The sequence below is a fragment of the Psychrobacter sp. Pi2-52 genome, assembly GCF_904846705.1.
GTDB lineage: Bacteria > Pseudomonadota > Gammaproteobacteria > Pseudomonadales > Moraxellaceae > Psychrobacter.
The window spans coordinates 115,343-230,685 of sequence record NZ_CAJHBS010000002.1 but is presented as its reverse complement, the minus strand read 5'-3'; the positions used below and the strand labels follow the sequence as shown (position 1 = coordinate 230,685).

Genomic DNA, 115,343 nt, shown 5'->3' with positions numbered 1-115,343 from the left:
GCATCGCCTAAAACTAAGAACATGTTTTCAAAATTAATCTCGCCGCCAAAAATAAAAGCGACAATCGGCATAATAATATCATCTACCAAAGATTTTGTGATGGTAGCAAAAGCCCCGCCGATGATGACACCGACTGCCAAATCCATCACATTACCTTTGACAGCGAACTCTTTAAACTCTGAAACCATACTCATTGTTTTTTCCTCAAAATTTATCTATACACAAATAGATATTTATATAGTTAGTATCACATCTAGCTTTCATGTTAATAATTGAATACATTAACGTCACTATTCATTCTGTCTGTATTTTTCCAAGATTACAACACAAAAAAAAGCAGTATAAAGTGAACCACTAATAGCTCACCTTATACTGCTCATTTTTGAATCACTCACTGCCCGTAGAAACTACTGACACTAAGTGGTTGCGTCAAACATCAATACTATGAATTACTAAGTAACTCACTTATTGATATTAAGCACCTTTTTTACCACGGCCGTGACGTTTACGCTCACTTTCAGTCAAGTAGCGCTTACGAATACGTACCGCTTTTGGCGTTACTTCGACTAGCTCATCGTCTTGAATAAATTCAAGCGCTTGCTCAAGAGTGAATTTCACTGCTGGCGTCAACGTCAATGCTTCGTCAGTACCACTAGCACGTACGTTGGTTAACTGTTTAGCAGTCGTTGGGTTAACAGTCATATCATCGTTACGAGAGTTAAGACCAACAATCATACCTTCATAAACTTCAAGCTGTGGCTCAGCAAACAACTTACCGCGTTTCTGTAGGTTAAATAGAGCAAAACCTAGGCAAGTACCATTTGCCATAGAAACCAATACACCGTTAGAACGACCACCAACATCACCGATCTTCTGTGGACCGTAATGTGAGAAGCTCGAGGTCATGATACCACTACCTGAAGTCAGGGTTAGGAACTCAGAACGGAAACCGATCAAGCCACGCGCTGGTATGGTTGCCTCGATACGCATACGGCCTTTACCGTCCAGCTCCATGTTAGTCATCTCGCCTTTGCGTAGACCAACTTGCTCCATGATAGAACCTTGATGCTCTTCTTCGATATCGAAGACAACGTTTTCATACGGCTCTTGTAGCTTACCATCAACTTCTTTGACGATAACTTCTGGACCAGAAACACCTAGCTCAAAACCTTCACGGCGCATGTTTTCGATAAGTACTGATAAATGAAGCTCACCACGACCTGATACTTTAAATTTGTCAGGAGACTCAGTGTCTTCTACACGCAATGCTACGTTATGAATCAACTCACGCTCAAGACGCTCACGAATATTACGTGAAGTCACGAACTTACCTTCACGACCAGCAAATGGTGAATTATTTACTTGGAAGTTCATAGATACTGTAGGTTGATCTACCGTTAGTGCTGGTAATGCTTCAACGTTGTTAGGATCACAAATAGTATCAGAGATATTTAGCGCATCGATACCTGTGATACAAACGATATCACCGGCTTGTGCATCTTCAACATCAATACGATCAAGACCATGGTAACCCATAATTTTTAAGATACGACCGTTACGCGTTTTGCCATGCTTATCAATGACAGTCACTGGCGTGTTAAGTTTAACTTTACCACGTTGAATACGGCCAATACCGATTACACCAACGAAGCTGTTGTAGTCAAGGCTTGAAATTTGCATACGGAACGGAGCGTCAGCATCAACCTGTGGAGGCTGAACAACGTCAACGATAGTTTTGAACAATGGCGTCATGTCATCAGCTAAATCATCTGCCTCTAGACCTGCGATACCGTTCAATGCTGAAGCATAAACAACTGGGAAATCAAGCTGCTCATCGTTTGCACCTAGGTTGTCAAACAAATCAAAGATTTGATCCATTACCCAATCAGGACGTGAGCCAGGACGATCGATTTTGTTGATAACAACGATCGGCTTTAGACCTTGTTCGAATGCTTTTTGCGTCACAAAACGAGTCTGAGGCATTGGGCCATCAACAGCGTCAACAACTAAAAGTACGCAGTCAACCATAGACATTACACGCTCAACTTCACCACCGAAATCGGCGTGACCTGGGGTGTCAACAATGTTGATACGGTATTCAGTTTCTGAAGTTTTATCTGTCCAGCGGATAGCTGTGTTTTTAGCCAAAATGGTAATACCACGTTCTTGCTCAATATCACCTGAGTCCATTGCACGCTCAGCAATGTTTGCACGGTCGCCAAAAGTACCAGACTGATGTAATAACTTATCAACCAAAGTTGTCTTACCGTGGTCAACGTGGGCAATAATTGCAATGTTACGCAGGTGTTTGATATCGTTCGCCATATAAAATGCTCGTTTCGTCTTAAAAAAATGCAGTAGCAGTAAGCGCTGCTGAATAAACTTTCATCATCAATCAGATAGATATTGAATCTAAGATGATGCAAAAAAGAATGCTATCAAATAAAAAAGTTCAATACAATCAAATATCTATACTGACGAATTCATCATACAGATTGCTATGCTAATGTACATACTGTTAATTTACAGAATGTTTGGGTGGCTAGTATAACATTATTGATTCATAAATTTATGTAATAACTCACTTTTATCAATACATAAATAAAAAAAAGCCACCCATTGGGTGGCTTTTTTTGTAACTATATATTTTACTATACGGTTATTTTGCTAATACTTATTGAACAACCATATCTTTAGTTTGTTCAACAGTCATTGTTTTGTCACCAGTGATGATGGCATAAACACGACGGTTCATAGCACGACCTTCTTCAGTGTCGTTTGAAGCGATTGGATTGTCATAACCATAGCCTACAGTTGATAAACGGTTTGGAGCAATACCGAATTCGTTAGTTAGCATAGATTTAACAGCAACGGCACGAGCTTCAGATAGACGTTGGTTATAACGTGCTGAAGGACCAGTCTTAGAAGCATGACCTTCTACACGAGCTGTAGAGTTAGGATACTCACGCATCTTCTCTGCTACTTTAGCGATTTCTGGCTTGTACTGGTTTTTGATAGCTGACTTGTCGTTATCAAAGAATACACGTAGTTCCATTTTCAGTTCGTCAGTAATGTCTACTGGTACTGGGCAACCGCGCTCATCAACTACTACGTTCATTGGAGTGCCTGGGCATGCATCAATGCTATCAGGTACACCATCACCGTCAGAATCAAGATCAGCTTCAACAACAACTACTGGAGTGTTGTCAACTACTGGCTCTTGCATAGGCGGTACTGCTACTGTAGGTGCTAGATGGCCACCTAGTACTACTTCTAGACCGGCCAAAGCCATGCCTTCCCACCAGTTGTTATCAAAGTTATGAACCGCACGAGCTTCACCACGTAGACTTAACGCATCGTTGATACGATACATAGCACCTAAACCTAGGTTACCAATAGTGTCTTTTGATTCTGCAATTTCGTTACCAGCTGCATTTTCGATTTTAATTTTAGACTGACCAGCACCAACTAATACATATGGTTTGAATGCGCTGTCAGTGTAACCAGTAAATTCTTCAGTACCAATTAAGAAGTTACCAGAAATAGTTTCCTGTTCAGCATCATAAGATCCTGTGTCAGCATCATTATTGCTAATGCCATCAGTATTAGAAACGCCGTATTCTACTTGAAATTGTGTAGAAGGTGTTAGTTCGATACCAAGTGCTGCACCAGTATAAAGACCATCTTCTTGATAGTAACCATCTCCAGTAGCATCATCAACTAACACTTCCGCTTGCTCATCATCAGCACCTTCGCTGTAATGATAGCCTAATAGTAGTGGGCTAATAGTAACGCCAGCATTAGCTGCTAATGGAGCAGCTGTTACGGCAAATAGAGCTAGAGCTATTTTGTTCAATTTCATGGACTTCCTCCAAAGGATAATTTTAGTGATGCATTAAGCAAAACCGATTCTCAAGACGTACTAAGATAGACATCTCTTACGCATTTTAAGTTACAAAGCAAAACCAATTAAGGAGTAGCTTAGCGATTATTAATTCAGTTTACAACTTTTTTCGTTAACGAGCTACACATTATTACACGATAATGTTGTAACTAAAACACAATAAACAGTCTAAGTTACCCAGAACTAACACACCTTACGCTTCTTATCTTTTACACATCAGTTTGCGATAGATGAATAGTCTATTGATAGCTATTTTCTTGAAGCATTTTATTACAATTAGAATTTTTTCTCTATTGCTAATATCGTTCTTTCACTAATTGAAACATTTTTTGACAGTCGCTATATATTACATATATATTGTAAAAAACCAATATTCTTCTGAAAATCAAGCAATTAGGTGTTGTATGTGTTTTATATACAGTGAAATAAGAGAAAGTTTAAAGAATTTGGACAATTGGTTTGCTTAAAAGATAGTCAACACAAGGATGTGTGAGACGTTGTTTTTTACTTGAATGACAAATAGCTATAGGATGTAGCGCATTATGAACTTACTTAGTAAGGTACTGGCCCATTATAAGAGAATAGTCATTTTTACCTTTTGTTTACCTATTTGCAGAATAGGCGGGTATGGAATTGATAATTTCTTAGCTATTGCATCTAGGTTATTCAATGAACTATTAAAGTTAGCCTATTATAGGAAACCATCCCTTCAAAATAATATTTTAAACGCCAAACAATCAGACGGCTTTACTCTCGTTGAGCTAACTGTGACGACAATGGTATTAGGAATTATTGCAGCTATTGCGGCGCCAAGCATCTTAACGCACTTAGCACGGATGGAAGCGCAACGTGTTAAGCATCAACTAGAGAGTACCTTATCATTAGCAAAGGCTGAAAGTTACATAAGTCGGCAGGATGTCTTGGTTTGTTTATCGAATGATGCACAGCAGTGCCATAGGAACAGTGATAAGACACTTCTGCTATTCGTAGATAAAAACAACAATAAGCACTTTGATTCTCAAGTAGATACCTTATTAACTCAGCAATCCTTAAACCTAAGATATAGTACAGTGAAGTTAAGAGTTGGCGGTAGGCGCCACTATACTAAATTTTGGGGTGATAGTGGCAGACCACGAGGACACTTCGGTCATATAAAATATTGCCCTACCTCTTCTTATAACAAATCAATGTACCAAATCTCTTTTAACCAATCCGGTATCGTCAAACATAAACTTAACGTAGACCACCCTACAAAATGTAGCGGTTAATAAAGGCCATATATGTAAACCTATTTATACATGGCCTCTTTCATCATTGTCACAGCGCTCTCTAGTCCTATAAACACCGCATCTGCAATAAGTGCATGACCGATATTTAATTCATATATACCATCAATCTTTGCAATGGCATTAACATTGTCACACGTTAAGCCATGACCTGCGTTAATAAGCAATTTATCATCTAGGCTCTGTGCTGTAGCTACTGCTTGTTCAATTCTTTGAAGCTCAGCCAACTGTGCGGCAGTATCATTTGCTAATCCTGCTTCGGCATAAGCACCAGTATGCAATTCTATTGCGTCTGCACCACATTCTATTGCGGCTGCAATCTGCTTGTCATCAGGATCAATAAACAAAGAAACCTTAATATTATAATCTTGCAGTTTATAAACATACTCTTTTAGAGACGTGACTTGCCCTGCAACATCAAGACCACCTTCTGTCGTTAACTCTGCACGCTTTTCAGGTACTAGACATACCCAAAAAGGTTTAACTTCGCAGGCAATTGCAAGCATCTCATCTGTCGCTGCCATCTCTAGATTCATTCTCGTCGACAACTGACCTGCCATTTCATAAACATCAGCATCTTGTATATGACGGCGATCTTCACGTAAATGTATAGTGATACCATCTGCTCCTGCCTTTTCGCACAGTAATGCAGCAGCTAGAGGACTCGGATAATTCACACCGCGCGCTTGACGCAATGTTGCCACGTGATCAATATTCACGCCTAACAAAGGTTTTTTTGAATTGTTTTCAGATGAGGTAGATACAGAGATACTCATAAAAATCCTTTGGACAATTAAGCCTAACTTATATAGTTGATACTACGATGATATTTGAGAATGCAGTTATTGATAACGCTGCTGCTGCTGCCATAACAGACGGCTTTGTAGCGGCTGATAATCAAGCAAATGATCAATAAGATGTCGATGTAGTTTGGACCAATGGCTCAGCGTTTGCTCAGTAATACCTAAGCGTGCCATTTCTATGATATCTGCACCCTTAAAGACGGTCTGTCCAGACTCACTGGCTAAATGCTCAGATTCTTCATTATGTACCAATACAGGGAGCAAACCCACATCCGGTAAAAAGCGGTAAGTACAATCAGACTCGATGGGGTTTTCAACATTGTCATGCGTTAACGTTAAAGTGAATCCTAATTCGGTAAATAGATACTGCTCAAACTGACGTAGACAGAAACGAAGCTCGTTATTACTTAGAGGTTGTTTGAGTTGTTGTAGACTGATTTGATAATGCTGCCATAATACAGGCATTGGGTCTTCAGTAGGTAACAACCGCCACAGAATCTCGTTTATATATAGTGCGGCATACTGATGTTGACCGCTGATATTGGCGTAAGGTACGGCTTCTAAGACAGCAGGTTTACTATCTTTTTTAACACCGTCTTTTTGAACACTGTCAGCTTGAGTCGTATCTTGCGAGGCAATATTAATTTGACTGAAAGTTTTTAGGTCGCGTTTGCCAGTAGCAAAAAGCTGTAACGGCATAAATAGTGGCGCGCCTTTTTTCCCAACACCATGTATCACACCGTGTTGTTGAGAAAAAAGATAATACAAAGCGCGCTTTTCTTGATAAGGGCGCTGATGCAATAAATACCCGACGAGCGCTTCATTACGCATTTTTTATTACCTAAATAGCTAAAAGGCAGACAGTGCTTTTGAAGCGTTCGTTTTTAACCGCTATCAATAGCCCAAACTGGTCAACGCACGCTCGTCATCAGACCAACCACGTTTCACTTTGACCCACAAAGTTAACATAATTTTTTTACCGAATAACTGCTCCATATCTTTACGAGCATCCATACCAACTTGTTTGATACGCTGACCTTTGTCACCGATAACGATGGCTTTTTGACCACCACGTTCAACATAGATAGTCGCATCGATGAAAGTACAAGCTTTGCGTGGACGCCCTGTTTTTGGATCAGTATGTGCAGGTTCGTCTTTAAACTCATCAATCTGTACCGTTAAATCATAGGGTACTTCATCGCCTGCACTACGCATGATTTTTTCGCGAATAATTTCACTGGCCAAAAATCGCTCAGAGCGATCTGTGATTTGTTCTGTATCGTAAATAGGCGCAGCGACTGGTAAATGTGAGGCAATCACTTCTTGCAAACGATCTAAGTTTTGATTTTTTAGTGCAGATACAGGAACGATATCAGCAAAATCGAAACTATCGTTGAAAGTTTCGATAAGTGGTAGCACGCTGCCTTTATCTTTTAGAGTATCTGACTTATTAATAACCAATACGACTGTTAGATTGGTCTCACCGAGCTTTTGCAAGGTCAATAAATCATCGTCACGCCATTGATCTGAATCGACAACAAACAGTACTAAATCTACATCTACTAAAGCCGATACCGCCGCTTTATTCATACGTTCGTTAATAGCACGTACTTCGTTACGGTGAATACCTGGTGTATCAACAAACACCGCTTGCATTTCATGGTTTGACAAAATGCCATGAATACGATGACGGGTGGTTTGTGGTTTGCGTGAAGTGATAGACAACTTTTGACCTAATAAGTGGTTCATCAAAGTTGATTTACCCACATTTGGACGTCCAACAATAGCGACATAACCTGCTCTAAAATCATCAGCCATACGAGCATTGCCACTTGGTGCAAAAAACTCTTCAATGGCCATATCATTGTCTAATGCAATATCTTCTGCATCAATAGCATGAATCTCTTCGGTAACTTCGATATTATTTTGGCTTAAATCAATATCTGTATTCTCACCCAAACTTTGGGTGCTGTCTTCATTGTTTGATGGCAAATCAGTATGATTGCTCATAAGTTAATCCTATAGGGTTTGTGACTAGCCGAACTGTCTTTGATGGTAAATTTATTTAGTCACCATTAAAAACGGGCTAGAAACATTTAAAGTTTTAAAATAAATAATATGTGAGGTAGTTTTAATGTGTGTTTTGCAAGCTATAAACCAATCTAAGCTAATATTCTGCATCTAAAAATGCATTAATAGACATCGGCTATACACGTTTTTTGGCAGATCCTGGCAATTTATGTAATTGATTAATCATAAGCTCAGCTGCTTTTTGTTCAGCGATACGGCGGCTCTCACCAGATTCAGTAATATCAGGGCAATTATTGATATTGACATGGCAACGTACAACGAAAATTTGATGCGGTGCATTACCACGCGTTTCCATGAGCTCGTAATTAGGCAGGTCAAACTGTTTAGATTGTAGCCACTCTTGTAACCGACTCTTGGCGTCCTTTAGCGCTTTTTGGTCATTGACATTATCAATCAGATCACCATACCAAGAGAGAACACATTTACGAGTAATATCCATATCTTGACTGTCTAAATAGATAGCACCAATCAGAGACTCTACGGCATCGGCCAGTATAGAAGCACGATTGCGACCGCCACCTTTGCGCTCACCTACCCCTAATATAAGATGGTTAGACAGCTCCAAGTTTTGAGCGATAATTACCAACGACTCTTGGCGCACCAGTGTTGCACGCATACGCGTTAAGCGCCCTTCATTTTGACTAGGATAACGATGATATAAAGCTTCACCCACAATCATCCCTAAAAGTGCATCACCTAAAAACTCTAAGCGCTCATAGTTCTTTTTGCTATCAAATGAGCGATGCGTTAGCGCAAGTTTAGGTAGGCTCAAGTCATTAAACTCATAGCCTAACTTACGCGTTAATACTGCTAACCGCTGAATAAATTCTGAGCTAACAACAAGCGTGTCAACAGACGTACTATTTTTTTGGGAAGTAGGAACCGCTTGGGAATGGTGCGAAGTTGGTTTCATGCGTGGTTTGTGGTTATCCCTTCTGCTTGACAGATTTAGTTTAATAATATTATTTGATATATTTTATGAAATAATGAGAGCGCTATGTCGTATTATGATGGCTTACTCTGCTGTTGCCACTTCGATGTCACCCTCGAAACGGTTTACGATGTCAACATTGCTAAAAAAATTATTAGTTACTGCATATTCTTTATAGATAGCCAATTGACCTGTTTTTTTATCAGTAAAAGTAAATACCTCTTCTGCCTTGGTATCATAGTCAGCATTGATAGATAACTGTTTGTTGACACGTTCAACAAATTGCTTGGCTGTTTCGTTATTATTATTAGCTTCTTTTAGCTGTGCACTTAATACCTTGGTCAATTGGTAATCACCAATCTGAGCTGGTACGATAGCTACTGTCAATTTAGTCGCAATACCCAAAAGCATAATAATGAGAACAATGTTTGTCACACTGGCGCCGCGCTGCATAGCCAAACCAGATAATTGCTGCATTATGATATCCTTCTAAAGATAAACGACTATTTTGAACAAGTGTATAAATAATAAATAGCTATTGATTATTTAGCAACGATATTAGCATAAAACCATTATCAACCAATCAATCTCTAGACAATCTCATAATCTTAATTGATAGTACCATTACGCTCAAAGGTCGGTAGGTTAAGACCAGGTGGTTTATGCATCCAAATATAAACAGCCTTACCTGCTAGGTTTTCATCAGGAACGAATCCCCAAAATCTACCATCTGCACTGCGATCTCGGTTATCACCCATCACAAAATACTGATCTTCTGGCACATCAATACGCCACTCAGTACCTTCTGATTCAACCACCTCTGGTGATTGTTGCTGCAAAAATGGCGCGTATTGTGAACTATTCATACCGTCTAAATAGCGCACGAGGTGCTTGTTGTCACCTTGTACTTCTTCAAAATATTTTGCCGCATCTTCTTCTTGCTGGCCCATTGCAGAAGCACTCTCTTCGGTCAGCACTTGACCTGGACCAATTTGCCCTGGTAAGTATAGCTGTGAAGTCAATTCAGCATTTGCCGCAAAATCTACAGACTTAGTCTCAATAGGTACGTCATTGATAGACAACGTGCCTTGACTATAACTCACGCTATCCCCAGGCAAACCGATAACGCGTTTAATATAATAAATGCTCGGGTTCTCAGGATAGCGAAACACTGCCACATCACCATGTTCAGGTTCACCAGTATCTAGCACCTTATTATAGGTTAACGGCAGGCGCACGCCATATGCATACTTATTAACAGCAATAAAGTCACCCGTATATAGCGTCGGCACCATAGACGATGATGGGATATTAAATGGCTCAATTAAAAATGAGCGTACTATCAATACCACTGCTAACACAGGAAAAAAGTCATAAGCCCAGCGAACCAGTAAGCCTTCTTGACCTCGACCACGATTTTTGCGCTGTTTGAGCGCTAGCTTGTCTAACAGCCAAACAATTCCTAGTACTATAGTTAACGGCACTAAAATTAAATTAAAATCAAAATCCATACCAAATTGCCTATTAACGAGCGGCTTATCTAACACCTTTACGATAAGACTCTCTACATTTGACTGTTATCTACAATGACTATCTTAAATTAAGCTCAATGATTAGCTATCAACTTGCAACACAGCTAAGAAGGCTTCTTGCGGGATTTCCACATTACCTACTTGCTTCATACGTTTTTTACCAGCTTTCTGCTTAGACAATAGCTTTTTCTTACGTGACACATCGCCACCATAGCATTTTGCTAATACGTCTTTACGCATGGCTTTTACCGTACTACGACCAATGATTTGGCTACCGATAGCCGCTTGAATGGCAACATCAAACATTTGACGTGGAATCAACTCTTTCATCTTAGTAACTAGGGCATTACCACGATAACGTGATTGGGTTTCGTGCACAATCATCGCTAAGGCATCGACTTTATCGCCATTGATTAGTACATCAACTCTCACCAATTTATCGGCTTGATAACGTTCAAAGTTATAGTCTAACGATGCAAAACCACGTGAGACTGACTTTAGGCGATCAAAGAAATCCATGACCACTTCGCCCATTGGGATATCGAATATCAGCTGTACTTGTCGACCCATAAAACGCATATCAACCTGAACGCCGCGACGCTCAATACATAGCGTCATCACATTGCCTAAGAACTCTTGCGGTACCAAAATTTGACAGCGGGCAATTGGCTCACGGAACTCTTCAATGTTGTTTGGCTCAGGTAGATGTGAGGGGTTATCTACATAGATTACATCACCGTTCTTTTTCTCAATTTCGTAAATAACTGAGGGTGCCGTCGTGATCAAATCTAGATCATATTCACGCTCTAGACGCTCTTGGATAATCTCCATGTGCAGCATACCCAAGAAGCCACAGCGGAAACCAAAGCCAAGCGCATCCGACGTATCTGGCTCAAAAAACAGCGAAGCATCGTTGATTTGCAGTTTTTGCAAAGCTTCACGGAATTTTTCGAAATCACTCGAATCTACTGGGAACATACCAGAATAGACTTGTGGCGTGACTTGTTTAAAGCCTGGGATACGATCCACATCAGGGGTCTTAGCATGAGTGATAGTATCGCCTACTGGTGCTCCGGCAATATCCTTAATACCCGCAATAACAAAGCCGACTTCCCCTGCTTCTAAAACACCCGTATCTACAGGCTTAGGCGTAAAGACACCAATCGAGCCAACCAGATGTGCCTCTTGAGTCGACTTGATATATAATTTGTCACCTTTACGTATAGTACCTTCACGCACCCGTACCAATGAGACCACACCCAAATAATTATCGAACCAAGAGTCAATAATTAGTGCTTGGAGTGGCGCTTCACGATCACCAGTTGGTGCCGGAATAAACTCTACTAGCGCTTCTAGCAGCTTATCAACACCAAGACCAGATTTGGCTGATACTCGCGGTGCATCAACGGCATCGATACCGATAATATCTTCAATTTCTTGAATGACGCGCTCAGGCTCAACTTGCGGCAAATCAATCTTATTTAACACCGCCATGACCTCTAAGCCTTGATCAACGGCTGTATAGCAATTGGCTACTGACTGCGCTTCTACGCCTTGAGCGGCATCAACCACCAATAGCGCACCTTCACAAGCTGCTAATGAACGCGAAACTTCATATGAAAAATCGACGTGACCAGGGGTATCAATAAAGTTAAGCTGATAGCGCTCACCATTTGGATGATCATAAAACAGTGTTACTGACTGTGCTTTGATAGTGATACCGCGCTCACGCTCGATATCCATTGAGTCGAGTACCTGCGCCTGCATCTCGCGATCTTGCAAGGCACCGCACATTTGAATAAAACGATCGGCAAGGGTCGACTTACCATGATCAATGTGGGCAATGATTGAAAAGTTACGAATATTGGCTAATGCAGTCACAAAGCGCCTACTAAATTAAGGGTGATAGAATAATAAAACTAAAAAATAAATATTGTCAGATGCAATTGATAAGTTGCTTGTACTTCTTTGAAGGTCAACCGTTATAACAAGCCGATTCGGCTAATACTACCGTCTAAAACCTATAGCCAAGCACATTAACTTTTATGCGCAGACATAAAAGAGTATTCTAGCAGTTTTCCACTGCAAAGTAAGGCGATTTTGTTAGAAGAGATGTGACTTGCAGATGAAATGAAAAAAACTTAATACTTGTAGAGAATGTCTAGTATATCAAGAACTGATGGAAAACCTTGAGAAGATTATTTATTTTGGGCAAAAAAAAACCAATCTTAATAGATTGGTTTTTTCGTACTGCTATATATGGTGGCGATGAAGAGACTTGAACTCTTGACCTCACGATTATGAGTCATGCGCTCTAACCAGCTGAGCTACATCGCCGTTTTAGGCTGCACATTATGCCCAAGCTGCTGACTGCCGTCAACCCCTAATAAGCATTTTTTGCAAAAAAACGAATTTAATTCAGATTAATTACAACTATTACTACAACAAACAATAAAAAAGGTTTGGTAAACCGATAAGCCGGGTTCTGTCGTGGACGATCATTCCTCTAGGCGTATCATCGCTAATACGCTCAAGCAACCTACCCGCATCGAACGCGGGCCGCGCCATGCCGATGCCTATTTGGTCTTGCTACGCGTGGAGTTTACCATGCCGTGAACTGTTGCCAGCCACGCGGTGCGCTCTTACCGCACCCTTTCACCCTTACCGATAATATCCTAAGATACTAAAGGCGGTCTACTCTCTGCTGCACTGGTCGTCAAGTTACCCTGCCCAGCCGTTAGCTGGCACGCTGCCCTATGTAGCCCGGACTTTCCTCCCCTGCTCATCTGTTGCCAGTGTGCAGCGGCGATCGCCTAGTCTACCAAGCGCGCTAGTATAGCAAACTTATGACTGCCTGCGAATGTCTTTTGGATTTATTTTTAAAGACAACATAAATAGGCTAAAAAAAATTTTCTGGCAGTGCTTCAATATTACCGACCAGATTATCTTTTAGATACGGTATCTGTAGCCAATGCGCTTTGGGATAATTATGAGCCAAATACGTTTGCAAAAAATCAATGGTACTGTTTGCGATCTCAGCGTCTGTTTGCTCAGCATCGTCATGGATATGATTATAAATCACACTGTGTACCGTTAAGCCGCGCGATTTTATGGCTTCTAAACTCAGCAACGTATGATTGATGCTGCCCAATCGACCAGAGGTGACCAAAATAACTGGATAGCCTTGCTCGGCAATATAATCTAATATCAGTAGATTCTCTGTGATCGGTACAAGTAAGCCACCTGCACCTTCTAGTAGTACCAGCTCATACTCAGATTGCAGTCGCTTGGTGGCTTTAGTAATCATATCAGGATCAAGTGTCTCTCCTGATAACTTAGTAGCCAGATGAGGAGACGCAGGCTTCTTATAACGATGAGCACAAGTCGTAAAATCAAGGTCACACGGCTGTAAAGGAATGTCCATAAGTTGACGATGAGTAATAATATCGTCAGCGATATTCATCTCGCCAGTATTTGGATTAATCGATACACCCGTCTGTACTAGCTTTTGAGTGATGACATTTAAACCTTGTTGTGTAAGTGCTTTGGCAAGTAGTCCAGTAGCATAGGTTTTACCAATATCGGTATCGATACCAGAAACAAATAAAACACTCATGGTTGACCTCGGTTTTCTAAATACGTACGCACTACTTTTATCAGCGCTTGGCATAAGGTAGCCAGTTCATCATCAGTAATCACGTAGGGTGGCATAATATACACCAGCTTACCAAATGGTCTGACCCAGATACCATTATCAATCAATAAAGACTGAAAAATGGGCATATCAACTGCTTCATACAACTCAATGACGGCGACTGCACCCAAACAACGTACCTCGGCAACACCTTCTAATAACGCGGTTGGTGCTAGCTGCTGCTCCATAATGCGTTGCATATTTGCGGTACGCGCTTCGATATCATAAGACATAATCAAATCAATCGATGCACACGCAACTGCACAGGCCAGTGGGTTGCCCATAAAGGTTGGACCATGCATCAGCGCTGGATAGTCACTATTATGAATGGTATCGGCAATTTTGCGGGTACATAACGTTGCGGCAAAAGTCATATAGCCACCTGTCAGCGCCTTGCCAATGGTCATGATATCAGGACTAATAGCTGCATGTTCACACGCAAATAATTTACCACTACGCCCAAACCCAGTGGCGATTTCATCCGCAATCAATAGTACGTCATACTTGTCGCACAGTTGACGCAGCAATTGCAGATATTCAGGACTATAAAAACGCATCCCGCCTGCGCCCTGAATAATCGGCTCAAGGATAAAACCCGCCAGCTGCTCGCCATGCTCTACAAAAAACTGAGCTAATGATTCACGCTCATCTACTGTCAATGCGCGATCAAAGCCTAGTGGCGGCGCAGAGACGAAATACTGCATCGGTAATTGCTTGCCATACAGGCTGTGCATACCATTAACAGGATCACAGACACTCATCGCATGCCATGTATCTCCGTAATACCCTGAATGAGTTGAGGCAAACTGTTGCTTATTTGGGCGCTTGGCAGCCACTTGATATTGCAACGCCATTTTTAGTGCCACTTCTACCGCAATACTGCCACTGTCCGCATAAAAAATCGCATCAAGTCCAGCAGGTACAATGTCGAGCAGTTTTTTGCCCAAATCTATCGCTGGCTGATGGGTCAATCCACCAAACATGACATGCGCCATTTTACCCAACTGCTTAGTCAATGCTTCATTCAGTTTTGGATGGTTATAACCATGAACGCTCGCCCACCATGACGACATACCATCGATCAGGCGCGTGCCATCTTCAGTAATGATGTAGATACCTTCAGCGTGATCGATAACGATATTGGAATAGGTTGGTGGCAGGCTGGCATATGGATGCCAAAGATGTTGCTGATCAAAGTCGTTTGTGACTTGGATAGATTGCGTGGTTGTTGTTTGCGTGGTCATCGTGTTGTCCCTAAAACGTTGTAAATTCAAACGTCATCAATCACTTATAAATACTTTATTGACCCGTAATACGTTTGTATTTAGATAGCAGGTCGCTTTCTGTCTCGACATGATTGGGATCATGAGGGATACAGTCGACGGGACAAATCACCACGCATTGCGGCTCGTCAAAATGTCCGACACATTCTGTACATAGATTAGGGTCGATGACATAGATATCATCCCCTTCTGAGATGGCTTCATTGGGGCAAGCAGGCTCGCACACATCACAGTTGATGCACTCATCAGTGATTAATAGTGCCATGAACTGTTCCTTATATTTTTGCTTATATCAGTCATATATGGCTGCTCCTTACTGTTTTAGCAAGTGCTAGCAGCATATCTTTGATGCAACATCTTTTATTTAATATTTAATTTTTTATCAAATGCTTGCAAAACACAGGGTGGAACGAATTTATTGACGTCACCGCCAAGCTTGGCAATTTCGCGAATCATGGTAGATGAGATAAATGAGTAATTTTGAGATGGGGTCAAAAATACCGCCTCAAAGTTTTCATCAAGCTCACGATTCATATTGGCTAGCTGAAACTCGTACTCAAAATCTGACATCGCTCGCAAGCCACGCAAAACTGCCGTGGCGTTTTTTTCACGCATAAAATCAACAAGCAGCCCTTCAAAACCAATGACAGATACTTGCGGTAAATCAGCAAATACGGTTTCGACCAAAGCAACGCGCTCCTCAAAATTAAACAAGGGTTTTTTATGATGGCCTGAGGCAACCGCGATAACGACCTCATCAAATAGCTTGACGGCGCGTGTGACCAAATCTACATGACCGTTGGTAATAGGATCAAAGGTACCAGGGTATAGAATTTTGGTATGTAGCTTTGAGGAATTGGGAGAAATAGAGTGGCTCATAGCATGACTGATATAATCGGTGATATTAGGCCATATGCTAGCAAATTTTGCTCAAACTTAATACTTATCTGCTACATTTGTCCTAACAGCTGATTTACCTTTTCATCAGAGGCTTTGATACAATAGGCAGTTCGACTCATCCATCTCATAATCGAAATAAAAAACAAGACTAGTTATTGGATTAGGATGAGGAATTAGTGGGACTGATTAAATAAGGAGCCTGTGTCTTAGGTCATCCTTATGGAGAAATTATGTCAAAAAAATCAAAAAAGCCAGATAATCAGATTTGCGCCAATAAAAAGGCGCGTCATGAGTATTTTATCGAAGAAACCTTTGAGGCAGGACTGGCATTACAAGGTTGGGAAGTCAAAGCCATTCGTGCAGGAAAAATGACTATTACCGAAGCGTATGTCATATTCCGCAATAACGAAGCTTTCTTATTTGGTGCGCACATTCAGCCATTACTATCGAGCTCAACGCACGTTAGTCCAGACAGTATTCGTACCCGTAAACTGCTGCTGAACCGTCGTGAAATCGAGAAACTATCTGGGGCAATCAACCAGAAAGGCTACGCTTGTGTACCGCTGTCTTGCTACTGGAAAAACTCATTGGTGAAATGCCAAATTGGCCTAGCATTGGGTAAAAAGCAGCATGACAAACGTAAAACGCTAAAAGATCGTGACTGGGAACGTGATAAGCAACGCGGTTTCAAACAGCATTTAGATTAAGCGTTATTTAATCTATATAAAAAGGACGACTCAATATTTACTGAGCCGTCCTTTTTTGCTGTTTATAATATTTTATCAAAAACCATTTTAAACGCTAGTTGGTAAAAATAGACTTGTAAAGTAGTAGTTTTATAAAATAGAAACCTTTATAACATCTAGCCAGCGACCTTTTATGCCATTTTCTCTTCTAGAGACAATGCTGTCTTTCTACTAGCCTGACGCAATTGCCTAACACCATGAGCAATCAAACACCCAATACCTAACCAAATCAGACCGTAGCTATAAATCATCGCTGACTCAAATGGGTTGCCTAGTACGGTCACTGCCAAAATAAATAGCAATGCAGGTTCCAAATAGCTCATCATGCCATAGACATTGACTGGTAGCATTTGACTGGCATCAATATTGGTCTTCATCGCCAAGACACTGAGCACACCTAAACCTACTAGCATCATGATAAAGAACCCAGAGCCGCTAACCAATACTAAACTGCTTGGGGCAAAGAAGAACAAGTAAGCCAGCGCAAAGGGCGCAAATATCGTTAAATCAACCAATAAACCAGTTACTGCGCCAATTCCCTGCAGTCGGCGTAAAATGTAGTAAATAGGATACGTACCGCATACCCATAGCGTCGCCCAAGAGACACTTTGGGTACGGATAACTTCGCTACCCACGCCTAATGCGGCAAAGGCCACTGCCAACCATTGCAGGCGGCTTAGTTTTTCGCCAAAGAGGACACAACCAAACACCACCATCATTAACGGGAATAAGAAATACCCCATCGCGGTTTGCACACCTTGCCCATTAACTGGCGCCCACATAAATAACCAAAATTGGCTAAGGAATATCGGTGTAGGTAATAGCAACCAAGCCCACTGCTTAGCGCCTTTGAGCACTTTCAATTTATCGATGTGCAATCCCAGACGCCCACTTACCATTAGGTATCCGACCAACGCTGCCCACATTGCGAGCATGCGCCAGATAAAAACCTGTGTCCCTGATAATGGCGATAAAAAGCTGCTATACGCATAGAGGACGCCAAATAGCACGTTGGACAATATGGCAAAAGACACCCCTAATATCAGAGTGCGTTGTTGTACGCTACCTGTCGTCCAAATCGCAGGTAGTGGCAAACGTGCAGCAGTCGTTGCTAGCGTATTAGCGAATACATTGGAGAGCATTGAGATAGACATGATAAGCACCGTAGCTATTAATAGATGATAAAAAACCAATTGCTAGCTCTTTTTTTAAAGCAGTTCTGATTGGTATGGTCTATTTTACTAGGGTGCTTTGATATATTATCTCTATATAAGTTCATTGATGAATAAAAATATCAAATAGGTGTCGTATAAATCATTATTTTCTTATATTAGGATTTTTAGTGATAATATTTATAAAAATTGATAAAAAACTCTGCTGTTAAGGATGACCTGATATGAGCCATACTTTAGATAATATTGATAAAGCTATTTTGAACTTGCTGCAAGATGATGCGACATTACCGCTTAAAACTATCGCAGAGCGAGTGCATGTATCCATTGCGACGGCGCAGCGGCGCATACAAGCGCTAATAGATAGTGACGTGATTACCAAACAAGTAGCCATCGTCAATCCTGATAAAGTGGGCTATGGCCTGACAGCAGTGGTAATGATAGAAATGGAGCGCTCTAACACTTCAATGCAACATCGGTTTGAACGCCTGATGGATGCACAATCACGAATCATGAGCTGTTATGAAGTATCGGGTGATTTTGACTTTATGCTCATGGTCAATGCAAAAAACATGAGCGACTATCATCAGTTCACGCGCAGCTTACTGACTTACGAAAATAACGTGCGCAATTTCAAAAGCCAGTTTGTGATGAACTTTACTAAGAGTGGAACTAAAATTACCCTAGATTAATTATAATTAATCCGTCTCAGCTGAAGTTGCCTATCATATGACAATGGATGATAAGTAGCTAAGTTACCTCTAAACCCTGTACGATATCGTTAAACGTTCGATGGAAATTAAATTCCAATAGCTAATTTCGTAAGCCTATTTATTAGACAAGGAAGCCTAATCATGACTGACCATACAAACGCTGCTAGTAAGAATATGAAAGCGTCACTAAAACCATTAAATTCAAAAAAGGTGATAGCAGGTGCTTTGTTTGCCGCGGTACTAGCCAGCTCGGGCTGTGCGACCAGCTCATTGTTAGACAATAGCGGGCATGTCACTATGAACACAATGAAGCAAATACTGTCTGAAGATCAAATTGTTGCTTTTGGTCATCCTGCGCAGGCGTTACCAAAAATGCCAAACGCGTCAATGGTTATCGTAGGAGAAAAAAACAGCTACGTCCTCACCCAAGGTGGGACAGAAATGGTGAACTTACTGAGTAATCTCACGCAAAAAAATATTCAAGTGGATAACGACATGAGCTTTCATGTACCCAATAATGATGGGTACTTCCAAGGTGAAATGAAACTGTCTTATGCCAAATTAAAAGATGAATTTGGGCGCTCAGACTATCAGTTCTTTTTGCAAAATAACGGTAAAGAGTGCACCTCAGCGAGTGATCAACGTATCAACGCTCAGCGTTTTTGTTTTAGCGTTCCTGTCAAAGGCGCTATCTATCCGCAAGTTAGTAACTTAGGTTTGATTCAGTCAAACTATCGCGCACTGACCAAACCATATACGGTGAGCTTCTATACACAGACTGAGCAAGATGTCGTCACTCGTAGCGGTCCAAATGGCGCACAAAAGCTAGTGCTGCTACCCTTTGCCCTCGCCTTTGACGTGGTTACTTTCCCGCTTCAGTTATTAGATTAGATCGTTAAACTACTAGACCGCTCATCGTCTAGTATCAAGGTACACCATGAAAGCTACGTTATAAAAGCCCCTTTATATAAGGCACGGTATCGAAAGGTATTCCGTACCCACCCGTAACGTGCCTGCTTAATATTTTAGAATAACTTTTCGACCAATGTTTTCGGGTAGTTTTGTTTCGCCTTCTCTGCCGCTCGAAACATCATCTCATCTGCTTCGACAGGGCCTGCAACATCGCATAAGCATACATAAGCCAGCTGCATCAAATTATTCAACAGGTGCTCATTATCAGGTACGGACGGGCGATTGCCTTCCAAAAACTGACTGATGTTAAGACTATGCCCTTTGAAGGTGCGCTCTTGCGAAACAGTTTGGTGCATGGTCAGAAATAGGTTGCGACTTTCTGTTTCTGATAGCTGACTGCGCAGCGCTTCTATGACGGTATAAAATGCGAGAACTAGCTCAGAGACAGGAACTGGCACTTTGATTGCTTTATTATGATCATTATGGCTATTGTGACTATCAGACTCGACTGTTTGCTGACTGTCCGCTTGCAACGTAGCCCAAAAGCCTTTCCTAATATCAGACTTATAAGCTTGCAGCTCAGGATAGCGCCTTGTCGCATCCAAGACGCACTGTTGCATCATTTTCACAGAGACCGTTGAGTATCGCTGCCACTGTGATTTAAGTAGTCGCACCTCCTCAGGATGTAGATAATCGGCAAGTACTTCTGCCATCGCAGTCACAGCTTGGTCTACGGATTGAGTATCAATATTCATCAGCTCTCTCCTATAAATGCCGCTCAGTTAAACTCTTAGAATCAAACATTTGCTTCTGGAACTCAGGATAACCAAGCTCTGCATGCTCAGTATAATCAAGGCCTCGCTGCTCATGTAAGCGGCTTGCTTTTAACCCAAAGCTTAGATCGATAAGCTTATACATCACCAGACCCAATCCCAGTCCCCAGCCTAACGCCACGCCGACGCCTAGCGCTTGTACGCCAAGCCGTGATAAGTTGAACAAATCTCCTGTATAGAATAATCCTGCTGCGAGCGTACCCCACGCCCCGCCAAAGCCATGTACTGCCACTGCCGAGACCACATCGTCTACTTTGAATTTTAATAACGCTTGCGACGATAAGATATATACCACGGAAGCAACCGCACCGATGATAATGGCAAATACAGGCGTTGTGGTCGCACAACCTGCAGTAATCGATACGAGACCAATCAAACTGGCATTGACACTATCGCTCAGCAAAATGGCCTTGTTAAGCGATCGGGAGATCAGCATGTAGCTCACCACCGCACTCACTGCAGCGACAAAAGTATTGACTGCGATTAGACCAATATTGCCGGTGATAGATAACGTCGATCCAGCATTGAACCCGAACCAACCAAACCATAAGATAAATCCACCAAGCGCCAGTAACGTCATGTTATGCCCTGCGATGAGTCTTGGCGTGCCATCAGGTGCAAAGCGGCCTAGCCTTGGACCAATGACCAAGATGCCTGCCAATGCCAACCAACCACCGATAGAATGCACAACAGTAGACCCAGCAAAATCAATAAAACCAAGCTCAGCTAGCCAACCTGTACCGCCGAAGTAACCACCCCACACCCAACTGGCAAACACAGGATAAATGAACAAACAAATCAAACATGCCGCCACCGCATAACCGATAAAGGAAACGCGCTCTGCCATTGCACCACTCGCAATGGTCACTGCTGTCGCTGCAAACATCATCTGAAAGAACATCAATGCCCAGTCCATATTGGACAACGCGACTGGCATAAATTGATCCGTACCGACGAAGCCTGAATTATTATTACCCATCATCAGCCCAAAACCAACTAAGTAGAACGCCAGACCACCGATACACATATCGGTATAGTTTTTCATCATCACGTTTACCGCATTTTTCGCACGTACCGATCCGCTCTCAAGTAGCGCAAAACCTGCCTGCATAAAGAACACCAATACCCCGCCCCAGATAATCCAAGCGATATTTTGATATTCGAGTAACTGTGCCACGGTCAATGTGTCAGTCTCAGCAGCTTGGGCGCTACCCATTGCTGCAAACAATACTGTACTTAGCATCAGCCTATTACTTAGCGATAGTTTTGATGGTTGTAATAGTTTTAATAATGTCTTTACCGTGTCCAGCCCAACAGATGATGTTCTCATTTTATCTCCAAACACTTATCTATCCGTTCAAATTTTATCGGTGCACTATTTTTACTCATTGATGCACACAAATAATCCCTAATAAGGGTGGAGCAAAACCTGTGCCAAAACCTATTATTAGAAATTAAAGAAACTTATAAATATAAGAAAACAAATGACCAGTATCAGCTAAGTTGGTATTTTGATAATTATGCTTGCGTGGACGTGGCTATAAATTTAAATAGGATAGAGATTAAGTCTTAGAAGGAAGTTCTATAGAGTTGATAATAACCTTTATAAAATTAATGATGAAACTAATATCGTGACAGTGATAGCTAAGCTATTTTTACTATTATCTTGCTATGGTAGCAGCTTACTTTGCATGAGCAGTTTATCTCACGCTATCAATAACTTATCGGCAATCGCCCCTCATAGAATAGGTCGCATAGTGAAGGCGATTCATGTTAAAATGAGCGCTTTTAAATTCGCCTTTATTATCATTGGGTAATAAGGGCTGTATTTTTAGTGCCATTTTTCTAATTAACAGGTCCGCCCATGTCTGCCGATACCATCGCCCGCACTGCCTTTAAACAAGGCACCAAGCCACTTTATGATTATGACAAACACTGGGCGAGCTGCTACGAGCCGGCGCCTTATCTGCCGATGAGCCGCAAAGAGATGGACGATCTAGGCTGGGATGCTTGTGATGTTATCATCATCTCAGGTGATGCCTATGTCGATCATCCAAGCTTTGGTATGGCCATCATCGGTCGCTTGCTTGAGTCGCAAGGTTTCCGTGTTGGCATCATTGCTCAGCCAGATTGGAAGAGCAAAGACGCCTTTATGGAATTGGGCAAACCTGTCTATGCTTATGGCGTGACCGCGGGCAACATGGACAGCATGATCAACCGCTATACCGCTGATCGTAAAATCCGTAGCGATGATGCTTACTCTCCGGGCAACGTGGCAAACAAACGCCCTGACCGCGCGGCTATCGTCTATAGCCAGCGGTGCCGTGAAGCCTATCCTGATGTGCCTATTATCTTAGGCGGTATTGAGGGCAGTCTACGCCGTATCGCTCATTATGATTATTGGTCAGACAAAGTGCGCCGTAGTATCTTGCTAGATGCGCGTGCTGATGTCTTACTATATGGTAATGCTGAACGTGCGATCGTCGACGTAGTACATGGTCTGTCTAAAGGCTATAGCTTTGAACAGATGAGCAAATTGCGTGGTACGGCTTACTTATTGACCCCGACTCGTCGTCATTGGCAAGAAGACATGACTGAGGTCGCGAGTAACGATGTCGATACCGTCGGCCGTGTCGATCCAATCATCAACCCTTATGTGATGACCGAAGACGTTGATAGCTGTTCAATTGAGCAGAACAAACCATCGGACTCGCCTGTTGGCCAAGCTATGCCTTCATCTATGTCATCACAATATCAGGGCTTTGTCGCTGAGCCAGTTGCTAATAAAGTTATCAACGCTGAACAAGTCGATGAAGAGACGCAAGTGGTGCAAATGCGCGGCTTTGATAAGCCAATGACCGCACGTAAGCATAAGCTAAAAATGCCACCACGTGAAAAGACAGTGATTCGTCTGCCTGACTACGAGCATGTCAAATCTGACCCTGTGCTTTATGCTCATGCAAGTCGTATCCTGCATCTAGAAACCAATCCAGGTAACGCCCGTGCGCTTGTGCAGCGTCATAGTAGCGGTGCTGGTAACTCGCATACCTCTATCGACGTTTGGCTCAATCCGCCACCAGTGCCACTCTCAACTGAAGAGATGGATTATGTGTTTGATTTGCCGTATGCACGCCTGCCGCATCCAAGCTATGGCGATGCGCGCATCCCTGCTTATGACATGATCAAATTTTCGGTCAATATCATGCGCGGCTGTTTTGGTGGTTGTACCTTCTGCTCGATCACTGAGCACGAAGGCCGTATTATCCAGAGCCGTTCAGAAGATTCGATCTTGCGCGAAGTAGAAGCGATTCGAGATACCGCACCGAACTTTACTGGTGTGATATCTGACCTTGGTGGCCCTACTGCCAACATGTATCGCCTCAGCTGCAAAGATGAAACGATTGAAAAGAACTGCCGTAAGCCGTCTTGTGTCTATCCGGACGTCTGCGAAAACCTGATTACCGATCACAGTAATTTGACCAAGCTATATCGTAAAGCCCGTGATATCAAAGGCGTGAAAAAGATCCTGATTGCTTCAGGCTTACGTTATGACTTGGCAGTAAAAGATCCTGAATACGTTAAAGAATTGGTCAGTCATCACGTCGGTGGTTACCTCAAGATTGCGCCTGAGCACTCTGAAGAAGGCGTGCTATCGAAGATGATGAAACCTGGCATGGGCAGCTATGATCAGTTCAAAGCCATGTTTGAGCAATTCAGCCAAGAAGCAGGCAAAGAGCAATATCTGATTCCTTACTTCATCGCCGCCCATCCGGGTACTAAAGATGAAGATATGATGAACCTTGCCCTTTGGCTCAAAAATAATGGCTATCGTGCTGACCAAGTACAGGCGTTTTATCCAAGCCCAATGGCGACCGCGACTACCATGTACCACACGCACAAAGACCCACTACATAAGGTCAGTCGTGATGAAGGTGACATGGATATCGTCAAGTCTGGTAAACAGCGCAAATTACATAAAGCCTTTTTACGCTTTCATGATCCAAAAAACTGGGTACTACTACGTAAAGCGCTACAAGACATGGGTCGTAGTGACTTGATTGGTAAAAACCGTGGTTGCTTGATTCCACCATTTAACGCCAGTTTAGAAGGGCGTGATGCTGCGCAAGATACTTATCAGTCAGCGCGCAAAAAGAACAGCCGCATAGGCAATGACTCAGTGAAGCGCAGTAATGGCTCGTCAAATAGCAATGCGTCAGCTAAAGGTGCAGCGGGTAAAAATGCTGTCGGTAAAAACAGTAATAAGAAAGTCAGCAAAGGCAATTTCCAGACTCAGCATACTGGTCTGCCACCGCGTAAAACCAAGTAGTGTTCATAGCAAGTAGTATTCATAGCAAGTAGTGTTATAGTATAAAAATACATGCTCAATCTAGCGCGTGTTAAGTAAAACAAAAAAAACGCCTATCAGCCACTCGTTGATAGGCGCTTTTTTATGCGCTAATTTTATAGTTGCAGATTTCATAATCAACACAGCTTACTTTTCACCCTGTCTCAGATTACAAGTTACATTAGACAGCGGTTGGGTAACGAAGCTAACAGGTAACGAACAATTTCTAACATTGAAATAGTTCGTTTTCGCTACTATGACCCTCATATGCTAAACGCATCATTAAGAACAAGTAAATGACATCAGCGAAAAGCTTTGGAGAGCACTATGAAAATGATAACTAAAATTGCGACTACCCTACCAGTCCTTGTCCTACTGAGCGCTTGTGCGACTACCGCACCCACTACCCCAGATGCAACTGATACGCCAGTTCCAGAAAAAGTAACCGCTGCCTATGATCGTATGGCACCAGCACCATACACCTGTACCGATGACAGCAAAATCATGGCAAAGCAGTCTATCAATAAAGAACAAGTGATGCTCAACGCTACCTTGCCAAAAGTAAAATGGGCAGAGCAGCCAATCATCCTAAACGGTAAAGTGAAAGGCGAAGTCGCAAGCTATGTAAACGACTCAAACCCAGAAGTCGTCTATGCATGGCACATGAAAGGTGACAAAGGTATCTTTGCGATGAAATGGGCTGATGGTAAAGAATACCAAGTAAATTGCCAAATCTAATCAGCTAAAGATACGCTCATATCGTAATAAACAAATAGTCATAATAGACAAAAAGCAGTCATTAAATAGTGGCTGCTTTTTTATGCGTGTTTGTTTGATACGTGTATAAAGACAGCTATAAGAACCAGTCTCAAATAGACGGTTTTATAGTCAGTTCAATATAATTTCGATACAAGGAAACCGAGTGCAAGTTATACATCAGTATGCTTAGCGAGGATGACGATGTAGCGGATTGATATAGACTTGACTATATAGTTGATTCAATTTAAAAGTAGTATAAGGCAGCCGAGTGCAGTTGTAACTGTGATACTTCAAGCGAGGTTAACGCTGTCATTCTTTTATAGAGCATTGGACTATATCAAAACTTACCATCTAATGTATTTCGCTAGAGAAGCACAAAGAAAGCTGTCAAAATAGCAGGTAGAGCAAATCAATCATGACCAACAATCAAAAGGGTAACTCGATGGCAAAGCGTCTGATAAGTATGATGATAATTGCAACGGCAAGCATGTGGGCGCTGACAGGCTGCGATAACGCTACCGATTCTGTCGATGCCACTGAGCAAACTGCGGAGACAGCATCAGATCCATCCACACCAGCAGCCGACACCATCGACTGGTCACTGGTAGATAGTGGTGAAAAGCCTGCTGACCCTACCAATTATAAGTATCCGTTTGCCATCGATAGTCAAAACGTCCGAGACTATGCAGATTACTTCAAAGTGGACGCTGCTACCGCTCAGCATAATTTGACGGTCAGCATGGCAAGTAACGAAGCGCTATCGAAAGCATTAGATCAACTCAGCGAAACCTATGTCTCACACGAGCTAACCGATGGCAATGAGATGACGCTTATCATTCATACCACGCCTGATGTCGCTGCCAGTCGCTATGATTATGTGCTGTCTGATGACTTTGCTAAAGGATTGGTACTACCTATCGTGATTCAGCCAGATGGTAAAAAAGGTGAAGTGAAGGCGCATGGTGAGATGGTGGAGTAGCTGGTATTAAAGTAGATATCTGTGTTGTCGTGTAAGACTTCAAACAACAATATATAATTATCAAAATAAAATATGATCATAAAGAACTAAAAGCTAACCTCAGCATCGCTTGCTTTAATGATGAGCAAATATGCTTATCGTAGCTCAATTTTCCTCAATAATTTGACCGTTTATTGCACCACCTTTCAATTCTACATGAATAACAAATACATAGTAGGTTACCATCCTTAATATGGTTAAAGAAGGACTTGTCAGGATAACAGCACTTGAATAAAAGGAGTTTAATGTGCAACTATCTTTAGAAAAATTGCCAGTTTCAGAGCGTATAGAACTAATTCAGCAACTTTGGGACAGCATCATAAGTGATAGTAAGTCATTAAAAGATATTAAAAATATACCACTGACCTCATCACAAGAAAAGCTTGTTGAACTGCTTGATAAACGTCTTTCAGTATATGCAGAAAATAAGTTTTATCACAGATTTAATATTGAAAATATAATAGGATCTCGGGGCATTAGTATTCTTTGCCACTTTACGCCTATTAATAATCTTGAAAGTATTTTAAATAATGGATTATATCCTAGAGATTACATAGATGAGAACATGCCTGATGCCATATGGACAGATGATGGAAGATTTGACGGTATGAAGAATGGCATTTGTTTATCGTTATCTTTTCCTAACCATCAAATGTTTTATAGTAAAAGAATCCAGCGTAAAGATATTGAGTCCTGGGCCATTATTGTTTTGGATGCTAGAAAAGTTATATTAAATTATGACTGTGCTTTTTTTCAAACCAATTCTGCTTTTGGAGACTATAGGAATAAATCATTAAGCGAATTTATGACTTCTAACGCATTTCTTTCGCTATTTCAGGAAGAAGTTGAAACTCGTAATGGGGTCGTGACTAGACAAAACTACTTAACAGATGAATTCCCTACTGATGTTCAAGCAGAGATCGTTGTTTTTGATCACATTCCCCCTGATTCGATAGAGGTTTGTTACTTACAGAGTGGAAAGGATCTAAAATATTTTAGAGAAAACTTTTCTAAATTCACTTTCATTGAAGATTCTAACGATAATTCGGCTTTTGGAAAAAGAGATTGATTTTGAATTTATTAATAAGCTTCGGAAAGGACTAAGGTATGGCTCAAAGACCAACATACATTCCCCAGTTTAAAAATGATTTTCTTGTCAAAACTGAAATGGTTGAGTTTAAATATCATTCAGGATTTTCAGTAGTGCAAAAACAGAAGTCAATTGATGAACTTCATAATTCAATTCAAGAGAAGTATGGCTTTGATCATATTTTAGAAATTTCCAGTAAATCTAAAAAAGATTTAGGTGTAGCTCTAAGTGCTTTTAATTTGTTGATAGCTGATAAATCTACAAAAGAGACTTACAGTGTAGAGTGTGCCTTTCAAAGCAGCAAGGTTTTTGAAAATGGCGGTGCTTACACTGACTTATTAAAAGCAACCTCAAAGCAAGCTAAAAAAGATGAAAGATTAAGAAACTCAGGAAGGTTAATTGGGTTTGAGTTTCATAATACTAAATGGCAATTAAATCCTTTAACAGCATTTTATGACTGGCTATATGTTAATGCCTTAAATCAAAACGTTCAGCTACATGATGAGTTAATGAAATATCAAACCTTTACCGATATTGAGTTTAACCCTAAAAAATCAATCAACTGTCAAGCTTATTCAATCGCTATGTTTGTAGCTCTTGCAAAAAAAAACTTGCTAGGGAATATAAGAAATCCTAATGATTTTTTAGAACTCTATAAAAAATTTCCAGTAAGTAACGCCTATCAGTTCAATGAAAACCTCACTCTATTTTAGTAGATACAGGTTAGCTAAGCTCAATATGTTCGTCACTTATCTTGGAGTCATAGAGTGTACTCTACACTTATTTTGAAAAAATTTTAGAAGTAGCGCGAGGGACGAGCGCCGAGTAAACCATTAAAGAAAAACGGCTTATGGCCTGCATATTTGCCCATTTTGAAAGCACTCAATGCTAAGGCCATGCTTTTAAGTCTTTATCTTTTGTTCTTGCGCTAGGGACGAGCATGTTATTAAGGTATAACCTACCCGGCAAATCCCCTCTAAGGAATTTTCACTTGCAAACCTGAGGAGGCATAAGCAAAACACTGTTTTGCCCGACGCAAGACAAGAGCTATGCTCGCAGTTAGCAGTGCAATTTTTTAACGGTTCTCATCCCCAACCATCGCCAAAAACTCATCTTCGCCCACCACTTTGACGCCCAGTTTTTCTGCTTTGGTCAGTTTAGAGCCAGCCTTATCTCCTGCTAGTAGCGCAGTCGTTTTTGCCGAGATGCTACCTGAGACTTTTGCGCCCAGCGCTTGTAGTTTGGCTTTGGCTTCATCACGTGCCATGCTATCGAGCGCACCTGTAATGACCCATGTTTGCCCATCGAGTGGTAGTCCTTCAGATGCGACCTGCTCGACCTTATCCCAGTGCACGCCAGCTTCAAGCAACGAATTAATCACTTCGATATTGTGCGGTGCACGGAAAAATTTATAGGTCAGCTCGGCGGTGATTTCTCCAACATCTGGCGTTTTTATCAAAGTCTCAATACTCGCCACCATCAGACTATCTAAGTCACCAAACTGCTGAGCAAAATTTTGCGCTGTCCCTTCACCAACACCGCGAATACCGAGTGCATAGATAAAGCGAGCCAATGTCGTATGCTTGCTGGCTTCGATAGCGTTAATGATATTCTGAACTGATTTTTCACCCAGTTTCTCAAAGGTGACCATCTCATCCGCATGATTGTGCAACTGATAGATATCAGCGACCGTCTTGACCAGACCATGCTCAAAGAAGCTAATGAGCCAACTTGCGCCAAGTCCATCGATATCCATGGCACGACGTGAGACAAAATGAATAAGTGCTTCTTGCTGCTGCGCTGGGCAAAACAGTCCACCCGTACAGCGTGCCAATGCTTCATCTTCTGGCAAGACGACAGGAGAGTCGCAGACAGGGCAAGTCGAAGGTAGCGTGACTGGCTCGCTATCGGCTGGGCGCTGATCGTGCCAGACACGAGTGACTTTTGGGATGACATCGCCCGCCCGATGGACGCTGACCGTGTCGCCTGCACGCACATCTAAACGCTGAATCTCACCGAAGTTATGCAGGGTGACATTGCTGACGGTAACGCCGCCGACTTTGACAGGCTCAAGCTTACCGACTGGTGTGATTTGACCCGTACGGCCGACTTGCCACTCGATATCATTTAGACGTGTCATCACCGTTTCGGCAGGAAATTTATAAGCAGTCGCCCAGCGTGGCTCGCGAGATAGGTAGCCAAGCTGCTGCTGTAACGCCAGGCTGTTTACCTTAATCACCATGCCATCGATTTCAAATGGCAGATCGCTACGCCCTTCTATTACTGACTCATAATAGGTCTGCGCGGCGCGTGGATTTGCCACCACTTCTACGGCGCTGACCGTAAATCCAAGCTCGGTAAGCCATGCCAACGCCCCTGACTGAGTGTCGATGGTATCTGGCAAACCCTGATTGACCGAATAGCCATAGAAAGCCAATGGACGACTAGCAGCAATGGCTGGATCTAACTGACGTAAGCTACCAGCGGCGGCATTGCGCGGATTGGCAAAGGTTTTGCCTTCGTTCTCTTCTGCCAATCGATTAAGACGCTCAAAGCCTGCCTTTGGCATTAATACTTCACCGCGTACTTCTAACAACTCGATATCAGCAGCATCGGCTATCCATAGTGGCAGGTTACGGATGGTTTTAGCATTCTGGGTAATATCTTCACCCGTCTGCCCATCACCTCGCGTAACCGCTTGGACAAATTTTCCGTGCTCATATTTCAGTGAGACAGCCAGTCCGTCGAGCTTTAGTTCCATCTCATATTCAGGGTTTTGCTGTGAGTCACTTAGGCGATCATTGACACGGCGCATAAAATCGCGCAAATCATCATATTCAAAGACATTGCCTAGCGACAGCATCGGAATGTCATGCGTGACTTGGGTAAAGGCCGATAGCGGCATATCGCCGACTTGATTGATTGGGCTATCTGGCTGCACCAAATCTGGATATTCTTCTTCAACCTCAAGCAACGAGCGACGCAATTGGTCGTATTCGCTGTCTTCTAAAATTGGATTGTCGAGCACATAATAGGCATAGTTATGCGTCTTAATCGCTTCAATAAGCGCACGCATTTTTGAGACAATCTCTGCACTATTATTGGTACTACTGTCAGTCGAACTAGGTACATTAGATTTGGCAGGTGCTTGGTTTTCTACTTGAGCAGGTAGGTTTTTAGAATTATTTGATGAGATAGAGTCAGTCATAGTCGGCGTCTTTTTTGCAATTCAAGATGTCGATATGATAACAAGTTTGTAGGAAGCTCGGTATAGTCAATCCTATATAAATCAAATACTGTGTCAGGCTCGCTCAGTCTACGATTAGCATTTTGCAGAAACTATAGCCCATTAAAAAAGGCAAATAACGTTAATCGCTATTTGCCCTTTTTATAATTTCTACTATTAATCAGCTTTTAACTTTTGTAGCTTCTAGCCTTTAAACTGCTAACCCTCATAATCACGAACTTGGTTACGTAGCTGCTGCTTGTATTCAGGCGTGATTGGTTCGTTCTCTTCATCAAGCATAATCGCGTCAAGGTCGCTTGCCATCATGTAAGCAATGCTCATCATACTATCAAAGCTACGCACGGCCTGTGGATGTGGCAACGACAAGAATACGACGACACCGTTATAAGTGTTGGTCGCGACACTATGCGGATCAAACGGTGCGATACCACTATCGGTAATACCCATCATGCTAAACCACAACATACCCGTGCCGTCTTTTTGCTCATAGCGATGGAACATATTCATCGCGCCATAGCGTAAGCCGTATTTATCAATCAACGCTAGCAGGTCACGACCACGGATAATCGCCGCTGGACGATCGCGATATTGGTGCGGCAAGATGGTGATATTAATATTGTCTTTAGCATTAATCAAGGGACCGTTTTGCGCATCATCGCCAGATTCTGATAGATGCTGATCCAGTATCGGGCTATTGTCATCGAAGCTTGGCTCTTCTGCCGTATCGATAGTTGGCATCAGGCTATCAGTCGCTGACATTAGGCTAGAGAACGCATCAGGCTCTTGCTCGATATGCATCTGATCGGCGACTTCTACAAACTCAGCACTATCGGCACGGCGCTGTTCTTCTTGCCAGCGCGCGTAGTCGGCTTCATCGATGACGTCATGATCGTCAGCTGCTACATGGTCACGCTCAGCCGTTAGTTGCGCATCAACGTTGGTATGCGCTTGCGTCAATGGCTCTTCTTCAACGACGGCATCCAAGTAGCTACGATCTGGACCGATGCTCGTCTCGCCTGCGACTGTGTCATCGAGATCAGGCTGATCGACGATGTTGCGCTCGTGACGCGGTATGATGGGAATACCATTTTTATCATAATTGACCGCAGCAGCTTCGGTAGCACCGCGGCGCTTAAAGCTACGAATGACCATAAACAGCCCTGCGAGCACGATAAACGCGGCAATGGCAATCAATATAAACTGAATAACGGTCATGATAAATACATCCTAGTATATATAACAAAAGGGAATACACAAACGAGCATAAATGGCAATATTCTAGCATGGCTGACCTATATCGTCACCACATTGTGTACTTTATAACCAGTATGCTGGACTGAGGTCAGTCTTATTTGCATTTATGCCAATTGATTGATTATATTTGCATCGCGCTGATTCTCATAGCACTTTTAGTGTCGGCTGTTTCACGCTTAGCTCTCTACGTAACGCGCGGCTTCGTCGAGCGACACACTGACTAGTGTAGAAATGCCTGCACTTGGCATGGTAATACCCTTTAGCTCATCAGCAATTTGCATCGTCAGTTTATTATGACTGATAAAAATAAACTGTAAATCATCTGCTAGCTCATGAATGAGACTGGTAAAGCGCGCGACGTTGGCATCATCAAGCGGTGCATCGACCTCATCAAGGACACAGAACGGTGCAGGATGCTGCTTAAATATCGCAAAAATCAAACTCAGCGCGGTAAGGGTTTTTTCACCGCCCGATAGTACCGCCAAGCGACTGTTGCGTTTGCCCTTTGGCTGCGCCATTAAGGTAAGCCCTGCCCGCCATTGTTCCGACTTTGGCGTATTGGCTGGCATCTCGTCAGTGTTCAACGTCAGGCTAGCTTGTCCACCGCCAAAGACTTTGGCAAATAAATTGGCCAGCTCATTATTGACCGCATCAAGCGTCTGCATAAACAGCGTCTTGGTCGTCTCATCAATAGAGGCAATCGCTTCAGTCAATGTCTGCATACTGGCCGCGATATCTGCCGTCTGCTGTGCGAGTGGTTCTAGGCGCTCGTTTACCTCGGCCAACTCTGCGACCGCTGCTAGATTCACTGGCCCAATCTTACTTAATTGTTGGGTTAACTTAGCTCGCTCAGATTCTAATTCTGCGATTTTGTCTGGACGGACGCGGCGATCATGAGCGATGAAATCTGCTAGCAAGTTTGAGACACTCATGCTTTGTTGAGGTTGCTCTGCTTGCGCTTTATATTTATGACTTACACGATAATAAGCATCTAAAGCGTTCTGTGTGTGTGCGCTAGCATCCTCTAACCGTGCCGCACTCAGTGCCAATTCAGTAGCATGACGGGCAAGCTCGCTTTGCTGCGTTTGCAATGTGTTTTGCAATGTATCAAATGCCGTCTGCTGCTCAGCGTACGTTTGTTTTAATGCCATTAGCGCAGTATCGCGCTCGTTCAATAGCACTTGCTGCTCATCGCGTGTTATTTGGGCAGACTGTAGCGCTGCTTTTAGCTCTGGCAATTTAGCCTGCTGCTGCTCGTGACGCGTCTGTAGACTTTGCTCATTCTCTAAGGATTTATCATGTTGCTCAGTCGCACGAGCCAGACTACTAACACTATGCTCCAAGCGCATCTCGTATTGCTGAATACGCAGCTGCAATGCTTGCCAAGCATCATCATCAGCTTGACGCGCGCGGTTTAGCTCGCTGCGCTCAGCTTGCAGTTGCTGAGTTGTCGCTCGTGCTTCTACTATTTGCGGCGTTAGCGTAGCAATCTCGCTTTCAATGTGCTGTTGTTCTTGCTCAAGGGTTTGTTGCTCTTGCGCCAGTTCTTGCTTTTCCTGCTCAAGCGTTGCTTTATCAGCGTTCAGACGCTGGCTATCCGCTTGCAAGCGCTCAGCGTTGGCTCGCTCGGTCGTCAGTTGCTGCTGGTATTTGTGCTTATCACGGGTTAACTGCTCGGCTTGCGCACGCATTTCTTCCAAACTGACCATCAACGCATCATAATCGCGCTGGTCTTTTGCAATAGATTTTTGCTGCTCTTGTATTTTAGTTTCAAACTCATCAAGCAAGTCTTCTAATGCTTGCAAACGCGTACGCTGTTGCAGGCGCTGCGTGAGGAATTGGCTATTGCTATCGTTTTGCTCATCCTGTGCACCAGCGAATTTGCTTAAATTAATCGTCCCATGACGACTGATCAGCCAACCATCTGCGGTGAGCAATATCGCTGATGGTGGTAATGACTTTAGAACATCAGTAAGTGTGTCAATCTCATGCTGCTGACTGGTCTCAAACTGCGCTGTATATATATAGCACTGCTGCCAAAGCGCTAATGTAGGCTGTTTAATCAACTGCGATAATGGCAACACTTTATCAATCAAACTATCTGGCAATTCGCTGACAAACGCATTTTCACTAATAGCACTTTGCGCAGTAGGCAACCATAGACTATGACCCGTCTCTACTAGAGTTTTATCTTTTGCACTGGCAGGCGTATTTTGTGCCGTTTGATAAGTCAGTAAATCTGCAACGTCATGCTCAAGCGCTTGCCATAGGTTATTAGCTCGTTGAGAAATGCCAGTAGCATTATTAACGCTTGATTGCTTGATTTGATTAGCTTGTTGGTTAGCAGCCAGCACATTGCTGTCTAGCCACAACGCCAAGATATTATCGAGTAGCGGCGCATGCTCCTGCCCTTTCGCACTTAGCTCAATCTGCTCACGTAGCGTTGCAATAGCTAACGGCTGATGATGTATGCCATCGCTATCTGCATTATCTGTCGCGGTAACTTTCGTATCTGCTGATTGCTGTTGTGTAGGTTTCGGATGCAATATCTGATGCAGGGTATCGTATTCGCCTGCCAACAGCGCATGACGCTTTTCATAATCGCTCAACTCACTTTGTTGTGCGTTTAGTCTCTGCTGCAAACTATGCGCTTGCGGTTGTATCTCGGACAAGCGTTCATCGACGGCTTCGCGTTGACGCTCAACTTGCTGCAACTGCGTGCTTAGCTCAGTAACGTGCTGTTCTAGCACTTGACTGAGATCTTGCGCATTATTCGTCTTACTCACATCAGTACTGTCAGATGCAGATGGCGCTATAGACTGCTGTAATTGCTGCCACAGGTTTTGCCAGTTTTGCTCGCGGCGTTGCCATTTATCATGACTTTGCTGATGACGCTTTTGTGCTTGAGCGTTAATAGCTTGCTGCTGCTCAAGCGAACGGGCTTTATCTTGTAAGCGTAACAGATTGTTTTGCGCTTCATGCCACGCGCGCTGTAGTGGCTGCTCATTGCGCTTATAGTTATTGCGTTTATCTGTTAGCTCAGTCAGCTGCGGACGCAACGTTTCTAGCGCTTGATTCTGCTCAGCTTGTTCAGCTTTTAGGCGCTCGATATCAGCGAGTGATTGCTCACGCTGCCGAGCCAAGCCAGACAGTTGCTGCTCAATGGCATTCAGCTGTGACTTAGCATCACTTAGCTTATGTTCCGCTTGTTGATAGCCGAGCTGCTGCTGATAGTGAGCGCTTTGGGCATCGTCTTTGAGCCATTGCTCTTGATTGATACGAGCAGTGAGCTTGTCTTGCTGAGCTTTGAGCGTGTCGTAGTCAGCCTGTAGTGACGACACCTCAGTAGCACTGCGTTCATGCGCTACTTTCTGCTGTTGATACGTTTGCTTGGCTTGATAGAGTTGCTGAATAGCAAGCTGCTGCTCGATATCAGCTAGTGTTAATGCCAACTCTTCATAACGCTGCGCACTAGCCGCCTGTTTAGACAGGGTCTTTTGTTGGCGTAATAATTCGCTTTGCATATCGTGTAGACGCGCTAAATTGTCTTTTGTTTTCTCTAACTTCTTTTGTGTTTCTTCACGGCGCGCCTGATAGCGCGAGACACCTGCCGCCTCTTCGATAAACTCACGCAGCTGCACGGGACTAGACTCAACAATGCGCCCAATCATGCCTTGCTCAATCACCGCATAGCTACGTGCACCCAGCCCTGTACCTAAAAACACATCGACCACATCACGGCGACGACAACGCGTACCATTGATAAAATAATCTGAGCGGCCATCTTTATTTACCTGACGGCGAACCGATAGCTCTTGGTACAAGTTAAACTCGTGGCGAATGCCAGTCTGCTCATCTTGGGTATGCTCAAAAGTCAGCTCAACACTGGCGACACTTTTTGCTGTCTTATCCTGCGTACCAGCAAAGATAACATCACTCATCGCCCCGCCGCGTAACTGCTTGGCTGAGGTTTCGCCCAGCACCCAGCGGATAGCATCAATCACATTGGATTTGCCACAGCCGTTCGGCCCGACGATGGCGGTGATACCATGACGAAAAGTAAAAGTGGTTGGATTGGCAAAGGATTTGAAGCCTGCCAGCTTTAGAGATTTTAAACGCATGAAGAGTCAATAAACTTAGCAAAAACAGGCGGCTATTCTACCTGAAATTGTAGTGGGTTTTTAGGGTTAAACTGCTAAGTGCATAAACGATTTTGATTCTAGGCTTTGATGGAACCCTCGTAATAGTTTTTGCTCCACTTGGCAGACGCTATTTTCTGCTAAGTAGCGATTATTAAACTCGATGAAGGCTGACCAAGAGATACTTGCTACTTCTAAGTGATCGACTATTTCTAACAGCTCTGGTCTTAGCAAATGCTGATACTTTCTTGGCCGTTTATGACATAGAGCCAGCTCCCGATCTACGAGCGTTTGCTTGTTTTGCTTTAGCGCGTCACCACCGATAAATAACAACAAAAACTTTGCCCCTTTATCGATAAAGCCTTTTTCTAATAAATGCTCGTACATCAAACAATACTTTAGGATTGGGTCTGGGTTTTTCCGACCAGCGAGCTTTAACTCATTCGCTATCAGCACATTCGCCTGATGGTTGTAGGCTAGGTTGTCCATATACATTGCTTTTAGCTCTGTACTGTTTTCAAACATGTCGCTATTACCATGTGTCGACCATGATTCACTCGGCTCAAAGCTAATAAATTGCTGATAAAATAAGTTCAGATAAACATCACTGCACAAACTCAAAAAGATATCGAACTCTTTATTTAGGTAATCCTCAGAAAAGAACGTTACGCGGCGCACGGCTTCTCTCGCATTACAGATACCCATCGTTTGCGTTGAATACGTCTCTAGCTGCTCAGTTTCATTCATTTTTGTATTGAGCTTTTTGATGACTGATTGCTCAATCTCCTCTATGTTTTTATCTTTCAAATCTGGGTGAGATGCCCACTCAATGATTTGGCGTACGTATTGCTTTTTAGTGATGCCTAAAATACGCTGCGGCTCCCATGCCAAAAACTCTACCATATTAGAGAGACCAGTCGTCCATGATAGCTGGTCTTTTAGATGATTCATTGAGCCGAAAACACGGCGGTATTTTTCTGCAGCTTTCATACTAATAATGTCTCACGGTTTGCTTACTAATTTTATAAAAACTCATTATTGCTATAGAACACCCAATCCACTCAATAACAACTGTCCTCCAGCAAATATCAATAATACGCCAAATGCGCGCTTAAGCATCAGCGCAGGTAAGATATGGGCAAGCTTGGCACCGACTTTTGCCATAGCAAAGCTAGCGACTGAAATAAACAAGAACCCTGTGGCATGGACAAATCCTATCGTGCCCTCGGGCAGATTGACCACGTCTTGACCGAACCAAGCAAAGCCTGCTGCTCCAGCCAATGCAATCGGTAGACCGCATGCTGCTGACGTGCCGACCGATTGTTTCATCGGCAGCCCTGCCCAGTTCAAAAACGGTACGGTCAAGCTGCCGCCGCCAATGCCAAAAATAGAGGACGCCATACCAATGCCAGTACCTGCACCAAACTGGACACCGGCCGATGGTAACGGTTTACCCACTTGTTCTTTATTCGAAAAGAACAGCATTTTTAGAGCAACCAATAGCGCACCGAAACCAATGATAGCCTGTAGTGCTTGTCCATCAATCATATCCGCGATACCCGCACCGACCAAACTACCGATGACCAATCCAAGCGCCATCTTGCGCCATACTTCCCAGCGCACGCCGCCGCGCTTGTTATGTGCCGTCAGTGAGCTGATTGAAGTTACAACGATGGTCGCCAACGACGTACCAATGGCCAAATGGGTGATTACTTCTGGCGAAAAGTCATAAGCGGTAAAAATCCAGACCAATGCAGGCACGATAATCATGCCACCGCCGACGCCAAACAAGCCCGCGCTGACACCCGCAAACGCGCCTGCAATCACAAACCACACATATAACATCATAGAACGAACCTTTTATAATACTAACTGGCGCTATAGTACTCATTGGCGCTTAGGCGTGCTTAATTGTATTTGCCAAATCTCAGCGCGACCTTTATGCTGTTTACTCGGTACTGTCTGACCGCAACAATCGCTCAGTATATCAAAGTTTCCTTTAACCACATCGACTAAACTTATGCCGCCACTCACTAGTTTTTCTACCTATTTATCCGAGCTCAATCATCGTCATGTGGCTAGTAGCGCCTCGACCAATAGTGAGCTGATAGAAGCCTTGCAAAACGGGGCGTTAGATGTCGCCACCGTACACGTTTTGACCGCGGAAACCCAAAGCGCAGGTCGTGGTCAGCACGGACGCTCGTGGCAATCACCGCGCGGCAATGTCTATCTGTCGCTATACCATCCCGTGCATATGCCAATCAGTGGCTTGCTATCGCTAATCATTGGTCTTGAGCTGGCGAAGATGCCTGTCATTCAAATGTTGAACGAGCAACTGCAAGCACAAGGACTGACGCCAATTGGGGTGAAATGGGCAAATGACTTGGGTTTTTATCAGCAAGCTCAGAGCCAATCTGAAGAGCAATCTAAAGAACAATCCATAACGGACAGCTCGGTATTGGATTCCGTATTGGATAGTGATGTAGCAAATCAGCGTACGCTACCCTTTAATAAACTGGCTGGGATTTTGATAGAGCCAGTGACTAAAGCTGGCAGGTTAGTCGGTGTGGTGCTAGGTATTGGCCTAAACGTACAGGCAGCACCAAAGCTCACCACACAAACGTCTGAGGGCATGAGTTACCAAGCGATTAGCTTACAAGACATTAATGAGAGGCTACCTTTAGAGTCACGATCTGCGAGCCTACCAGACCTACCAATGCTCTATCAGCAGATGTGCAAAGCATTGATAGCGGCGATGACACGCTTTGAGCATTTGGGCATAGAACAGCCAACGGGTCATACTTATTATTTGGATAGTTTTTTGGAGCAGTTTGCGACGATGGATGCGCTATCAGGTCTACATTTGCGCGTCACCCAAGACTATAATAACGAAGAAAAAGTCGTGACAGGAGTCGCTTGCGGTGTCGACACACATGGCTGTTTGCAATTGCGCCAAGATAACGGTAAGATTTCTACGCTTTTTACTGGACGCATCGACGTTATTTATTAGGCTTAGACAACTATATTGATGAACACCATCATTAACGAGCACTATATAAAGGGACTTTTATGCTCTGGCTTGATCTTGGAAATACCCGCCTAAAATACTGGCTAACCGATGATATCGGACAAATAGTCGCGCATGATGCTAAGCAGCACCTGCAAGCACCTGCCGAACTACTTATGGGTCTGACCGATCGCTTTGAACGTTATGCGCCTGACTTTATTGGTATCTCATCAGTATTGGGCGACAATCTTAATGCCAAAGTATCAGAGACGCTCAGTCGTTTGAATATTCCGTTTGAGTTTGTCCATGTCGATGCCGCGCATGCGCTGATGAAAAGTGCTTACAATGATCAGCAGCTCGGCTGTGATCGCTGGCTACAGATGCTGGGCGCGGTCGATAAGAAAAAACGCCAGTGTGTGATTGGTTGTGGCACAGCGGTGACCATTGATTTGATTGATCATGCTGAGCATTTGGGCGGTTATATTTTCCCCAGCATCTATCTACAGCGTGAGTCATTGTTCTCTGGTACTAAGCAAATCACTATCTCGAACGGTACTTTTGATAGCGTCAGCCAAGGCTTAACCACTCAAGACGCAGTACATCGCGGTATTTTGCTCTCTATCGTCGGCGCAATCAATGAGATTAGCCATCGTCACCCTAATTTTGAATTGATTATGACAGGTGGTGATGCAGCCATTATCTCGCAGCACGTCAACCGTCCGGTACGTCTGCGTGATGATCTATTATTAAATGGTCTGGCTAGATACTTTGATTATCGGAATAAGTTTTAGTAGATCACTTAATAGCACACTGGCACATTATTATATTGACACAAAAAAAGCAGCACGTTTTAAGCGTGCTGCTTTTTTATTTTATTATCAAAAAATAGCTAACGTATTGCTAGCTATTACCCCCATACCTTATTATTTGGTCTCGTTAAATAGCTCACGACCGACTAGCATACGGCGGATTTCACTGGTACCTGCGCCAATCTCGTACAGCTTGGCATCGCGCCAGTAGCGACCGAGTGGATACTCATTGGTATAGCCGTTGCCGCCAAATATTTGAATACCTTCACCTGCCATCCATGTGGCTTTTTCGGCACACCATAGAATCACACTGGCGCAATCTTTACGCACTTCTCGACTATGACCCGCACCGCGCGCGTCCAACATGTCCAAATTCTTGCCAACGGTATATAAGAAACTACGACCGGCTTGTAGTATGGTATACATGTCCGCAACTTTACCTTGGATAAGCTGAAACTCACCGATCGCTTGACCAAACTGTTTACGGTCATGGATATAAGGCACGACATTGTCCATCACCGCTTGCATGATACCGATAGGACCTGCGGCCAATACGGCACGCTCGTAATCTAGGCCACTCATCAATACCTTAACGCCTTCATTAAGACCACCCAAGATATTTTCGCTTGGTACTTTTACATTATTAAAAGTCATCTCACCAGTATGGCTACCACGCATGCCGAGCTTGTCTAGCTTTTGCGCGGTACCAAAACCTTCCATACCTTTTTCAACGATAAAGGCCGTCATGCCTTTTGCACCCAATTCAGGATTGGTCTTGGCATAGACCACCATCACGTCAGCATCAGGACCATTGGTAATCCACATTTTGCTACCGTTCAACACATAGCTGCCGTCTTTTTCTTCAGCTTTTAGCTTCATACTAACGACGTCTGAGCCAGCGCCTGTCTCACTCATTGCCAATGCACCGATGAACTCGCCACTGATTAGTTTTGACAGATATTTCTGCTTTTGTTCTTCAGAACCATTACGTTTGATTTGGTTAATACATAGGTTAGAGTGCGCCCCATAGCTAAGCGCTACCGATGCCGAAGCTCGGCTAATCTCTTCCATCGCGACCATATGTGCGACGTAGCCCATATTAGAGCCGCCGTACTCTTCTGGAACGGTAATACCATGTAGACCGAGGTCACCCATCTTTTGCCACAGATCCATTGGAAACTCATCACTGCTATCAATCTCGGCAGCACGTGGAGCGATCTCGTTTGCTGCAAACTGCTGCACGACATCACGTAGGGCGTCAATATCTTCGCCAAGTTGAAAATTCAATCCAGGTAAACTCATAACCATTCCTTGTATATAAATATTTTTAAATCTTGAATTTTAATCTGTTTTTTAAAGCCAATGTAACTGCATTTTTGGTACCGTTTTTAATGTCATAGTCAACTTAATGTGAAAGTATGGCAAGGCAACCGAGTGTAGATGTATATCGAATACTTCAAACAAGGTTAACGCTGTCGTACCTTCACAGTGGATTGACTATACTAATTAAGACTGGCGTTTATTAATGATGGCACGTGCTACATTTGATCCATTTGGACGCTTTAAGAACTCGCTGATACGTTCACCTGCCACGACCAATTTATCCAAATCGATACCCGTGCTGATACCCATACCATGCATCATATACACCACATCTTCAGTCGCGACATTACCTGTTGCACCTTTGGCATACGGACAACCACCGAGGCCAGCAACAGAGGTATCAAATTCGCTGACACCCATTTGTAAGGCAGCCAAAGTATTGCTTAGTGCCTGGCCATAAGTATCATGAAAATGACCCGACAACATAGAAATATCAGCATACTCAAGTGCAGCTTGCAACGCTCGTTGTACTTTGAGCGGTGTACCCACACCGATCGTATCTGCAATGCCAATCTGCTCTGAACCGATCTCAATCAACCGCTTGGTCACATACGCTACTTGGCTTGGGTCAATGTCACCTTCATAAGGACAACCGACCGTACAAGAGATAACGCCACGTACTTTGATGCCTTGCGCTTTTGCCGCAGCAGCTACTGGCGCAAAACGCTCAATACTCTCATCGACACTACAGTTGATGTTTTTTTGACTAAAGGTTTCGCTAGCTGAGCCAAAGATGACGATTTCGTCAGGACGGTGCAAAATGGCGTTTTCAAAACCGCGCATATTGGGTACCAGTACCGAGTAGCAAACGTCCGTCTGCCGTGTCGGCGCTAGCGCGTCAAGTAGCGCGCTATTATCGCCCATTTGTGGCACCCACTTTGGCGAGACAAAACTGGTCGCTTCCAGCTTTTTGACACCCGCCGCAATCAAGTCATTGATAAGCGCTTGCTTAACCTCAGTCGGTACCGTCATGGATTCGTTTTGTAGTCCATCACGTGGACTGACATCAACAATGCTGACATGGCTTGGATACGAATGGCTCATACTTGTCGTCCTTTTTGTTATTTGCGCTTTGATGAGGCTTTTTTATTAAGCTACGTCAGCTATGCTTTTTCACTATCGATTCGCAATAGCTCATCACCATCAGCGACCAAATCACCTGCTGCAAATAATAGCTCTGCTACCACACCATCTGTCGGTGCGGTAATCGTGTGTTCAATTTTCATGGCTTCGATGACGGCAAGTGGTTCGCCTTTTTTCACAGTATCGCCAACAGCTACTTTGAATGCAACCACTTGTCCTGGCATTGGCGACTTCAAACTGCCGACCGCTGCTGTGTCTTCGCCCACATGTGCCATTACGTCGACAAGCGTAATTTCATCACGTCCGCTATCTGTGAATACGTAGACCGTCTCGTTATTCACCCAGCTTTGGGCACTGATACGTGCACCCTCTAACCATAAAGTATGATTGTGCGCGTCACTGCTATCATAATTGACCTCACCTTCGTAAACCGTTTCGGTCTGAGCAGCTACATTGATATTGCTATCATCCTGCGTATTCGCGATTTCTTTACCAATGATGAGCGTAAAACTACTGAGATTATCGCCGCCTTTTTTGCTATCAACACCACTCACATTATGCCAATTACTGATGCGAGCATTGTAGGCCTGCTCATCATAAACCAAGCTAAATGAACGAGTATAATCGCTATAAGCACGGAAACCCGTTGGCTTGCTAAACGGATCTGAGCTTTGCATGTTTGCTTCACTCGCAAGCTGCTGGGCAATAGCAGTCACCACAAGCGTCGATAATCCAAGCGGATGTTGGTCAAAAAGCTTATCCTGCTCACGCTCTATCAATGCCGTATCGAGATTGGCTTTGCTAAATGAATCGGTATTTAAAATATAACGCAAAAATGCCACGTTGTTTGGCAGACCAACGATACGCGTCTGTGCCAATGCACGATCAAGTCTCGCCAACGCTTGCTCGCGCGTAGGAGCATGGACGATAAGCTTGGCAATCATAGAGTCGTAAAAAGGACTGATCACATCACCCTCACGTACGCCATCATCGATACGCACATCAGTGCCGTTTTTATCAATGACAAAGGTACTGTGCTCAGGCTTTTGATAAGTGAATAACGTCCCTGTCGCTGGTAAGAAATTATTGTCAGGGTTTTCGGCACAGATACGCGCCTCAATTGCATGACCGTTGATAGCCAGATCATTTTGCGTTTTTGGCAATGGCTGACCCGCAGCAACCAACAGCTGCCACTCGACCAAATCGACACCAGTAATCGCTTCACTAACTGGATGCTCAACTTGCAAGCGCGTGTTCATTTCCATGAAATAAAAATTCATAGAGTCTTCACGCTGCTCAACGATGAATTCAACCGTACCTGCACCAACGTAATCGACCGCACGTGCTGCTTCGATTGCCGCTGTACCCATCGCTTCACGCATGGCAGTATCAATACCTGGTGCAGGCGCTTCTTCTAGTACTTTTTGATGGCGACGCTGTACTGAGCAATCACGCTCAAACAGATGCACATAATTACCGTGCGTATCGCCAAATACTTGGATTTCGATATGACGTGGTTTTAGCGCATACTTTTCGACCAATACTTGATCATTGCCAAAACTGGTAATCGCTTCACGGCGACATGAGTCTAACAGGTCAATAAAATCGCTGCTTTTTTCAACGATACGCATGCCTTTACCGCCGCCACCTGCACTGGCTTTAATCAAGACAGGATAGCCAATACTATCTGCCTGCTGCTGCAAAAACTGTGCATCTTGGTTATCACCATGATAGCCTGGTATCAGCGGCACACCAGCCGATTCCATTAAGCGCTTAGACTCAGACTTGCCGCCCATGGCACGGATAGCTTCCGCCGATGGACCGATAAATACTAGACCAGCATCTTGGCAAGCCTGTGCAAAGTCTGCGTTCTCACTTAAAAACCCATACCCTGGATGGATTGCTTGGACGCCCGTCTGCTTAGCGATAGCAATAATGGCATCGCCCTTTAGATAACTGTCTTTCGGTGCCGAACCGCCTAAATAGATGGCCTCATCACAGACAGCCACATGCTTGGCCTCACGATCCGCATCAGAATAAACAGCAACGGTACTGACGCCAAGACGCTTAGCAGTCGCAGCCACTCGGCAAGCAATTTCACCACGGTTGGCGATTAGAATTTTAGAAAACATAACTATCCCTGTGTCTTGTCGTTATTATTTGACGTCTTGTCTATTTACCCATTTGCCTATCATTGTTCTACTACTAGTTAGTCTGCCATTAGCCAATCAGGTTTACGCTTTTGCAAAAATGCTTGTACCCCCTCACGGCCTTGCTTTGATGAGCGGATATCAGCGATACCTTTGACCGTGTCAGCAATCAGCTCATCTGTAATAGGTGCACCAGCGACATCGTGTAATAGCTGCTTGCAGGTCTTAACTGCATCAGGGCTGTTTCTGACGACCTTGTTACAGAACGCAGCCACTTCATCGCCTAGCCACTCTTCGCTAACACGCTCATGGATAAAGCCAAGCTGACGCGCCTTTTTAGCATCAAATACTTCAGCACTTAAAAAATAACGCTGCGACGCTCTAGCACCTAGCGCTCGGATAACATAAGGACTGATAGTGGCAGGGGCCAACCCTAACCGCACTTCACTCAGGCAAAAATTAGCAATTTTGACCGCAATGGCTACGTCGCAAGCAGCGACCAGGCCCATGCCGCCTGCATAAACATCGCCTTGAATAGCCGCAACTGTTGGCTTGGGACATTCATAAATAGTCTTAAGCATTTGCGCCAACTTATCAGCATCCGCTAGATTCTCTTCATAGCTATAATCCGCCATGGCACGCATCCAATTAAGGTCAGCACCTGCGCAAAATGCCTTGCCAGCTGCTGCTAGTACAATGACACGTACATTATCATTAGCACCAAGCGTACTGAATGCATCGGTTAGCTCAGCAATCATTTCATCGTTAAAGGCATTACGTATCTCAGGACGACTTAACGTCACTGTCGCCACGTGCTGCTCGACGTTAACCAGTAGGCTTTTATAATTTTTATTACTGTCTTTTTGCATAACTTTCTCTATATTTTTTATGTAAATACTCAAACAAACTCTTGGTCAATCCATAATAATGTTAATACAAGGAAACCAAGTGCAGAGACTAAGCGTAGATGTACAAATCATCCTTCAAATGAGGTTAACACAGTAGTCGTTTATTATGAGGGGACCTTAGAACGCTTACATTCTAAAGACACCAAATTTTGTCTCTTCAATCGGCGCGTTATATGCAGCGCTCAGCCCTAACGCCAATACATTACGGGTATCAGCAGGATCAATTACGCCGTCATCCCACATACGTGCGGTAGCATAATACGGATGACCTTGCTCTTCATACATTTCACGAATCGGCGCTTTAAATGCTGCTTCGTCTTCATCACTCCACGTCTCGCCCTTGCGATCAAAGTTATCACGTTTGACCGTTGCCAGTACTGATGCTGCTTGCTCGCCGCCCATGACAGAGATACGCGCATTTGGCCACATCCATAAGAAACGCGGGCTGTAAGCGCGACCACACATACCGTAGTTACCAGCGCCGAACGAACCACCGACGATAACGGTAAATTTTGGCACTTTTGCATTGGCCACAGCCATTACCATTTTGGCGCCATGACGAGCGATCCCTTCGTTCTCGTATTTACGACCCACCATAAAGCCAGTAATGTTCTGCAGGAACACTAATGGAATTTTGCGCTTACAGCACAGCTCGATGAAGTGCGTACCTTTTTGCGCTGACTCACTGAACAAGATACCGTTATTGGCAATAATACCAACAGGCATCCCTTCGATATGAGCAAATCCACAAACCAACGTCGTACCAAAGCGTGATTTGAATTCATCAAAAGCACTGTCATCGACGATACGCGCGATGATTTCTCTGATATCAAATGGCTTGCGCTTGTCCGTTGGAATCACACCATAGAGTTCTTTGGCATCGTAACGTGGCGGACGCGGTGTGATTTGATTAGGAATATTTTTTGCAGGGCGATTTAGGTGACTGACGATATTACGGGCAATCGATAACGCGTGGGTATCATTCTGCGCTAGATGATCGACTACACCTGACAGTCGGGTATGTACATCGCCACCACCCAAGTCTTCTGCCGTGACCTCTTCACCAGTTGCTGCTTTGACTAGTGGCGGACCACCCAAAAAGATAGTGCCTTGTTCTTTGACGATAATAGATTCATCGCTCATGGCAGGCACATAAGCACCGCCAGCCGTACAGCTGCCCATAACCACAGCAATCTGTGGAATACCTGCCGCACTCAGATTGGCTTGGTTAAAGAAGATACGGCCGAAATGCTCTTTATCAGGGAATACATCATCTTGGTTCGGTAAATTAGCCCCACCTGAATCAACCAGATAAACGCATGGTAGATGGTTTTCTTGCGCAATCTCTTGAGCTCGTAGGTGTTTTTTGACCGTCATTGGGTAGTACGTGCCGCCTTTTACCGTGGCATCGTTACAGACAATCATGCACTCAACGCCATTGATACGACCGATACCGGCAATCACCCCAGCCGCTGGAATCTCTTCGCCATACATATCATGTGCGGCCATCGGCGCCACTTCTAGGAACGGCGTACCCACATCCAATAAACGCTCGACACGCTCACGAGGCAAGAGTTTGCCACGCGCTAGATGCTTGGCTCGTGCGCGCTCTGAGCCACCTTGGGCAACTTTACGCAAGTGTACATACAGGTCATCGACTATCTCTTGCATCGCGGCACTGTTTTTCTGAAAATCGCTTGAGTTTGGACTCAGTTTACTGGTTATGATAGCGCTCATGATATCCCTTTTTTTCTTATACATAGATAGATACGTAGATGTGAGTAGCTTTTTATATAAATCATACTAAGTACTATTTTTAAGCGTTGCTCACATATAGTCGATTCAATTTAAAAGTAGTACAAGGCAACCGAGTGCAGATGTATGTGTGATACTTCAAGCGAGGTTAACGCTGTAATACTTTTATAGTGAAATGAATATAGTTAGTCTTTTGTTTTTTAGAGCAGATAAGTAAGCTTACTACAAACCCAGCTCTTCTTTCATTTGCTCAATGATTTTATATTTTTGAATTTTACCAGTGATGGTCATTGGATATTCAGTCACAAAGCGATAGTAAGTCGGCACTTTATAATGAGCGATATGCTCGCTACAGAACTCGCGTACTTCCTGTTCAGTCAAGCAGCCAGGTTCTTTTGGAATAATCCACGCCGCAAGTACTTCACCATAACGCTCATCTGGTATACCCACAATTTGCACATCACGAATCTTTGGATGACGATAGAGGTAATTTTCAATTTCTACCGGATAGATATTTTCGCCGCCGCGAATCACCATATCTTTACTACGGCCGACAATTTTGACATAGCCGTCTTCATCCATTGTGGCCAAGTCACCCGTATGCATCCAACCATCTTGGATGGCTTCACGCGTTTTAAAGCGGCTGCCCCAATAGCCTTTCATCACTGAATAGCCTCGTGTAAGCAACTCACCTGTCTCACCCAGCGGGACAATTTCACCTGTTTCTGTATCGACGACTTTGACCTCAAGCGCAGGCTGTACCAGTCCCACGGTTGATACTTGTTTATCAAGTGGCGTGTGCTCATTGGTCTGGCAAGATACGGGACTGGTCTCTGTCATACCATAGGCAATAGTGACTTCGCTCATATGCATCTTATCGATGACACGGCGCATGACTTCAATCGGACAGCTAGAGCCAGCCATGATGCCAGTACGTAAGGTAGATAAATCAAAGTCTTTAAATTCAGGATGGTCAAGCTCTGCGATAAACATCGTTGGCACGCCGTGCAGACCTGTACACTTTTCTTCTTCGACTGCTTGTAATACGGTCAATGGCTCGAAGCCATCGTTTGGATATACGATACAACCGCCATGTGTGAGAATCGCTAGATTGCCGAGTACCATACCAAAACAATGATACAAGGGTACTGGAATACACAGCCTATCCTCTTCAGTAAGGTTCATGGCCTCACCGATGAAGTAGCCATTGTTAAGGATGTTACGATGGCTTAGGGTGGCACCTTTTGGTGTACCAGTTGTACCACTAGTAAACTGTACATTGATCGCATCAGTGTTTTTAAGCTGAGCTTGGCGCTCGGCAACACGTGGATCGTTAGCATCGCCCTCGCTCATCCACGCAGAGAATTTTTGCATAAAGCCGAATGTCTCGTCCGACTCTGGCTCATCAATCCAAATGATACGTTCAATCGTTGGAATCTCGACCAAATCAAGCTGAGTGTAGTCTTTATGGTAAATCTCAGGACATAGCTCACGGATTAAACTGGCGTAGTCACTGGTTTTGAAATGACGCATCAGTACGAGCGCTGAACAGCCCAGTTTATTTAAGGCATATTGCAACTCAAAGGTGCGGTAGGCAGGATTGATATTAACGAGGATAACGCCGACTTTTGCTGTAGCCAATTGCATGAGCAACCATTCAGCATTGTTGTGTGACCAAATACCGATACGATCGCCAATTTCTAGTCCCATCTCAATCATACTACTGGCTAGCTGATTCACTTGCTGCTGTAGCTCACGATATGTCCAGCGGATATTTTGATGACGGACGACCAGTGCTTCGCGCTCAGGATATTTGGAGACAATAGCATCAAAAAAGTCACCAATTGTCGCTTCAATCAGCGGTACATCAGGACCTTTATCATAGCTTTGAGTAAGTGGTGCATTGGCTGAGCGTGCGCCCATATTGATACTAGGAATGTTGTTTAAAATAGTATCGAAGTCAACGCGAGTCGAATCGAAATCAGGAGTTTGAGTCATAACGAGTCCTTTCGTTTTACTTTTTATATTATTTATAAATAGCACTTATTAATAGCCTGCGTGCAAACCTTCTTCCTTGGGCAGGTCTTATATAGCATTCAGCTACTATAACGCCATCAATGAAAGCCTGTCAACAATATCAATACAGTATGTATCATTTAATTAGATAGTCTGCCTTTCTACTTAGTAAAAGGTAGCATAGAATCATGGCAAATATTTGACACAAAAAAGCCAGCCACATCATAAAGAATGGGCTGGCTCGATCATCAATATTGTCTTTTAACTGAATCTTATTGAAAGGAATCTAATAAAGGACATTACTTATAAATACTGTGCTTTTATTAGTTTTTCAAAAGACGGTATTGCAACCATTATGCTTTAGGAACTACAGGCGCTTTAATCGTTACTGTTGCGCTAACGGCTTCATTATCATCGAGCAAATCCATGATTAGCTCATCATCGCTTTCAGTCTTTACTTGCCAATTACCCGCTGCTTGCGGTACACCCGTCACCATCACAGAGATGGCTTTATTTTTTAGGCGAATCATTGGTGGTTTATGATCATAGCCACTATGCTCATGACCTAAGATATCATCAGCGATAGTCGTAGCCTGCGCGCGTAATGGCGCAACATAACGACAAGCAACCCCGTTGATAGACATACAGTCACCGATGGCATAGATATTCGCTGCATTGGTACGCAACGTTGCTGCATCCACCACGATACCCGTACGACGATCGAATTCTACACCAGCCGCAGCAGGTAATTGCTCATCGACTGTCAGACCTGTACTGGCAATCACATGATCTACAATCAGTGGTTCGAGCGGCTGAGTATCAGTACTATCTGCATCCGATGATAATGGAGCATAGTCTACTCGTAGTTTCTCGGTATCTTCGCTGTCATTGTTATTGTCGTCGTCATTAGCATGAGCGACAGCTGATACTTGATAACCACCTAAGAATTGAATGCCCTGCGACTCGATTGCTTTGGCAATACGTGCGGTTGCTTTGGCTGGTAGCATCTGTGAAAGCGGTGCATCATTTAAATCAATGAGCGTTACTTTATGACCAGCTTTAAGTAGGTCTTCTGCGATTTCTGTACCCACCATACCAGCACCAACGATCGCAACATGCTGACTACCTGCTGCTAGCTTTTCTTGTAGCTGACTAAAACGCTCGATATGATTGACATGCCAGACCAAATCTTGCGGCAGACTTTTAGGGAATATAGGATGCGCGCCCATCGCTAGTACCATTTTCTCATAGCCGATAGTCGTCAGTGCGTCATCTGACTGCGCATTAGAGCGCACCTGTACAGTTTGACTCACTGGATCAATATCTGTCACTTGTGTATTAGCTAGCAATGTCACTTCTGCTGTGTTCGCCGCTTCGCTACCCGATGCCCGTACCAAATCTGATGCTCGTTTGTTTTGGCTGATTGCCATTGTCAACATCGGCTTGTGATAACGGTCGCCACTATCAGCCGTGATTAATGTGATTGGAATCTCTGTGTCTTTGGCACGAATGGCATCAATGACATGCCAGCCTGCCAGTCCTGCACCAATAATAACCACACCTTTTTTTGCTGCTGTGCTCGTTGCTACAGATGGATTTTCTACGCTCATATAAACTCCAAGATAGTTTATGAATTATTTTAATTATCAAAAATATTGACCGCTATTGTATCAGTAAACAGCCATTCACTCACCTATCTAACAATTCACTTAGTCAATATCGAACTCCATGCGATGTGCTGTTGCACGCATGGTTTCACTATCTATTAATTTTTCTATACAGTATAGACTTGCATGGATGCCTGCGCTTATCCCCGCTGATGTGATTATATTACCAGTATCATCACTAGCATCTACAAAACGAGTATGCGAGATCACATCGATATCAGGATAGGATGCTAAATTATCCAAATCCATCCAGTGCGTGGTTGCTGACTTACCAGCTAGCAAACCTGCCTTAGCCAACAGCAACGCTCCTGTACACACTGAAAGCGTCAGCTCTGCCAAACTTGCTTGAGTGATAATCCAATCAATTACCACCTTATTATATATTTCTGTTTTTTCGGCACCGTATCCACCGGGGACGATTAATACATCAATGTCTGAATGATTGGCAAAACTATAGTCAGGAATGACTTGTAGACCGTTTCTAGCGAATATTGGAGCTTGATGCTCAGCAATAGTGATAACCTCAAAGTACTTATCATCACTAGCAGGGGTAGCATTTTCAGCCAGTGAAAACACCTCAAAAGGTCCTGCAAAATCCAATACTTCTACTTCATTGAACAGTAGTATGCCGACGGTTCGTTTTAGCGTCATATTCAATCCTAATTCAGTTGATAGCGTTAAATTAAATTAAGTTTATCTATATTACGATTATTACCTTTTTAAATTTATTTGATTAATCAGATGAGCCATTTCATCTGCCTTTACCGTTTGCGATTTCTCTAATCCTGCGACTATTCCCGCTCTATTTTCAACAGCTTTATAGTCTTAAAGATCTCTTCTTTAAATACCTTGAGAGTAAATATCATAGGCTCTAAATCGTTTTTCAAATAGATATACAAAAAAAGCTCAATACAAAGCGCCCTATTAAAGATAGCGTTTAACTGTCTTTAATAGGGCGCTTTATATAATTATTAGTAGTGGAAAGAAAAGTAAGCTTTAGAACATGTCTTTATCTTAGAAATACTGCTATAAACAATCGTAAATCAAAGTGTATTTAATGATTTAAAATCTTCGATAAGAACATCTGCGCACGGTCACTTTTTGCCCCTTCAAAAAACTCATCCTTACTACAGTTTTCTACGATATGCCCTTCATCCATGAAGATAATACGATTGGCTACCTGACTGGCAAAGCCCATCTCATGCGTCACGCACATCATGGTCATACCGTCACGAGTCAGCTCGACCATTACATCTAGCACCTCTTGAATCATCTCAGGATCAAGCGCGGAGGTTGGCTCATCAAAGAGCATCGCCACAGGATCCATAGCCAGTGCGCGTGCAATCGCCACCCGCTGCTGCTGACCGCCAGAGAGCTCGGCTGGGTATTTCGCCGCTTGTACCGTCAGACCAACACGGTCGAGATACGCCATAGCCTTTTGCTTCGCCTCACTTTCTTTACGGCCCAAGACCTTAATCTGAGCCACTGTCAAATTGTCAATAATGGTCAAATGCGGAAACAATTCAAAATGCTGAAACACCATACCGACACGGCTACGTAGTTTAGGCAGATTTGTTTTTGAATCACCGACAGAGATGCCGTTGACCATGATGTTACCTTTTTGAAAAGGCTCAAGTCCATTGACTGTCTTAATCAGCGTCGATTTACCACTACCTGAAGGGCCACAAACGACGACCACGTCCCCTTTATGCACGTGGGCAGTACAGTCAGTTAGTACTTGAAAGTCGCCGTACCATTTGCTGACATTAGATATCTCGATGACCATCTCATCACTAGCATGACCACTATTGGTAACCAGCCCGCCAAAGGCATTTAAGTACGTATCAGCATTGCTCATCACTGGCTCCTAACCACATTATTTTCGATAATCATTATTTAAAAAAGGTAAATCAAACATTCAAATCAAGCTCTCAACACTCAAAAGCGCAAGCCGTATAAAAATAACTATTTTAAAACCGCAAACGCTTTTGTAATTGTTGTACGCCGATAGAAGCACTTAAGCTAATCACAAAATAGACAGCACCAGCACCTAGGATATACGGCGTGAGTAAACCCATTAGCTCACCTCGAACGTAGGCTGCGCGGAAAAAGTCTGTCAAACCAATCGCAAATACCAATGTCGTATCTTGGAATAAGATAATACATTGCTGCAAAATCAATGGCAGCATCTTACGAAAGGCTTGTGGCAAAATAACCAGACGCATGGTCTGCCCATAAGTCATACCGAGCGCTTTGGCTGCGTTGACCTGCCCGCTACCAATCGACTGAATACCAGCACGCACTACTTCTGAGAAATAAGCGGCCTCAAACATCATAAATGCGACCACACAAGAGGCAAATGCAGCATCGAGTTGCAGGTACTTACCCGCTACCCAAAGATAAATCATCGGTACAGCAAAGTAGAACCATAGCAGTACCAGTAGCAGTGGCACAGAGCGGAAGTAATTGACGTATAGCTTGGCTGGAATCTCAAGCGCTTTGATACCTGACAAGCGCATCAACGCTAGTATCGTACCCAAACTGATACCGCCCAAAATAGCCAAAAACAGCACTTTTAAGGTGGTAATCATGCCGCCCATCAAACCAGGATAGGCTGTTGCCAATTCGGTCATATTCATTTCTGACCTCCCGCAATAAGCCCAGGCACACGCAATTTACGTTCAATCAATCCCATAATAGCGATCAAGGATAAATTGAAAACCAAATAAATAATCATCGCATAAGTATATATCTCGATACTATTTTGAGTGTATTCGCTGATGGTTTTGGTTTGGCTAATCAGCTCCATTACCCCCACAAGCGAGGCCACAGAAGCGTTTTTGAAACAGTTCGTTAGCTCAGAGCTGAGCGGTGGCAAGATAATACGAAATGCCTGCGGTAGCAGTACTTCTTTATAGACTTGTGGAATGCTAAACCCTAACGCATAGGCCGCGTTAATCTGTCCATCTGGTAATGACTCAATACCCGTCCGTACCTGTTCAACGATACGAGCAGCGGTAAATAAGCCCAAACCAATACTGGCTGATAACATGGCTGAGGTATTCGGAGACAAATCCTTATACCACCATTCTTGTATCGTCGGCGTGAGCCAGCCAGGCGCGATATAAAACCAAAAGAACAGTTGAACAAGCAGTGGAATATTACGAAAAAATGTCACATAAGCCGTACCGATTGCACGAGCAGTCTTGTTGGGCAAAGTACGCATGATACCGAAGATAGTACCGACGACCATCGCAATGGCCCATGCGATACTGCCAATCAATAGCAGCCAGCCAAGACCAGTGATCATCCAATGGATGTAGAGCTCGTTGCCAATACCAGTCTGCTCAAAGAGCACACCCCAGTTCCAGCTATAATTCATGGTTGTCTCTCCGAGCAACGATTGATAAGCCTATACGTCAAATAAAATTACTGGTTATCTGAACGTATAGGCAAGCTATGTTGAGGGACAATGAGCGTTACTGCGCTGCTGCTTCTTTAGGCTGAGCGCTGTCATGCGGATTGGCAATCAAGGCCTTTAAGTTGTCTGACATCTCAAAGTTTAGATTGACGTTCTTTGGCGGGATTGGGTTCAAGAACCACTTGTCATAAATGCTATTGATTTCGCCTGAACTAAAGACATTAGCAAGTGCTTCATCGACCACAGCTTTGAATTCAGGATCATCTTTACGCATCATACAACCATAGATTTCAAACGATTGCGGCGTACCGACGATGACCCACTCATCAGGATTTTTTGCTTTGGCTTTTTCGCCTGCAAGCAATACATCATCCATCATAAAGGCATCAGCGCGGCCATTCTCTAGCATTAGGAAGCCTTCGCCATGATCTTTTGCTGAGATGATATTGGTATCCATTTTATTATCATCATTGTACTGACGGATATAACGCTCCGAAGTCGTGCCTGCTGTCGTTACCAGAGTTTTGCCTTTTAGGTCTTCAAAATCTTGAATACCAGAGTCTTTTTTGGTCAATAGACGCGTGCCAATTTCAAAGAAGCCATTAGAGAATGCGACTTGCTTTTGACGTTCTTCGTTATTGGTGGTTGAGCCACACTCAAAATCTACCGTGCCGTTTTGTACCAATGGGATACGAGTCTGCGAAGTGATTAGGTTATAGCGAACGTTGAGGTCTGGCATATTTAGCTTTTGCTTAACGGCTTCAACCACTTTCATTTCCAAGTCGTGAGCATAGCCAATCGGTTGGTTAGGATCATCAGCGATATAAGAGAAAGGAATAGAGGAATCACGGTGACCGACAACGATAGTGCCAGAGTCTTTGATTTTCTGTAGCGTACCGTTGGTCGTGGCTTCGGTCGTCGTTGCATCATCTGCTGGCGCATCAGTGCTGGTTTGGCTACTGTTGTTACATCCCGCTAAGCCTAATGCCATAACAGCAGCTAAAGTCAACGGTTTGGAAAATGAGTATGTCATGAAATACATCCTTTTATCGCAAGATTGAGTGAGTGCTTGGACGACATAGGTCTGATTGACCCGACTGCCCCGCATCCGTACGGTTGTTGCTGTTGTTTATCACAATGCAACTTAATGTTACTGTACAACAAATTTGCAGTAGAGGGTGATTTTTTTTGAGAGAATACATATTTATGAATATATTTATATTCTAACTATAAATTGATGGCTCATAGCGGCTATCTACTCAGAGCTTTGTACAAACAGCTGCTTGGTTTTTTAAGCTCGTTATTAACCTTTGCTGCTTATAATCGTCAAAACAGTCTACTAAGTGAGATTGATAAATTGGCAGTAATCCCCATAAAGCAAACAACTTCTCTATACTACAAATGACTTATGACTCAAGATATCCAAGTCCCACATACGGACAGCCAAACTACTGGCAACCATGGCAGCAACGACATTCGCCAACGTTTCTTTGTTGAAGACTCTCCTGTGCGCGGTGATGTAGTACGCCTATCACGCAGCTACGCGAGCACGATTGCGCAAAAGCCGTACCCCGAAGCCATTAAACGTTTATTGGGTGAGATGCTGACCGCAGCGAGTTTGCTAATCAGTACGGTCAAAATTAACGGTCGCCTATCTATTCAGTTGCAGTCATCAGACAGTGACAGCTTACTAAACTGGGCGATGGCAGAATGCGATCAAGACGGTATCATTCGTGCGCTTGCTAGCTGGAAAGGCGAGACGGATGAGCAAGTACAAGCGTGGGACAATATGATCCATGCCAAAGAAGCGTTTGCTGAACTTGGTGCGATGGGACAAGGCGTATTGTTTATCAATATTCAGCCTGATGGCGGTGAACCATACCAAGGTATCGTTGAGCGTAGCCATGACAATCTAGCGGACTGCTTAGCGCATTATCAAAAGCAATCAGCCCAGATTCCAACGTTGATTAACTTAGCATCTGATGGCCTGCAAGCTGGTGGTATCTTGGTACAAATGCTACCGCGTACTGCTGAAGAAACGTCTGAAGTTGAGCAAAACCAAGATGCGGGTATCGATGATGATTTATGGACGCGCTTGTCTGTATTGACGCGCACGGTAAAAGCAGAAGAGCTAACAACGCTGGATGCTAACGAAATACTCTATCGCTTGTATCACGAAGAAAACATCGTGGCACCTGAGCCTGCGCCTCTATCATTTGGTTGCACTTGCTCACGCGAGAAGTGTGAAATGGCAATCGAGCAAATCGGCGAAGCAGAAGCGTTAGATATCGTCGAAGAGCAAGGCGGGACGTTTGAGATGGATTGCGGATTCTGCGGTGAAGTCTATAAGTTTAATAAAGATGATGTAGCAGCGATATTTGCTGAGTAAGTTTCTTACTTACTATAAATCAGTGTTTATAAAAAACCCCTCAAGTGTGATGCTTGAGGGGTTTTGTTTTTATCATTAAATCACTACACCGCTACATCTAAACTTCTAGGATAAGAGTGTATGCGCGGACGTCCGGCGTAGTCACTTCGACCATTATCAAGTAGCCATTCAACAACCTGCTCACGCACTCGTCTACTATGAATCAAGTTCATATGATTAACACCATAAAACACGGCTTTATGACCATCTGGCACAAACAAAGCATGCTCAGCGTCATCTTCACCTAACGCTGAAGCCACCGATACCAAGCTATCCCCTAGCAGATCCGTCACCTTAGAATCATAATGCGTTTCAAGCAAAGCGCTGGCAATAAAATAGGTTTTGATACCACTTGGCAGCCGTGCAGGATGACGGAAATCTTGTGGTAGTACGCTACGTCCTTCTAATGCTTTCCAGTCTGCATCACGAATACTGCCATGACGCAGATCGATAATACCGGCACTGCGCATATCACCGAGCTTAGCCAGTGAGCCTGCAAACGGCAGCTTGGCGATGATGTCTTGCACATAATTACCGATACGCTCAAGCACTGCCCCATGATGCGGCGAACCTAGCGTGATGAGATTGCCAACGCGCTTGATCCAGTCTAGACGATCTTGCTCACCATAAAACAGTGCACTGCGAGAGACCAAACCGCCCATACTATGTCCGACCAGGTCTATCTGACTGATATTCGGGTTGTCATTGACCAGCGCTTGTAGCAATTGAGAGAATTTACGGCCGCTACGAGAGATACGGCGACCTGTGTTGTAATCCAAATACAGCACCGTGGTATCAGGCTGGCTGATATGAATGGCCTCGCCTAAGTCATTATCTGTTTGGGCTTGCCAGCTCAAATGACTCATACATAGACCATGGCACAAAATAACGATGCGGCCTGATAGCACTTCACTTTGTGGCTTGCCGTCTTGAGTGTATAGCATCATCGGAATGGCGAGCGCATTTTGATTATTGACAAGATGGTCACCCATGACACCATTAAGTACATTCACCAGTTTTTTTAGTGAGTCTGGTAGTGGCTGCACTGACTTTTGGAGAATCAGGTTTTTGTATATGCGTAGTACAGACGCCAGATTATTACCGACCATCTGCATGACATGACGTATCGTGCCATAGATACGTCCAGTAAATCCGCGCGACCATTTGTTTAAATGTTTGTCATTGAAGCGGCCTAGCGGACGCAGAATAACTTCACGGTGGATAGCTTCTACGATTTCTGTAATCTCAACCACACCCATGGTGGCAAGCTGCGCCAATCCTTCAAAAAAATCAGCCAAAGATACAGGTGTTTTGTTGATTTCATCACTGTCATCCGAATCTGCCAGTAGCTTAACCAGTTCATCCATATCGATGGCTTCGAGTTGGTCGATTTGCTCATATAGATGACTGTGTAGCGGTACACTCGCATCTGGGACAAAATGCGCATCGAGCTCATGGTGAGTACGAGTATAGCTGCTATCGTTTTGAGCGTCGCTGTCACTAACACTGTCGTTATAAAACACATTTGGACTGCTCATAATATTTGCACATTCAGCGAAAAAAGTAATGGTCTATATTATCCTGTAACTGCAGCAAATAGAAGTAAATGGTTTGACTTTAGAGCGGGATGACGACTAGCAGAGCCAAATGAGTGATAGACGGTCTCTTTAACCATCAAATCATTATTAAAATAAAAAATCCCAAGCCTTAACTTGGGATTTTTATGGTTGTGAGCATTTTGGTTGTGCCTAATATACGCCACAGCTTATCTATCTATGTCGTGCTATCAGCTGTATCAAATGATTCTGCCAGTATGACATCACCATCCTCGCGAGTAATCATCACAGTCGCTGAGCGAGGAATACTACCACCAGCGACAGCGCCCCATGTATTGCCGGGATGCTGAATGTTGATAAACAGTGTCTTAAAATCTGGTGCCATGGTGATACCTGTTACTTCGCATCCTTCAGGACCAACAAAGAATCGTTTGATATTATCATTGCTAGCAGATGTGCCGACTCGGGTTGACTGCCCTGCCGATGTGGTCGTCATCGACCCATCACTGACTTTGCCTGGTAGAGCCGCGAGCAACATGCAGCTACTGGTATCGGTGTAAGCGCCGTCATCTGTCTGAATCCATAAGACACCGCGCGGGTCAAAATATAGCCCATCAGGTGAAGAGAAGTCATTATTGTCATTTAGCTGAGATAAGTTTTCTGCCGATAAATCACTTGGCGCACCAAACAGATAAATGTCCCACTCAAAGCTCGTTGCAGCATGGTCACCGCCCATTTCTGCCCAGCGAATGATATGGCCATTATCATTACCAAGCGCTTTTCCGCTTGACTGATAGCTACGCGGATTGGAAGCTGAGACAGGCTGGTCGTCACGTACGCCGCGATATTTATTATTGGTCAATGTCACGTAGACATCACCTGTCATAGGGCTGACCGATACCCATTCAGGTCGATCCATCTTGGTAGCACCAGCAGCATCGGCAGCTGCACGAGCAAAGACCAATACTTCATCTTGTCCATTGAATGGCAATACACTATTGAAAGCATCCAGTCCATTTTGACCATGGACGAGTGCTTTCCACTCACCGCTACCATCTTCGTTAAATATAGCGACGTATAGCGTGCCATCATTCAGATATTTGTCACCTGCTTTTAGTCCGCCGCCAATATCCGAGTTTGACCACATCGCTTTGGAGACAAACTTATAAATGTACTCACCTCGGGCGTCATCACCCATATAGAATACCACTGGCTTACCTTGCTCAACAGGAGCATACGCACAGTTTTCATGAGCGAATCGGCCCAGTGCGGTACGTTTTTGCGGTATAGAGTTTTGGTCAAATGGGTCAATCTCAGTAATATAACCGAAGGTGTTAAAGCCGTAGCGATAATCTTCCGCAGCACTGGCACCGACAGCTGTCATATCCCAGCGTGAGAACTCGTCTGCTATTTTGGCATCCTTTGCCTCTGGGGTATGCCAGAGATACTCCCAACCTGGGAAGTCCTCCACAGCACCGTAGCGCTCGCGTGCATAGTTATCACCAGCGCTCAATTGGCTGGCATCTTGTCCACGGGCAAACACACCCAAGAAGTTCTCTTCGGTCGTCAAATAAGTACCCCACGGTGACAGACCTGCGCCGCAATTGTTATTGATACCGCGAGTCTGATAGCCTGTCGGATCAAACTTGGTCTTGACCAGAGCAGAGCCTGCCACAGGGCCAGCCAATTGTGCTGTTGTACTACTGGTAATACGGCGATTGTATTTAGAGTCAGGTACCATCTCATAGCCCATGCCATTTGCGCGGCGCTTCATCTCAACCACTGCCACACCATGGCAGTTGACTTCACGGCGCACATCGCTGGCCCGACGGCTGCGTTGAAATAAAGGCGCAGCATCTTTATCTTCGATGACATCATACCCAAACGGGCTTAACTCCTCACTATTTACGTATTCATGATTCATAACCAGTAGGCCATTCTCTGGGGCTTTGGCATCGTACGCATTGCCTTTTTTGCCAAAGAACCACATGCCATCATGGTTGTCGCCCATGCGCCATTCAAACGACTCGGCTGAATTTTCACGGTTATCGCGCCAGTCGTCTAGACCAGGCATCAGCGGTGTACCAAGCGGCAAGATTATTTCTGCTTTATAGCCGTCTGCGACCGTCATCGTCTCAGCAGTTGAATGCGCGACTGCCTCAAACTTTAAGGTATCAGGACGCTTCAAATCACCTTGTGCAGGGATAGCGGCATTATCGTCATTACCAGCAATACTGTTATCGTCTTCACTACAACCGACCAAAGGTAATGCGCCAAAAAACGCAGCAGCAGTCAACCCTGTGCCACCTTTTAGGATACTACGGCGGTTCAATCGACGATTGATAATCGTCTGAAAGTCAGTATTATTAGTAGGATTTGAGTCTTCAACCACTTCGTGGGCAAGCGTTCGCTCATTGTTCAATAATGTCATTATCAGTCACCTTGCTATTAGGCTAGATTGGCAGAGAGTTGATCGCGGCTTTATCATTACGACCACAAAAATACGAATTCCGCTTAAGTCTACTCAACCTTTATGACAGCACGCTGAACAATAGGTGACAAACTGATGACAATCGACTGTACTGATGGTTATTGAAAAATAGAATGATTAGATAGTTAGAATTGTTTTGCAGTTAGCAAGTTTAAAAAATAAATATAAAGGCTTAAAAGCAAAAAACCCCAAGCAATTGCTCGGGGCTTTTAATATGTATCTGTTATCGCAATCAGGCTTACTGTACTTGTGATACCCACTCATGAGCACCCAGTTTTAGTTTAAGCTGATCGCCTGCTTGCAACACACCAACGCCGCTTGGCGTACCAGTCATAATCACATCACCTGCTTGCAAGCTAAAGGCGTGGCTAATATTGACCAGCAATTCATAGACAGGAAATAGCATTAAGGCACTATCGCCATCTTGCGTTAATTTATCATTGATAGATAGCTGATACTGTACATTCTGCAGATTGCCAAAGGCTTGTGGGTCGAGCCAATCAGCAAGGACGCAAGCTCCGTCAAAACACTTAGCACGCTCCCACGGATGACCTTTTTCTTTTAGCTTGCTTTGCAAGTCACGTAAGGTTAAATCCAGTCCCAATGTCACACCACCAATGGCTTGCTGAGCTTGCTCAATCGTCGCCATAGATAAGTCATCTGATAGCTGAATACATAGTTCGGCCTCGTAGTGAGTCTCGCCAAACAGCTCTGGACTTGGGCGAACCACATCACTACGGATAGAAACCACTGAAGACGCAGGCTTCATAAACAGTATCGGCGTGGTTGGCACTTCATTGCCCAACTCTGCAGCATGTGCCGCATAGTTGCGACCAACACAGACAACTTTACCAATAGAAGTACGCAATCTTTCATTATGATCGATAGCGCCCTGCTCGGCATTTACACCAGCTGCAATGGCGTTCGCTAATGACTCGTGTGGCGATTGGCTCATACTAAACTCTCCCTGTAAATGATGGCTATTTTATCAGCAGTCCATACTATGTTGTCTACAGTGACTTTGACGATTTTTAGTTGCTAACTGCTAACTATGGAATCGTATTGGTCACCACATCTGGCGGTACATAACTGGCATGACGGTTCATACGCTTTTCAAACATTCTAAAGCTAAATAAGATAACCCATGACAGCAGTAGATAGACGATACCAGCGGCAAAGAATAACTCCATCAAGGTATAGGTACGCGCACTAATCGTACGAGCAACACCTGTGATATCCATCAATGCAATAGTTGAAGCGAGCGCACTACCTTTTAGCATAAAGATAACTTCGTTACTGTATGCTGGAATCACAATACCAAATGCGCGCGGCAGCGTAACCCGTGTTAGCTTTTGCCATTTAGACATGCCAAGCGCATCAGCCGCTTCAAGCTCTCCAATAGGAATCGTCTGAATCGCACCGCGTATAATCTCGGCTAGATAAGCACTGGTATTCAGGGTAAAGGCGATGATGGCACACCAATATGCTTGGCTAAGTACCGGCTCCCACAAGAACGACTCGCGTACGGCCTCAAATTGACCTAAACCGTAATAAATCAGGAATATCTGTACCAATAGCGGCGTACCACGGAAAAAGAAAATATACAGAAACGGTAGTATCTGTACCACCCAATTCTTAGACAGTCGTAACAACGCCAAAACCAAACCAAACAGCAATCCAATCACACCTGAAAACAAAACCAGCTGTACGGTCAATACCGCGCCGCCTAGTAAATCAGGGATATGGTCAAAAATGACCTGCCAATTCCAATCCATAGTATCTCTCCTCTACCCTATGGTCGATTGACTGTGAGTGGATTGACGGCTTATCTTTTTGGCATAGCGTGCCGCAGGATTGGCGCGCCACTCAAGCCACATCATAAAGCCAGTAATCAACATGGTCAGACCCAAATAAATAATCGCTGCTGCCATATAAAAGGTAAACGGCTGCTGTGTAGACTGTGCTGCACGCGATGACTGATACATGATGTCTTTGAGACCCACGACCGATACCAATGCGGTATCTTTGAGCAGTACCAGAAACAGATTACCCAAACCTGGTAAAGCAATCTGCCACACTTGCGGCAAAGTGATGCGATAAAAAGTCTGAAAAGGACGCATACCAATCGCTTGCGCAGCCTCTCGCTGGCCTACTGGAATCTCTTGAATGGACATGCGAAAAATTTCAGTCGCATACGCACCAAAAGCAATAGACAGTGCCATGACACCACCCCAAAAAGCGCTAATCTCGACATAGTCGTTATAGCCGAACTTTTTGAGGATGCTCATCAATAAGATAGAGCCGCCATAATAAATAAAGAGCACCAATAGCAGCTCAGGAATACCGCGCATCGTCGCAGTATAGACAGTCGCAAGTTTACGCAGCAACCAGATATTGGACATCTTTGCGGTTGCGCCGAGCAAGCCTAAAGCCAAACCAATGATTAAACTGGTCACAGCTAGCTGTATGGTGACGGTAGCGCCGCTTAATAAAAGCGCGCCAAATCCTTGTAAGTCAAACACGATTATCCACTCAGTCTCTTTATATTAGCAATTAAGGCATGTCTTCAATTCAATCGATAGACATCTAAATGGTTTAAAAACGGCTAAATCTTGCCAAACGGCGTCAAATAGCTGACTAATATCTCGATATTATTTGCGCTATTTTCCTTGTTTGACTGCAATTTATCTCATTTTTATTACCATTTTTAAAATGAAGACACGCCCTAGCAAAATATGAGTTAAAAGAATCAGCATCAATAGCTGAACGCGGCGCAACACCGTATTTTATACCAAATCAATAGGGATGGTCGGCGTCAAAAAATGACGTCAGAAGAATACGATTAACGCTGCGATAATTGACACAGTAGAAATGAGCGCTGATTTTATCATATTCACTCGCCGTGATGTTAATACTGACGCGTAAAAGCTGCGCCTAAACCGTACTTAAACAGACACTTGCCTCTAGAGACATACAATAAGCCGACTAAATTTGAGCAAAATTGATAGGCCGCTATTATGTATATTCTTTGATATAACGACAAATAAAAAAGGACATCACCATGATGGTGATATCCTTTTATTAATCAAAACAATATTTCTTGACTGCTATCTTTGACTACTGTTAGCTATTAACTAGCGTTTTCTGTCGCTGGTTGCTCGGCAGTATTTGTATCTGTGCCTGTATTTGCGTCTTCATCAACTGTGCTCGTTGCAGACGCTGGCACCGCAAAGTATTTTTGATTGATCTTATCGTAAGTACCATTAGCCTTTATATTAGCAAGAGACTGATTGATCTTTGCTTGTAGCGGATCGCCTGGACGTACTGCTATCGCAAAGTTATCATTGATATCGATCTCATCACCTTTTAGCGCATATTTGCTACCAGCATTTGAGCTCAGCCATTCTATGGCAGGCAGCTTATCAGAAATCATCGCATCGACACGGTTTGAACCGAGATCCAAAAACGCATTGCTCAACGTATCATAAAGCTTCATATCGGCTTTTGGATACGTGTCTTCTAGCCATTGCGATGAGATAGTTGAACGCTGTGCAGCAATAGAATGCGAGTCGATATCACTGTTGTTACTAGGGTCAAAGCTGCTGTCTTTTTTGGCCAAAAAAACTAAGGCATTGCTAAAGTACGGATCGGTAAAGCTCACCTGCTGCGAACGCTCTGGAGTAACGGACATCGCGGCCACGATTGCATCGTATTTACCTGCTTTTAGACCAGGGATAATACCGTCCCAGTCCTGCGCCACAATCTCACAAGTTACCTGCATATCTGCACAAAGTGCATTTGCTATCTCAACATCAAAACCACCCAGTGTCCCATCAGCATTGGTATAGTTAAAAGGTGCATAGGCCCCTTCTGTACCGATGCGCAATACATCACCTGTAGACGCTGCCGTTGCTTCGGTAGCCTCTGGATTGGTATCAGCCGCACTCTCTTGGCTATTGCTACAGCCAGCAACGGTAAAGGCCGCCGCTAGTGCAAACAATGACATAGACAGACGACTGGCTATAGTAATGTTAGATTTGCCAGTCGTGGCACAGATTGGGGCACAATGGTTGCTCATGATCATCCTTGGTTTTTTCTTGAGTAAACAACACGTCTTTAAACAACAGCAGTCAAACTGCTAGATATCGTATTAGTTAGCTGGCGCTTCTTCTTCAGCGACCATTACTTCTTCGACACTATCAGTTGTTGCTACCGCTTTTTGTGCTGCAGCCGTTGAGCTAGTACCGAAATAGCTACCCGTGATTTGATCATAGGTACCGTTGTCTTTTAGTTCAGCTAATGCTGCATTGAACTTAGCAACTAACGGATCGCCTTTACGGAAGGCAATACCCATCGCATCATCATTGGTGCTGATTTCTTCACCTTTGACTTCGTAGCCTTTGCCTGCGTCTGTTTTTAACCAGTCGATACCCGTTACTTTGTCAGACATCATACCGCGCACACGGCCTGAGGTTAGATCTAGATAAGCATTGTCTTGCGTATCGTATAGTTTGATATCAGCATCTGCATGCTCGTCTTGTAGGTATTGCGAGGCAACAGTTGAGCGCTGTGAGGCAATTGGTAGACCTGTTAGCGACTCAACGCTTAAGTCATCACCCTTTTTGCCGATCAAGATGATACCGCTATGGAAGTAAGGGTCGCTAAAATCAACCACTTCTTTACGCTCAGGCGTGATAGACATACCTGCGATAGCTGCATCAAATTTCTGTGCGTTAAGCCCTGGAATCAAACCGTCCCAATCTTGAGAGATGACTTCACACTCAGCTTTCATTTGCGCACATAATGCGTCAACCAGCTCAATCTCGTAACCAATCAGTTTGCCATCTGCATCGGTATAACTGAAAGGCTTATAGCTTGATTCTGTCGCAATTTTGATATTTAAAGGTGCTTCAGTAGCGGTGTCAGCTTCAGCATTTTCTGCTGGTGCTGAGCTATTGTTACAACCTGCCAGCATTAGCATCGCTGCGCTAAGCGGTGCTAGCCACAATGCTTTTTTACTCATTGATGATGTCATTGAAATTGTCATAAGTTTTATTCCTTAATATATTTACCAGCTGTATCGTCAATCACTGCTTGCTGATTTATGCTTATAAACACCGTTTATTTGAAACATGCTTGGTTTTAAGCATTACTCGCATCAAACGTTACTTGTTCTAAGCATAAATCTTCAGTGAGTCATTATTGACCAAAGTTCATCTGCTCAAGACGTGCAAGCTCACCGTTACTACGGATTTCGCTCAATGCTTTGTCAAAGTCAGCTTTGAGTGAGTCACCTTTACGTACAGCAATGGCAATATTGTCATCGTTATCAATTTCATCACCAACGATACCGAAGCCCGCTGCGTTTTCTGCTAACCATGATTTGGCAGAAACTTTTTCAGCCAATACGGCATCGCTACGACCAGATTTTAGATCTAGATAGGCATTGTCATAGTTGTCATATAACTGAACTGTGTTGCCTTCTTTGCCTTCGTAATTATCCTGTAGATAAGCACCTGGCGTAGTAGAACGTTGACCACCAAGCGTTGCATCTTTAATCGCCATAGGATCAAAACCACCATCCGTATTAGTTAGCCATACCATCGTATTGGCAAAGTACGGCTCGCTGAAATCAACTTTTTCTTGACGCTCAGCGGTGATAGACATACCTGCAATGACAGCATCATATTTCTGTGCCAATAGACCTGGGATAATACCGTCCCAGTCCTGTGCAACGATTTCACACTTGGCTTGCATTTGATCACACAAAGCGTTGGCAACATCGATATCAAAACCTGCCAAGCTGCCGTCAGCGTTGGTGTAGTTGAATGGAGGGTAAGCGCCTTCGGTGGCGATACGAATGGTTTTACCAGTGGTTTCTGCTGCAGGGGCGTCAGCGTTGGTATCGGTAGTTTCATCGGCAGGTTGGCTACAAGCGCTCAACATCAATGCAGCAGTAACGGTCATTGATGACCACAATAGGCGAGAATTCGACATCATACGTTCCTTAAATTCTGATGGGTTTTACATAAGTTTTTGACAGGATTTTCTGACTTAGGGTTCTGATATTTTGTTCTCTGACGTCCCTGCCAGACAAGCAATATAGATAGCAGAATAACAGACAGCCACGAGACGTGACGGCCTATAAACCTTTCGATAATACCTGAGTAAAATATCAAAAACAAACGTTTTGCATACTCATAGTTATCATTGGGCAATAAACAGTCAACAATGGTTACGTTACAGTGATTTTACGTTTGGCAGGATAAATGGTGGCAAGAGCGTTGCCACCATTTGTATTGGACACGATATTAGACATGATACTAGGCAAAAAACTAATAACTAAGTAGGACGATGTGATGCCATAAAGTCTTTGACACGCTCAGAGGTAGGGTTATCAAAGACTTGCTCAGGTGTGCCAATTTCTTCAACCACACCTTGATGTAAAAAGACGACTTTGCTTGATACTTCACGGGCAAAGCGCATTTCGTGAGTAACGATAAGCATCGTACGTCCTTCTTCTGCTAGCTCGCGCATTACCGCAAGCACTTCGTTGACCAGTTCAGGATCTAGCGCAGAGGTTGGTTCATCAAATAGTAGAACTTGTGGCTGCATAGCAAGCGCACGAGCAATAGCGACACGCTGACGCTGACCACCAGATAAGTTGGCAGGATAAGCATCTTTTTTGTCAAGCAGACCTACTTTATCGAGCAGCTTTTCTGCATCACTAATTGCTTGGTCTTTTTTAATCTTTAAGACCTGCGTTGGCCCTTCGATGATGTTTTGCAGAATTGTCTTGTGTGGCCACAGATTAAAGTTCTGAAAGACAAACCCGACGCGAGCGCGCAAGCTTTCTAGCTGCTTCACGTCTGCTGCTTGTAACTCACCTGATTTGGCAGGTTTTAGCATCAGCTCTTCATTACCGATCAAGATACGACCATGATTGGGGTTTTCTAGAAGATTAATACAACGCAGCAACGTCGACTTACCTGAGCCAGATGAGCCCAAAATAGAGATAACATCGCCATCATAGGCAGTCAGGGATACCCCTTTCAATACCTCTAATGAGCCGTAGCTTTTATGGATGTCTTGTAAGTCTAGGGCGATAGGCCGAGTCGGGTTTTTTGCAGTATCAAGCATGGTTCAGCAGACTTCCAATAAATATGAGTGAAAACACGAATAAAATAAGAGCTATATCTATATATAGTACAAGCATCTAGATGCATTATCGTAATATGCCTGATGAGGCAAAGAGAAAAATGCCATATTGTCTCTTATTACGCAGTAAAAAGGCAAATATTGTATTTAACCAACGGGTTAATCAGCTTCTAACAAACTACGAGTACAAAAAAGCCCAGACTGCATTTATCGCTCTGGGCTTTATTTTATCACTTTAGAATACGAGGCGTTGTGTTATCTGATAACTGCCTATTTATAGTATCTAGTTAGTACATTTAATATATCGCTAGTACATTCTATAGTATGCGATTAGTACGTCGATACATGTTCTGAGTCTTCAGTACCGTCTATCATATCCGCATCTTCTGCTGTCGCCACTGCCACATCATCGTTATTGGTAACGTCCATACCCTCATCATCGGCACTAGCCACGGCCACATCATCATTGTCGCTCGCTGTCGCACTTTCTTCTACAGAGGTTTGAGCATCTACAGTAGTATCAGCTTCAGTCTCCATCGGTGTGTCATCTTTTTTGCTACAAGCGCCTAATGCTAGAGCACCTGCTACCAAGCCAACCGTTAACCAATTTTTATAAGTCGTATTTTTCGTAGCCATGTTCTTTCTCCATCACTCATCATAATAAGATTAAGTACCATTTAAGGATAGCCTTGCTGTTTTAATGCTTACTATACTGAGGATATCTCGCAGCTACCTTAGTATTTACAGCGCAATTCTGTTAAAAACACGTAAAGATATAGTGTAGTATTGATAACGCGCTTATCTTAAATAAATATTGCTTAGCATGAACAATATTACTTTGAAAAAGCCTCTACAAGAGCGCTGCAAAGCGGATTCTGTTCACAAAATCATCTTTACTATCGTCTCAATCTGCTCTATGTTAAATAGCATAATGACCTATCGCTATTTCAGTAGGCATTCAAAACTTCTTTTTTTGCGACATTTTTCGCCTTTTTAGGTATTTTTACCTATATAAAATTGGGCGCTTTTAGTTATAAAAAACTTGTATCACATAAGGAAAATAATTTATGAGTCAATCGAATACTACGGATATTACGACCTATATGCAGTCTGTCGGCAAGCAAGCAAGAGCTGCTTCTCGCGCGCTGGCTGCTGCCAACACTGGCGATAAAAATTCAGCACTATTAGCCATTCATGATGAACTGGTCAATGCCAAACAAGACATCTTGGCTGCAAATAAAATCGATATGGACAACGGTCAAAAAAACAATCTTGATAGCGCACTCCTCGACCGCTTGGAGCTAAACGAAGCACGTTTTAACGGTATGCTACAAGGTCTTAAAGACGTCGCTGGCCTTCCTGACCCAATCGGTGAAGTCACTGACATGACCTATCAGCCATCGGGTATTCATTTGGGCAAAATGCGAGTGCCACTTGGCGTAGTCGGTATGATTTATGAGTCGCGCCCTAATGTGACTTTAGAGGCTGCCTCACTGGCACTCAAATCAGGCAATGCTATTATCTTGCGTGGTGGTTCTGAAGCATTTGAATCTAACCAAGCAATTGCCAAATGCATCATTAAAGGACTTAGCCATACTGATCTATCGGAACATAGTGTGCAAGTGCTACAGACGACCGATCGTGCAGCCGTTGGTGAGCTGATTACCATGACTGAATATGTCGATGTCATCGTGCCACGTGGTGGTAAAGGTCTGATTGCGCGTATCAGTAACGATGCAAAAGTACCTGTAATTAAGCATTTAGATGGTAATTGCCATACCTTTATCGATAGTGATGCGGATCCTGAGATTGCGATTAAGGTCAGTGTGAATGCCAAAACGCATCGCTACGGCACCTGTAATACGATGGAGACGCTACTGGTCGATGAAGCAGTCGCAGATGAGCTATTGCCTAAAATAGCAGAAGCCATCGTCGCGGCTGATGACGCAATGCAACTACGCCTTGATGACAAATCACAAGCTATTCTAAATGAAAATGCTAAGCTTGAAGGTCATCTATCAGCTGCCACCTCTGAAGATTGGGATACTGAATACCTAGCCCCTATCTTAGCGGTAAAAGTGGTCTCAGGTATTGATGAGGCGATTGAGCATATCAATACGCACGGCAGTCATCATACCGATGTCATCATCACTGATAACTATACCAAGTCGCAGCGCTTCATCCGTGAAGTTGACTCGGCTAGCGTAATGATTAACGCCTCTAGCCGTTTTGCTGATGGTTTCGAATACGGTCTCGGTGCTGAAATTGGTATCTCAACGGACAAAATCCATGCGCGTGGCCCTGTCGGTCTCGAAGGTCTGACTTCACAAAAATGGATCGTTTATGGTCATGGCGAAACCCGTGCTTAATCATATCAGCATCCACTATCGAAACGAGTAATCAGAAACGTCAGCAATTATGCTGGCGTTTCTTCGTTTGAATCATAAGTATTTTAATTAAGGCATTTAAATTATAGGGAGCGGTACCACCATGCAAAGTGGCAAGATTAAGCACTGGAACGAAGATAAAGGCTATGGCTTTATCGATGTAGACAATCAAAATGAAGATGTGTTCTTTCATATTAGCAAAGCAAGACTGGCGAAACCTATAACGGTTGGTCAAAGTGTCTACTTTAACAGTGCCCGTAACGACAAAAATCAATTGAGAGCCACTGAAGTGACCTCGTCTTCGTTGAGCCTTGACCAAGATACTGCATCAGATATTCCAAGCTATACACCTACTAATGCCAATAGAAATAGCCATCACAGCACTCGTAACTCAAATCGTAGCAATCAAAACAGCAGACCCAATAAAAGAAGCTTAGGCTCTACGCTATTTAGCCTTATCGCTATCATCGCTGTCGCTTTCTATTTCTTTGGCGATTTAAATTCGACATTGCTTGCTGATAGCATCGAGTCGACAACGGTATCGCAAGAAGTCATTGATAATACGAGCCAAACCACTACTGCTGGTATAACGGGTGATGCACAGGTCGATAATACGATTGCGCTTATCCAGCAAGGCGGACCGTTTCCTTATCCAAATAAAGATGGCACGACGTTTTATAACCGTGAAGGCAGACTGCCCGCCCAGTCACAAGGCTACTACCGCGAATATACTGTACCCACCCCTGGTGTCTCTCATCGCGGCGCACGGCGTATCGTCACAGGTGGTAACCCACCTACTGTCTATTACTTGACTATCAACCACTATGATAGTTTCCAAAGGCTACAGGTGCCTTAATATGAAAAAAGCCGATATGAATCGAGAAAGTATGAACCAAGCAATCCACTACGTTAATCAAAGCCATGTTAATCAAGGCCAAATTAACCAAAACGGTACAGCACTGGGTACTAGCATTCCTGCGCAGGCTGTTACTATAGCCATCGGTGACACGCTCGAAAAAACTGAGCTATTGACGAGTTTAGGCCAGGCTTGTGACTTTCCCAGTTATTTTTCACACAACTGGGACAGTGCATGGGATTGTCTAACAGACAGTGAAGCAATTCATTTAAGGCTTGATTTGACAGACGTCAAAAGGATAAACACTGAGGACTTCAATGTCTTTAAAAGCATCATTGAGGATGCCTTTAGAGAATTTGGCAAACCACAATTGTGGGTCATCGTGCCATCTGAGGATGAAGCTTATGCGTTAGAAACTTAGTCGCTAAAAGCCTGTATATTGCAAGCTTGACCGCCGATAGTCACCGATAATTATTCGTCATCATAGAAACCTGAATTCGAGATAAAGCCATATTTATCCCGAATTCAGGTTAATTTATTTTATAGAAAGGATTAACCTATGGAGATTACCTTAAACGGTTATTACACCCTGATATTGGCCACCTTAGTGCTGCTACTTGGGCGGTTTTTGGTGCGAAGAGTCAAGTTTTTAGAAGACTTTAATATTCCAGAACCGGTTGCTGGTGGTCTGGTCGCGGCGATTGTTGTCTATGCTCTCAATATGGTTTGGGGATATAGTTTTAACTTTCATCAAGGACTACAGACCGCCACCATGTTGATGTTCTTTGCCTCCATCGGTCTGAGCGCTGATTTTAGTAGACTAAAAGCAGGCGGCACACCATTATTGATTTTTACTATCGTCGTTTCAGTGTTTATTGTATTGCAGGACATCGTTGGTGTGGCCATGGCAAGTGCATTGGGACTTGATCCTTTGCTCGGTCTAGTGACAGGGTCTATCGCTCTAACGGGTGGTCATGGTACAGCAGGCGCTTGGGGAATCACGCTAGAACAAGACTACGGTGTGGTCGGTGCGACTACATTGGGTATCGCGGTTGCTACTTATGGTTTGGTCGCGGGTGGCATCGTAGGTGGACCTGTGGCTCGTCGTTTGATCAATCGACTTGGCCTCAAGCCTACGCCTGCTAACCCTGATCCTAGCGATATCGAAAAAGTTGCTGGTGCACAGTCGTTATATAGCACCAAACACGATGAAGAGTCTGCAGGTAGTAATAAAGATATCTTTGAAAGACCTGATAGCATGCGCTTTATCACAGCGTCCTCTACTATCGAAACCTTGGCACTATTCGCAGGTGCTTTGGCTTTTGCCGATGTGATGGCCATCGTTGCTGAAGGTACATGGTTTGAGTTACCGACGTTCGTATGGGCACTGGCAGGCGGTGTCATTATTCGCAATGTACTGACGATGGTCTTCAATTTTGATATGTTTGACCGCTCAATTGATGTATTTGGTAATGCGTCTTTAAGCCTATTTTTAGCGATGGCATTGTTGTCTTTAAAACTTTGGCAATTGACCGATTTGGCAGGCCCTGTACTAGTCATATTGGTTGTACAGACCATCATTATGATTATCTATGTTTACCTCATTACCTTTAAAATTATGGGTAAAGACTACGACGCGGCTGTATTATCAGCGGGGCATTGTGGTTTTGGTATGGGTGCGACACCGACTGCAATTGCAAATATGCAGGCAGTCACTGATCGCTATTTACCTTCACCTAAAGCATTCCTGATTGTGCCAATGGTTGGTGCGTTCTTTGTTGATATCGTTAATGCCACGATATTGCAGATTTTTACGAAGTTGCCGTTTATGTAGGCCGATGCTGTTACAGATTAAAACTTAATAGCCATCTAGCAAATAACAAATACTAGCCATCGAAAAGCCCGCCAAGACTCATCTTGGCGGGCTTTTTTAATTATCAAGTTATAATAGTGTGTTCAATCGAACCTATTATTTATACTTTTTAATTTCGCCACTTTTCACACGCGCTATGAAAGAATTAACTTCTCTTTTCACAATTGGCATCAAGAAGTATAGGCCGATGATGTTAAAGATAGCCATAGCGAACAGAGCCGCATCTGAGAAGTCGATAACGAAGCTAAACTGTACGATGGTACCGATAACAACGAAGATTAAGAAGATAAGTTTGTATATCATCTCGCCGCCTTTACCTTCACCAAAGAGGTAAGTCCAAGCTTTTAGACCATAATATGACCATGAAATCATCGTTGAGAAAGCAAACAACAATACCGCGACAGCTAGGAAATACTGGAAGATAGGCGCCGTTTCCATGAAGGCTGCACGGGTTAGATCCACACCAGTAAGCGCTTGGGTTTGTAAGTTTGCGGCAGTATTCACCCCAGAGATAGTAATAACAAGTGCCGTCATCGTACAGATAACAACCGTATCAATAAAAGGCTCTAATAGCGCTACTAGACCTTCAGTAGCAGGCTCTTTAGTTTTTACTGCTGAGTGAGCAATAGCGGCTGAACCAACACCCGCTTCGTTAGAGAAAGTTGCACGTTTTAAACCTTGAATCAATGCGCCAATAAAGCCACCAGCCACACCAGCACCAGTGAAGGCACCCGAGAAAATCTCGCCAAATGCAGTACCGATATGATTAAAGTTAGCAATCAATACGATTACCGCCATAGTAATGTATAACAAAGCCATAAAAGGTACGACTTTTTCGGTAACGGTTGCGATGCGCGGCATACCACCAATGATAACCATACCGACTAAAAACGCTAAGCCAATACCAAAGAAAACACTGTAATCCGTTGGAATGCTAAAAGTAGAGCTCATGACTGCAAAGGCTTGGTTACCCTGAAACATGTTACCGGCACCAAAGGTCGCCAATATACACATGAGTGCAAAACCAACAGCCAGAAACTTACCTAATCCGCCCATACCACGTTCAGCCATACCGCGACTTAGGTAGTACATAGGGCCACCTGATACGACGCCAGATGGTAGTACCGTACGGTATTTGACACCTAGCGTACATTCTACAAACTTAGTCGCCATACCGAATAGGCCGACCATAATCATCCAAAAGGTAGCGCCAGGTCCACCAATAGCAAGCGCTGCACCAACGCCTGCGATGTTACCAAGACCAACGGTACCTGATAGAGCAGTAGCTAAGGCTTGAAAATGGCTGACCTCGCCTTCTTCTTTATTGGCGGGATTTGGATCGGTATATTTGCCTCTGACAATATCTAGAGACAAGCCTATTTGGCGAAACTGAATAAATCCAAAGTAAAAGGTGAAGATGAGTGCGGCAACTAATAACCAACCTACAATGAGCGGGAAGCTGACATCCCCAAGAGGTACTGAAAAGAAAACAAGGTCGACGAACCAGCCAAATATATTGGCCATGAAGCCATCGAGACCTGCTCCAAATGCTGCTAAACCTGATTGTTCTGCTGCTTGCGTAAGAGTCGTGCTGAGTAATAGCATCGTTGCGACTAAAGATTGTTTTTTCATGTAAATCCTTTTAGTGAAAATAACATTTATATAATTATTTAATCAATTACAGCGATACTAATACAAAGTGTAACTATTTATTATAATTTGTATTAGTATTATTACTGAATGTTCCATACTGACTATATACTAATACTTTTATATAAACAAAAAAATTTACATATTTTTCTTAATTAAACATCAACTTAGCTCCTTAAAATTAATAGCGAAACTCAATCAAGCTCACTACATTTATCGAAAAATGTTGGTAGTAATTTTCAGGTTAAATAACAGACTTAAATATAATTAAAAGGGCTAAATGGCAATATCAACATAGGTTTGCGTTAAATGACATAATAGACCTCTTGCAAAAGTCATAGTTTAAGCTCGGAATTAATGATACCAGCAAACAGCTTCATTCTAAGATCATAGCGCTGACGACGGTTGCGATATTTATGAGCCACGATTTTAAACAACTTGATTAAGCCTATTTTGTGCTCAACCACAATACGGAACTTTGCCAGATAGTGATTGGCCTGTTTGCATATCTCCAATAACTGACCACCACGAGGTTTCTTAAAAGGGGTGAAGGTTTGCTTATGTAGCTTTGCTAACCCTTGATAACCACTATCTGCTAGTAATTTAGCATTGTCAGGAAGCCAATCAGGACAAGTATCTTTATAGAGCTTAAAATCGTGGATTGACCCTTTGCAGGTTTGCACATCAAGTATCAAGCTGGTTTGCCAATGGACGATAACCTGCGCTTTTAAGGTGTGTTGTTTTTTCTTACCGCTGTAGTAGTTTCTTTGGTTTTTTTTGGACGTTCAATTGGGGTTTCGGTGGCATCGACAATGACGACGCTCCAATTGATGTCCTCATCGACACGACTAGGCAGCTTTTTAGGCAATTCAAACTTGCCAGAGTCAATCAGTGTGTCTTCTACTTTACGAATGATACGGCTAGCAGAAGACTCATGAATACCAAAGTCTATACTGATATGATAAAGCGTGCGGTATTCACGCCAATAAGTCAGGGCGAGTAGTATCTGCTCCTTAAGACTGAGCACACTTGGTCTGCCTGATTTGGTCTTAGATGCTTCATGCTCTTGCATGGCCTCAAGCATGTCATAAAAGGTGGCTTTATGAATGCCAGTGTAGCGTTTAAAACCAGCGTCACTTTGTTTGAGTAGCTTATCTATGTTTGGCATATCTATTAAGTAAGTAGAGTTCAATAATATACGTTGTGTATTACAACTACTTTTGCAAGAGGTCTAATATTCATAGAGAGCAATAACAAAAAAACCGCTAAGCAAAAGCTTAGCGGTTTTTTTTATTACCTTTCTAAAGTTTACTGATTTTTAGCATAGACTGGTAATTCTGCACAAATCGCTTCTACTTTAGCGCGTACTTCAGTAGCAACCGCTTCATCACCGCGACTGTCTAGTACGTCACAGATCCAACCTGCCAACTCACCCGCTTGTGCTTCGTTGAAACCGCGAGTAGTAATCGCTGGCGTACCGATACGGATACCAGAAGTCACGAATGGTGATTTTGGATCATTTGGTACAGCGTTTTTGTTGACAGTAATGTGTGCTTCACCAAGCCATTTGTCCGCTTCTTTACCCGTCATTTCTTGCTTAACGAGGCTGATCAGCATTAGATGGTTTTCAGTACCACCAGAGATGACTTCATAGCCGCGCTCTTGAACCACTTTTGCCATTGCTTGGGCATTTTTCACTACTTGCTGCTGATACGTTTTGAAGTTATCTTCTAACGCTTCTTTAAAGCAAACCGCTTTTGCAGCGATAACATGCATCAATGGGCCACCTTGGTTGCCTGGGAATACAGCTGAGTTTAGCTTTTTAGCCAATACTTCATCACGAGACAAAATCATACCTGAGCGTGGGCCACGTAGGGTTTTGTGCGTGGTAGTAGTTACTACATCAGCGAATGGTACTGGGTTTGGATAAACACCACCAGCAACTAGGCCTGCAACGTGAGCCATATCGACTAACAGGTAAGCGCCTACTTCGTCCGCGATGTCACGGAAACGCTGCCAATCGACTACTTGTGAGTATGCTGAGAAACCCGCGATGATCATTTTAGGCTTGTGCTCACGTGCTAGAGCATCTACTTGGTCATAATCAATAAGACCAGTGCCATCTACCAATCCGTACTGTACGGCATTGTAGTTCAGACCTGAGAAGTTGATGTGGGCGCCGTGCGTCAAGTGACCACCAGCATCTAGGCTCATGCCCAATACTGTGTCATTTGCCTCTAACAATGCTAAAAATACAGCTGAGTTTGCTTGGCTACCAGAATGCGGCTGAACGTTCACATACTCTGCACCGAACAACTCTTTAGCACGGTCAATGGCTAATTGTTCTACAACGTCCACATGCTCACAACCACCATAATAACGCTTACCAGGATAGCCTTCTGCGTATTTGTTGGTTAGGTCAGTACCTTGCGCTTCCATCACTGCTTGTGAGCAGTAATTTTCAGAGGCGATAAGCTCGATGTGGTTTTCTTGACGAACGCTTTCTGCGGCCATCGCTTCAGCAAGTACTGGATCAAAATCTTTGATAGAAATATCTTTAAACATAGTGATGTCCTAAGTAGTGACTGTCATTAAAAAACGTCATTGAAAAGAAGCTTATAGCCTGCCCACAATAAAACAACTACTGCGTCAACGTCGCTGAAGTACTATTAATACCCCTGCACGCTGTTTTTCTGCAGTCTGTTTTATGGTATGACCATTATTGTGAATGGAGTCTATTAGCAAAGATTGAAATAAGAATAAATACAGGCGACTGACCTGTTATTAACTTGACTGATTCGTCAATAAAATCGATGTACATTTGCATCAATATCATCGCGAAACATTAAGTGTAACATGAAAATTTGTGCTGTGAGCGCAAAAAAACCTCACCTTAAGATGAGCGAATTAAATGACTATATAACACAGATAAATAGCCAATAAAATAAAGGATTTACCCGCTAAATTTTTTCTCTTGCCTGCACTTTTATGCTGTTTTAGGCATAAAATATTTTCAAACGTGGCTAGATATAGTCGATTCACTTTAAAAGTAGTACAAGGCAGCCGAGTGTAGATGTATATTAAATAACTCAAGCAAGGTTAACCTAGTAATATTTTTATAGGTCGCTAGTTAAAAACGCAGGTAAGAAGGTTTCACTAATCATAAGCGTGCGACCATGCCAGTCATAACGCGTTTGTCGTTGCCAACCGTCACTGGTATGACTGATAAAACGCTCATTTGGCAAGGTACGGCGACGCTTAAATAAAACGTAGCCGATAGGTGTGTTCTTCAAATGCTTCAGACGACGTGACTGACCTCTTAAACTGTTTAAAGGAAAGATACTCTGTGCTTGCACCCATGGCATTTCATCATTGCCATATAGCTGCACTTCCCGTACCCATGCCAGCATTGGACGATTTAGCATCATGCCTCGTACACCCAGCTGCTTTTTTTGACCTAAAGTTAGCGAACGATAGCCTTCAAAGCTGCGTTTTACGCACAGCGGCTGCCCTGCCTTCTCTTCTAATATCGCAGTGAGAGAACCTTCAGCATTTAGCCAAGGTATGAGTTCAGTAGGAGGTAGGCCGCTGATAGAACTAAAAGAATTGCTGGTCATAGTTTATGGCTAGTATTTTTTATAGGATGTTTAACAGTTAGAAAGTGTTTGCAAATAGAAGCAGAGTGAGTCACAGCTGATTGCCGTTATAAATTACTGCTATGAGGCACTACCATCAAATTCAGGCATATTGTCAGCATTAAAAGGCAAAGCTTCAAAGGCCTGCTGACGATACTGCGCCATATGCATCCGATCTCTGACACAAAAATCGCCAATCGCTGGTACAAAACGCGGATCATAGATACGGTGGATAGAATATGTCGTCGTTGGAATAAAGCCACGTACCAGCTTATGCTCTCCTTGCGTACCTGGATCAAAAGACATCAACCCTTGCTCAATAGCAAACTCGATACCTTGGTAATAGCATAGCTCAAAATGTAAGCTGTCATACTCACCGAGCGCGCCCCAGTAACGACCATATAAGGTAGCATTATTATCGCCATCAGCCTTGTCACCATTAACATTCTCGCTATCAGCCTTGTCATTATCAGGTCTGTCATATAAGAACAAACTGCTCGCGATAATCTCACCACTGGCATCAAGTGCTTGCGCAAGCATTATATGCTCAGGCATGCTCGCTGCCAATGCCATAAAAAAGTCTATCGTCAAATAAGGTTGCTGTCCGCGTACTGCATAGGTCATCACATAACAGTGATAAAAAGCCTTCCAATCAGCATCGCTAATAGCATCACCGCACTTTCGCTGGCAACTAATGCCCTGCTCGGCAACTTTACGGCGCTCAGCCCGAATGGTTTTACGCTTTTTGGCTTTTAAGGTCATCAAAAAAGCATCAAAATCTGCAAATGGCTTACTGTCATTAAGTAAGTCTTTGTTTTGCCATAAGAACTGGCAGCCTTGACGCTCAAATATCGGTATCTCAATAGCAGCTGATTCTACGCCGCTTTCTTGAGCCGCTATCGCAAGCTCTACATCAATTTCAGTTGGCATAGATGTGGTGGCGATAGAGGCAAGCTCAGGTGTCACAAACAGCCCATGCCAGCTGGAAGCGCCCACTTGTTGAGCGATATCATCAATGCCTGCGATGGCTGTTTTGAGGATATCTTCATTTAATACTTCACTTTTTGCCAACCAAATCCTTTGGCCAGTAATCGGTGTATATGGTGCGCTAGTGACCAATCGCGGATAATAATCAACGCCATAGCGCGCATAAGCTTCTGCCCATGCATGATCAAATACAAACTCACCACGATGATGACCTTTTATAAATACTGGCATGACAGCCACAGGTTGCAATGTATTTTCTGCCGCGCTATCTACTAAGGTATCGGTGTTATCTTCACTATCCGCACTATTAGTAGCGCCTGTGACACGATGTACCAAAATAAATATTGGTAGCCACCCTGCCTGCTCACCAATGGCTCCGGTGTCAGTCAGCGCTTGCCAAAAAGCGAATGACATAAAAGGGGTATCTGGCGTCTGCCACTCTGTTTGGCTCTGCCAGCTGGTATCATTAATCAGCGCATACTCTAAACTCATATTCACCGTCACTATTATAATCGCGATATATTTATCGATAACCAATCTATTGATGACCTAGACTAGCAAATTTTTACGTCATTGCTGTCACAATTTGCAAAAACTTATCCGCACCTAATAAAAAACCACCAACGATAACGCGGGTGGTTTGTACGACTACGCTCATGGACAGTGAGATCAATATAAAACGTCATGAATAAACAGTAGTTGTATGGAAAAGATGATATCGAAGCCGATGACTGGTAGAATAAGGTTGTTATTAGCTTAGTATAATTCGAAACCATAGGATACGAGCTAAAACAGTATACTTAGTTCATGGTATACGATTGACATCCTATCGGATTTATAGTGGATTGATTATAATGTAGCGTCAGTGATTCACTTTTAGGCAATTTTGCACCGACCGTTAACGTGTTGCCTTTAAATGCTTTTTTCATGAATATTATTAAAAGAAAATGTCTGACCTGTCTTAAAAATTTCTAAGAAGCTACATATGAAGTACTTGTTCTAACCATATCATGGATTATTGCATAGTATCATTGACGCATATTCAACACTATATTTGAGCTTTATTATTAACTACAGCCTAAAGGAAGATCTAACTAAAATGTCAAAAATTATTTATACAAAAACTGACGAAGCCCCAGCGCTAGCGACTCTGTCGTTCTTACCGATTGTCGAAGCATTCACAAAAACGGCAGGCGTTGAAGTTGAAACCAGCGACATCTCTGTTGCAGCGCGTATATTGGCTGAATTCCCTGAATACTTGACCGAAGAGCAACGTGTTCCTGACAACTTAGCTGAGCTAGGTCGTCTGACTCAAGACCCAAATACCAATATCATCAAACTGCCAAACATCAGTGCTTCTGTACAGCAGTTAAAAGCCGCTATCAAAGAGCTACAGAGCAAAGGCTATGCTATTCCTAACTTCCCAGAAGATCCACAAACTGACGAAGAAAAAGAGCTACGCAAGCGCTATGGCAAAAGCTTAGGCAGTTCAGTGAACCCAGTACTGCGTGAAGGTAACTCAGATCGCCGCGCGCCTAAAGCCGTCAAAAACTATGCACGTAAGCATCCACACTCTATGGGTGAATGGAAGCAATGGTCAAGCACGCACGTATCACACATGCATGGCGGCGACTTCTACGATGGCGAGCAATCTATGACATTAGATAAAGCTCGTACAGTACGTATGGAGTTGTTACTTGATGACGGTACTCAAAAAGTATTAAAGCCTAAAATTGCTTTGCTTGATAAAGAAGTCATCGACCTGATGGTCATGAGCAAAAAAGCACTATTAGAGTTTTATGAGCGTGAAATGGAAGATTGCCGCGAAGCTGGTATCTTGTTCTCATTACACGTAAAAGCAACCATGATGAAGGTCTCGCATCCTATCGTCTTTGGTCATGCGGTTAGAATCTACTATAAAGAAGCCTTTGAAAAACATGGCGCATTCTTTGATGAGCTAGGTATCAACGTCAACAACGGTATGGCTGACTTGTACGACAAAATTGCCACTTTGCCAGCCTCTCAGCGTGAAGAGATTGAGCGCGACTTGCATGCGTGTCAAGAGCATCGCCCACGTCTGGCCATGGTTGACTCTTCAAAAGGTATCACCAACTTCCATTCTCCAAGTGATGTAATCGTTGATGCTTCTATGCCAGCGATGATTCGTTCAGGTGGTAAAATGTGGGGTGCTGATGGCAAAATGTATGACTGTAAAGCCGTCATGCCAGAGTCTACCTTTGCGCGTATTTACCAAGAAATGATCAACTTCTGCAAATGGCATGGTAACTTTGATCCAAAAACCATGGGTACCGTTCCTAACGTTGGCCTAATGGCTCAAAAAGCTGAAGAGTATGGCTCGCATGACAAGACTTTTGAGTCTAGCGATGCTGGTATTGCACGTATCGTCGATATTGATACTGATGAAGTGCTACTCGAAAAACGTGTTGAGAAAGGTGATATCTGGCGCATGTGTCAGGTTAAAGATGAGCCTATCCAAGACTGGGTAAAACTTGCCGTACGCCGTGCTCGTGAATCAGATACACCTGTAATCTTCTGGTTAGACCCTTACCGTCCACATGAGAACGAGCTAATCAAAAAAGTTAGAACATATCTAAAAGATCATGACACTACTGGCTTACATATCGAGATTATGTCTCAGGTTCGTGCGATGCGTTATACCCTAGAGCGCGTTGCTCGTGGTCTAGATACTATCTCTGCGACCGGTAACATCCTACGCGATTACCTAACTGACTTGTTCCCTATCCTAGAGCTAGGTACCAGTGCCAAGATGCTATCAGTTGTACCATTAATGAAAGGCGGCGGTTTGTTTGAAACAGGTGCTGGTGGTTCTGCACCGAAGCACGTTGAGCAGCTGACAGAAGAGAACCATCTACGTTGGGATTCACTCGGTGAGTTCTTGGCATTGACGGTATCGTTGGAGCATTTAGCAAACAACGACAACAATGCTAAAGCTCAAATCTTGGCAGACACGCTAGATACAGCAACAGAAAAACTGCTATTGAACGATAAGTCGCCATCACGTAAAACTGGCGAGCTCGACAACCGTGGTAGCCATTTCTATCTAGCGATGTACTGGGCAGAAGAGCTTGCAGCGCAAGATAAAGATAGCGAGCTAAAAGCGCAATTTACACCATTCGCGCAAAAGCTAAAAGAGAACGAAGAAGCCATCGTTAAAGAACTTAACCAAGCTCAAGGCAAGCCAGTAGACATTAAAGGCTACTACTATGCTGATGAAGAATTGGCTAAGAAAGCAATGCGTCCAAGCGCTTTGTTTAACGAGACATTGGCATCGCTATAATTTTAAGCGACTGCTCTTAGACATTCAGCCTAATCGCTTTTGGTTTTTATGCCCAGAAGCGATTATGCGAGTTTAAGTCTTAGTAAAAAACACCTCAACCGTCTTAGAACGTTGAGGTGTTTTTTTGTGTTTTCTAAAATCTTTATAAAGAGTGAAATAAAAAAGCCACCTATATAATCAGGCGGCTTTTCATACATAGTAATAAAGTAGAATGCTTAGAGCTTAAGTAGTCTTAGGCTTCCATATGCTTAATGATCGCCTTACCAAACTCCGAAGTACTCAGCAAGGTAGCATCTGGCATCAAACGCTCAAAATCATACGTGACTGTTTTATTGGCAATCGCACCTTGGATACCACTGATAACAAGATCAGCTGCTTCCGTCCAGCCCATATCACGAAGCATCATCTCAGCTGACAATATCAGTGAACCTGGGTTTACTTTATTCTGACCAGCGTACTTGGGCGCAGTACCATGCGTCGCTTCATAAACAGCAATCGCGCCACCTTTGTTTGCACCAGGTGCGATACCAATCCCGCCTACTTCAGCCGCCAATGCATCAGAGATATAGTCACCGTTTAAGTTAAGCGTTGCTACTACAGAGTAATCTGAAGGACGCATCAAAATCTGCTGCAAAAACGCATCAGCGATGACGTCTTTAATAATAATATCATTACCTGTTTTTGGATTTTTCATGGTCATCCATGGACCGCCATCTAATAACTCTGCACTAAAACGCTCTGCTGCCAGCTCATAACCCCAATCCTTAAATGCGCCTTCAGTGAACTTCATGATATTACCTTTATGCACTAGCGTCACATTTGGCAAATCATTATCAATGGCATGCTGAATCGCTTTACGTACCAAGCGCTGAGAGCCTTCTTTTGAGACAGGCTTGATACCGATGCCGCAGTCTTCAGGGAAGCGAATACTGGTCACACCCATCTCATCTCTTAAGAAATTGATAACTTTTTTGGCATCATCACTGCCCGCTTTCCACTCGATACCCGTGTAGATATCTTCTGTATTTTCACGAAAGATAACCATATCCGTCAGCTCTGGATGCTGTACTGGACTTGGCACGCCTTCGAACCAACGTACTGGACGTTGACATACGTATAAGTCAAGGTTTTGGCGCACTGCGACGTTTAACGAACTAAAGCCACCACCTACTGGCGTGGTCAATGGACCCTTGATACTAATGACGTAGTCTTTTAGAATCTCTAGCGTCTCGCTTGGCAAATAGTCGCCGTCATATACTTTCGCTGCTTTTTCACCAAGATAAGTCTCCATCCAAATGATAGACTTCTTGCCGTGATACGCTTTATCAACTGCAGCATTGACTACTTTTATCATGACAGGCGTGATATCTACACCGATTCCATCACCTTCCACAAACGGAATAATCGGATGATTGGGAACATTTAATGTGAGATCTGCGTTTACGGTCACTTTTTCGCCGTCTCTTGGCACGATAACCTTATCATATGACATCGATGATACTCCTTGGTTGTATATTGGACGTCGCAAGCGAACTAGACACTTTGTTATGCTAACCGTTTTATTGTAGTTGTAACGCTTTGGGCGCTTATCGGCTAAGCAAAGCTTTGATGAGTACGACACTTGCAACATTGGTTTGAACGATATGAAAAATAGCTCGAAGCTAAAAAAATTAAAATAAAGACCCAAATAATGATTATCGCTTACAGATAGTGGATATTTCTCTATTGAAAATATAAATACCACTATCAGAGTGCGGATTTAGGATAACAGCAAATCTATACAAGCGCTGTCCTACTTTTGTAGCAGGTCATGTGGCATACAGCACATTAAATATATCGCCTTTAGTCTTGTCGCTTAATACTAGCTCTACATCACAAAACATACGCTACAATAATTCATTGTCCATCAAAAACTAGGAAACACCGTTTTATGTCTACTTCTAGTCTCATCTTATTCAATAAGCCTTACGGCGTGCAAAGTCAGTTTAGAGATGACAGTAATAACGATCACACCACCCTATCGCAATACTTTACCGATAAGGCTTTGCGAGTTGCTGGTAGGCTAGATGCCACTTCGGAGGGATTGCTGATTTTGACCGATGATGGTCGCGTTAATAAAGCAATTACTCATCCGCCAAAAGCCAACGCAGGGCGCAAACAAGGTAAAACTTACTTAGTGCAAGTAGAAGGAATTCCTACTGCTGAGCAACTCAATAAGCTCAAACGTGGCGTGGTTTTAAAAGACGGTAAAACGTTACCTGCCGAGGTCAAACACGTTAGTGAAGAAGAACTACCGATGGTACTCTGGCAGCGCAATCCGCCAATACGTGAGCGTAAAAGCGTACCGGACTCATGGCTGATGCTGACAATATACGAAGGTAAAAATCGCCAAGTCAGACGTATGACAGCGCATGTCGGTCTGCCTTGTCTGCGTTTGATACGTTGGTCAGTGGCAGGATTTGAGCTAGGTGAGTTAGCTGTTGGGGAGTTTGTACGCGTTCATCTAACTAGCGAACACTGTCGTCAGCTAGGTATTTCTAACTAGTTTAGATGGTTTTAAGTTCAGATACTGTTGATTAATTCACACTGTTTGGCTATTTAGCCCCTAATATAAAGCTCCAATATTAATATATTACGACCTGTTAAACATAGTGTCTCGAATGGGTAAGGTTTATCTGCTAACATTCAGCACGTAATTGATTATGTATAATAGGTATTATCCATTTATCGTTTGGTTTTTTCACAATAGGGATATGTCATGATTGCTTCTCATCGTTTTCTTTCGTTGGTCACTAGCATTTCTGCGGCGCTTGTATTGAGTGCCTGTCAGCCAGCGACTGAAGACAGCCAATCAAATCCTGCAGAAGAAACCTCACCGCCAGTGACTGATATGCCACATGCTGAGCATGACGATATTGCAAATGATACTCTAACAAATGATAGCGATAACAGTGTCAGTGATGAGTCTCAAATGAGCGATATGCTCAGAGATTATACGAGATCAATGACTAGAATGCATGACGAGATGATGATTGGTATGGGGTATAACGATCCTGATACTGCTTTTGCTAAAGGCATGCTGGGACATCATCGCGGCGCGGTAGAGATGGCAAAAATAGAACTCAAGTATGGCACTGACGAAGCGATGCGCCAACTTGCTAAAGATGTCATCACGGCACAGCAAGCTGAAATCGATGTCTTAAACAAGTGGCTGGCTAGCCATCCTGATGCTGCCAAACCTAAGCCAAATACTGTGGCAATGCAGCAAGCATATGCTAAAAGCATGGAAAATATGCATGGCGAAATGACTTTGGGTGTGTCTGATCCCGTGCCTGATATGGCATTTGCCCGCGGCATGCTACCGCATCATATTGCCGCTGTTGATATGGCAAAAGTTCAGCTCGAATATGGGACAGATGAAGAGATGCGTCAGTTGGCGCAAGACGTCATTGATAACCAGCAAACTGAAATTGATGTGATGAAAAACTGGATTGCTGCGCTTGAGGCTGCAAGTAGCAACGATGACGATAGCTCTGTAGATGAAAATATTGAGCCTAAAACTACCGATAATAAGAACCTAGATAGCCCAGATAATAAAGCTAAAGAGCAGTAATCTCATACGTCACCAATCACTGATTGTTTAATCACTTAGGTTGCTTAGGCATATCAACAATATTATAGATTATAAAAAACCCTCTTCTAAGCATGAATGCTCGGAAGAGGGTTTTTTATATGGAAGGGTTTTTCGTATGGAAAGGTATTTTATATAACATTGAGCCATGTCTCCCAACCTGCCTCACCTTTTAATTGCTCATTATCATTCTCTAAAGTCTTATCTCCTTTTGCTAAGCGTAGGCTTACTTTATGAGGAGGTACTGCTCCAGTCATGCCAGTTGTCTCATCTCGCGGCTTAACTTTAGTTGTCGTTTCGGGTTGAACCTGAACACACATTAGCTCATCACGGCGGAATAAATAGCATTCAACAGGATGCGCTATATTAACCAAGACGGTAAGTTGTTTCGTATCCGCTTTGATGCCGTCAATCGCGATAATAACGTCATGTGCTGAAATACCAGCTTTAGCCGCAATACTATCTCGCATCACACGATTGACCTTTAGCCCAGCTGGCGTTTCGTTACATCGCATACCCCAAGGCACATGCTTGTCAGCGGTTTCTTTAGTATTCGCCTGTATTTTGACACCGTTTGCCATTAGCAACGCTTCAATTGGCAGCTCTTCTACCCCGTTGACATAACGGCGTTCAAAATCTTTCCATTCTGCTAGCGGCATAAACCGCCCAATGACGGAGCCCATATCAGCACTACTGATACCAATTCGCTTACTGTCGTTCTGCTTGGCCTGAGTATAAAAAGCTTTGACCACATCAAACAAACGATAACGACCGTCGCTATTTTTGAGTAAGATTAGATCCAGACATAAAGCCACCAATGCGCCTTTATTATAGTAGCTTATACCTGCATTGCCTGTATTTTCATCGGTACGATACAGCTTAATCCAAGCATCAAAGCTCGACTCTGCTACGCTTTGATTACCGCGCCCTGGAGTCTGATAGTAGCGATTAATTTGCTCGGCTAGCAGTCGCAGATAATTGGCTTTATCAATCACACCTGACGCTTGCAACATAAAATCATCGATATAAGACGTAAACCCTTCGAACACCCAAAGTAATGGTGTAAATGCTTCACGTCGCAAATCAACATCAATCATGACATCAGGGCGCACCGTCTTCACCCACCATGAATGAAAATACTCATGACTGCATAAGCCTAAAAACCGCTGATAATCTGTACTTGGTAACTTTGGTTCATTGGCATTTGGCAAGTCATTGCGCGGGGTAATAAGGCTAGTAGAGTTGATATGCTCAAGCCCACCATAATCTTGACCGCTGGCAAAGGTCATAAAGGTATAATCATCAAATGGCGCATCGCCTAACCAATCTACGTAGGTCTGACAAATCTGAGTAATATCCTGCTGCAATCGACCTAGATTGGCACTCTGCTTACCTGACAGGTAAAAGCTATGATGTAGCGTCTGATGCTCATTATCATGAATAATAAAATCAAACTTTTCTTGTTCTGCGATTTCGAATGGATAATCAATCAGCTCGTGATAATTGGCTGCCTGTAACTTATAGATGTGCTGACGGTTCGCTTGCTGACGGCCTTTTTGCTGTTGATCAACTTGCAGGTGCGTAGCTTCCAACCCACAAGCCAACAGTACTTTGCTACTTTCTTTGTCTGCAAAAAATGTCTCAGGCACAATCAAGCTAACGTGGACAGGTAATTGCTCTTGCCCTTCGACGGCGAGCGCAAGTGAAGTGAAATTGCCATAAAGTCGTTGCTGATCGACGTAGGCCGTACGCACAGACAAGTCATAGCAATAGACTTCATACTCGACGATGACCGTCTGCCCTGCTTGCACCGCTGGCAGCTGCCATGTGTTTTTGTCAATTTTTTGCGCGCGATAAGTCTTTGGCTGCTTGTCACTATCTGCTGTTGGAGCTTCTATTATTTGATAATGTACCGCAGTGATGTTTCGGGCAAACTCACGCATCAGATAACTGCCTGGTATCCACGCTGGTAACCAAAGCTGCGGCGCATCGGATACTGCTGTAAAACTCAGTGATACATCGACCAAATGCTCGTAGAAACGGGCAAAATCAAATTGATAGCTTATATCAGCTATCGTTTTAGCCTTAGTAGCATCGTGATTGGTTGAAACATTGCTCGCTGGTTGTTTAGTAGTGGTATTGGCAAATGCAGTCATCGTGTCTCTCATCCTTATTTTTATAATTATGCTAGAAGTCCTACTCTAAAAAAGCAACTCCTAAACCATGAATAGCCAATAGCTATGCATTAACTATAGAAAATAGCAGTTATTATTGTAAATTGTGGCATTAATTGGCATTTTTTATGTTTTTTGCCTTGAAAGTTATGCGGGCCATCTCAATTAAAGATGCTAACTGCTAAAGTTACTTTAATAAACTGATGATAATTGACTAATGACGTGGCCTTTTGGCTTGCAGATTGGCTTTTTTAGGTTTATTGCAACCGTATTTAATTTTTTACATAGATATATTTAGGATATTTTATGACTACTATCGCAAAAGACACTGCCGTCAAATTCAATTACACACTAAAAGACGACGAAGGCAATATCCTTGACCAGTCACCAGAAGGTCAGCCACTTGCTTATCTACATGGTCACAGCAACATTATCCCAGGCCTAGAAGCACAATTAGAAGGTAAGTCTGCTGGCGAAAAAGTTAATGCAGTCGTTGAACCTGCTGATGGCTACGGCGAATACCAAGAGCAAGCAGTACAGCACGTACCACGTGACAACTTCCAAGGCGTTGATGACATTCAGCCTGGTATGCAGTTCCAGTCAGAAGCTGGTGGCCAAGTAATGCTAGTTACTGTGACTGCTGTAAACGATCAAGAAGTGACTGTTGATGCAAACCATCCATTGGCTGGTAAGCGTTTGACATTTGATGTTGAAATCCAAGAAGTACGTGCAGCAACTGAAGACGAACTAAACCATGGCCATGTACATGGTGCAGGTGGCGTTGAGCACTAATCTCTTCTAGAGTATAGTGAAAATAGTTAGATGATAAATTATTAGATTTATCATCTAATCTAAAAGGTCAGTAGCCGATAAGGTTACTGGCCTTTTTTTATACTTATCTCATGGTAAGTTTCGAATTAATATAAATATGCTCAACTTGGATACTATCTACTTAAAAAATTCGCCATAGAAATTATTAATATCCAGACGTAACAAAGCCGCATAACGACAAGCGTCATGCGGCTTTTATTACCAACCATCCATGTTAGCGTTATGTGATACCTAATCCCGGGGCATCTCATAACTGACAGGCATCCAGCCTTATCATCCTTAATCAGCAAACTACTTATCCCTAGTGCGACCTTTAAGATACCAATCCCTAGTATCAACGAACCGTTTCGTTCAATCGTGCCGTACAGTTATAGTCGCAGATTAACCCTTCATTGGTAAGAGGTCTAAACGTCAATCTATGTAAGCATATGCTTACATAGATTACGTAACGCTATAATAACTTCACATTACAGCTTCTCTTCAGGGCTAAGCATTGTCTTAGGTTCAGCGCTGAGCATAAGGTAAGCTGCCTCATTGATAAACGCTTCATCCTCTGGTAATTCTGGACGTTCAGCTGCTTTCATACGGCTACGTTCTTCAAATTTTGCGTCCATCGCTGCCTGATAAGTGTTCCAGTTAGAGTACGGACGCTCACCAGTTGCGATAAGGCGCTTGTTTTCTGCTTCTAATGAACGTTTTTCAATTAGTTGCATTTTAGCTCGGCGACTATTGATATCTAATCGAACAGGTTTCTTTTCGTCATCCATGTTACGAATATCATTTAGCGTCGATAGATAAGTAAACTGCGGGTCTTTCTGTTGGCGAATCTTAGACTGCTGATTGAGCGTCGCCAATGTATCACTGGTAAACTTCCCTTCAGGCTTATACGGCGCCGTTCTGATAGTGTCCCAAGGTAATGCTTTTTTCTGAGCGCGCTCGCCAAAGGTTGCATCATCATAGATATTGACTAGCTCAACATCTGGTACGACACCTTTATTCTGCGTACTACCGCCAGTAACACGATAAAATTTACGCTGAGTTAAGGTAGCAGAGCCTAAAGCTAAGCTATCGAGCTGAATCTGCGCCGAGCCTTTACCAGTTGTCGTACTACCAACTACTAATCCGCGACCATAGTCTTGAATAGCAGCAGCAAAGATTTCACTGGCTGAGGCCGATGCTAAGTTGGTAATGACCGCCATCTTGCCATCATACAGCTGCTCGCCGCCATCGTTGTCGCGGTACACTTGAATATTGCCGCGATTATCACGAATCTGTACTAGTGGTCCGCTCTTGATAAAGAAACCTAACATCTTGGCAACTTCATCCAACGAGCCGCCAGGGTTGTTGCGCAAATCAACCACTAGGCCATCAATATTTTGTTTATTCAACTCTTTTAGCGCTTTTTCAGTATCGATACTAACGCTACGATAGTCTTCACCATTGCGACGTGCACGATAGTTTAGATAAAAGCTCGGTATCTCAAGTACGCCAATACGCTTTGGCGTCTTATCAATATTAGGACGCTGTACTTCTACTACTCGCTGAGTGACGCCGGACTCTTCTTGCTGAATAATGTCTCGTACCACTGTGACCGTACGGGCGCTAGCATCTGGCGTGTTAGGTTGACGTAGTTTCAGTGTGACCGATGTACCGCGTTTTCCGCGAATCAAGCTGACAATTTCACGCGTTGACCAACCAACCACATCCGTCATGGTTTCGCCATCTTTTGCGATACCAACGATCAAATCATTGGGCTTGATTTGACCCGACTTAGCGGCTGGACCACCATCGACTAAGGTCACAATACGAGTATAGTCTGGATTTTTGCGATCTGGACGAATAGAGACACCAATGCCCTCTAACTGAAGACTAGACTGGATTTGCAATTCAGTCGCTTGAATCGGTGCATAGTAATTACTGTGCGGATCATAAGTGAGCATCGCCGTATTTAAGATAGTTTCCATGATTTCATCGTCTTTGAGACGCTTAAACTGCTCTTGTTGACGTGACAAACGATTTTGCAAAATCTCATTTGGCGTACGCTCATCGTTACGTACCAAGTCTTGTCCGCGAGTAATATCTGGGTTGCTTAAAAATACTTTCTCTTTAGCTTTTTCGTCTTCTTGACCCAGCGTAATGCTCATCAACTGAAACTTTAACTGACGTTCCCAGTAATCGCGCTGCTCTTTTTTGGTTTTAAAATGGCTGAGTTTTTCACGATCAAGAATGATTGTGTCGTTACCTGTCAAATCAATATCTGTCTTGAGCATCTTGGTGGCCATCGCAAAGTACTCGTTTGAGCGTTTGCGGTAACGATCAAACACCTCTACCCCTGCAGACAGATCACCTTGCTTTAGACGAGCGCCAAAATCTTCAGCGTGTTTTTTCTTCAGCTCATCGACATCGGATTGCAAAAATAACGTATGGTTTGGGTCAAGGCTATCGATATACATTGATAGGATTTCGCTACCAGTCTTACTATCTAAAGGCTGATTAAGATAATGACTGCGATCCAGCAAGGCGGCTACTTGACGGGTGGTGACTTTTTGCTCAGGGGTCTGAACGAAACTTCCCGTATTGGTCTCGGCGACTGCAGTACCGTAGCTTTGGGTCAAGATAATACCGGCGATGCCCACTGACGCTGCACTGAGTAACCACTGTGCTGGTTGTTTTTTCATCATATGTACCTAGTTATTTGAAGTTAATAGTATTGGGTAATTCATCAGGATTAGTAATGCTCGAATCTGTTATGACCTATAAATGCTGTGTTTTTATTCTTATACTTTATGCATCATTAAATACTGATATATAGTCAAAAATCAATCAATATTATCATGCGCATAAATACTGAACTGTCTCAAACTGTATAAGCAATCTTACACGCTACACCTGTACATACCAAACTTTCTATCACTTTTATCATACATAGTAATTGAGGGCTATCAACATCGATTTGATGACTGAATCTACTGGCTATTGGTAAATTGATTTGACCCCAATAATCTGCCACATTATGCTCAATTAATAATAGCTGTCATAATAAGATATCTGAACAATGATTGATAAGCGATAAGACAGCCATAGATAGATAATCAGTCACCCTCATAATATAACCATATATAAAATAATAAGGAACACGCTATGTACGGCGTTTTAATGATAGATATCGATAGTACCGCTTTGACCGCTGAAGATGTCAGCTTGATTAAACAAGCACAGGTCGGCGGAGTAATACTGTTTGGTCGTAACGTCACAGATGCGGCCCAAGTCAGAGCACTGTGCGACGATATACGTTATCATAATCAAGACATACTTATCGGTGTGGACCAAGAAGGTGGACGAGTCGCGAGGCTACGTGAAGGTTTCACGCCCTTGCCTGCTATGGGTCGACTGGGTAAGCTATTCAATCAAGACCCAAGTCAAGCACTTAGCTGCGCCTACGATTGCGGTTATCTAATGGCAGCTGAAGTGCTGGCTGTAGGAATCGATTTGAGCTTCGCACCCGTACTGGATAGAGATGGCATTAGCCAAGTCATCGGTGATCGCAGCTTCCATCATGAGCCGCAAGCCATCACTGCGCTTGCAACACAGTTTATGCGCGGTATGAAAGCGGCTGGCATGGCCACTACTGGCAAGCATTTCCCTGGTCATGGCGCTATCGCTCCTGACTCGCACGTATCGGAAGCCATCGATACGCGCAGCTTAGATGAGATTATCAATAGCGACATGCAACCTTTTGCTCAAACACTGCATAGTCTGGATGCTCTTATGCCAGCGCATGTGATATTTTCGCAAGTAGACGACAAGCCGGCAGGTTTCTCCAAAATTTGGCTACAAGATATCATTCGAGATGAACTTAAATTTGATGGGGTATTATTCTCTGATGATTTATCGATGGCAGGTGCAAAGGCAGCTGGTGATGTCAGTGCTCGCGTAAAAGCGGCCATTGATGCTGGTTGTGATATTGCTCTCGTATGCAACGACCGTGTGGCTGCTCATGAGGCTGCTAAAGCTGCGCAAGATCTGCCTTACCCTAACCAGCAACGTATCAAAACCATGCGCGGCAACATCCCAACATGGCAAGGCGATCTTGAATCTACTTGCCAGCAGTTTGAATACTGGCAGCAAGCCAAGCAGAATGTTACTCAGACTTTTTTTGATGCGCAAGCTGATGGTGAGACTACTAAAGAATCAACAGATCCTACTCTGTATAAGTAATAGCTTACTTAACTATCATCAAGCAGCATACAAAAAAACCGCACCTTTATAAGATGCGGTTTTTGTCATTCGGCTACTATAATCAAAATAAGAACAAATAGATTAATTGGTTGGGTCTACCGCAGTACCTTGGGTAGCATCATCGCCATCTGGTAACAAATCATCATTGTTACTATCTAATGGGTTCATATCTGGATCTAGCGAATCACTGTTTATCATCATGCCATCGTTTGCACTAACAACCTCATCATTGACCATAAATTCAATACGGCGATTGCGGAAGCGACCTTGTTCGGTTGAATTATCCGCGATTGGCTCTGATTCGCCCATACCTTTGGTAGTTAGTTTACTAGCATCAACTCCCTTAGACACTAGATACGCTTTCACTGACTCAGCACGCTCCTGAGAAAGCTCCATATTATAGGTATCAGAAGCTTGACTGTCCGTATGACCGACGATCATCAGCTTCATATCAGGTACGTTATTGATGATTTCTGCAGCACGGTCTAGCAGCGCCTTATTGACTTCAGGTATAACCGCTTCATCTACCTGGAAGTTAATCACCTGAATACTCAAAGCGCGAGCAACATCACGTGGATCTGGGTTTTCACCCAAATTGGTCATCGCCACATCTGCAGCAGCCAGACTGTCATCAATCTCACCTTGTAAATCTAATGGACCTTCAGCTTGCACAGTCATAGCAGGAGCAGCTGCTTGTAGGTCAGCAACCAACTTGTCCAATGCGGCTTTATCAGGAGCATTCACAGTAATGTTATCGCCTTTAATAATCATACTCGCGTTCGGTACATTTTTAATAATTGGTAATATCGTTGCCAACTGAGCAGATGCTGGCATATCTACTGCAAAATTATCATCAACGTCAGCACGGCATTTATTAGCTTCGTCACCAAATGCACCAGTCAAAGCATTCATAACATTGGTTTGTAATGTCTCATCACCTACACTCATACGACAAGCATACAGCTCGCTATTTTCACCAGTTGCGATACTTAGTGATGCAGGCTCAATCGCGCCTGCAACCGCTAGTGCCTCATTACCTTGCGCCCCTTGCTGTACTGTAGCCGCTGGCGTTGCTACAGGCTCAGGGTTTTCTTGACAGCCTCTGAGTAGTGCCCAAGCCAATGCACCTAGGATAATCAAACCAATAATGGGTAGCAGCGCTTTCATAAAGCTCTCTTTTGGCTCTTCTTCTTTTTGTAATGGCGCTGTGCTGGTGGTATCAGAAATTGGTGTGCCAGCCGCAGTAGAAGTGGCAGCGACTGCACTAGCAGGCAAAACAGTACCCGCCCATGCAGGGATATGATGCTGGTAACTGTTCAGATTGTCATTCAAAAATTGCGGAACAGGCGTAGTACCAGCTAAACTTTTGATTTCATGAAAAGCTAATGGCGCTGCCATCGCAATCAAACCACGTGAAGCGGTTGCATCGACATTGTGTTTGCCTGCTAATTCGCGAGAGATTTGGTCGCGGTGTGCTCCTTCTGTCCATACACGGTCATAGAAAGCATTGTCATCACGGGCAATGTTTTCATTGGCAAAGCGGCTAAAAGTGTCGTTGTCTGCAAGACGAGCAGCAAAAATGGCATAAAACTGCTCTAATAGGTTTTTCTTAGCTGGGCTACGGTCATCTTCCAATACGGCTGGGCTGACGGTGCGTGTCAAATGGCTAATAATATCCATAATATGGCTCTCCCCTTAATTTTTATTTATATCATTCGTTTGCTCAAAAAGCAGCTATATCATTCTTTTGTATTCAATCGTTATAGTATTAAATAGTTATGGTGGCGTTAAATCCATCAAACTACTTTATTTGGTTTTGATTATTATAAAATTCTTAAGCTGCTATTCACAGTCTGTACGTTGTTGTGCAAATGATACAGTAAGTAATGTTTCGGTTGGCACACGTAACTGTAGCCAAGCTACATAAAAAGATAGGCCATATAAAAAGACACGCCCTATGAAACAGTGTGCCTCATAAAAACTACCTAACTTGAGCTGGTTCAGCAACGATGACCGTATTTGCCATCTCATCCACTTCTGAAGGTGAAAAAGGTCCTGGCGGTCTGGTCGTTTGATTATTCGAAGGAAAGTTGTTGGGAGTATTACTCGCGCCATTAGTAGGCAGATTGTTGGGCGCATTATTAAAGCTATTATTGTTAGGCAAAGGAGTTGGTATCACACGATCTCCAGTATCATCATCTGATGCTTGGTATTCGCCAGAGTTACTATTTAACCCATTATTATTGTATTGATTATTAATCCCCGCCCCATCATCTACAAACTGATTATTTGCGTTTGCCATGTTGTTCGTAGCATCACCAATGTTGCTATTATCAGGCAACGGCAGTGGCGCTGTACTCTCGACTACCATCGCTGGTACTAAACTTCGTATTTCTGTGACCAGTTTTTGCAGCATCATATTGTCTGGCGCCTCCAGTATGAGACGATCGTTTTGCACATGCAAACGTGCAAATGGTGTTGATCTAAGCATCGTCAAAACATTGGGCAGTGTCTCCGCAGGCATATTAGCGATTGTGGTTGCTACCCCATCCTGTATGTTCAACTCACAAATACTGGCCTGCTCGCCAAAACTTGTATTAAGTGTCTGTTGCAACGTGCTTTGTAGCGCAGCATCGCCAACGGTCGCACTACAAGTGTACAAATTACCGCCGTTGTCTACACCGACAATAAGCTCAACAGGAGTCGTTGTTGGTACAGGAGGCACGGGTGCTGGCGGTGGTTCAACAGGTACTGTGGCCACAGGTTCTACTGGTATTTCATTATTGGGTTTCACTAATAAGGCCCATGCTGCTAGTGCAAGCGCGGCAAGGGCTACTATTAATAAAAACACACGTATTAGTAGATCGTTTCGTTGATTACGAGTACGCACTTGTGCACGCTTTAAATTACTGTTCTCTGCCAGATGATAAGCAGCTGGATTGGCATGAATAGCATCACTACTGGCAGTCGTATCGTTATCTAACGCTTCAGTGTTTGAGCGCTCAGCAGTTGATATTTGCTCTATATTTTCTACATCATTATTCGTTGTTGGTGTGTCTATGCCAGCTATGCCAGTATCTAAAGTAGCGTCGTCAAGTCTATTCAATATGTCGTCACTTACTGGCACATGTACTGGCACATGGTCATCATCTGAACCAAAGCTTTTTTGTATTTGCTGATCCACACCTTGAGTAGCCGTAATCACAGCTGCTGCCCAGATAGGTAAATATGGTCGTAAAGCAGCCTGTTTGTCTTGTGAAAATGCTGGCAAAAACTGCCCATTGGCCAATACTTTTAGCTCACGATATGCCAGTGGGGTAGCACTAATTAGTAATTGCTCAGTTGTCTGTTCATCAATGTGATGGGTGGCTGACAATTCTTGGATGATAGTCTCTTGCAGGCTTTTATCTTGCCATATTTGTTCAAATAAAGGACTTTCATTGTTGCTGCTAGTAATTACTTGGTCAGTACGCAGCAACTGTGAATAAACCTGTGGCACAGCTAGGCGCGCAGCCAGAACAGCATAAAATTGCTCAAGTAGACTGACATAGGCGACATTATTGCTGTCATCATTACCCATTACAGCTGGGGTTACCGTTTTTTCTAGCTGGTCAATAATGTTCATATTTCACTGCCTCTATCAGCCTTATTGGAATGTGCAAAATTAAGCACTTATTTTATTTTTATCCATGTCACTTGTGTATTTTGCTTCTTTGTCTAAAAGATTAATCGCAGCGCGGATGAATGAGCACTACTCTCATCTTTAACCTTGCTTTAAAAGTTTCACTTATGTTGCATGGTACACTGCTACATTATTCACTATAACCGCATAAAAAAGCATCGTTTTGTCACACAATAGGTATTCGCGTTATCGCAACTGCTGTTAGTATTAGTCTATTGCTAATGGTTAGTACTTAATACGGATCAGACGTCAAACTTATTTTTTACTCAGCCGTAACGCTTAGGCTTTGAATATTGTCATTTGTAGCTTGTCATTTGTAACATTGTCACATATCAGGCACGGCCTAAGGATTTTCCTTTGTTAAACCATACGACGCTTATTATCATTATTACCGTTATTGTCAGCTTATTGGCTTGGCAAAACAAGACGCTATTTAATCGATTGATTTTTTACCCGCCAGCAGTCAACAATGGGCAATGGGATCGCTTTGTGACCCACGGCTTTATTCATGCTGATAGTATGCATTTGCTCTTCAACATGTTTACTTTGTATTTCTTTGGACGTGCTATCGAAGGACTATATCAGCCGTTTTTATTCGGCTACGGTTTTGTGGTCTTTTATGTGTTGGCAATTATCGTTGCCATGATTCCAAGTTACGTGAAAAATAAGAACAACGCCAGTTATTTGAGTTTAGGTGCATCGGGCGGTGTATCGGCTGTGCTATTTGCTTTTATCCTGCTAGCACCATGGGAGAGAATTTATCTCTTTGCCGTGATTCCTATTCCTGCGATACTATTTGCCGTAGCTTATATATTTTATAGTATCTATGCGGATCGACGCGGTGGTTCAAACATCAATCACATGGCTCATATGTGGGGCGGTGCATTTGGCGTTATCGCTACGATCTTATTGGAACCAAAAGTACTACCGCACTTTATCAATGCGTTGCTATCACCAGGATTTTAGACATTTCTACGTATAGTAAAGCTATCACTTTAAAGACGGTTATACTCTATAAATACTATTTTGCGCAGGGTACACTTCTACATTTGAGATTTAGTAATACATTATGATTATAGATATTATCGGTGATATACATGGTTATGCAGACAAACTGATCGGTCTGCTGCATCAGTTGGGCTATGAGCATAACGGTCAGCATTTCGTGCCACCAATAGGTCACAGGGCCTTGTTCATCGGTGATTTAATCGATCGTGGTTCGCAGCAATTAGCCACGTTAGAAATTGTCTTTGCAATGCTAGATGCCGATGTAGCCGATGCAGTGATGGGCAACCATGAATATAATGCGCTGGCCTATGCCACGCGTGATCCTGATAATACTAGCCAGTATTTACGCTCGCACAATGACATCCATAGACGCCAACATGAGGCGTTTTTGGCAGAGATACCATTTGGCTCAGAGCAACATGAGTACTGGTTGCAGCGTTTATATGAAATCCCATTATGGATTGAGACCGACTACGCCTGCTTTGTACATGCTTGCTGGGATACAGATAGCATGGTGATACTAAAACCTCTTCTGACTGATGATAACTGTCTGACTCCAGCAGGTTTAATCGCAACGGCTAAAGAAAATACCTTTGTCTTTGACGCTTTGGAGCGAGTGTTAAAAGGGGTTGAAACAGGCTTACCTGATGGTATTGTGATGGTAGATAAAGAAGGTACTGAGCGCACGCGAGTACGAGTACGCTGGTGGCTAGATGAGCTAAATACACGCACACTTCGTGAAGTGTCTCGTGCTCCATCGTCCGCATTGGCACAAATTCCGCCTGATGCGTTGGCTGAAAATATTGACTTTGAATTAAAAACTCATAAACCTGTGTTTGTCGGGCACTATTGGCTCACTGGCACACCTGAGCCACTCAGTCCACAAGTTGCCTGTACTGACTACTCTGCTGCAGTAGATAGCGGCTATCTAACATGCTATCAACTGGATACCGAACAACCATTACCATTGACAGCCAGTCACTTTGTTCAGCATTATCACGATGAAAAACATATATAAAATCGTGATATCACTGCAATTAGCCCCATACCAGTATTAAAAGTCAAACTTGGCTTTACGAGTGTAGCAAAATTTTTGTATGATGGTCTTTTTGAGGATATCCAATCATGAGCACCACGAATACTGCTGCTAACCAGAACGGTCCAATCACTTCCCCTGCTGGTCAGCCAAAAGTCGGCATTATCATGGGTTCGCAGTCTGACTGGGCAACTATGAGTGCTGCTGCGCAATTGCTTGCAGACTTTGACATTGCTTTTGATTGTGAAGTTGTCTCTGCACACCGTACGCCTGACAGATTATTTGATTATGCTAAAAGCGCAAAAGATAATGGTCTACAAGTGATCATTGCTGGTGCAGGCGGTGCCGCTCATCTGCCGGGTATGTGTGCCAGCCAAACGCCACTACCTGTCTTTGGTGTCCCTGTAAAATCATCTATACTGAGCGGTTGGGATAGCCTACTGTCTATCGTACAAATGCCAAAAGGCGTCGCTGTTGGTACTTTGGCGATTGGTGCTGCTGGTGCTTATAACGCCGCCCTACTTGCAATTCAGGTATTGGCATTGCATGATGATACGATTGCTACTAAGCTCGATCAGATGCGCCAGTCCCAGACTGAGACTATTCTCGCTAGCCCAACACCAGGTATTATCAATCCTTAAGTAAATATAAATCGATCAGCTTTTATAGCAGAGTCTTTTATATTTATAGCTTAACGATTGAAGCTATCACTGTATATTTTTAAGCAATTCCGAGTAGAGATAAGGTGCATACAGTGCACCTTTTCCTATTTTCACCCATTGAGTTTTAGATTTTAATAGACCAAACACCTTATTCACTTTTATTCAAAGAGCCTGCCATGACTACAGCAAACGCTTATCCTGTTACCCAAACCATTCGTACCATCGGTATTTTAGGCGGTGGTCAGCTTGGTATGATGCTTGCCGAAGCCGCCATGCCATTGGGTTACCAATGCGTATTCTTAGAAGACAATCCAGAATGCCCTGCCAGCTTATACGGTCGTGTCTTTCATAGCGATCAATTAGAAGACTTTATCGCAGCAGCGGACGTCTTTACCTTAGAGTTTGAAAACACGCCAACGTCTACTGTTGAGCAACTGGTTAGCTTGTCAAAATCTGGTAGCAAGCAAGGCATGTTCCCACCGCTGATTGCGCTTGATATTGCCCAAGATCGTCTTAAAGAAAAGCAGATGTTCAACACACTTGATATCGCAACCGTGCCATTTATGGAAGTAAATTCTGAAGCTGAGCTCAAGCACGCTTGTAAAGAGTTAGGACTGCCTATCGTTCTAAAAACCAGCCGAGGCGGTTACGACGGTAAGGGACAGTTCGTCATCAAGCAAGACGGTGACATTAAAGCTGCTTGGCTAGATTTAAAAGACGCCGTCAGCGGTAAAGGCTCACTTACGCCAACACCTGCGCCATTAATTGCTGAAGGTTTTATTAACTTTAGTCGTGAAGTGTCTATCATTGCAGCAAGAGCGCAAAATGGTCAGGTACGCTGTTACGATTTGGTCGAAAACCACCATCACAACGGTATTTTGGCCAAAACTCAAGCACCTGCTGTTGGCACGAGTCACCTGTTTCAACAAGCAACAGATGCCATTACTAAAGTCATGAATCACTTGGATTATGTCGGCGTTATGGCGCTTGAATTGTTCGTCACCAAAGATGCTCGCGGTCATAACGCGATACTGGCGAATGAGATCGCACCACGGGTCCACAACTCTGGACACTGGAGTATCGAAGGCGCTATTACCAGTCAGTTTGAGAATCATATCCGTGCTGTAGTCAACTTGCCATTAGGTGATACAGATAACGTGCATCCTGCGATTATGGTGAATGTACTGGGTCAATATCCCGATATCAGTGCAGTGCTAAATATCGATGGCGCTCATTATCATAGCTATCATAAGGCTGAGCGTGACGATCGCAAGATTGCTCATATTACCTTGATGCCTAATGATGTGACTGATTTAGAGCCTGCTATGGCAAAACTGGTTGCTATCTTACCAAACAAGGTTGGTCTAGATAAAGAGTATGCAAGCGTGGATACTCAGCCTAATAAAGCAGACGTCGATACTAAGAGTAATGCTAAGAACAGTATTCAAAATGATGCCACAGCTGATGAACTAGACAATAAAGACAGCCAAACAGACAGCCTGACTGCTACTCCATCAAAATCTGAGAAGGCCAAGAAATAATGCAGATTTGGGTGGACGCAGACTCGGTACCATTGATTGCTAAAGATTTGATTATTAAAACGGCTGAACGTACCAAGACCATGGCCATATTTGTGGCCAATCAGCCGATTAAGCTACGCAAGTCGCCTCTACTTGTTATGACTGTCGTACCGTCAGGATTCGACAAAGCTGATGATTATATCGTTGAGCAGATACAGGCTGGTGACTTGGCTATCACTAGCGATATCCCCTTAGCCAATGATATTTTGGATAAAGGTGGTATGGTACTGACAACGCGCGGCGTGGTCTACGACAAAAACAACATCAAGCAAAAGCTCAATATGCGCGACTTTATGGATACCATGCGCGGTACTGGCGTCCTAGAATTGCAAGAAATGAGCGGTCAAAAACCTTACGGCGATCGAGATAAAAAAGCCTTTGCGGATGGTCTTAATCGCTTGGTTCGTTAGCACTTTTTATCGTTCTATCTGACGCCTACCCATCCTGTCTTCTATTAAATAACATTATCTAGCTAACGTTTGCTTCCTTGCAAACGGTATACACTCTATAACCAAACACTATTCAATCAGCACGCTTTATAACGAAGCGTGCTACCTATCTTTGTTACTCTATATTCGGTTTTTAAGATAAATAAACTTACTGAATAATTTAAATAATAGCATTTAAATAAGAATAGGAATGATTATGAAAATTTTAGTCGTTGGTGCAAGTGGTCGAGTGGGCGGTGATTTGGTTAAGCAATTATTGGCTGATGATCATCAAGTTATTGGCACGACTCGTCAAAAAGAAAAGTTGTTTGATAATGACAACTATACCCAGCTAGATTTAGACATTACAGCCAGTAAAGAGTCTATTGAAAAACAACTGGATAAGGATATCGAAGCTATTTACTTTGTTGCAGGATCTGGTGGCAAAAACGTCTTAGAAGTTGATCTGCATGGTGCAGTAAAAACAATGCAGGCGGCACAAGATAAAGGCATTAAACGTTATATTATGCTGAGTTCAGTCTTCTCATTAGAAACTAAAAAATGGGATGAAAACCCAGGTATTGCAGACTTAAAAGAATACTACATCTCTAAACACTACGCCGATCACTGGTTAGTGAACAACAGCTCACTTGATTACACTATCGTACAGCCGGGCGCACTAAAAGAACGCGCTGGTACAGGCAAGATCACTATTAATGATGCCAGCTCTGGTGAGAATGCAATCGAAGATGTAGCGACAACGCTAGCCGCGGTGCTAACCGCAGATAATACGATAGGCAAAGTCTTCAATCTACACAATGGAGACATTGATATTAATGAAGCAGTTGCTACCGTATAAATAGATTTAGTATTAGCAGAATTGGTTGTGGACGCTAGATTTTAGAAGCAGCCAATACAAAAGGTCGTTGTCGATTCGCCAATATCTAATTGGTAAATCGGCAACGACCTTCTTATTATGTATTTAGATTACAGCTAATCTAAAAGAAGCTCATTCAATTATGCTTGCCCACTGGGAAAAGGAATGACTTCTTCTAAGCTACTTGCACCTGTCAAAACCATTAGCAATCTATCCATACCGACTGCGATACCGCTACATGGTATCAAATCATTGGATGCGGCTAATAGATGTTCATCAACTGGCATTTGAGGTAGGTTATGACGCGCACGTAATTGATTGTCTTGTTCAAAACGGTCGCGCAATGCTTGACCATCTGCTAATTCATCATAAGCATTGGCAATCTCAATGCCGTTAATGTATAGCTCGAAACGTTTTGCAATTTTATTACCGTCTTTATCCCTAGCTGTCTTCGCTAATGCAGCGGTCGCAGGTGGGTACTCTATAATTAATGTCGGCAAATCATGACCTAGGTTTGGCTCTACGGCATGACTGAATAATAAATCCAGCCAGCTCTGGCGACGATTTTCTTCGCTATCATCAGCATCATTAAAATCAAATCCTGTCAAACCCATATCTTCTGCCACGGCTTGCAATGCAGTTAAACTCGCTGTCAACGGATGGATACCTACAAAATCCATAAAGGCATCGACATAGCGATAATGACTCATCACAACTGAATGACCATAAAGCGCTTCTAACAACTCATTAAGTTCAGTTGCCATCTCGTCCAGACTATAATGAGGTTGATACCATTCGAGCATCGTAAATTCAATATTATGACGCGTGCCTATTTCGTTATCACGAAAGACAGGACAAATCTGATAAATAGGCACTTGCCAGCTGGCTAATAAACGCTTCATCGCAAATTCAGGCGAGGTATGCAAATAATAAGTGCGTGGACGGTCCTGATAGGTCACATGAGCTGCTACGGACTGCAAAAAAGTATCTGTGTTGCCTGCTTGGGATAATAGCGGTGTCTGCACTTCTAGCACTTGTCGACTGGTAAAAAACTGACGAATATTGCTGATAAATTGCGCACGCTGTTGTGCCATTGCAAGTGTCATGGTTGGTGCGTAGCTAGGCTTAGAAGTAATAAGCTGCGAAGAAATGTTATTTGCTTGAGTCATTGGGCTCTACTGCGACTGATGAATAATTGGTTGCTCAGTATCTTGTTTAATTAAAACTGCCACTCACGGCGCAAGTTATAATCACGTCTCAGACCGTCGAAGTCAGCACCACTTACTTGCCCATCAACTGCTTTATTTCGTAACGAGGTATCATCTTGCATGATGTCATAAAACTTTGGCAGTCTGTCTGGATATGATTTTAATTCAGACCATAAGAACATATTTAGCGGTAGCAGATTGGACATAGATTGAGCTGGAGGTATCGCTAATTTTTCACACAAGGCATCATAAATAATTTGTGTGCCACGTAGCTTACCTTCTAGTGTATAGCCAGCGATATGCGGTGTGGCAATAGCGAGTTTGGATAATAAGCTTACTGCGACTTCTGGCTCATGCTCAAACACATCTAGCACCACTTGTCGTCCAGTACACTCAATATCTGCTTCAAGCGCGCTTTCCTCAATCACAGGCCCGCGCGCACTATTAATCAGCATTGTATCAGCAGGCATCATTGCTAATGCAGCTGCATTAATCAGATGACGTGTTGGGTAATCACTACCTTTAGGATTCGTCGCATTCTTTTCATTGGTCAAAGGCACATGCAGACTAACCACGTCACTTTGGCTAAGTACCTGCTCCAAGCTAGCATTGTTAGTTTTGGAGGCTGGTAACAAGGGATCATAACCTAGCACCTGCCAACCCAAATCATAGGCATATTGAGCAAGCGTATTACCGATATTACCAAGGCCAATGATACCTAAGGTTAATGACGCCGACTGCTGCCAATACTGCGGACGCAAAGTGGAAATAGCCGTCAATACATATTGAGCCACAGAATGCTTACTACAACCAGCCGCATTGGCGAAAGTGATATTGCGAGACGCTAGATAATCTTGGTCTACATGGTCGGTACCAATAGTCGCAGACCCAACAAATTGCACGCTGTTATTATTCACTAATAGCGCTTCGTTTACTTTCGTCACCGAGCGTATCAGCAGCACATCTGGCTGTACTCTAGCAAGTAGCGCTGCATCGATATCTCGACCAGCGACAGTGATAATTTTAACCCTATGCTCAGCCAGCTGACCAAGCGTAGCGTCATTAAAAAAATCATTCAGACTAGCGATGTTGCTGTCCGCTAAAATAGTGATATTTTTAATTGTACTTAATTTATCAGTCTTATTATTCGTCGATTCTGCTATATTCTCATTCGTCATTATTCATCATCTCTATCGATAATTTTTTACGTCATGTTTGCTAGCGACTTGTTATTCTGGTTCGTGCACGGGATCTATCGCACGGGAGTCAGAAAGCATCACCTCCTGCTGAGCAAATATCTCATTCTTATGCTGCGATATCCACTCGCGCCATACCGCAAGCCCGATAGCCAACACGACTGGCCCAATAAACAAACCAACAAAGCCAAACGCTGTTAGACCACCCAGTACACCAATAAAAATAATGATAAAAGGAATTTTGGTCGCGCCGCTAATGACGATAGGACGAATCAAGTTATCCACCCAGCTAATCACCAGTACACCCCATAGCGCCAAGCCAATACCCTCTGCAGTATGCCCTTGGCTCAATAGCCAAACCGATACACCGCCCCAAACGAACGGCGTACCAAAGGGAATCAAGGCAATAATAAACGTGACAATGGTCAATAAAATAGGACTTGGTGCCCCAGCGAAGTAATAGCCGATACCAGCCAATAGCGCCTGTGCCAATGCAGTCAATCCAATCCCGTAGACTACGGCACGTGTGGTTGTACCTACAGAATCGATGTAACCGTCGATGCGATTGCCGATGATGTTACGCAGCGCTTGACGAATCTGCCGAACCAGACTGGTGCCATCTCGGTAAAAGAAGAAGAGCGTCATTAATGCCATACCCAGCTTGGCCAAACTACTGAACACCACATCAAATGCTATTTTGCCATAATATAAATGCGACTGAACCCAAATGCGAAAAGCTTCTAGCGTTCCTTCTGGGTTTTTGTTAATGCGCCACAGTACATCTTTGACTTGCTGGCCGATGATAGGCAAATCTTTAAGAGAGTCAGGCACATCTAAGTAACCTACCTTGATACGGTAAATCAAGTTACTAATTAAACTCAAAGCTTCTTGCTGCAAGATAAACACGCCGATGACCAGTGGCACGCCTATTATCAGTGAGATGCTCACCGTCATAATAGCGGCGCTAAAGTCTGGGCTCAGCTTCACCTTTTCATGGAAGAAATTATAAATAGGAAAAGTCACATAGGCCAAAATCGCTGCCCACAGCGCTGGTACAATAAAAAACTGCACCACTTGAAAACACAATACGAAAAGCACCACTAGCAACGTAATTGCCAATAAGCGCTGAATAATAAATTCTTTTGTCCAGTTTTCAATCATAGTGTATAAACCAAAAGCGGACAGCAAACGATAATTTTGCTGGCGAGTTTATAAATGTGTGATAAATATCAGCTCTTAGACACTGTCTGTAAGCCATATCCATTAGCGAGAGTTTTGAGTCATAAAAAAAGTATTGCGTCGGACTTGTTACGTCATATGACGATTAACAACATGACAGTTAGATAATATGACTATGTTTAGTTACATACCGCGAATTCATAGCCATTTATTATTGTAGATAAAATAATAAAAATGCGGTTAACACACCTTATTATGCAATAAAGCATGTGAATTATATAACGCGTTGTTGTAATCTTTACTTACAACTTTGTCTATGCAAGCTTACTAGATGACGACGATAATGACTAGCGCATAATGCATGAATTTAGTGTGTAAAAATGATGTATTGAAAACTGCTTTTATGTTCAGCTTTTAAACTGTTATCTTATAAGGGAATCCACTGGTGCGTTCTATTTGTCGCGACAATTGATGTTATACTAAAGCAATTATTTTAAGCTTTTCAGTGTAGTTAAGTTTATTTGCACATGTTTATTTACAGCGTTGTACAGACATGGAATCCTCTGAGACAGATTCTGACACCTGCTTATATCGTCTTTTTTTAGACTATCATAAGTTCTAATTTTGGGGTGTTACTATCACTTAGAATGAGCTACTTGAACAAAATCATAAGTCTTTTATAAAGGCTTACAGGAGATTCAGACTCAGCATATTAGCTCAATATTTGAGCTTTATATGTAAGAGCGCAGTTTTGAGTTAATTTCGGATTTACATTGATTTTATTTGAAATCAATACAGACACACCAAATTTTAATAATATATCGACAGGAACAATAACAATGTCAAAAGACACTGATAACCCCAATTCTAACACCTCAAACGAAGCCAGTAAGACCAATAAACCACAAGATACTGTCACTTTTGCTTTAGCTCAATCACATTTTTTGGTCGGTGATATCGCAACCAATGTCGAAAAAATGCGTACCCTAGCATTACAAGCACGCGAACAAGGTGCTGACGTTATCGTATTCCCAGAGTTAGCTCTTTTGGGCTACCCTCCACAAGATTTATTGCTACGTCCAAGCTTGTCTGGCCGCGTCAAAAGCGCTTTGTCTACTTTGAGTGATATCGATGATATCGTCATGATTGTCGGCTATCCGCATGTCGATCATCACGGTACTTTTAACTCTGCTGCCATCCTGCATAATGGTCATCAAAAAGGCTTTTATCATAAGCAAATTTTGCCAAATTATGGCGTGTTTGATGAACGTCGCTATTTCGATAAAGGTCGTAATCAAGTTTTATTTGACTATAAAGGCATTACCATTGGTCTGCTTATCTGTGAAGATTTGTGGGAAAAAGGGCCTATCTCTGAGCTTAAAAAGCAAGGTGCTGATTTAATCGTAAGCTTAAACGCCTCACCTTTTGAGATTGAAAAGCAGGACAATCGCAAGACTATGCTGGCCAAGCGTAGCCGTGAGAATAAGCTACCTATCGTCTATGTCAATGCTGTCGGCGGGCAAGACGATCTAGTGTTTGATGGTGGCTCTATGGCTGTACAAGCTGACGGTAGCATTGCTCATGAAGCGCCGCGCTTTATGAACCAGTTGCTACTGGCTACGTTAGATGTAAAAACTGCTAAGTTTAACGAGCAGACCAAAGCGCCTCTAACCTTAAGCCGTGAGTCTGAAATGTATCAAGCGTTAGTCGTCGGTCTACGCGACTATGTCAACCACTCAGGATTCTCTGGCATTATTGTTGGGTTGTCAGGTGGTATTGACTCAGCATTGACACTCTGTATCGCTGTTGATGCGTTAGGCGCTGACAAGGTATATGCAGTCATGATGCCATACGAGTATACCTCTCAAATCAGTCTAGAAGATGCTCAAGCACAGGCGCGCCGCTTAAATGTTTCTTACACCGTCTGCCCTATTTTTGACGCTGTCGAAGGCATCCGTCATACGCTAGCGCCGTTATTCAATAAGTCGCCAGCAGATACGACTGAAGAAAATATCCAAGCGCGCGCTCGCGGTGTTATTTTGATGGCCTTGTCTAATAAATTCGGTCATTTGGTTATCACGACTGGTAACAAGTCAGAATTGGCAGTGGGTTACTCGACACTATATGGCGACATGGCTGGTGGCTTTGACGTACTAAAAGACGTGTATAAGTCTCAAGTTTATAAATTGGCGAGCTATCGTAACCGTTTAGAGGATACGCCGGTTATTCCTGAGCGCGTTATTACTCGTCCGCCATCAGCTGAATTACGTCCAGATCAAAAAGATCAAGACAGCTTGCCGGACTACGATGTGTTAGATGGTATCTTGACGTCATATATCGATGAAGACATGGGCTATCAAGAAATTATTGATAAAGGCTTCGATGCTGAGATGGTCGCCAAAGTCATCAAAATGGTAGACAACAGCGAATACAAACGCTTGCAATCTCCTATCGGTACTAAGATTAGCCACAAAGCTTTTGGACGTGAGCGTCGTTACCCATTGGTCAATAAGTGGTCAATTAAAGGTTAATTACTACACACCTCTCAACTTTTACTATCTATAAGTTGAGAGGTGCTAGTTCACCAGTTTTACAAGATATCGAATTTTTTACTATTAGCTGGGTGCTTGCCCAGCTTTTTTGGTTTTTATCCACCAAAAATTTTTACATCTAACCCGATTCTTTTCCACACAGTTTCACCAACTATTTTGCCTTAATTATCTTTATTTCTTTTTCGAGTACGTCATGAGTTTGCTAACCGCTAGTGTTTTTCTTCTTTTACTGCTTGCCTTAAGTACCTTTGTCTCTGCTGCTGAGATTGCCATTGCTGCAGGCCGCAAAATCAAGCTCCAAATTATGGCAAAAGAAGGCGATGTTCGCGCACTTGATGTGCTCAATATGCAAGAGCATCCTGGTAGCTTTATCACCGTAGTACAAATAGTGCTAAATGCGGTCGCTATTTCAGCTGGTGCCGTGGGTGAGTCGGCCATTAGTCCTTATCTCGAGCAGTTATTGAATAGTGAAACGATAGCATCGGTTATATCGTTTGTACTTATTACGAGTTTGTTTTCACTACTTGCTGATCTAATGCCTAGGCGTTTGGCCATGTCAAATGCAGAGACGATAGCGGTACGGCTCGTACGCCCGATGATGCTATTAATATTTATACTAAAGCCCATTATATGGGTGTTCGATGGGGCTGCAAATATCCTGTTTAAACTTTTTGGCATCTCAACCATACGTCAAGATGATATGACACCAGAAGATATTTATGCAGTGATGGATGCTGGTGCTGAAGCAGGTGTATTAAAGAAGCAAGAGCATCACTTGATCGAAAATATCTTTGATATGCAAGAGCGTACCGTCACCTCAGTGATGAATCCTCGAGAAAATATCGTTTATTTTGATACCAAGACAAGTACCGAAGAAGTCGTGAATATCATGATTGAGCAGCCACACAATAAGTTCTTGGTCTGCCATGATGACGATTTAGAACATATCATTGGTTATGTGGAATCTCGTAGCTTTTTAGCTTTGGTTTTGAACCAACAAGAAGTTAGCTTAACGAACAAGACTCTATTGAAACCAGCACTTTTCGTGCCTGATACGTTGTCTTTGTTTGAAGTATTAGAGATGTTTAAATCTACTGGCGCTGATTTTGCAGTCATCGTGAATGAATATGCCCTAGTCGTTGGTGTTATCACCTTAAAAGACGTGATGAGCATTGTGATGGGTGAGTTGGTAACGCTCGAGGAACAACCTATTGTCCAGCGCACTGACAACTCGTGGCTAATCGATGGCATGACCCCTATCGAAGATGTGATTCGTGCATTAGATATCGTCGACTTACCACGAAGTCAAAATTACGAGACTATCAGTGGATTTATGATGTATATGCTTCGAAAAATCCCTAAAAAGACTGACACGATTGAGTATGCCAATTATCGATTTGAGATTATTGCGACTGATAATCTTAAAATTACGCAGATGTTAGTCACCAAATTAGAAGATGTCATTTAATTTACTGGCTAGTTAAAGAATGCTTAACTAGCCTATTCACATTGTTTTAAGCACGTTGACCAAAGATAGCGGTGCCGACACGTACCATCGTTGTGCCGTTTTCTATCGCTTCTGCCATATCGCCACTCATACCCATACTAAGCGTATCCCAATTATTTAATTCTGGACAATCGGCTTTGACCTCTTCAAACAACTGCTTAGTTCGAGCAAAGGCATCCGTATTTGCTTTAGCAGGAATAATCATCAAACCTCGTAGCTGTAAACGCTCATACTCTTTGATCGCTGTTATCAGTTCTGGCAACTGGGCTGGCAGGCATCCTGACTTGCTATCTTCATTATCGATATTTAATTGGATCAACACATTCAATGGCGGCAGGTCAGCTGGTCGTTGATCATTCAATCGTTTGGCGATGATATCGCGCTCAACCGTTTGCACCCAATCAAAGTGCTCTGCAATGTCACGTGTCTTATTACGCTGAATACTACCGATATAATGCCAAACGATACTCTTGCCTACAGGTTGAGCTTTAAGAGCAGTAATTTTTTCGATGGCTTCTTGTAGATAGTTTTCACCAAAATCACACTGTCCCTGCTTCGCTAAAGTTGCGATCATATCGGCAGGTTTCGTTTTCGAAACAGCCAGCAGCATAACATTATCAGCCTGTCTGTCAGCATGATCACACGCTTGCTTCATCTGCTTACTAACTTGTTGCCAATTATCGATAAGTGTCACTTCATCAATATTGCCATTCATTTCCTTCATGCTCTGCCCTTATTGCTTGATTAATTTTTTGAGATTTTTTTCTGCAATTTTTATTATAAAAAAAATATAACTATCCGATTTTTAAAAGTAAATTAGAAATAACTCCTATAAGAATTATTTTAAAACGATCCAGTTTTGGTTTTTCTTAATTTAGTAGATGGTTAAATACTCATAGTCTTGTTATGATATTGTTACATGCTTTAACATATGCTGCTGAATATGCTAGTGATGGTAAAGACCTGTACTGGTGAACTTCTTATCATCTCTTATTATACTAAGGCTATCGATAAATAGTTTACCACGTACTTTTATAGTGTTTTGTCTTACCTAGACTAAGTGATAGGAATATCAAATTATGGCTGAAAAAAATAATCTTAATATCGAAGACTTGCTGCGCTTTACGGTTAAGCATAAGGCGTCAGATTTACATATTTCAGCGGGTATGCCGGCAATGATACGTGTTGATGGTGAAATGACACGTATTAATATGCCAGAGATGACCCATCAAGTTGTGCATCAGCTTATTTATGACATCATGAATGATAAGCAACGTGCCGACTTTGAGGAGTTTTTTGAAACGGATTTTTCTTTTGAAATTCCTAATCTAGCACGTTTTCGTGTCAACGCTTTTAATCAAAATCGCGGTGCAGGCGCTGTATTTCGTACCATTCCTTCCAAAGTATTAACGATGGAAGACTTAGGTATGGGCGATGTCTTTAGACGCGTTTCAGACTTTAAGCGTGGTGTGGTTTTGGTCACGGGCCCAACCGGCTCAGGTAAATCGACAACACTTGCGGCGATGATTGACTATATTAACGAAAGCCGTAAAGAGCATATTTTAACTATCGAAGACCCGATTGAATTTGTGCATCAGTCTAAAAAAAGCTTGATCAATCAACGTGAAGTACACCGTGATACTTTGGGTTTTGAGCCAGCATTGCGCTCTGCCCTACGTGAGGATCCTGATGTTATTTTGGTCGGTGAGCTGCGTGACCTTGAGACCATCCGCTTAGCACTTACAGCGGCAGAGACCGGTCACTTAGTGTTCGGTACTTTGCATACTAGCTCAGCCGCTAAGACAATTGACCGTGTTATTGATGTGTTCCCAGCGGCTGAAAAAGACATGATTCGCGCTATGCTGTCAGAATCATTGCAGGCTGTTATTTCACAGACATTGCTGCGTCGTCAAGCAGGTGGACGTATAGCCGCCCATGAAATCATGATAGGTACCCCTGCTATCCGTAACTTGATACGTGAGAACAAAATCGCTCAAATGTACTCTGCCATCCAAACAGGTGCAGGCGATGGCATGATCACCCTTGATCAGACGTTAAAGAACTTGGTAAGTAAGGGAACCATTAGTAAAGATGTTGCACGTCCTTATGCCAAGCAACCCGAGGCATTTTTATAGTATTGATAGATAGTACTAACAGATACCACTAAAAATAATAAACAACTTATGGTCTCTGTAATTACTCTCTTACTTTTTACTCACGTATTTAAAATATGATTTTAACTGACTTACATCTGGTACAGGTGCGATATGGACATTGATAAACTATTACAGTTAATGATCAGCAAAAATGGCTCTGACCTTTTTATTACTGCTGACGTAGCACCTTCCATGAAAGTGAATGGAAAAATCTTACCTGTCGGTAGGACACCTTTGAGTGCTGAGCAAACCATGAGATTGGTCAAAGGCGTAATGACGCCAAGCCAGCAAAAAGAGTTTGAAGAAACCAACGAGTGTCAATTTGCCATCTCTGATGAAGCACAGCAAGCTCGCTTTCGAGTCAGTGCATTTGTACAACGCGACATGGCAGGAATGATTTTACGGAAAATTGAAAACAACATTCCAACGGTCGAAGAGTTACGTTTACCGCCAGCGCTAAAAGAATTGGCCATGAAAAAACGTGGTATTGTTCTATTAGTTGGCGCAACGGGTACAGGTAAATCTACTACCCTTGCAGCAATGATAGGACATCGCAATCAAAACTCTCATGGTCATATCATTACGATAGAAGACCCTATTGAATTTATTCATAAGCATCGTGGCTGTATTATTACTCAGCGTGAAGTTGGTATCGATACCCATTCATTTGAAGCAGGCCTAAAAAACACGCTACGCCAAGCACCCGATGTCATCTTAATCGGTGAGATTCGTAACCGTGAAGTCATGAACTACGCTATCCAGTATGCTGAGACAGGTCATTTAGTATTTGCAACGTTGCACGCAAACAATGCTAACCAAGCAATCGATCGTATCATTCACTTCTTTGAAACCAATCGCCATAATCAATTGTTTATGGATTTGTCGTTGAACCTGCAAGCTATTATCGCGCAGCAACTTATCCCCACACCTGATGGTAAAGGGCGACGCGCTGCTATTGAGATTTTGCTAAATTCGCAGCTGATTAGTGACTATATTCGTAAAGGGGAAGTTCATGAAATCAAAGATGTGATGACACGCTCACGAGACAGTGGTATGCAAACCTTTGATCAGGCACTTTTTGATTTGTATGAGCAAGGAGAGATAACGTATAAAGAAGCGATTCTACATGCCGACTCTCCTAACGATTTGCGCCTCAAAATTAAGCTTAGTAGCAAAAACGGTAAGGCTAATTTAGATGAAGGTGCTGATAGTTTATCGTTAGATGTAAGCTAAATTATTGCGCTTTCTAGGCATAATAGACATATAAAAAGAAACCCTCGTTATAAATAACGAGGGTTTTTTACTGTTCGATATCGTAGTGCTGATAGAAATAAGCGTTTCTACTTATACGCTAGACAATTACTTCGCGCTATCTCTACAGGCTTGATCCGCGCAGATACCATATAGCACAAGAGAATGCCCAGACAGTTTAAAGCCATGTTTTTCTGCTACTTTCAGCTGCTCTTCTTCGATGACTTCATTATGAAACTCTATAATTTTGCCACACACATCACAAACTAGATGATCGTGATGCTCTTCTTGGGTAATCTCGAATACAGATAGATTGTTTTCAAAGTTATGACGCTCAACAATACCTGCTTGCTCAAACTGTGTTAGGACACGATAGACAGTGGCAAGACCTACGTCTTCACCTTGCTCGATAAGCGCCTTATACACTTCTTCTGCACTCATGTGATGCAGCTCTGCGCTTTCTAATAGCTCTAAAATTTTGATACGAGGTAACGTGACCTTGAGTCCTGCTCTACGTAAATCTTGATTGGTAAAAGAAGCCATAATATCCCTTTTGACTGTGACAGCCTTAACTAATAGAAAATATGAGATGAATAATCAACAAAGATTATTTTTATTTAATATAAAGTAAATGATTAATAATAAACTGATGAAACTTACGCAGACATCTCTCTTATTATTTTCTAAATATCGAGATGCAAGCCTATGAATTTAAAATATAATTAATCTAACTATTCAGATTGTGTTTGGTAAATAATGTCGTAAGTGGTAGGCAATTGCAAGTAAATGACGTATCATTTGTCCAAGATTGTCGGTCAGACTGGTACGACCTAACGCTGGCCACACCTAATTCATTTCTTATGAGTCATCTTACCATGATAAAGACATTAAATTTCCGTCCGTTAAGCCACACAAGCGCATTACGTAAGATCGTTATCACCAGTATGCTTAGCGC

The 115,343-nt window shown here is 43.2% G+C and carries 91 protein-coding genes, 1 tRNA gene, 1 other RNA gene and 1 pseudogene (2 of these 94 running past the window's edge); 32 read left to right on the top strand and 62 right to left on the bottom strand.

Going from position 1 to position 115,343, the window contains the following annotated elements; genetic code table 11:
• The 3 genes from mscL to JMY00_RS02185 all read right to left on the bottom strand — a co-directional run.
• Positions 1-194, bottom strand: the start of a protein-coding gene (gene mscL, locus JMY00_RS02195; RefSeq protein ID WP_057758404.1) for a large conductance mechanosensitive channel protein MscL. It extends 262 nt beyond the left edge of the window; 194 of the gene's 456 nt are visible here — the first part of the coding sequence; its start codon is at positions 192-194; its stop codon lies off the left edge, out of view.
• 280 nt (positions 195-474) lie between these two features.
• Complete coding sequence (gene typA / locus JMY00_RS02190) at positions 475-2,325, bottom strand: translational GTPase TypA (RefSeq protein ID WP_057758402.1); 1,851 nt, start codon at positions 2,323-2,325, stop codon at positions 475-477.
• A gap of 349 nt (positions 2,326-2,674) precedes the next feature.
• The gene (locus JMY00_RS02185; RefSeq protein ID WP_201578954.1) at positions 2,675-3,862 is read right to left on the bottom strand and encodes an OmpA family protein; all 1,188 of its coding nucleotides are present in this window, start codon (positions 3,860-3,862) and stop codon (positions 2,675-2,677) included.
• Positions 3,863-4,446: 584 nt separating this feature from the next.
• Between JMY00_RS02185 and JMY00_RS02180 the strand changes: the two genes are divergently transcribed.
• Positions 4,447-5,172, top strand: a complete 726-nt coding sequence (locus JMY00_RS02180; protein WP_201578953.1) for a GspH/FimT family pseudopilin — start codon at positions 4,447-4,449, stop codon at positions 5,170-5,172.
• A 20-nt stretch (positions 5,173-5,192) separates the two neighbouring features.
• Here the strand turns inward: JMY00_RS02180 and JMY00_RS02175 are convergent, their stop codons facing one another.
• The 13 genes from JMY00_RS02175 to coaD all read right to left on the bottom strand — a co-directional run bounded on the left by JMY00_RS02175 (position 5,193) and on the right by coaD (position 16,403).
• Entirely contained in the window at positions 5,193-5,966 is a 774-nt protein-coding gene (locus JMY00_RS02175; protein ID WP_201578952.1) for a pyridoxine 5'-phosphate synthase, read from the bottom strand.
• A gap of 66 nt (positions 5,967-6,032) precedes the next feature.
• Positions 6,033-6,824: a DNA repair protein RecO C-terminal domain-containing protein gene (locus tag JMY00_RS02170; RefSeq protein WP_201578951.1), complete on the bottom strand. Its 792-nt coding sequence runs from the start codon at positions 6,822-6,824 to the stop codon at positions 6,033-6,035.
• A gap of 63 nt (positions 6,825-6,887) precedes the next feature.
• Positions 6,888-7,853, bottom strand: coding sequence for a GTPase Era (gene era / locus JMY00_RS02165; protein WP_057762330.1), 966 nt, complete (start codon positions 7,851-7,853; stop codon positions 6,888-6,890).
• Positions 7,854-8,199: 346 nt separating this feature from the next.
• Complete coding sequence (gene rnc, locus JMY00_RS02160; protein WP_057758394.1) at positions 8,200-8,997, bottom strand: ribonuclease III; 798 nt, start codon at positions 8,995-8,997, stop codon at positions 8,200-8,202.
• A gap of 102 nt (positions 8,998-9,099) precedes the next feature.
• Complete coding sequence (locus JMY00_RS02155) at positions 9,100-9,492, bottom strand: DUF4845 domain-containing protein (RefSeq protein ID WP_240990621.1); 393 nt, start codon at positions 9,490-9,492, stop codon at positions 9,100-9,102.
• Positions 9,493-9,623: 131 nt separating this feature from the next.
• Positions 9,624-10,526, bottom strand: coding sequence for a signal peptidase I (lepB, locus tag JMY00_RS02150; RefSeq protein ID WP_201578949.1), 903 nt, complete (start codon positions 10,524-10,526; stop codon positions 9,624-9,626).
• A gap of 102 nt (positions 10,527-10,628) precedes the next feature.
• On the bottom strand, positions 10,629-12,428 hold the full coding sequence (gene lepA, locus JMY00_RS02145; protein WP_101204270.1) for a translation elongation factor 4: 1,800 nt from the start codon (positions 12,426-12,428) through the stop codon (positions 10,629-10,631).
• A 379-nt stretch (positions 12,429-12,807) separates the two neighbouring features.
• A tRNA-Met gene (locus tag JMY00_RS02140) sits at positions 12,808-12,884 on the bottom strand.
• A 121-nt stretch (positions 12,885-13,005) separates the two neighbouring features.
• An RNA gene (rnpB, locus tag JMY00_RS02135) (RNase P RNA component class A) lies at positions 13,006-13,372 on the bottom strand.
• A gap of 74 nt (positions 13,373-13,446) precedes the next feature.
• Positions 13,447-14,163: a dethiobiotin synthase gene (gene bioD / locus JMY00_RS02130; RefSeq protein WP_201578948.1), complete on the bottom strand. Its 717-nt coding sequence runs from the start codon at positions 14,161-14,163 to the stop codon at positions 13,447-13,449.
• Positions 14,160-15,485 carry an adenosylmethionine--8-amino-7-oxononanoate transaminase gene (bioA, locus tag JMY00_RS02125; RefSeq protein ID WP_201578947.1) on the bottom strand — a complete coding sequence of 442 codons (1,326 nt, stop codon included), beginning with the start codon at positions 15,483-15,485 and terminating at the stop codon, positions 14,160-14,162. Before bioA ends, bioD begins: the two co-directional genes overlap by 4 nt.
• Positions 15,486-15,540: 55 nt before the next feature.
• Complete coding sequence (locus JMY00_RS02120; protein ID WP_201578946.1) at positions 15,541-15,789, bottom strand: YfhL family 4Fe-4S dicluster ferredoxin; 249 nt, start codon at positions 15,787-15,789, stop codon at positions 15,541-15,543.
• A gap of 95 nt (positions 15,790-15,884) precedes the next feature.
• Positions 15,885-16,403, bottom strand: a complete 519-nt coding sequence (gene coaD / locus JMY00_RS02115) for a pantetheine-phosphate adenylyltransferase (protein WP_102078894.1) — start codon at positions 16,401-16,403, stop codon at positions 15,885-15,887.
• A 251-nt stretch (positions 16,404-16,654) separates the two neighbouring features.
• Here coaD and smpB point away from each other — a divergent pair, with 251 nt between their 5' ends.
• Positions 16,655-17,131 carry an SsrA-binding protein SmpB gene (gene smpB / locus JMY00_RS02110; RefSeq protein WP_057758370.1) on the top strand — a complete coding sequence of 159 codons (477 nt, stop codon included), beginning with the start codon at positions 16,655-16,657 and terminating at the stop codon, positions 17,129-17,131.
• A gap of 170 nt (positions 17,132-17,301) precedes the next feature.
• Here the strand turns inward: smpB and rarD are convergent, their stop codons facing one another.
• Positions 17,302-18,324, bottom strand: a complete 1,023-nt coding sequence (gene rarD, locus JMY00_RS02105) for an EamA family transporter RarD (RefSeq protein ID WP_240990620.1) — start codon at positions 18,322-18,324, stop codon at positions 17,302-17,304.
• Positions 18,325-18,566: 242 nt separating this feature from the next.
• On the opposite strand from rarD, the gene JMY00_RS02100 reads away from it, so the two are divergent.
• On the top strand, positions 18,567-19,034 hold the full coding sequence (locus JMY00_RS02100) for an Lrp/AsnC family transcriptional regulator (protein ID WP_201578945.1): 468 nt from the start codon (positions 18,567-18,569) through the stop codon (positions 19,032-19,034).
• A 162-nt stretch (positions 19,035-19,196) separates the two neighbouring features.
• Positions 19,197-19,946 (top strand): hypothetical protein, encoded by a 750-nt coding sequence (locus JMY00_RS02095; RefSeq protein WP_201578944.1) that lies wholly within the window; start codon positions 19,197-19,199, stop codon positions 19,944-19,946.
• Between the two features lie 134 nt (positions 19,947-20,080).
• Here the strand turns inward: JMY00_RS02095 and JMY00_RS02090 are convergent, their stop codons facing one another.
• Complete coding sequence (locus JMY00_RS02090) at positions 20,081-20,722, bottom strand: hypothetical protein (RefSeq protein ID WP_201578943.1); 642 nt, start codon at positions 20,720-20,722, stop codon at positions 20,081-20,083.
• Between the two features lie 10 nt (positions 20,723-20,732).
• Complete coding sequence (locus JMY00_RS02085) at positions 20,733-22,043, bottom strand: ammonium transporter (RefSeq protein ID WP_201578989.1); 1,311 nt, start codon at positions 22,041-22,043, stop codon at positions 20,733-20,735.
• A 621-nt stretch (positions 22,044-22,664) separates the two neighbouring features.
• Here JMY00_RS02085 and JMY00_RS02080 point away from each other — a divergent pair.
• The 5 genes from JMY00_RS02080 (at position 22,665) to JMY00_RS02060 (ending at position 28,725) form a co-directional block, all read left to right on the top strand.
• A complete protein-coding gene (locus JMY00_RS02080; RefSeq protein ID WP_201578942.1) occupies positions 22,665-25,127 on the top strand; it encodes a YgiQ family radical SAM protein in 2,463 nt (820 codons plus the stop codon).
• A 345-nt stretch (positions 25,128-25,472) separates the two neighbouring features.
• Positions 25,473-25,883 carry a hypothetical protein gene (locus JMY00_RS02075; RefSeq protein WP_201578941.1) on the top strand — a complete coding sequence of 137 codons (411 nt, stop codon included), beginning with the start codon at positions 25,473-25,475 and terminating at the stop codon, positions 25,881-25,883.
• 436 nt (positions 25,884-26,319) lie between these two features.
• Complete coding sequence (locus tag JMY00_RS02070; RefSeq protein ID WP_240990618.1) at positions 26,320-26,883, top strand: hypothetical protein; 564 nt, start codon at positions 26,320-26,322, stop codon at positions 26,881-26,883.
• 286 nt (positions 26,884-27,169) lie between these two features.
• Complete coding sequence (locus JMY00_RS02065) at positions 27,170-27,991, top strand: DarT ssDNA thymidine ADP-ribosyltransferase family protein (protein ID WP_201578987.1); 822 nt, start codon at positions 27,170-27,172, stop codon at positions 27,989-27,991.
• 38 nt (positions 27,992-28,029) lie between these two features.
• The gene (locus tag JMY00_RS02060; protein ID WP_201578940.1) at positions 28,030-28,725 is read left to right on the top strand and encodes a hypothetical protein; all 696 of its coding nucleotides are present in this window, start codon (positions 28,030-28,032) and stop codon (positions 28,723-28,725) included.
• A 362-nt stretch (positions 28,726-29,087) separates the two neighbouring features.
• Here JMY00_RS02060 and ligA read toward each other — a convergent pair whose 3' ends face one another.
• From ligA to JMY00_RS02035, 5 genes are all read right to left on the bottom strand, one after another.
• Positions 29,088-31,220, bottom strand: a complete 2,133-nt coding sequence (gene ligA / locus JMY00_RS02055) for an NAD-dependent DNA ligase LigA (protein ID WP_201578939.1) — start codon at positions 31,218-31,220, stop codon at positions 29,088-29,090.
• Positions 31,221-31,457: 237 nt separating this feature from the next.
• Entirely contained in the window at positions 31,458-32,474 is a 1,017-nt protein-coding gene (locus tag JMY00_RS02050) for a cell division protein ZipA C-terminal FtsZ-binding domain-containing protein (protein WP_201568445.1), read from the bottom strand.
• A gap of 215 nt (positions 32,475-32,689) precedes the next feature.
• Positions 32,690-36,634, bottom strand: coding sequence for an AAA family ATPase (locus tag JMY00_RS02045; RefSeq protein WP_201578938.1), 3,945 nt, complete (start codon positions 36,632-36,634; stop codon positions 32,690-32,692).
• A 66-nt stretch (positions 36,635-36,700) separates the two neighbouring features.
• On the bottom strand, positions 36,701-37,642 hold the full coding sequence (locus tag JMY00_RS02040; RefSeq protein WP_201578937.1) for a hypothetical protein: 942 nt from the start codon (positions 37,640-37,642) through the stop codon (positions 36,701-36,703).
• 51 nt (positions 37,643-37,693) lie between these two features.
• Complete coding sequence (locus tag JMY00_RS02035; RefSeq protein WP_201578986.1) at positions 37,694-38,497, bottom strand: sulfite exporter TauE/SafE family protein; 804 nt, start codon at positions 38,495-38,497, stop codon at positions 37,694-37,696.
• 175 nt (positions 38,498-38,672) lie between these two features.
• Here JMY00_RS02035 and JMY00_RS02030 point away from each other — a divergent pair, with 175 nt between their 5' ends.
• Entirely contained in the window at positions 38,673-39,662 is a 990-nt protein-coding gene (locus JMY00_RS02030; RefSeq protein WP_201578936.1) for a biotin--[acetyl-CoA-carboxylase] ligase, read from the top strand.
• Between the two features lie 59 nt (positions 39,663-39,721).
• Positions 39,722-40,450: a pantothenate kinase gene (locus tag JMY00_RS02025; protein WP_201578935.1), complete on the top strand. Its 729-nt coding sequence runs from the start codon at positions 39,722-39,724 to the stop codon at positions 40,448-40,450.
• A gap of 132 nt (positions 40,451-40,582) precedes the next feature.
• On the opposite strand, the gene JMY00_RS02020 is transcribed toward JMY00_RS02025, so the two are convergent.
• The 12 genes from JMY00_RS02020 to JMY00_RS01965 all read right to left on the bottom strand — a co-directional run bounded on the left by JMY00_RS02020 (position 40,583) and on the right by JMY00_RS01965 (position 55,884).
• Positions 40,583-41,770 carry an isovaleryl-CoA dehydrogenase gene (locus JMY00_RS02020; protein ID WP_201578934.1) on the bottom strand — a complete coding sequence of 396 codons (1,188 nt, stop codon included), beginning with the start codon at positions 41,768-41,770 and terminating at the stop codon, positions 40,583-40,585.
• 204 nt (positions 41,771-41,974) lie between these two features.
• Positions 41,975-42,895, bottom strand: a complete 921-nt coding sequence (locus JMY00_RS02015) for a hydroxymethylglutaryl-CoA lyase (RefSeq protein WP_201578933.1) — start codon at positions 42,893-42,895, stop codon at positions 41,975-41,977.
• 59 nt (positions 42,896-42,954) lie between these two features.
• Entirely contained in the window at positions 42,955-45,066 is a 2,112-nt protein-coding gene (locus JMY00_RS02010; RefSeq protein ID WP_201578932.1) for an acetyl/propionyl/methylcrotonyl-CoA carboxylase subunit alpha, read from the bottom strand.
• Positions 45,067-45,143: 77 nt separating this feature from the next.
• The gene (locus tag JMY00_RS02005) at positions 45,144-45,953 is read right to left on the bottom strand and encodes an enoyl-CoA hydratase/isomerase family protein (RefSeq protein ID WP_201578931.1); all 810 of its coding nucleotides are present in this window, start codon (positions 45,951-45,953) and stop codon (positions 45,144-45,146) included.
• Between the two features lie 165 nt (positions 45,954-46,118).
• A complete protein-coding gene (locus JMY00_RS02000) occupies positions 46,119-47,729 on the bottom strand; it encodes a carboxyl transferase domain-containing protein (protein ID WP_201578930.1) in 1,611 nt (536 codons plus the stop codon).
• 240 nt (positions 47,730-47,969) lie between these two features.
• Positions 47,970-49,745, bottom strand: a complete 1,776-nt coding sequence (locus JMY00_RS01995) for an AMP-binding protein (RefSeq protein ID WP_201578929.1) — start codon at positions 49,743-49,745, stop codon at positions 47,970-47,972.
• A gap of 371 nt (positions 49,746-50,116) precedes the next feature.
• Entirely contained in the window at positions 50,117-51,373 is a 1,257-nt protein-coding gene (locus tag JMY00_RS01990) for an FAD-dependent oxidoreductase (RefSeq protein ID WP_201578928.1), read from the bottom strand.
• 99 nt (positions 51,374-51,472) lie between these two features.
• The gene (locus JMY00_RS01985) at positions 51,473-52,081 is read right to left on the bottom strand and encodes a DJ-1/PfpI family protein (RefSeq protein ID WP_201578927.1); all 609 of its coding nucleotides are present in this window, start codon (positions 52,079-52,081) and stop codon (positions 51,473-51,475) included.
• A 403-nt stretch (positions 52,082-52,484) separates the two neighbouring features.
• A complete protein-coding gene (locus tag JMY00_RS01980) occupies positions 52,485-53,216 on the bottom strand; it encodes an amino acid ABC transporter ATP-binding protein (protein ID WP_201578985.1) in 732 nt (243 codons plus the stop codon).
• A 184-nt stretch (positions 53,217-53,400) separates the two neighbouring features.
• A complete protein-coding gene (locus JMY00_RS01975; RefSeq protein ID WP_201578926.1) occupies positions 53,401-54,069 on the bottom strand; it encodes an ABC transporter permease subunit in 669 nt (222 codons plus the stop codon).
• Positions 54,066-54,812, bottom strand: coding sequence for an amino acid ABC transporter permease (locus JMY00_RS01970; RefSeq protein ID WP_201578925.1), 747 nt, complete (start codon positions 54,810-54,812; stop codon positions 54,066-54,068). Before JMY00_RS01970 ends, JMY00_RS01975 begins: the two co-directional genes overlap by 4 nt.
• A 97-nt stretch (positions 54,813-54,909) precedes the next feature.
• A complete protein-coding gene (locus JMY00_RS01965; RefSeq protein WP_201578924.1) occupies positions 54,910-55,884 on the bottom strand; it encodes a glutamate/aspartate ABC transporter substrate-binding protein in 975 nt (324 codons plus the stop codon).
• Positions 55,885-56,259: 375 nt separating this feature from the next.
• On the opposite strand from JMY00_RS01965, the gene JMY00_RS01960 reads away from it, so the two are divergent.
• On the top strand, positions 56,260-57,240 hold the full coding sequence (locus JMY00_RS01960; RefSeq protein ID WP_201578923.1) for an Hsp33 family molecular chaperone HslO: 981 nt from the start codon (positions 56,260-56,262) through the stop codon (positions 57,238-57,240).
• Between the two features lie 83 nt (positions 57,241-57,323).
• Here JMY00_RS01960 and JMY00_RS01955 read toward each other — a convergent pair whose 3' ends face one another.
• The 10 genes from JMY00_RS01955 to JMY00_RS01910 all read right to left on the bottom strand — a co-directional run bounded on the left by JMY00_RS01955 (position 57,324) and on the right by JMY00_RS01910 (position 69,120).
• The gene (locus JMY00_RS01955; RefSeq protein ID WP_201578922.1) at positions 57,324-58,817 is read right to left on the bottom strand and encodes an alpha/beta fold hydrolase; all 1,494 of its coding nucleotides are present in this window, start codon (positions 58,815-58,817) and stop codon (positions 57,324-57,326) included.
• Positions 58,818-59,052: 235 nt separating this feature from the next.
• Entirely contained in the window at positions 59,053-61,266 is a 2,214-nt protein-coding gene (locus JMY00_RS01950; RefSeq protein ID WP_201578921.1) for a PhoX family phosphatase, read from the bottom strand.
• A gap of 298 nt (positions 61,267-61,564) precedes the next feature.
• Positions 61,565-62,281, bottom strand: a complete 717-nt coding sequence (locus JMY00_RS01945; RefSeq protein ID WP_201578920.1) for a fumarylacetoacetate hydrolase family protein — start codon at positions 62,279-62,281, stop codon at positions 61,565-61,567.
• 94 nt (positions 62,282-62,375) lie between these two features.
• A complete protein-coding gene (locus JMY00_RS01940) occupies positions 62,376-63,101 on the bottom strand; it encodes an ABC transporter permease (protein ID WP_101205569.1) in 726 nt (241 codons plus the stop codon).
• A 12-nt stretch (positions 63,102-63,113) separates the two neighbouring features.
• The gene (locus JMY00_RS01935) at positions 63,114-63,848 is read right to left on the bottom strand and encodes an ABC transporter permease subunit (protein WP_057758316.1); all 735 of its coding nucleotides are present in this window, start codon (positions 63,846-63,848) and stop codon (positions 63,114-63,116) included.
• A gap of 608 nt (positions 63,849-64,456) precedes the next feature.
• Positions 64,457-65,404: an ABC transporter substrate-binding protein gene (locus JMY00_RS01930; protein ID WP_201578919.1), complete on the bottom strand. Its 948-nt coding sequence runs from the start codon at positions 65,402-65,404 to the stop codon at positions 64,457-64,459.
• A 72-nt stretch (positions 65,405-65,476) separates the two neighbouring features.
• Positions 65,477-66,373, bottom strand: a complete 897-nt coding sequence (locus JMY00_RS01925; protein ID WP_101205565.1) for a transporter substrate-binding domain-containing protein — start codon at positions 66,371-66,373, stop codon at positions 65,477-65,479.
• Positions 66,374-66,525: 152 nt separating this feature from the next.
• Complete coding sequence (locus JMY00_RS01920; protein ID WP_179799075.1) at positions 66,526-67,326, bottom strand: transporter substrate-binding domain-containing protein; 801 nt, start codon at positions 67,324-67,326, stop codon at positions 66,526-66,528.
• Between the two features lie 342 nt (positions 67,327-67,668).
• Entirely contained in the window at positions 67,669-68,466 is a 798-nt protein-coding gene (locus JMY00_RS01915; protein ID WP_057758311.1) for an ATP-binding cassette domain-containing protein, read from the bottom strand.
• 348 nt (positions 68,467-68,814) lie between these two features.
• Positions 68,815-69,120, bottom strand: coding sequence for a hypothetical protein (locus JMY00_RS01910; RefSeq protein ID WP_102078315.1), 306 nt, complete (start codon positions 69,118-69,120; stop codon positions 68,815-68,817).
• A gap of 431 nt (positions 69,121-69,551) precedes the next feature.
• On the opposite strand from JMY00_RS01910, the gene JMY00_RS01905 reads away from it, so the two are divergent.
• The 4 genes from JMY00_RS01905 (at position 69,552) to gltS (ending at position 73,561) form a co-directional block, all read left to right on the top strand.
• Positions 69,552-70,853: a glutamate-5-semialdehyde dehydrogenase gene (locus JMY00_RS01905; protein ID WP_201578918.1), complete on the top strand. Its 1,302-nt coding sequence runs from the start codon at positions 69,552-69,554 to the stop codon at positions 70,851-70,853.
• 121 nt (positions 70,854-70,974) lie between these two features.
• Positions 70,975-71,727, top strand: a complete 753-nt coding sequence (locus JMY00_RS01900; RefSeq protein WP_201578917.1) for a ribonuclease domain-containing protein — start codon at positions 70,975-70,977, stop codon at positions 71,725-71,727.
• Between the two features lies 1 nt (position 71,728).
• Entirely contained in the window at positions 71,729-72,148 is a 420-nt protein-coding gene (locus JMY00_RS01895) for a barstar family protein (RefSeq protein ID WP_240990617.1), read from the top strand.
• A gap of 138 nt (positions 72,149-72,286) precedes the next feature.
• Entirely contained in the window at positions 72,287-73,561 is a 1,275-nt protein-coding gene (gene gltS / locus JMY00_RS01890) for a sodium/glutamate symporter (RefSeq protein ID WP_201578916.1), read from the top strand.
• 135 nt (positions 73,562-73,696) lie between these two features.
• Here gltS and JMY00_RS01885 read toward each other — a convergent pair whose 3' ends face one another.
• The 6 genes and pseudogenes from JMY00_RS01885 to JMY00_RS01860 form a co-directional block, all read right to left on the bottom strand.
• Positions 73,697-75,232 carry an alanine/glycine:cation symporter family protein gene (locus tag JMY00_RS01885; RefSeq protein WP_201578915.1) on the bottom strand — a complete coding sequence of 512 codons (1,536 nt, stop codon included), beginning with the start codon at positions 75,230-75,232 and terminating at the stop codon, positions 73,697-73,699.
• 353 nt (positions 75,233-75,585) lie between these two features.
• Positions 75,586-75,969: pseudogene (locus tag JMY00_RS01880) on the bottom strand (transposase family protein); the annotation flags it as partial.
• A gap of 8 nt (positions 75,970-75,977) precedes the next feature.
• Positions 75,978-76,418, bottom strand: a complete 441-nt coding sequence (locus JMY00_RS01875) for a transposase family protein (RefSeq protein WP_201578914.1) — start codon at positions 76,416-76,418, stop codon at positions 75,978-75,980.
• Between the two features lie 140 nt (positions 76,419-76,558).
• Positions 76,559-77,815: a serine hydroxymethyltransferase gene (glyA, locus tag JMY00_RS01870; RefSeq protein WP_201578913.1), complete on the bottom strand. Its 1,257-nt coding sequence runs from the start codon at positions 77,813-77,815 to the stop codon at positions 76,559-76,561.
• Positions 77,816-78,366: 551 nt separating this feature from the next.
• Positions 78,367-78,867 (bottom strand): chorismate lyase, encoded by a 501-nt coding sequence (locus tag JMY00_RS01865; RefSeq protein ID WP_201578912.1) that lies wholly within the window; start codon positions 78,865-78,867, stop codon positions 78,367-78,369.
• A gap of 99 nt (positions 78,868-78,966) precedes the next feature.
• The gene (locus JMY00_RS01860) at positions 78,967-80,364 is read right to left on the bottom strand and encodes a GNAT family N-acetyltransferase (protein ID WP_201578911.1); all 1,398 of its coding nucleotides are present in this window, start codon (positions 80,362-80,364) and stop codon (positions 78,967-78,969) included.
• A 607-nt stretch (positions 80,365-80,971) separates the two neighbouring features.
• On the opposite strand from JMY00_RS01860, the gene JMY00_RS01855 reads away from it, so the two are divergent.
• Positions 80,972-83,191 (top strand): NADP-dependent isocitrate dehydrogenase, encoded by a 2,220-nt coding sequence (locus JMY00_RS01855; RefSeq protein WP_201578910.1) that lies wholly within the window; start codon positions 80,972-80,974, stop codon positions 83,189-83,191.
• 232 nt (positions 83,192-83,423) lie between these two features.
• Here the strand turns inward: JMY00_RS01855 and icd are convergent, their stop codons facing one another.
• Positions 83,424-84,683 (bottom strand): NADP-dependent isocitrate dehydrogenase, encoded by a 1,260-nt coding sequence (gene icd / locus JMY00_RS01850; protein WP_201578909.1) that lies wholly within the window; start codon positions 84,681-84,683, stop codon positions 83,424-83,426.
• Between the two features lie 438 nt (positions 84,684-85,121).
• Between icd and JMY00_RS01845 the strand changes: the two genes are divergently transcribed.
• Positions 85,122-85,736, top strand: a complete 615-nt coding sequence (locus JMY00_RS01845) for a pseudouridine synthase (RefSeq protein WP_201578908.1) — start codon at positions 85,122-85,124, stop codon at positions 85,734-85,736.
• A 213-nt stretch (positions 85,737-85,949) separates the two neighbouring features.
• On the top strand, positions 85,950-86,804 hold the full coding sequence (locus JMY00_RS01840) for a DUF305 domain-containing protein (protein WP_201578907.1): 855 nt from the start codon (positions 85,950-85,952) through the stop codon (positions 86,802-86,804).
• Between the two features lie 149 nt (positions 86,805-86,953).
• On the opposite strand, the gene JMY00_RS01835 is transcribed toward JMY00_RS01840, so the two are convergent.
• Positions 86,954-88,978, bottom strand: coding sequence for a PDZ domain-containing protein (locus JMY00_RS01835; protein ID WP_201578906.1), 2,025 nt, complete (start codon positions 88,976-88,978; stop codon positions 86,954-86,956).
• Between the two features lie 324 nt (positions 88,979-89,302).
• Here JMY00_RS01835 and JMY00_RS01830 point away from each other — a divergent pair, with 324 nt between their 5' ends.
• A complete protein-coding gene (locus tag JMY00_RS01830; RefSeq protein WP_057758283.1) occupies positions 89,303-89,788 on the top strand; it encodes a peptidylprolyl isomerase in 486 nt (161 codons plus the stop codon).
• Between the two features lie 506 nt (positions 89,789-90,294).
• Here JMY00_RS01830 and JMY00_RS01825 read toward each other — a convergent pair.
• The gene (locus tag JMY00_RS01825; protein WP_201578905.1) at positions 90,295-92,505 is read right to left on the bottom strand and encodes a carboxy terminal-processing peptidase; all 2,211 of its coding nucleotides are present in this window, start codon (positions 92,503-92,505) and stop codon (positions 90,295-90,297) included.
• 463 nt (positions 92,506-92,968) lie between these two features.
• On the opposite strand from JMY00_RS01825, the gene nagZ reads away from it, so the two are divergent.
• Positions 92,969-94,045, top strand: a complete 1,077-nt coding sequence (gene nagZ / locus JMY00_RS01820) for a beta-N-acetylhexosaminidase (RefSeq protein ID WP_201578904.1) — start codon at positions 92,969-92,971, stop codon at positions 94,043-94,045.
• Positions 94,046-94,147: 102 nt separating this feature from the next.
• Here the strand turns inward: nagZ and JMY00_RS01815 are convergent, their stop codons facing one another.
• Complete coding sequence (locus tag JMY00_RS01815; RefSeq protein ID WP_201578903.1) at positions 94,148-95,746, bottom strand: OmpA family protein; 1,599 nt, start codon at positions 95,744-95,746, stop codon at positions 94,148-94,150.
• Positions 95,747-96,047: 301 nt separating this feature from the next.
• Positions 96,048-97,691, bottom strand: a complete 1,644-nt coding sequence (locus JMY00_RS01810; RefSeq protein ID WP_201578902.1) for a hypothetical protein — start codon at positions 97,689-97,691, stop codon at positions 96,048-96,050.
• Positions 97,692-98,105: 414 nt separating this feature from the next.
• On the opposite strand from JMY00_RS01810, the gene JMY00_RS01805 reads away from it, so the two are divergent.
• The 6 genes from JMY00_RS01805 to JMY00_RS01780 all read left to right on the top strand — a co-directional run bounded on the left by JMY00_RS01805 (position 98,106) and on the right by JMY00_RS01780 (position 103,321).
• Positions 98,106-98,714 (top strand): rhomboid family intramembrane serine protease, encoded by a 609-nt coding sequence (locus JMY00_RS01805; protein WP_201578901.1) that lies wholly within the window; start codon positions 98,106-98,108, stop codon positions 98,712-98,714.
• A 103-nt stretch (positions 98,715-98,817) separates the two neighbouring features.
• A complete protein-coding gene (locus JMY00_RS01800) occupies positions 98,818-99,774 on the top strand; it encodes a metallophosphoesterase (protein WP_201578900.1) in 957 nt (318 codons plus the stop codon).
• A gap of 107 nt (positions 99,775-99,881) precedes the next feature.
• Positions 99,882-100,433: a 5-(carboxyamino)imidazole ribonucleotide mutase gene (purE, locus tag JMY00_RS01795; protein WP_201578899.1), complete on the top strand. Its 552-nt coding sequence runs from the start codon at positions 99,882-99,884 to the stop codon at positions 100,431-100,433.
• A 197-nt stretch (positions 100,434-100,630) separates the two neighbouring features.
• Positions 100,631-101,995, top strand: a complete 1,365-nt coding sequence (locus tag JMY00_RS01790; RefSeq protein ID WP_201578898.1) for a 5-(carboxyamino)imidazole ribonucleotide synthase — start codon at positions 100,631-100,633, stop codon at positions 101,993-101,995.
• Positions 101,995-102,444 (top strand): DUF188 domain-containing protein, encoded by a 450-nt coding sequence (locus tag JMY00_RS01785; protein ID WP_102093310.1) that lies wholly within the window; start codon positions 101,995-101,997, stop codon positions 102,442-102,444. Before JMY00_RS01790 ends, JMY00_RS01785 begins: the two co-directional genes overlap by 1 nt.
• A gap of 235 nt (positions 102,445-102,679) precedes the next feature.
• Complete coding sequence (locus JMY00_RS01780; RefSeq protein ID WP_201578897.1) at positions 102,680-103,321, top strand: NAD(P)H-binding protein; 642 nt, start codon at positions 102,680-102,682, stop codon at positions 103,319-103,321.
• A 158-nt stretch (positions 103,322-103,479) separates the two neighbouring features.
• On the opposite strand, the gene epmA is transcribed toward JMY00_RS01780, so the two are convergent.
• From epmA to JMY00_RS01765, 3 genes are all read right to left on the bottom strand, one after another.
• Complete coding sequence (gene epmA / locus JMY00_RS01775; RefSeq protein WP_201578896.1) at positions 103,480-104,508, bottom strand: EF-P lysine aminoacylase EpmA; 1,029 nt, start codon at positions 104,506-104,508, stop codon at positions 103,480-103,482.
• A gap of 50 nt (positions 104,509-104,558) precedes the next feature.
• Positions 104,559-105,668 carry a 4-phosphoerythronate dehydrogenase gene (locus tag JMY00_RS01770; protein ID WP_201578984.1) on the bottom strand — a complete coding sequence of 370 codons (1,110 nt, stop codon included), beginning with the start codon at positions 105,666-105,668 and terminating at the stop codon, positions 104,559-104,561.
• Between the two features lie 108 nt (positions 105,669-105,776).
• Positions 105,777-106,904, bottom strand: coding sequence for an AI-2E family transporter (locus tag JMY00_RS01765; protein ID WP_201578895.1), 1,128 nt, complete (start codon positions 106,902-106,904; stop codon positions 105,777-105,779).
• An 857-nt stretch (positions 106,905-107,761) separates the two neighbouring features.
• Here JMY00_RS01765 and JMY00_RS01760 point away from each other — a divergent pair.
• Together JMY00_RS01760 and JMY00_RS01755 are read left to right on the top strand one after the other, a co-directional pair.
• Positions 107,762-109,453, top strand: coding sequence for an NAD+ synthase (locus tag JMY00_RS01760; RefSeq protein ID WP_201548552.1), 1,692 nt, complete (start codon positions 107,762-107,764; stop codon positions 109,451-109,453).
• Positions 109,454-109,667: 214 nt separating this feature from the next.
• Positions 109,668-110,942, top strand: a complete 1,275-nt coding sequence (locus JMY00_RS01755; RefSeq protein ID WP_179798172.1) for a hemolysin family protein — start codon at positions 109,668-109,670, stop codon at positions 110,940-110,942.
• Positions 110,943-110,988: 46 nt separating this feature from the next.
• On the opposite strand, the gene JMY00_RS01750 is transcribed toward JMY00_RS01755, so the two are convergent.
• The gene (locus JMY00_RS01750) at positions 110,989-111,705 is read right to left on the bottom strand and encodes a YggS family pyridoxal phosphate-dependent enzyme (protein ID WP_201578894.1); all 717 of its coding nucleotides are present in this window, start codon (positions 111,703-111,705) and stop codon (positions 110,989-110,991) included.
• A gap of 355 nt (positions 111,706-112,060) precedes the next feature.
• On the opposite strand from JMY00_RS01750, the gene JMY00_RS01745 reads away from it, so the two are divergent.
• Positions 112,061-113,116: a type IV pilus twitching motility protein PilT gene (locus JMY00_RS01745; protein ID WP_057758253.1), complete on the top strand. Its 1,056-nt coding sequence runs from the start codon at positions 112,061-112,063 to the stop codon at positions 113,114-113,116.
• Positions 113,117-113,248: 132 nt separating this feature from the next.
• A complete protein-coding gene (locus tag JMY00_RS01740; protein WP_201578893.1) occupies positions 113,249-114,370 on the top strand; it encodes a PilT/PilU family type 4a pilus ATPase in 1,122 nt (373 codons plus the stop codon).
• Positions 114,371-114,496: 126 nt separating this feature from the next.
• Here the strand turns inward: JMY00_RS01740 and fur are convergent, their stop codons facing one another.
• Positions 114,497-114,931, bottom strand: coding sequence for a ferric iron uptake transcriptional regulator (fur, locus tag JMY00_RS01735; protein WP_057758249.1), 435 nt, complete (start codon positions 114,929-114,931; stop codon positions 114,497-114,499).
• Between the two features lie 317 nt (positions 114,932-115,248).
• Here fur and bamE point away from each other — a divergent pair, with 317 nt between their 5' ends.
• Positions 115,249-115,343, top strand: partial view of an outer membrane protein assembly factor BamE gene (gene bamE / locus JMY00_RS01730; protein WP_057758247.1) — the start only. 325 nt of this gene lie beyond the right edge of the window; 95 of the gene's 420 nt are visible here — the first part of the coding sequence; it begins with the start codon at positions 115,249-115,251; its stop codon lies off the right edge, out of view.

What these genes read in the sequence shown, in the direction of transcription:
- typA (WP_057758402.1), bottom strand. Translation starts at nt 2,325, where the DNA reads ATGGCGAACGATATCAAACACCTGCGTAACATTGCAATTATTGCCCAC.
- JMY00_RS02185 (WP_201578954.1), bottom strand. Translation starts at nt 3,862, where the DNA reads ATGAAATTGAACAAAATAGCTCTAGCTCTATTTGCCGTAACAGCTGCT.
- JMY00_RS02180 (WP_201578953.1), top strand. Translation starts at nt 4,447, where the DNA reads ATGAACTTACTTAGTAAGGTACTGGCCCATTATAAGAGAATAGTCATT.
- JMY00_RS02175 (WP_201578952.1), bottom strand. Translation starts at nt 5,966, where the DNA reads ATGAGTATCTCTGTATCTACCTCATCTGAAAACAATTCAAAAAAACCT.
- JMY00_RS02170 (WP_201578951.1), bottom strand. Translation starts at nt 6,824, where the DNA reads ATGCGTAATGAAGCGCTCGTCGGGTATTTATTGCATCAGCGCCCTTAT.
- era (WP_057762330.1), bottom strand. Translation starts at nt 7,853, where the DNA reads ATGGCCATTGAAGAGTTTTTTGCACCAAGTGGCAATGCTCGTATGGCT.
- rnc (WP_057758394.1), bottom strand. Translation starts at nt 8,997, where the DNA reads ATGAAACCAACTTCGCACCATTCCCAAGCGGTTCCTACTTCCCAAAAA.
- JMY00_RS02155 (WP_240990621.1), bottom strand. Translation starts at nt 9,492, where the DNA reads ATGCAGCAATTATCTGGTTTGGCTATGCAGCGCGGCGCCAGTGTGACA.
- lepB (WP_201578949.1), bottom strand. Translation starts at nt 10,526, where the DNA reads ATGGATTTTGATTTTAATTTAATTTTAGTGCCGTTAACTATAGTACTA.
- bioD (WP_201578948.1), bottom strand. Translation starts at nt 14,163, where the DNA reads ATGAGTGTTTTATTTGTTTCTGGTATCGATACCGATATTGGTAAAACC.
- bioA (WP_201578947.1), bottom strand. Translation starts at nt 15,485, where the DNA reads ATGACCACGCAAACAACAACCACGCAATCTATCCAAGTCACAAACGAC.
- JMY00_RS02120 (WP_201578946.1), bottom strand. Translation starts at nt 15,789, where the DNA reads ATGGCACTATTAATCACTGATGAGTGCATCAACTGTGATGTGTGCGAG.
- coaD (WP_102078894.1), bottom strand. Translation starts at nt 16,403, where the DNA reads ATGAGCCACTCTATTTCTCCCAATTCCTCAAAGCTACATACCAAAATT.
- smpB (WP_057758370.1), top strand. Translation starts at nt 16,655, where the DNA reads ATGTCAAAAAAATCAAAAAAGCCAGATAATCAGATTTGCGCCAATAAA.
- rarD (WP_240990620.1), bottom strand. Translation starts at nt 18,324, where the DNA reads ATGTCTATCTCAATGCTCTCCAATGTATTCGCTAATACGCTAGCAACG.
- JMY00_RS02100 (WP_201578945.1), top strand. Translation starts at nt 18,567, where the DNA reads ATGAGCCATACTTTAGATAATATTGATAAAGCTATTTTGAACTTGCTG.
- JMY00_RS02095 (WP_201578944.1), top strand. Translation starts at nt 19,197, where the DNA reads ATGACTGACCATACAAACGCTGCTAGTAAGAATATGAAAGCGTCACTA.
- JMY00_RS02090 (WP_201578943.1), bottom strand. Translation starts at nt 20,722, where the DNA reads ATGAATATTGATACTCAATCCGTAGACCAAGCTGTGACTGCGATGGCA.
- JMY00_RS02085 (WP_201578989.1), bottom strand. Translation starts at nt 22,043, where the DNA reads ATGCTAAGTACAGTATTGTTTGCAGCAATGGGTAGCGCCCAAGCTGCT.
- JMY00_RS02080 (WP_201578942.1), top strand. Translation starts at nt 22,665, where the DNA reads ATGTCTGCCGATACCATCGCCCGCACTGCCTTTAAACAAGGCACCAAG.
- JMY00_RS02075 (WP_201578941.1), top strand. Translation starts at nt 25,473, where the DNA reads ATGAAAATGATAACTAAAATTGCGACTACCCTACCAGTCCTTGTCCTA.
- JMY00_RS02070 (WP_240990618.1), top strand. Translation starts at nt 26,320, where the DNA reads ATGACCAACAATCAAAAGGGTAACTCGATGGCAAAGCGTCTGATAAGT.
- JMY00_RS02060 (WP_201578940.1), top strand. Translation starts at nt 28,030, where the DNA reads ATGGCTCAAAGACCAACATACATTCCCCAGTTTAAAAATGATTTTCTT.
- ligA (WP_201578939.1), bottom strand. Translation starts at nt 31,220, where the DNA reads ATGACTGACTCTATCTCATCAAATAATTCTAAAAACCTACCTGCTCAA.
- JMY00_RS02050 (WP_201568445.1), bottom strand. Translation starts at nt 32,474, where the DNA reads ATGACCGTTATTCAGTTTATATTGATTGCCATTGCCGCGTTTATCGTG.
- JMY00_RS02045 (WP_201578938.1), bottom strand. Translation starts at nt 36,634, where the DNA reads ATGCGTTTAAAATCTCTAAAGCTGGCAGGCTTCAAATCCTTTGCCAAT.
- JMY00_RS02040 (WP_201578937.1), bottom strand. Translation starts at nt 37,642, where the DNA reads ATGAAAGCTGCAGAAAAATACCGCCGTGTTTTCGGCTCAATGAATCAT.
- JMY00_RS02035 (WP_201578986.1), bottom strand. Translation starts at nt 38,497, where the DNA reads ATGTTATATGTGTGGTTTGTGATTGCAGGCGCGTTTGCGGGTGTCAGC.
- JMY00_RS02030 (WP_201578936.1), top strand. Translation starts at nt 38,673, where the DNA reads ATGCCGCCACTCACTAGTTTTTCTACCTATTTATCCGAGCTCAATCAT.
- JMY00_RS02025 (WP_201578935.1), top strand. Translation starts at nt 39,722, where the DNA reads ATGCTCTGGCTTGATCTTGGAAATACCCGCCTAAAATACTGGCTAACC.
- JMY00_RS02020 (WP_201578934.1), bottom strand. Translation starts at nt 41,770, where the DNA reads ATGAGTTTACCTGGATTGAATTTTCAACTTGGCGAAGATATTGACGCC.
- JMY00_RS02015 (WP_201578933.1), bottom strand. Translation starts at nt 42,895, where the DNA reads ATGAGCCATTCGTATCCAAGCCATGTCAGCATTGTTGATGTCAGTCCA.
- JMY00_RS02010 (WP_201578932.1), bottom strand. Translation starts at nt 45,066, where the DNA reads ATGTTTTCTAAAATTCTAATCGCCAACCGTGGTGAAATTGCTTGCCGA.
- JMY00_RS02005 (WP_201578931.1), bottom strand. Translation starts at nt 45,953, where the DNA reads ATGCAAAAAGACAGTAATAAAAATTATAAAAGCCTACTGGTTAACGTC.
- JMY00_RS02000 (WP_201578930.1), bottom strand. Translation starts at nt 47,729, where the DNA reads ATGAGCGCTATCATAACCAGTAAACTGAGTCCAAACTCAAGCGATTTT.
- JMY00_RS01995 (WP_201578929.1), bottom strand. Translation starts at nt 49,745, where the DNA reads ATGACTCAAACTCCTGATTTCGATTCGACTCGCGTTGACTTCGATACT.
- JMY00_RS01990 (WP_201578928.1), bottom strand. Translation starts at nt 51,373, where the DNA reads ATGAGCGTAGAAAATCCATCTGTAGCAACGAGCACAGCAGCAAAAAAA.
- JMY00_RS01985 (WP_201578927.1), bottom strand. Translation starts at nt 52,081, where the DNA reads ATGACGCTAAAACGAACCGTCGGCATACTACTGTTCAATGAAGTAGAA.
- JMY00_RS01980 (WP_201578985.1), bottom strand. Translation starts at nt 53,216, where the DNA reads ATGGTCATCGAGATATCTAATGTCAGCAAATGGTACGGCGACTTTCAA.
- JMY00_RS01975 (WP_201578926.1), bottom strand. Translation starts at nt 54,069, where the DNA reads ATGAATATGACCGAATTGGCAACAGCCTATCCTGGTTTGATGGGCGGC.
- JMY00_RS01970 (WP_201578925.1), bottom strand. Translation starts at nt 54,812, where the DNA reads ATGAATTATAGCTGGAACTGGGGTGTGCTCTTTGAGCAGACTGGTATT.
- JMY00_RS01965 (WP_201578924.1), bottom strand. Translation starts at nt 55,884, where the DNA reads ATGACATACTCATTTTCCAAACCGTTGACTTTAGCTGCTGTTATGGCA.
- JMY00_RS01960 (WP_201578923.1), top strand. Translation starts at nt 56,260, where the DNA reads ATGACTCAAGATATCCAAGTCCCACATACGGACAGCCAAACTACTGGC.
- JMY00_RS01955 (WP_201578922.1), bottom strand. Translation starts at nt 58,817, where the DNA reads ATGAGCAGTCCAAATGTGTTTTATAACGACAGTGTTAGTGACAGCGAC.
- JMY00_RS01950 (WP_201578921.1), bottom strand. Translation starts at nt 61,266, where the DNA reads ATGACATTATTGAACAATGAGCGAACGCTTGCCCACGAAGTGGTTGAA.
- JMY00_RS01945 (WP_201578920.1), bottom strand. Translation starts at nt 62,281, where the DNA reads ATGAGCCAATCGCCACACGAGTCATTAGCGAACGCCATTGCAGCTGGT.
- JMY00_RS01940 (WP_101205569.1), bottom strand. Translation starts at nt 63,101, where the DNA reads ATGGATTGGAATTGGCAGGTCATTTTTGACCATATCCCTGATTTACTA.
- JMY00_RS01930 (WP_201578919.1), bottom strand. Translation starts at nt 65,404, where the DNA reads ATGAGCAACCATTGTGCCCCAATCTGTGCCACGACTGGCAAATCTAAC.
- JMY00_RS01925 (WP_101205565.1), bottom strand. Translation starts at nt 66,373, where the DNA reads ATGACAATTTCAATGACATCATCAATGAGTAAAAAAGCATTGTGGCTA.
- JMY00_RS01920 (WP_179799075.1), bottom strand. Translation starts at nt 67,326, where the DNA reads ATGATGTCGAATTCTCGCCTATTGTGGTCATCAATGACCGTTACTGCT.
- JMY00_RS01915 (WP_057758311.1), bottom strand. Translation starts at nt 68,466, where the DNA reads ATGCTTGATACTGCAAAAAACCCGACTCGGCCTATCGCCCTAGACTTA.
- JMY00_RS01910 (WP_102078315.1), bottom strand. Translation starts at nt 69,120, where the DNA reads ATGGCTACGAAAAATACGACTTATAAAAATTGGTTAACGGTTGGCTTG.
- JMY00_RS01905 (WP_201578918.1), top strand. Translation starts at nt 69,552, where the DNA reads ATGAGTCAATCGAATACTACGGATATTACGACCTATATGCAGTCTGTC.
- JMY00_RS01900 (WP_201578917.1), top strand. Translation starts at nt 70,975, where the DNA reads ATGCAAAGTGGCAAGATTAAGCACTGGAACGAAGATAAAGGCTATGGC.
- JMY00_RS01895 (WP_240990617.1), top strand. Translation starts at nt 71,729, where the DNA reads ATGAAAAAAGCCGATATGAATCGAGAAAGTATGAACCAAGCAATCCAC.
- gltS (WP_201578916.1), top strand. Translation starts at nt 72,287, where the DNA reads ATGGAGATTACCTTAAACGGTTATTACACCCTGATATTGGCCACCTTA.
- JMY00_RS01885 (WP_201578915.1), bottom strand. Translation starts at nt 75,232, where the DNA reads ATGAAAAAACAATCTTTAGTCGCAACGATGCTATTACTCAGCACGACT.
- JMY00_RS01875 (WP_201578914.1), bottom strand. Translation starts at nt 76,418, where the DNA reads ATGCCAAACATAGATAAGCTACTCAAACAAAGTGACGCTGGTTTTAAA.
- glyA (WP_201578913.1), bottom strand. Translation starts at nt 77,815, where the DNA reads ATGTTTAAAGATATTTCTATCAAAGATTTTGATCCAGTACTTGCTGAA.
- JMY00_RS01865 (WP_201578912.1), bottom strand. Translation starts at nt 78,867, where the DNA reads ATGACCAGCAATTCTTTTAGTTCTATCAGCGGCCTACCTCCTACTGAA.
- JMY00_RS01860 (WP_201578911.1), bottom strand. Translation starts at nt 80,364, where the DNA reads ATGAGTTTAGAGTATGCGCTGATTAATGATACCAGCTGGCAGAGCCAA.
- JMY00_RS01855 (WP_201578910.1), top strand. Translation starts at nt 80,972, where the DNA reads ATGTCAAAAATTATTTATACAAAAACTGACGAAGCCCCAGCGCTAGCG.
- icd (WP_201578909.1), bottom strand. Translation starts at nt 84,683, where the DNA reads ATGTCATATGATAAGGTTATCGTGCCAAGAGACGGCGAAAAAGTGACC.
- JMY00_RS01845 (WP_201578908.1), top strand. Translation starts at nt 85,122, where the DNA reads ATGTCTACTTCTAGTCTCATCTTATTCAATAAGCCTTACGGCGTGCAA.
- JMY00_RS01840 (WP_201578907.1), top strand. Translation starts at nt 85,950, where the DNA reads ATGATTGCTTCTCATCGTTTTCTTTCGTTGGTCACTAGCATTTCTGCG.
- JMY00_RS01835 (WP_201578906.1), bottom strand. Translation starts at nt 88,978, where the DNA reads ATGACTGCATTTGCCAATACCACTACTAAACAACCAGCGAGCAATGTT.
- JMY00_RS01830 (WP_057758283.1), top strand. Translation starts at nt 89,303, where the DNA reads ATGACTACTATCGCAAAAGACACTGCCGTCAAATTCAATTACACACTA.
- JMY00_RS01825 (WP_201578905.1), bottom strand. Translation starts at nt 92,505, where the DNA reads ATGAAAAAACAACCAGCACAGTGGTTACTCAGTGCAGCGTCAGTGGGC.
- nagZ (WP_201578904.1), top strand. Translation starts at nt 92,969, where the DNA reads ATGTACGGCGTTTTAATGATAGATATCGATAGTACCGCTTTGACCGCT.
- JMY00_RS01815 (WP_201578903.1), bottom strand. Translation starts at nt 95,746, where the DNA reads ATGGATATTATTAGCCATTTGACACGCACCGTCAGCCCAGCCGTATTG.
- JMY00_RS01810 (WP_201578902.1), bottom strand. Translation starts at nt 97,691, where the DNA reads ATGAACATTATTGACCAGCTAGAAAAAACGGTAACCCCAGCTGTAATG.
- JMY00_RS01800 (WP_201578900.1), top strand. Translation starts at nt 98,818, where the DNA reads ATGATTATAGATATTATCGGTGATATACATGGTTATGCAGACAAACTG.
- purE (WP_201578899.1), top strand. Translation starts at nt 99,882, where the DNA reads ATGAGCACCACGAATACTGCTGCTAACCAGAACGGTCCAATCACTTCC.
- JMY00_RS01790 (WP_201578898.1), top strand. Translation starts at nt 100,631, where the DNA reads ATGACTACAGCAAACGCTTATCCTGTTACCCAAACCATTCGTACCATC.
- JMY00_RS01785 (WP_102093310.1), top strand. Translation starts at nt 101,995, where the DNA reads ATGCAGATTTGGGTGGACGCAGACTCGGTACCATTGATTGCTAAAGAT.
- JMY00_RS01780 (WP_201578897.1), top strand. Translation starts at nt 102,680, where the DNA reads ATGAAAATTTTAGTCGTTGGTGCAAGTGGTCGAGTGGGCGGTGATTTG.
- epmA (WP_201578896.1), bottom strand. Translation starts at nt 104,508, where the DNA reads ATGACTCAAGCAAATAACATTTCTTCGCAGCTTATTACTTCTAAGCCT.
- JMY00_RS01765 (WP_201578895.1), bottom strand. Translation starts at nt 106,904, where the DNA reads ATGATTGAAAACTGGACAAAAGAATTTATTATTCAGCGCTTATTGGCA.
- JMY00_RS01760 (WP_201548552.1), top strand. Translation starts at nt 107,762, where the DNA reads ATGTCAAAAGACACTGATAACCCCAATTCTAACACCTCAAACGAAGCC.
- JMY00_RS01755 (WP_179798172.1), top strand. Translation starts at nt 109,668, where the DNA reads ATGAGTTTGCTAACCGCTAGTGTTTTTCTTCTTTTACTGCTTGCCTTA.
- JMY00_RS01750 (WP_201578894.1), bottom strand. Translation starts at nt 111,705, where the DNA reads ATGAAGGAAATGAATGGCAATATTGATGAAGTGACACTTATCGATAAT.
- JMY00_RS01745 (WP_057758253.1), top strand. Translation starts at nt 112,061, where the DNA reads ATGGCTGAAAAAAATAATCTTAATATCGAAGACTTGCTGCGCTTTACG.
- JMY00_RS01740 (WP_201578893.1), top strand. Translation starts at nt 113,249, where the DNA reads ATGGACATTGATAAACTATTACAGTTAATGATCAGCAAAAATGGCTCT.
- fur (WP_057758249.1), bottom strand. Translation starts at nt 114,931, where the DNA reads ATGGCTTCTTTTACCAATCAAGATTTACGTAGAGCAGGACTCAAGGTC.